The sequence below is a fragment of the Citrobacter amalonaticus genome, from assembly GCF_001559075.2.
In the GTDB taxonomy this organism is placed as follows: Bacteria; Pseudomonadota; Gammaproteobacteria; order Enterobacterales; family Enterobacteriaceae; genus Citrobacter_A; species Citrobacter_A amalonaticus_F.
Genome location: NZ_CP014015.2, coordinates 3508922 through 3624264, shown reverse-complemented (window position 1 = coordinate 3624264; position 115343 = coordinate 3508922). Strand labels below are relative to the sequence as shown.

100 protein-coding genes and 1 riboswitch (1 of these 101 cut by a window edge) are annotated in these 115343 nt (G+C 55.5%); of the genes, 52 read left to right on the top strand and 48 right to left on the bottom strand.

Annotation, left to right across the window (positions count from 1 at the left end):
- Positions 1–218 precede the first annotated feature (218 nt).
- Positions 219–5105 (top strand): autotransporter outer membrane beta-barrel domain-containing protein, encoded by a 4887-nt coding sequence (locus AL479_RS17450; protein WP_061076979.1) that lies wholly within the window; start codon positions 219–221, stop codon positions 5103–5105.
- 44 nt (positions 5106–5149) lie between these two features.
- Here the strand turns inward: AL479_RS17450 and AL479_RS17445 are convergent, their stop codons facing one another.
- Positions 5150–5704 carry a TetR/AcrR family transcriptional regulator gene (locus tag AL479_RS17445; RefSeq protein ID WP_061076978.1) on the bottom strand — a complete coding sequence of 185 codons (555 nt, stop codon included), beginning with the start codon at positions 5702–5704 and terminating at the stop codon, positions 5150–5152.
- An 81-nt stretch (positions 5705–5785) separates the two neighbouring features.
- Here AL479_RS17445 and AL479_RS17440 point away from each other — a divergent pair, with 81 nt between their 5' ends.
- Together AL479_RS17440 and AL479_RS17435 are read left to right on the top strand one after the other, a co-directional pair.
- The gene (locus AL479_RS17440; protein ID WP_061076977.1) at positions 5786–6994 is read left to right on the top strand and encodes an MFS transporter; all 1209 of its coding nucleotides are present in this window, start codon (positions 5786–5788) and stop codon (positions 6992–6994) included.
- On the top strand, positions 6995–7807 hold the full coding sequence (locus tag AL479_RS17435) for a Cof-type HAD-IIB family hydrolase (RefSeq protein WP_061076976.1): 813 nt from the start codon (positions 6995–6997) through the stop codon (positions 7805–7807).
- A 100-nt stretch (positions 7808–7907) separates the two neighbouring features.
- Here the strand turns inward: AL479_RS17435 and AL479_RS17430 are convergent, their stop codons facing one another.
- Complete coding sequence (locus AL479_RS17430) at positions 7908–9140, bottom strand: MFS transporter (protein ID WP_061076975.1); 1233 nt, start codon at positions 9138–9140, stop codon at positions 7908–7910.
- Positions 9141–9435: 295 nt separating this feature from the next.
- Here AL479_RS17430 and ybjG point away from each other — a divergent pair, with 295 nt between their 5' ends.
- Both ybjG and deoR read left to right on the top strand, forming a co-directional pair.
- The gene (gene ybjG / locus AL479_RS17425) at positions 9436–10044 is read left to right on the top strand and encodes an undecaprenyl-diphosphate phosphatase (protein ID WP_061076974.1); all 609 of its coding nucleotides are present in this window, start codon (positions 9436–9438) and stop codon (positions 10042–10044) included.
- A gap of 71 nt (positions 10045–10115) precedes the next feature.
- Positions 10116–10874 carry a DNA-binding transcriptional repressor DeoR gene (gene deoR / locus AL479_RS17420; protein ID WP_061076973.1) on the top strand — a complete coding sequence of 253 codons (759 nt, stop codon included), beginning with the start codon at positions 10116–10118 and terminating at the stop codon, positions 10872–10874.
- A 48-nt stretch (positions 10875–10922) separates the two neighbouring features.
- Here the strand turns inward: deoR and dacC are convergent, their stop codons facing one another.
- Complete coding sequence (gene dacC, locus AL479_RS17415; protein WP_061078001.1) at positions 10923–12125, bottom strand: serine-type D-Ala-D-Ala carboxypeptidase; 1203 nt, start codon at positions 12123–12125, stop codon at positions 10923–10925.
- 247 nt (positions 12126–12372) lie between these two features.
- Between dacC and AL479_RS17410 the strand changes: the two genes are divergently transcribed.
- Positions 12373–12999 (top strand): glutathione S-transferase family protein, encoded by a 627-nt coding sequence (locus tag AL479_RS17410; protein WP_061076972.1) that lies wholly within the window; start codon positions 12373–12375, stop codon positions 12997–12999.
- A gap of 227 nt (positions 13000–13226) precedes the next feature.
- Positions 13227–14306: a cellulase family glycosylhydrolase gene (locus AL479_RS17405; protein ID WP_061076971.1), complete on the top strand. Its 1080-nt coding sequence runs from the start codon at positions 13227–13229 to the stop codon at positions 14304–14306.
- On the opposite strand, the gene AL479_RS17400 is transcribed toward AL479_RS17405, so the two are convergent.
- The gene (locus AL479_RS17400; protein ID WP_061076970.1) at positions 14278–15405 is read right to left on the bottom strand and encodes a PQQ-dependent sugar dehydrogenase; all 1128 of its coding nucleotides are present in this window, start codon (positions 15403–15405) and stop codon (positions 14278–14280) included. The genes AL479_RS17405 and AL479_RS17400 overlap by 29 nt on opposite strands.
- 106 nt (positions 15406–15511) lie before the next feature.
- Positions 15512–15895 (bottom strand): biofilm formation regulator BssR, encoded by a 384-nt coding sequence (gene bssR, locus AL479_RS17395; protein ID WP_043001249.1) that lies wholly within the window; start codon positions 15893–15895, stop codon positions 15512–15514.
- A 230-nt stretch (positions 15896–16125) separates the two neighbouring features.
- Here bssR and rimO point away from each other — a divergent pair, with 230 nt between their 5' ends.
- Positions 16126–17451, top strand: coding sequence for a 30S ribosomal protein S12 methylthiotransferase RimO (rimO, locus tag AL479_RS17390; RefSeq protein WP_061076969.1), 1326 nt, complete (start codon positions 16126–16128; stop codon positions 17449–17451).
- An 86-nt stretch (positions 17452–17537) separates the two neighbouring features.
- On the opposite strand, the gene gsiD is transcribed toward rimO, so the two are convergent.
- The 5 genes from gsiD to iaaA are packed head-to-tail and all read right to left on the bottom strand — an operon-like array spanning position 17538 to position 23780.
- Entirely contained in the window at positions 17538–18449 is a 912-nt protein-coding gene (gsiD, locus tag AL479_RS17385) for a glutathione ABC transporter permease GsiD (protein ID WP_061076968.1), read from the bottom strand.
- 2 nt (positions 18450–18451) lie between these two features.
- Positions 18452–19372 (bottom strand): glutathione ABC transporter permease GsiC, encoded by a 921-nt coding sequence (gsiC, locus tag AL479_RS17380; RefSeq protein ID WP_044256395.1) that lies wholly within the window; start codon positions 19370–19372, stop codon positions 18452–18454.
- A 17-nt stretch (positions 19373–19389) separates the two neighbouring features.
- Positions 19390–20928 (bottom strand): glutathione ABC transporter substrate-binding protein GsiB, encoded by a 1539-nt coding sequence (gene gsiB, locus AL479_RS17375; protein ID WP_061076967.1) that lies wholly within the window; start codon positions 20926–20928, stop codon positions 19390–19392.
- Between the two features lie 28 nt (positions 20929–20956).
- Positions 20957–22828 (bottom strand): glutathione ABC transporter ATP-binding protein GsiA, encoded by a 1872-nt coding sequence (gsiA, locus tag AL479_RS17370; protein WP_061076966.1) that lies wholly within the window; start codon positions 22826–22828, stop codon positions 20957–20959.
- Positions 22815–23780 carry a beta-aspartyl-peptidase gene (gene iaaA, locus AL479_RS17365; RefSeq protein WP_061076965.1) on the bottom strand — a complete coding sequence of 322 codons (966 nt, stop codon included), beginning with the start codon at positions 23778–23780 and terminating at the stop codon, positions 22815–22817. Before iaaA ends, gsiA begins: the two co-directional genes overlap by 14 nt.
- A gap of 184 nt (positions 23781–23964) precedes the next feature.
- On the opposite strand from iaaA, the gene moeA reads away from it, so the two are divergent.
- Together moeA and moeB are read left to right on the top strand one after the other, a co-directional pair.
- Positions 23965–25200: a molybdopterin molybdotransferase MoeA gene (gene moeA / locus AL479_RS17360; protein WP_061076964.1), complete on the top strand. Its 1236-nt coding sequence runs from the start codon at positions 23965–23967 to the stop codon at positions 25198–25200.
- Complete coding sequence (gene moeB, locus AL479_RS17355; RefSeq protein ID WP_061076963.1) at positions 25200–25958, top strand: molybdopterin-synthase adenylyltransferase MoeB; 759 nt, start codon at positions 25200–25202, stop codon at positions 25956–25958. The genes moeA and moeB overlap by 1 nt, the downstream gene beginning before the upstream one ends.
- Before the next feature lie 50 nt (positions 25959–26008).
- On the opposite strand, the gene fsa is transcribed toward moeB, so the two are convergent.
- A complete protein-coding gene (fsa, locus tag AL479_RS17350; RefSeq protein WP_061076962.1) occupies positions 26009–26671 on the bottom strand; it encodes a fructose-6-phosphate aldolase in 663 nt (220 codons plus the stop codon).
- Between the two features lie 131 nt (positions 26672–26802).
- Here fsa and AL479_RS17345 point away from each other — a divergent pair, with 131 nt between their 5' ends.
- From AL479_RS17345 to AL479_RS17330, 4 genes are all read left to right on the top strand, one after another.
- Entirely contained in the window at positions 26803–27702 is a 900-nt protein-coding gene (locus AL479_RS17345) for a glycyl-radical enzyme activating protein (RefSeq protein ID WP_061076961.1), read from the top strand.
- A gap of 4 nt (positions 27703–27706) precedes the next feature.
- On the top strand, positions 27707–30139 hold the full coding sequence (locus AL479_RS17340; RefSeq protein WP_061076960.1) for a glycyl radical protein: 2433 nt from the start codon (positions 27707–27709) through the stop codon (positions 30137–30139).
- Between the two features lie 170 nt (positions 30140–30309).
- Positions 30310–31125 carry a Cof-type HAD-IIB family hydrolase gene (locus tag AL479_RS17335; RefSeq protein WP_061076959.1) on the top strand — a complete coding sequence of 272 codons (816 nt, stop codon included), beginning with the start codon at positions 30310–30312 and terminating at the stop codon, positions 31123–31125.
- A gap of 149 nt (positions 31126–31274) precedes the next feature.
- The gene (locus AL479_RS17330) at positions 31275–32537 is read left to right on the top strand and encodes a DUF1479 domain-containing protein (protein ID WP_061076958.1); all 1263 of its coding nucleotides are present in this window, start codon (positions 31275–31277) and stop codon (positions 32535–32537) included.
- Here the strand turns inward: AL479_RS17330 and AL479_RS17325 are convergent.
- Positions 32534–33607 (bottom strand): LacI family DNA-binding transcriptional regulator, encoded by a 1074-nt coding sequence (locus tag AL479_RS17325; RefSeq protein ID WP_061076957.1) that lies wholly within the window; start codon positions 33605–33607, stop codon positions 32534–32536. The two genes, AL479_RS17330 and AL479_RS17325, sit on opposite strands and share 4 nt — an antisense overlap.
- 283 nt (positions 33608–33890) lie before the next feature.
- Here AL479_RS17325 and AL479_RS17320 point away from each other — a divergent pair, with 283 nt between their 5' ends.
- Both AL479_RS17320 and AL479_RS17315 read left to right on the top strand, forming a co-directional pair.
- Entirely contained in the window at positions 33891–35192 is a 1302-nt protein-coding gene (locus AL479_RS17320) for an MFS transporter (RefSeq protein WP_061076956.1), read from the top strand.
- A 17-nt stretch (positions 35193–35209) separates the two neighbouring features.
- Positions 35210–37573 (top strand): TIM-barrel domain-containing protein, encoded by a 2364-nt coding sequence (locus AL479_RS17315; RefSeq protein ID WP_061076955.1) that lies wholly within the window; start codon positions 35210–35212, stop codon positions 37571–37573.
- 88 nt (positions 37574–37661) lie between these two features.
- On the opposite strand, the gene AL479_RS17305 is transcribed toward AL479_RS17315, so the two are convergent.
- The gene (locus tag AL479_RS17305; protein WP_061076954.1) at positions 37662–39257 is read right to left on the bottom strand and encodes an ABC-F family ATPase; all 1596 of its coding nucleotides are present in this window, start codon (positions 39255–39257) and stop codon (positions 37662–37664) included.
- Positions 39258–39474: 217 nt separating this feature from the next.
- On the opposite strand from AL479_RS17305, the gene ldtB reads away from it, so the two are divergent.
- On the top strand, positions 39475–40395 hold the full coding sequence (gene ldtB / locus AL479_RS17300) for a L,D-transpeptidase (protein WP_061076953.1): 921 nt from the start codon (positions 39475–39477) through the stop codon (positions 40393–40395).
- A gap of 47 nt (positions 40396–40442) precedes the next feature.
- Here ldtB and AL479_RS17295 read toward each other — a convergent pair whose 3' ends face one another.
- The 4 genes from AL479_RS17295 to mntR form a co-directional block, all read right to left on the bottom strand.
- Complete coding sequence (locus AL479_RS17295; protein WP_061076952.1) at positions 40443–41057, bottom strand: TetR/AcrR family transcriptional regulator; 615 nt, start codon at positions 41055–41057, stop codon at positions 40443–40445.
- Between the two features lie 33 nt (positions 41058–41090).
- Complete coding sequence (locus AL479_RS17290) at positions 41091–44186, bottom strand: multidrug efflux RND transporter permease subunit (protein ID WP_061076951.1); 3096 nt, start codon at positions 44184–44186, stop codon at positions 41091–41093.
- A 179-nt stretch (positions 44187–44365) separates the two neighbouring features.
- Positions 44366–45475 (bottom strand): anion transporter, encoded by a 1110-nt coding sequence (locus tag AL479_RS17285; RefSeq protein ID WP_061076950.1) that lies wholly within the window; start codon positions 45473–45475, stop codon positions 44366–44368.
- The gene (gene mntR, locus AL479_RS17280; RefSeq protein WP_061076949.1) at positions 45472–45945 is read right to left on the bottom strand and encodes a manganese-binding transcriptional regulator MntR; all 474 of its coding nucleotides are present in this window, start codon (positions 45943–45945) and stop codon (positions 45472–45474) included. The genes AL479_RS17285 and mntR overlap by 4 nt, the downstream gene beginning before the upstream one ends.
- Before the next feature lie 185 nt (positions 45946–46130).
- Here mntR and mntS point away from each other — a divergent pair, with 185 nt between their 5' ends.
- Positions 46131–46259 carry a manganase accumulation protein MntS gene (mntS, locus tag AL479_RS17275; RefSeq protein WP_061076948.1) on the top strand — a complete coding sequence of 43 codons (129 nt, stop codon included), beginning with the start codon at positions 46131–46133 and terminating at the stop codon, positions 46257–46259.
- Positions 46260–46536: 277 nt separating this feature from the next.
- On the top strand, positions 46537–48123 hold the full coding sequence (locus AL479_RS17270; protein ID WP_061076947.1) for a phosphoethanolamine transferase: 1587 nt from the start codon (positions 46537–46539) through the stop codon (positions 48121–48123).
- A gap of 64 nt (positions 48124–48187) precedes the next feature.
- Here AL479_RS17270 and ompX read toward each other — a convergent pair whose 3' ends face one another.
- Both ompX and AL479_RS23870 read right to left on the bottom strand, forming a co-directional pair.
- Positions 48188–48703 (bottom strand): outer membrane protein OmpX, encoded by a 516-nt coding sequence (gene ompX, locus AL479_RS17265; RefSeq protein WP_043001271.1) that lies wholly within the window; start codon positions 48701–48703, stop codon positions 48188–48190.
- A 73-nt stretch (positions 48704–48776) separates the two neighbouring features.
- Positions 48777–48821, bottom strand: a complete 45-nt coding sequence (locus AL479_RS23870; RefSeq protein ID WP_146109692.1) for a hypothetical protein — start codon at positions 48819–48821, stop codon at positions 48777–48779.
- A 270-nt stretch (positions 48822–49091) separates the two neighbouring features.
- Here AL479_RS23870 and rhtA point away from each other — a divergent pair, with 270 nt between their 5' ends.
- The 6 genes from rhtA to ybiO all read left to right on the top strand — a co-directional run bounded on the left by rhtA (position 49092) and on the right by ybiO (position 55726).
- A complete protein-coding gene (gene rhtA, locus AL479_RS17255; protein ID WP_061076946.1) occupies positions 49092–49979 on the top strand; it encodes a threonine/homoserine exporter RhtA in 888 nt (295 codons plus the stop codon).
- A gap of 309 nt (positions 49980–50288) precedes the next feature.
- Complete coding sequence (gene dps / locus AL479_RS17250) at positions 50289–50792, top strand: DNA starvation/stationary phase protection protein Dps (RefSeq protein WP_042320427.1); 504 nt, start codon at positions 50289–50291, stop codon at positions 50790–50792.
- Between the two features lie 364 nt (positions 50793–51156).
- Positions 51157–51903, top strand: coding sequence for a glutamine ABC transporter substrate-binding protein GlnH (gene glnH, locus AL479_RS17245; RefSeq protein WP_046477724.1), 747 nt, complete (start codon positions 51157–51159; stop codon positions 51901–51903).
- 86 nt (positions 51904–51989) lie between these two features.
- Entirely contained in the window at positions 51990–52649 is a 660-nt protein-coding gene (gene glnP / locus AL479_RS17240; protein ID WP_043001274.1) for a glutamine ABC transporter permease GlnP, read from the top strand.
- Positions 52646–53368, top strand: coding sequence for a glutamine ABC transporter ATP-binding protein GlnQ (glnQ, locus tag AL479_RS17235; RefSeq protein ID WP_061076945.1), 723 nt, complete (start codon positions 52646–52648; stop codon positions 53366–53368). Before glnP ends, glnQ begins: the two co-directional genes overlap by 4 nt.
- Before the next feature lie 117 nt (positions 53369–53485).
- Positions 53486–55726: a mechanosensitive channel protein gene (gene ybiO / locus AL479_RS17230; protein ID WP_061076944.1), complete on the top strand. Its 2241-nt coding sequence runs from the start codon at positions 53486–53488 to the stop codon at positions 55724–55726.
- Here the strand turns inward: ybiO and rlmF are convergent.
- Positions 55723–56649 (bottom strand): 23S rRNA (adenine(1618)-N(6))-methyltransferase RlmF, encoded by a 927-nt coding sequence (gene rlmF / locus AL479_RS17225; RefSeq protein ID WP_061076943.1) that lies wholly within the window; start codon positions 56647–56649, stop codon positions 55723–55725. The two genes, ybiO and rlmF, sit on opposite strands and share 4 nt — an antisense overlap.
- 286 nt (positions 56650–56935) lie before the next feature.
- Here rlmF and mcbA point away from each other — a divergent pair, with 286 nt between their 5' ends.
- The 3 genes from mcbA to ybiJ all read left to right on the top strand — a co-directional run bounded on the left by mcbA (position 56936) and on the right by ybiJ (position 58129).
- On the top strand, positions 56936–57196 hold the full coding sequence (gene mcbA, locus AL479_RS17220; RefSeq protein WP_061076942.1) for a DUF1471 family periplasmic protein McbA: 261 nt from the start codon (positions 56936–56938) through the stop codon (positions 57194–57196).
- Between the two features lie 120 nt (positions 57197–57316).
- The gene (locus AL479_RS17215) at positions 57317–57583 is read left to right on the top strand and encodes a DksA/TraR family C4-type zinc finger protein (protein ID WP_043001279.1); all 267 of its coding nucleotides are present in this window, start codon (positions 57317–57319) and stop codon (positions 57581–57583) included.
- A 285-nt stretch (positions 57584–57868) separates the two neighbouring features.
- The gene (gene ybiJ, locus AL479_RS17205; protein WP_043001280.1) at positions 57869–58129 is read left to right on the top strand and encodes a DUF1471 family protein YbiJ; all 261 of its coding nucleotides are present in this window, start codon (positions 57869–57871) and stop codon (positions 58127–58129) included.
- A 109-nt stretch (positions 58130–58238) separates the two neighbouring features.
- Here ybiJ and ybiB read toward each other — a convergent pair whose 3' ends face one another.
- The 4 genes from ybiB to pcaB form a co-directional block, all read right to left on the bottom strand.
- A complete protein-coding gene (gene ybiB, locus AL479_RS17200) occupies positions 58239–59207 on the bottom strand; it encodes a DNA-binding protein YbiB (RefSeq protein WP_061076941.1) in 969 nt (322 codons plus the stop codon).
- 26 nt (positions 59208–59233) lie between these two features.
- Positions 59234–61384: an ATP-dependent DNA helicase DinG gene (dinG, locus tag AL479_RS17195; RefSeq protein ID WP_061076940.1), complete on the bottom strand. Its 2151-nt coding sequence runs from the start codon at positions 61382–61384 to the stop codon at positions 59234–59236.
- A 273-nt stretch (positions 61385–61657) separates the two neighbouring features.
- Entirely contained in the window at positions 61658–63079 is a 1422-nt protein-coding gene (locus AL479_RS17190; RefSeq protein ID WP_061076939.1) for a DASS family sodium-coupled anion symporter, read from the bottom strand.
- A gap of 33 nt (positions 63080–63112) precedes the next feature.
- Entirely contained in the window at positions 63113–64465 is a 1353-nt protein-coding gene (gene pcaB, locus AL479_RS17185) for a 3-carboxy-cis,cis-muconate cycloisomerase (RefSeq protein WP_061076938.1), read from the bottom strand.
- 202 nt (positions 64466–64667) lie between these two features.
- On the opposite strand from pcaB, the gene AL479_RS17180 reads away from it, so the two are divergent.
- A complete protein-coding gene (locus AL479_RS17180; RefSeq protein WP_043001287.1) occupies positions 64668–65402 on the top strand; it encodes a GntR family transcriptional regulator in 735 nt (244 codons plus the stop codon).
- 667 nt (positions 65403–66069) lie between these two features.
- On the opposite strand, the gene rhlE is transcribed toward AL479_RS17180, so the two are convergent.
- Positions 66070–67446 carry an ATP-dependent RNA helicase RhlE gene (gene rhlE / locus AL479_RS17170; RefSeq protein WP_061076937.1) on the bottom strand — a complete coding sequence of 459 codons (1377 nt, stop codon included), beginning with the start codon at positions 67444–67446 and terminating at the stop codon, positions 66070–66072.
- A 231-nt stretch (positions 67447–67677) separates the two neighbouring features.
- Here rhlE and cecR point away from each other — a divergent pair, with 231 nt between their 5' ends.
- From cecR to AL479_RS17145, 5 genes are all read left to right on the top strand, one after another.
- On the top strand, positions 67678–68352 hold the full coding sequence (gene cecR, locus AL479_RS17165; protein WP_061076936.1) for a transcriptional regulator CecR: 675 nt from the start codon (positions 67678–67680) through the stop codon (positions 68350–68352).
- Entirely contained in the window at positions 68352–69347 is a 996-nt protein-coding gene (gene hlyD, locus AL479_RS17160; RefSeq protein ID WP_061076935.1) for a secretion protein HlyD, read from the top strand. The genes cecR and hlyD overlap by 1 nt, the downstream gene beginning before the upstream one ends.
- The gene (locus tag AL479_RS17155; protein ID WP_061076934.1) at positions 69340–71076 is read left to right on the top strand and encodes an ATP-binding cassette domain-containing protein; all 1737 of its coding nucleotides are present in this window, start codon (positions 69340–69342) and stop codon (positions 71074–71076) included. Before hlyD ends, AL479_RS17155 begins: the two co-directional genes overlap by 8 nt.
- Positions 71069–72202, top strand: coding sequence for an ABC transporter permease (locus tag AL479_RS17150; RefSeq protein ID WP_061076933.1), 1134 nt, complete (start codon positions 71069–71071; stop codon positions 72200–72202). The genes AL479_RS17155 and AL479_RS17150 overlap by 8 nt, the downstream gene beginning before the upstream one ends.
- Before the next feature lie 79 nt (positions 72203–72281).
- A complete protein-coding gene (locus AL479_RS17145) occupies positions 72282–73388 on the top strand; it encodes an ABC transporter permease (RefSeq protein ID WP_061076932.1) in 1107 nt (368 codons plus the stop codon).
- Here AL479_RS17145 and AL479_RS17140 read toward each other — a convergent pair.
- A complete protein-coding gene (locus tag AL479_RS17140) occupies positions 73350–73760 on the bottom strand; it encodes a YbhQ family protein (RefSeq protein ID WP_061076931.1) in 411 nt (136 codons plus the stop codon). The genes AL479_RS17145 and AL479_RS17140 overlap by 39 nt on opposite strands.
- A gap of 132 nt (positions 73761–73892) precedes the next feature.
- On the opposite strand from AL479_RS17140, the gene AL479_RS17135 reads away from it, so the two are divergent.
- Genes AL479_RS17135 through AL479_RS17125 form a run of 3 tightly spaced genes read left to right on the top strand, consistent with a single transcriptional unit; the run spans position 73893 to position 76854 of the window.
- Complete coding sequence (locus AL479_RS17135; RefSeq protein ID WP_061076930.1) at positions 73893–74654, top strand: endonuclease/exonuclease/phosphatase family protein; 762 nt, start codon at positions 73893–73895, stop codon at positions 74652–74654.
- A complete protein-coding gene (gene clsB / locus AL479_RS17130; RefSeq protein WP_061076929.1) occupies positions 74651–75892 on the top strand; it encodes a cardiolipin synthase ClsB in 1242 nt (413 codons plus the stop codon). The genes AL479_RS17135 and clsB overlap by 4 nt, the downstream gene beginning before the upstream one ends.
- Complete coding sequence (locus AL479_RS17125) at positions 75892–76854, top strand: lysylphosphatidylglycerol synthase domain-containing protein (RefSeq protein ID WP_061076928.1); 963 nt, start codon at positions 75892–75894, stop codon at positions 76852–76854. Before clsB ends, AL479_RS17125 begins: the two co-directional genes overlap by 1 nt.
- A 71-nt stretch (positions 76855–76925) precedes the next feature.
- Here AL479_RS17125 and AL479_RS17120 read toward each other — a convergent pair whose 3' ends face one another.
- The 6 genes from AL479_RS17120 to moaA form a co-directional block, all read right to left on the bottom strand.
- On the bottom strand, positions 76926–77630 hold the full coding sequence (locus AL479_RS17120; protein WP_061076927.1) for a Bax inhibitor-1 family protein: 705 nt from the start codon (positions 77628–77630) through the stop codon (positions 76926–76928).
- A 54-nt stretch (positions 77631–77684) separates the two neighbouring features.
- Entirely contained in the window at positions 77685–78137 is a 453-nt protein-coding gene (gene moaE / locus AL479_RS17115; protein ID WP_061076926.1) for a molybdopterin synthase catalytic subunit MoaE, read from the bottom strand.
- Position 78138: 1 nt separating this feature from the next.
- On the bottom strand, positions 78139–78384 hold the full coding sequence (gene moaD / locus AL479_RS17110) for a molybdopterin synthase sulfur carrier subunit (RefSeq protein WP_061076925.1): 246 nt from the start codon (positions 78382–78384) through the stop codon (positions 78139–78141).
- Positions 78377–78862, bottom strand: a complete 486-nt coding sequence (gene moaC / locus AL479_RS17105) for a cyclic pyranopterin monophosphate synthase MoaC (protein WP_044256450.1) — start codon at positions 78860–78862, stop codon at positions 78377–78379. The genes moaD and moaC overlap by 8 nt, the downstream gene beginning before the upstream one ends.
- A gap of 5 nt (positions 78863–78867) precedes the next feature.
- Positions 78868–79380: a molybdenum cofactor biosynthesis protein B gene (moaB, locus tag AL479_RS17100; RefSeq protein WP_061076924.1), complete on the bottom strand. Its 513-nt coding sequence runs from the start codon at positions 79378–79380 to the stop codon at positions 78868–78870.
- Between the two features lie 25 nt (positions 79381–79405).
- Positions 79406–80395, bottom strand: coding sequence for a GTP 3',8-cyclase MoaA (gene moaA / locus AL479_RS17095; RefSeq protein ID WP_061076923.1), 990 nt, complete (start codon positions 80393–80395; stop codon positions 79406–79408).
- Positions 80383–80525, bottom strand: a riboswitch (molybdenum cofactor riboswitch). (Overlaps the previous gene by 13 nt.)
- Positions 80526–80792: 267 nt before the next feature.
- Here moaA and yvcK point away from each other — a divergent pair.
- On the top strand, positions 80793–81701 hold the full coding sequence (gene yvcK / locus AL479_RS17090) for a uridine diphosphate-N-acetylglucosamine-binding protein YvcK (protein ID WP_061076922.1): 909 nt from the start codon (positions 80793–80795) through the stop codon (positions 81699–81701).
- 115 nt (positions 81702–81816) lie between these two features.
- Here the strand turns inward: yvcK and uvrB are convergent, their stop codons facing one another.
- The 5 genes from uvrB to bioB all read right to left on the bottom strand — a co-directional run bounded on the left by uvrB (position 81817) and on the right by bioB (position 88015).
- A complete protein-coding gene (gene uvrB / locus AL479_RS17085) occupies positions 81817–83838 on the bottom strand; it encodes an excinuclease ABC subunit UvrB (protein ID WP_061076921.1) in 2022 nt (673 codons plus the stop codon).
- A 564-nt stretch (positions 83839–84402) separates the two neighbouring features.
- Entirely contained in the window at positions 84403–85089 is a 687-nt protein-coding gene (bioD, locus tag AL479_RS17080; protein WP_061076920.1) for a dethiobiotin synthase, read from the bottom strand.
- Positions 85082–85837, bottom strand: a complete 756-nt coding sequence (gene bioC, locus AL479_RS17075) for a malonyl-ACP O-methyltransferase BioC (RefSeq protein ID WP_061076919.1) — start codon at positions 85835–85837, stop codon at positions 85082–85084. Before bioC ends, bioD begins: the two co-directional genes overlap by 8 nt.
- A complete protein-coding gene (gene bioF / locus AL479_RS17070) occupies positions 85821–86978 on the bottom strand; it encodes an 8-amino-7-oxononanoate synthase (RefSeq protein ID WP_061076918.1) in 1158 nt (385 codons plus the stop codon). Before bioF ends, bioC begins: the two co-directional genes overlap by 17 nt.
- Positions 86975–88015, bottom strand: coding sequence for a biotin synthase BioB (gene bioB / locus AL479_RS17065; RefSeq protein ID WP_061076917.1), 1041 nt, complete (start codon positions 88013–88015; stop codon positions 86975–86977). Before bioB ends, bioF begins: the two co-directional genes overlap by 4 nt.
- Before the next feature lie 76 nt (positions 88016–88091).
- On the opposite strand from bioB, the gene bioA reads away from it, so the two are divergent.
- Positions 88092–89381: an adenosylmethionine--8-amino-7-oxononanoate transaminase gene (bioA, locus tag AL479_RS17060; RefSeq protein WP_061078000.1), complete on the top strand. Its 1290-nt coding sequence runs from the start codon at positions 88092–88094 to the stop codon at positions 89379–89381.
- A gap of 58 nt (positions 89382–89439) precedes the next feature.
- Positions 89440–89916, top strand: a complete 477-nt coding sequence (locus AL479_RS17055) for a kinase inhibitor (RefSeq protein WP_061076916.1) — start codon at positions 89440–89442, stop codon at positions 89914–89916.
- Positions 89917–89981: 65 nt separating this feature from the next.
- On the opposite strand, the gene hutH is transcribed toward AL479_RS17055, so the two are convergent.
- The 5 genes from hutH to hutI form a co-directional block, all read right to left on the bottom strand.
- Complete coding sequence (hutH, locus tag AL479_RS17050; RefSeq protein ID WP_105291774.1) at positions 89982–91502, bottom strand: histidine ammonia-lyase; 1521 nt, start codon at positions 91500–91502, stop codon at positions 89982–89984.
- A 1-nt stretch (position 91503) separates the two neighbouring features.
- The gene (gene hutU / locus AL479_RS17045) at positions 91504–93189 is read right to left on the bottom strand and encodes a urocanate hydratase (RefSeq protein ID WP_061076915.1); all 1686 of its coding nucleotides are present in this window, start codon (positions 93187–93189) and stop codon (positions 91504–91506) included.
- A 170-nt stretch (positions 93190–93359) separates the two neighbouring features.
- Positions 93360–94085 carry a histidine utilization repressor gene (locus AL479_RS17040; RefSeq protein ID WP_061076914.1) on the bottom strand — a complete coding sequence of 242 codons (726 nt, stop codon included), beginning with the start codon at positions 94083–94085 and terminating at the stop codon, positions 93360–93362.
- Positions 94086–94110: 25 nt separating this feature from the next.
- Positions 94111–95052, bottom strand: a complete 942-nt coding sequence (hutG, locus tag AL479_RS17035; protein WP_061076913.1) for a formimidoylglutamase — start codon at positions 95050–95052, stop codon at positions 94111–94113.
- A complete protein-coding gene (gene hutI / locus AL479_RS17030) occupies positions 95049–96272 on the bottom strand; it encodes an imidazolonepropionase (protein WP_061076912.1) in 1224 nt (407 codons plus the stop codon). The genes hutG and hutI overlap by 4 nt, the downstream gene beginning before the upstream one ends.
- 223 nt (positions 96273–96495) lie before the next feature.
- On the opposite strand from hutI, the gene AL479_RS17025 reads away from it, so the two are divergent.
- The gene (locus tag AL479_RS17025; RefSeq protein ID WP_061076911.1) at positions 96496–97779 is read left to right on the top strand and encodes a putative acyl-CoA thioester hydrolase; all 1284 of its coding nucleotides are present in this window, start codon (positions 96496–96498) and stop codon (positions 97777–97779) included.
- Positions 97780–97846: 67 nt separating this feature from the next.
- On the opposite strand, the gene pgl is transcribed toward AL479_RS17025, so the two are convergent.
- Positions 97847–98842, bottom strand: coding sequence for a 6-phosphogluconolactonase (gene pgl / locus AL479_RS17020; protein WP_061076910.1), 996 nt, complete (start codon positions 98840–98842; stop codon positions 97847–97849).
- A 174-nt stretch (positions 98843–99016) separates the two neighbouring features.
- Here pgl and AL479_RS17015 point away from each other — a divergent pair, with 174 nt between their 5' ends.
- Positions 99017–99835, top strand: a complete 819-nt coding sequence (locus AL479_RS17015) for a pyridoxal phosphatase (RefSeq protein WP_061076909.1) — start codon at positions 99017–99019, stop codon at positions 99833–99835.
- Here AL479_RS17015 and modC read toward each other — a convergent pair whose 3' ends face one another.
- The 4 genes from modC to AL479_RS16995 form a co-directional block, all read right to left on the bottom strand.
- Positions 99836–100894, bottom strand: a complete 1059-nt coding sequence (modC, locus tag AL479_RS17010; RefSeq protein WP_061076908.1) for a molybdenum ABC transporter ATP-binding protein ModC — start codon at positions 100892–100894, stop codon at positions 99836–99838. It abuts the gene before it with no gap.
- A 2-nt stretch (positions 100895–100896) separates the two neighbouring features.
- Positions 100897–101586 carry a molybdate ABC transporter permease subunit gene (gene modB, locus AL479_RS17005; RefSeq protein ID WP_043001320.1) on the bottom strand — a complete coding sequence of 230 codons (690 nt, stop codon included), beginning with the start codon at positions 101584–101586 and terminating at the stop codon, positions 100897–100899.
- Complete coding sequence (gene modA, locus AL479_RS17000; protein WP_061076907.1) at positions 101586–102359, bottom strand: molybdate ABC transporter substrate-binding protein; 774 nt, start codon at positions 102357–102359, stop codon at positions 101586–101588. The genes modB and modA overlap by 1 nt, the downstream gene beginning before the upstream one ends.
- 233 nt (positions 102360–102592) lie before the next feature.
- The gene (locus tag AL479_RS16995; protein ID WP_003023026.1) at positions 102593–102742 is read right to left on the bottom strand and encodes an AcrZ family multidrug efflux pump-associated protein; all 150 of its coding nucleotides are present in this window, start codon (positions 102740–102742) and stop codon (positions 102593–102595) included.
- A 128-nt stretch (positions 102743–102870) separates the two neighbouring features.
- On the opposite strand from AL479_RS16995, the gene modE reads away from it, so the two are divergent.
- The 5 genes from modE to AL479_RS16970 all read left to right on the top strand — a co-directional run bounded on the left by modE (position 102871) and on the right by AL479_RS16970 (position 109278).
- Complete coding sequence (gene modE / locus AL479_RS16990; RefSeq protein ID WP_061076906.1) at positions 102871–103659, top strand: molybdenum-dependent transcriptional regulator; 789 nt, start codon at positions 102871–102873, stop codon at positions 103657–103659.
- Positions 103660–103851: 192 nt separating this feature from the next.
- Positions 103852–105996, top strand: coding sequence for a methylmalonyl-CoA mutase (scpA, locus tag AL479_RS16985; protein WP_105291773.1), 2145 nt, complete (start codon positions 103852–103854; stop codon positions 105994–105996).
- On the top strand, positions 105989–106984 hold the full coding sequence (gene meaB / locus AL479_RS16980) for a methylmalonyl Co-A mutase-associated GTPase MeaB (protein WP_061076905.1): 996 nt from the start codon (positions 105989–105991) through the stop codon (positions 106982–106984). The genes scpA and meaB overlap by 8 nt, the downstream gene beginning before the upstream one ends.
- Positions 106985–106994: 10 nt before the next feature.
- Entirely contained in the window at positions 106995–107780 is a 786-nt protein-coding gene (gene scpB, locus AL479_RS16975; protein ID WP_061076904.1) for a methylmalonyl-CoA decarboxylase, read from the top strand.
- 19 nt (positions 107781–107799) lie between these two features.
- Positions 107800–109278 (top strand): acetyl-CoA hydrolase/transferase family protein, encoded by a 1479-nt coding sequence (locus tag AL479_RS16970; RefSeq protein WP_061076903.1) that lies wholly within the window; start codon positions 107800–107802, stop codon positions 109276–109278.
- Here the strand turns inward: AL479_RS16970 and srsR are convergent.
- Positions 109275–110171 (bottom strand): LysR family transcriptional regulator SrsR, encoded by an 897-nt coding sequence (srsR, locus tag AL479_RS16965; protein WP_061076902.1) that lies wholly within the window; start codon positions 110169–110171, stop codon positions 109275–109277. The two genes, AL479_RS16970 and srsR, sit on opposite strands and share 4 nt — an antisense overlap.
- 247 nt (positions 110172–110418) lie before the next feature.
- On the opposite strand from srsR, the gene modF reads away from it, so the two are divergent.
- From modF to galM, 5 genes are all read left to right on the top strand, one after another.
- Positions 110419–111891 (top strand): molybdate ABC transporter ATP-binding protein ModF, encoded by a 1473-nt coding sequence (gene modF / locus AL479_RS16960; RefSeq protein WP_061076901.1) that lies wholly within the window; start codon positions 110419–110421, stop codon positions 111889–111891.
- A gap of 206 nt (positions 111892–112097) precedes the next feature.
- Complete coding sequence (galE, locus tag AL479_RS16955) at positions 112098–113114, top strand: UDP-glucose 4-epimerase GalE (RefSeq protein ID WP_054176163.1); 1017 nt, start codon at positions 112098–112100, stop codon at positions 113112–113114.
- Positions 113115–113122: 8 nt separating this feature from the next.
- On the top strand, positions 113123–114169 hold the full coding sequence (gene galT, locus AL479_RS16950; RefSeq protein ID WP_061076900.1) for a galactose-1-phosphate uridylyltransferase: 1047 nt from the start codon (positions 113123–113125) through the stop codon (positions 114167–114169).
- Positions 114170–114171: 2 nt separating this feature from the next.
- Positions 114172–115320, top strand: a complete 1149-nt coding sequence (gene galK / locus AL479_RS16945; protein ID WP_061076899.1) for a galactokinase — start codon at positions 114172–114174, stop codon at positions 115318–115320.
- Positions 115314–115343, top strand: partial view of a galactose-1-epimerase gene (gene galM, locus AL479_RS16940; protein WP_061076898.1) — the beginning only. Its footprint extends 1011 nt past the window's final position; the window shows 30 of its 1041 coding nt (coding positions 1–30); it begins with the start codon at positions 115314–115316; the stop codon falls past the right edge of the window. Before galK ends, galM begins: the two co-directional genes overlap by 7 nt.

The following is a 115343-nucleotide window of genomic DNA, read 5'->3' as shown; positions in this document are numbered from 1 at the left end:
TAAAATCAATGATCTCGGGTGTTTTTCTGCGCATTTTTGCAATAGATTACTTTAATAAAATTAATGGTTAAACAACATCTAATAATCTTCTTATTCTATTACACCTCATCGTCAATAAATTGAACGAATCTTTGCGTGAGGGACTGGATAAATCATTCGTTTTCATCACTCAAGGATAATACATCATTATCCTGAATTAGATTTACAGGACGTAAAAAATGAATCGTAGCTATAACATTATCTGGAGCCACGCGAAAAATATGTTCGTTGTCGCGTCTGAACTCTCCCACGGCAACAGCAGAATCAAAAGTCAGGTTCGTGCATCAGGATTAGGCATGGCATTGATGCTCGCCGCCACGGCCTCTATGGCTGCGGAATTAGGGCCGCAAAGCGGCGCCAGTATTGCTTTACAGGATGGCGATGTGGTCACATCAACCGAGGGAGGCATTGGCATAGACAGTACCGAAACCGGTGGCAGCGGTGTGCAAATCGACGGTCATGCCACGGTGAACGTGAGCGGTGATTCCGGTTCCATAGGTATGAAGTTGGACAATAACGAAACGAACAATCTGGGTTCCGGCACGGTCATCAATGTCGTCGACACAGGGACGATAACCAATAGCGGTACCTTTGGTATCGATATTGATAAAAATAATCCGTTAACGGCTATTGACGCTGATAATCTTCAGATTAATGTCAGTGCACAGAAAAGCGCCTATGGTATTTATGCGTACAATACTCAAGGCTTGATTAATTTAGGGAAAAATAGTGTCATAACCGTAAAATCCGCGACAAGTAATGCCTATGGTATTTACTTAAATAACAATGATGGTAATTTTAGTGCTGATAATGCGACGGTTAATGTCACTGTTGATAAAGGCCAGGCTTACGGTATTTACCTCGATGAGTCTGAGGCGAATCTTGGGGATAATACACATATTGCGCTTAACAGTAATTCATCGGCTACCGGATTAACCCTCAAACCAGGCAGCGCTCTGAATGCCAATAACCTCAAAATCGATATTACCGGTTCAGGTTATAGTTTCAGTGGCATTCAGGTCGTCGGTGACAGCACTGCGGATATTGGCGCAGGCAGCAGCATAAATCTTTCAGGAAATATCAGTTATAGCTATGGCATAAGTGCGTCGACAGGCTCGTCATTTACGGCAACCGACCTTGCCATCACGTCCACAACCACCTACTCAGGGAATTCTTATTTTCACGGCGTCGATATCTCTGGCGGCTACGTTGACCTCGGCACGGGTTCAACTATTAGTGAAACGGGATACACCAGCGGCTTCGGCATCATTCAGTCTTCTTACCCGGACGCCATCTTCAAAGCCGACGACCTGACAATAGATGTCACCGGTGCCAATGTTTATGGGATCCAACAGGAAAGTGGCACGATGGATCTGGGTTCAGGCAGCAGCGTCAGTGCCGACGGCTCATCCACGACCATCTGGATCCTTGGTGGAAGTTTCACCGCCGATGAACTCACGGTAAAAACCGCGCAGTCTACCGGTATCACAGCACAGAGCGGCGACGACTCGCTTGTCGTTTCCATCGGGGCTGGCAGCATTGTGGACGGCCGGGAGGTCGGTGCCAGCGGCAAGACCAACGGTATCTGTATCGGTTATGACGGTTTGGGGGGGAGTGAAACAGGCGTCTTTAATTTCAACGGTACCGCAGATAACCGCAATACCATTTATGCCGTCAATGGCTATGGCGCCTCGGCCCAATTTTCCGGACAAACATTGAATATCTCTAATACCGACATCATCATGAGCGGCGACAAGAGAACCTATGGCCTGTGGGCCATAGGTGACTATAGCTTCACCGATGCCGGGATCATCAATGGTGAGAACCTGACCATCGACATGACTGCGCTAGAAGAAAACGGCTATGGCGTGGTTGTCCAGCAAGGCGGTATCGTAAATTTGAGCGGCGACACAACGATCCTCACTGATAACGGTGTCGCCATCTGGAACCCGAAAGTCACCAACAGCAGCACGCCTAATCTGGTTTACCAGGGGGGCACCATCACCGGCACGGGGAAAATGGATATCGTCGGCGATATTGTAAACAGCGGCTGGGGATATATTGATCTCACGATGGATGCTGGCTCTTATTTTGAAGGCGCGACATCGATAAACCAGGACCTGGGTCCAGATAATTCCTCGTTGGTTATCTCGATGGCGGCACAATCAGAGTGGCAAATGACAGGCCCTTCCTCATTGAGTACGCTTGATAACGGGGGAAAAATCATCTTCTCTGAGGACAGCGACAATGGCGTTCTGAGCACGCTGGACGCTGATAAAATGACGCTGGAAAAAAGTAGCGAGCTGGATATCAACCTGAGCACCATCCCTGACTCAGCACTCATCACCGGTAATGACATCACCCTGGCGGGAAATTTGCAGATTTCTGCCCCCGACACCAGCGACATCACCTCAGATACACAACTTCAGTCATTCACCCTGATTGATGCCAGTAGCGCCATCAAAGGAAACTTCGATACGCTTTCAATGGGTCAAAATAGTGTGGATTACCTGGCGTTAGGTGGCTGGATCGATCCCGATGACAACACAAAATATGACGTTGGCGTTGGCTTAAGCTGGTATGCGGGTAATACGCTGTCGTCTACACCCGCACATGGCACTTTCACATTGGACGCAGGCCAAAGCTTCGAGGTTACCCAAACGCTCGCAGACGTAGATGCACAAAGCGCAACCGGCTGGGATGGCAGAACGCTGAGTAAAAAAGGGGATGGTACGCTTATCCTTTCTGGTAACAACACCTACAGCGGTGGTACGCACATCGACAGCGGGACGCTGGTCGCGACAGACACTGACGCCCTGGGGAGTGGGGATATTGATAACAGCGGCTGGCTTCTGCTGGATGCGGAAGGTCAGTTTGCGCTGACTCAGAATCTGATCACCCACGCCGGTGGCGTCACACAAATTGCCGAAGGAAGCTCGCTGCAGGTCGATAGGTTGATCCAGGATGAAGAAAGTACGCTGGATATCAGTCTGGATCTCTCAGCCAGCGCGCCGGTAATTATCGCGCAAGAAGCCAGTCTCGATGGAACGCTCAATATTTCCGGCATCACAGGAGAACCTGATTATAGCGGTGAAGTCACCATTATTGATGCCGAACAGGCCATCAGCGGTAGTTTTGATCAACTCACCGTCGCCGGAATGCCAGCCGATCAGGTGGATTTCATCACCGTTGAAGGGCGCATCAGCCGGACCGACAATACGCAGTATGAACTGACCTATGGGTTGAACTGGTACGCTGACAGCTATAACGCCCTCACCCCGGCACACGGTAACTTTACGATTAACGATGCAAACGAGAGTTTTACGCTTGCAACACCACTGACAGACGTTGCGCCAGACAGCGCCACTGGCTGGGATGGAAAATCACTCGATAAAATGGGGGACGGCGCATTAATCCTCAGTGCCAGTGAAACCTACAGTGGCGACACGCTCGTTGAGGAAGGTACGCTCTGGCTGGCAGAGGACGCTTCTGTCGGCGTAACCGACAGCGATCAGAATGTTGATATCGCACAAGGTGCGACCTTTGGCGGCAGCGATCGGTCGGTGGTCAATGGCAATATTAGTAACCAGGGAACGCTGCGCTTTGACGATACGGTGACCGTCAACGGCGATGTGACCAACGACGGTGAACTTCTCAGTGGTACCGGTGATGCGCCGGTCACCAGCCATGGCTACACCAGCAATAACTCACCCGACAGCACACTGATCATTAACGGCAATTACACCAGCAATGGTGGCTCCTTAACGCTCAATACCCAACTGGGGGACGATAGCTCAGCCAGCGACAAACTGATCGTCAACGGCAACACCGCTGGCGACACCACGCTGTATATCAACAATGCGGGCGGCGACGGTGCGCAGACAGACAAAGGTATTGAAGTCGTGGAAGTCAGCGGAACCTCGGACGGTACCTTTACCCAGGGCAACCAGGTACAGGCCGGATTATATGAATATCGGCTGTATGAGGATAGCGGCGACTGGTATCTGCGCTCAGCAGCGGAAGACAATGGCGGCGGCGATGACGACAATGGCGGTGGCGACGACGATGGTGGAGATGACAACGGCGGCGGTGATGATAACGGCGGCGACACACCCGTCACCCCACAGTACCGCCCGGACATTGGCGCTTATCTTGGCAACCAGTGGATGGCACGCCATCTGCAGATGCAGACCCTCTACGATCGCGAAAGCAGTCAGTATCACTCCACAGACGGTAGCGTCTGGGCGCGTTTCAAAGCGGGTAAGGCCGAGTCAACAGCGGCTGATGGTAATATCGATAACGACCATCATTACTCTCAGTTCCAGTTGGGAGGAGATATCGCCACATGGAGCAATGGCCTACAGAATCTGAACGTCGGTGTAATGGGTAGCTATATCAACGCCGATACCGACAGCACCGGCAACCGTGGCGCAGACGGTAGTCAGTTCACCGCATCCGGTAATGTTCAGGGCTACAACCTTGGTCTGTACGCCAGTTGGTTTGCCGACGCGAAAACCCACAGCGGTGTCTATATCGACAGTTGGTACCAGTACGGTATTTTCAACAACAGTGTCGATGATGGCAGTATCGGCCGGGAAGATTATGACTCCACGGCCAGTGCCGTCTCGCTGGAAACAGGCTATCGCTATGATATTGCACTCGACAGCGGCAATACCGTCAGCCTGATACCGCAGGCTCAGGTGGTCTGGCAAAACTATGATGCCGACAGCGTGACCGATCAGAGTGGAACGTACATCGATGGTCAGCACAGCGACAGCTGGAACAGCAGAACCGGTCTGCGTGTCGAGGGGAAATTGCATTCAGGCGCCAACCTCATCCAGCCTTTTGCCGAGATTAACTGGCTGCATTCTACTGACGATAACGTAGTTTCGTTTGACGATGCACAAGTGAAACAGGATCTACCGGCCAATCGCGGCGAGCTGAAGCTGGGTGTTCAGGCAAATATCGCCAGTCAGTGGAGCGTGCGCCTTCAGGCCGCTGGACAGACGGGGGATAACGGATACAGCGATCTGAACGGGAGTCTGAATATACGCTATAACTGGTAATCGTCCTGAACAATGCTCTTCGCTGCCTGGCGGAGAGCATTCTGTTACCGCACGGCGTTTCGTCTGGCGATCCGCCCTACCATCTCACGAATTTCTGTTTTATCCAGCGGCGTCCGGTCAGTCACAAAATGCAGCGTCATCCCTTCAATAAAAGCGTCCAGCGCCCGGGCGGTAATAGGATCAAACCACTGCTCAAGGGTTGTCTGACTGGTTTGCATCCAGTCCTGCATCACACTTCGTAGCGCCGGTTTACGATTCATCATCGCGTACAGCTGATACATCAGCTCCATATTACGCGGCGTCGTCACTTCTGAACTGTAAATGAGGGTGGTGATCGATTCGCAGGCCATTTCCGGCCCGGTCACCCCGGCAAAAAAGTCACGATATTGCTGCGCCATATCGCGCGTAAAACGCGTGAACGCCTCTTCAATCAACGAGTCCATACCCTCGAAGTAATACGTCATCGATCCCAGTGGAACCCCTGCACAGCTGGCGATTTTACGATGCGTTACAGCACTGATCCCATGCTCAGCAATTGTCTCCAGGGTTGCCTGAAGTATCCGTTCCCGGCGCTGCGGATCGTTTGGTCGTCTGCTCATAAATTCCCCTTCCGATTTATGTACAAATGTACACAAACTTGCTAGTGTTGTCGCTATTGTTGTACTTCTGGTGCTTCCCTGATGACATTGACTTCCTCCCGCAAAGCCCTGCAACGCCGAACCTGGGCGCTTTTTATGTTCTTCTTTTTGCCCGGCCTACTGATGGCCTCCTGGGCCACGCGTACGCCTGCCATTCGTGACACGCTTTCGGTTTCGACGGCGGAAATGGGGGCCGTGCTGTTTGGTCTCTCGATTGGTTCGATGAGCGGCATCCTTTGTTCGGCCTGGCTGGTGAAACGATTTGGCACACGAAAGGTGATTCGCACCACCATGTCCTGCGCGATTGTAGGGATGCTGGTACTGAGTCTGGCGCTTTGGCTCACCTCCCCGGTGCTGTTTGCGCTGGGTTTAGGCGTATTCGGCGCCAGTTTTGGTTCCGCAGAAGTGGCGATCAATATTGAAGGGGCGGCCGTCGAACGTGAGATGAACAAAACCGTGCTGCCGATGATGCATGGTTTTTACAGCTTCGGCACGCTGGCGGGCGCAGGCGTCGGGATGGCGCTGACGGCCTTTGGCGTCGCGGCAACCACGCATATTGTGCTGGCTTCGCTGGTGGCGATTGCGCCGATTTTTATTGCCATCAAAGCGATTCCCGACGGGACGGGCAAAAACGCCAGCGATGGTTCTCATCACCAGGAAAAAGGCGTCCCCTTTTGGCGCGATATTCAGTTGCTGCTGATTGGCGTTGTGGTGCTGGCGATGGCCTTTGCTGAAGGGTCCGCCAACGACTGGCTACCGCTGTTGATGGTCGATGGTCACGGGTTTAGCCCGACTTCCGGATCGCTGATTTACGCAGGGTTCACGCTCGGGATGACCGTCGGGCGCTTTACCGGCGGCTGGTTTATTGATCGCTACAGTCGTGTGGCGGTAGTTCGCGCCAGCGCCCTGATGGGCGCGCTCGGTATTGGTCTGATTATTTTCGTCGACAGCGCCTGGGTGGCTGGCGTCTCCGTGATACTGTGGGGCCTGGGCGCATCGCTCGGTTTCCCGTTAACCATTTCTGCGGCCAGCGACACGGGACCGGATGCGCCGACGCGCGTCAGCGTCGTGGCAACCACCGGCTATCTGGCGTTTCTTGTTGGCCCTCCGCTGCTGGGCTACCTCGGCGAACACTATGGTTTACGTAGCGCCATGCTGGTGGTGCTGGCGCTGGTGCTGCTGGCCGCCGTTGTCGCCAGAGCCGTCGCCAAACCAAATTCAACTACGCAAACTGCGATGGAGAAGGGATAAATGGGTATTAAGTTAATTGCAGTCGATATGGATGGCACCTTTCTGAGCGATCAAAAGACCTATAATCGCGAACGTTTTCTGGCGCAGTATCAGCAGATGAAAACCCAGGGCATTCGTTTTGCGGTCGCCAGCGGCAACCAGTATTACCAGCTCATCTCTTTCTTTCCTGAGATTGCCCATGAGATCTCCTTTGTCGCCGAAAACGGCGGTTGGGTGGTGAGCGAAGGCCAGGATATCTTCAATGGCGATCTGGCGAAATCCGATTTTACCGCCATCGTCGATCACCTGTTGACCCGCGCCGATGTGGAAATCATCGCCTGTGGTAAGAACAGCGCGTATACCCTGAAAGAGTACAACGACGAAATGAAAGCCACCGCTGGCATGTACTATCACCGCCTCGAATTCGTGGATGATTTCGACAATATCAATGACGTGTTTTTCAAATTTGGCCTGAACATCTCTGACGACCGGATCCCGGAAGTTCAGCAAGCGCTGCACGACGCCATTGGTGATATCATGGTGCCTGTTCACACCGGCTATGGCAGCATCGATCTCATTATCCCCGGTGTACATAAAGCGAACGGTCTGCGTCTGCTCCAGCAGCGCTGGGGAATTGATGATAACGACGTGGTGGTGTTTGGCGACGGCGGCAATGATATTGAAATGCTGCGCCAGGCGGGCTTTAGTTTTGCAATGGAAAATGCGGCGGATGCGATTGCGAAGGCCGCGAAATATCGTGCAGGCTCAAACAACAAAGAAGGCGTCCTCGACATCATTGATTGCGTCCTGAAGAACGAAGCGCCGTTTAATTGACGACGACTGGCGTCATTCAGTAGGCCGGATAAGGTGTTTACACCGCCATCCGGCTTTATTACCTGACGGCGGTGCGCTTAGCGGGCCAACAATGTCGCGATTACCCTTCCCGCGTATTCCCGACCTGTTTATCTTTCAGGAAGATAAACATCAGCAGCAGCCACAGAATGCCGTTTGCCAGGTTAAACAGGCTGAACAGGCCGTTCCCTCCGCCTAAATAGGCGTACTTGCTCAGTTCAATCCCGACGGTAAAGATCAGCATTTGCAGCATTCCCATCGCCGCAGAGACCGTGCCTTTACTCATGTCGCTGGCGAACAGCGTGAGGCGCACCAGCCCAGCGTTGGCCACGCCGATGCCGAACGCGTATACGCTCAGCCCCGCCGTCATCCACAGATACGCATGGGATGCGACTACCGTTGCCACTGCGGCGATCATCAGCCCCAGCACTATCGGCCAGCCGCCCATGATGATCAGCGAACGCACCGTACGTCGTGCCGTCAGGCGCGCCAGTACCAGGTTCCCGGCAATCAGCGCGCCAAAAATCGGCACCTGCAGCAGGCCATACTCGTAGCTACTGAGCTGCTCGCCGCTAATAATGATTATCGGTGACTGGGCAATCCAGGCCAGCAGCGGCAGGCTGACGAATCCCAGCGCCAGCGCGCCAGCGACAAAACGCCCATTTTTCAGCACCAATCTGTAATCACTACCCAGCGCCTTCAGGGATAGCGGCTCGCCGATCCGCGTGGCGGTCTCCGGCATCGCCCGCTGCAGACCAAAGAACGCGATCGCCGCCAGTGCAGCGAACAGCACAAACATGCCTTCCCACGGCAGGACATGCACCCAGGCCGCGCCCACCAGCGGTCCCAGCAGTGGCGCTATCAACGCGACGTTCGCCATCAGGGCGGTGATTTTAATACACACCGCCTCTTCAAAGGACTCCTGGATCGCCGCATAACCCACCGCGCCAATAAAGCACAGGCTGATGCCCTGTAAAAAACGCAGCAGTGTAAATTGTTCAATGCTTTGCGCCAGCAGCGTCGCCAGGCAGGTGACAATAAACCACACCACGCCCGCTAGCATCACCGGACGACGGCCAATGCGATCCGACAGCGGCCCTAACAGCCATTGCAAAAACATACCGCCGGCCAGATAGGCGGTCATGGAAGTCGGTACCCAGTCGATCCCCGCCTGATATTGTTCCACCACCGCCAGCATGCCGGGTTGGATCATATCGTTACCAATGTAGGTAGAGAATTCGTAGAGCACCAGACAGAGAGGGAAAAGCAGCGCCTGACGTCCAAGACGGGCACCTTGTTGTAAACGGTTTTGCATGCAATCTCTTCGACAATAAAAAATCGCGCAAAGTGTAATGAAAGCGCCTCGCCTGAGATAGTGAATTATGCGTGGCAAAAGCAAAATGCGCACATTTTTACCGGCTCATGAAAATCCGCCTCTGGGTTTAAGGTTAATCTAAGTTGACGCGGTTATGCTGAATGAAAAATCACGAGCGATGTCTGAAACACCTTCATTTTACAGGTAAATAAGACAATCCCTCTTTACCCCGTGGACGGACACTTTTATTCTCGGCCTGCCTGGATTTTCATTAAACGAACTGAGTCTGACTGCTATGCTGGAAAATATTAACTATTCGCTGTTCTACTTCATCAATGCCACGCCGGACTCGGCATCGTGGATGATTTCCCTCGCCATTTTTATCGCCAGAGATCTGATCAATATTGTCCCGCTGTTAGCCGTTGTTCTCTGGCTGTGGGGACCGCGTGAACAGGTTTGCGCGCAGCGGCAGTTGATCGTCAAAATGGCGATAGCGCTGGTCGTTAGCCTGCTGATGTCCTGGCTCATGGGACACCTGTTCCCACACGATCGTCCGTTTGCCGATCACATTGGCTACAATTATCTCCAGCATGCGGCAGATGACTCGTTCCCCAGCGATCACGGCACGGTGATATTTACCTTCGCACTGGCGTTTTTGTTCTGGCATCGTCTCTGGTCCGGCGTTCTGTTGATGGTGTTGGCCGTAACCATCGCCTGGTCCCGCGTCTATCTTGGCGTGCACTGGCCGCTCGACATGCTCGGCGGACTGCTGGCAGGGATGATCGGCTGCCTGAGCGCGCAGATGATCTGGCAAAAATTCGGTCCGGCCCTCTATCGTGGCCTGCAACATTGTTATCGCATCTGCTTCGCCCTGCCGATTCGTAAAGGCTGGGTACGTGACTAGACGAAGGAAAAAAGAGTAATATTAAGCGCTCTGAAAGAGACAGAGCGCTTAATTATTCATCCAGGGGAATTATGGAAACACGTCGCGAAGAGCGTATTGGTCAATTGCTGCAGGCACTGAAACGCAGCGATAAACTCCATCTTAAGGAAGCCGCGACCCTGCTGGGCGTCTCTGAAATGACCATTCGCCGCGACCTGAATAACAACAGCGCGCCGGTGGTGCTGTTAGGCGGCTATATTGTGCTGGAACCCCGCAGCGCCAGCCACTATCTGCTCAGCGATCAAAAATCCCGCCTGGTGGAAGAAAAACGTCGCGCGGCGCAACTGGCGGCAAGCCTGGTACAGCCGCATCAGACGCTGTTTTTTGACTGTGGCACGACGACGCCGTGGATCATCGAAGCGATCGATAATGATATTCCGTTTACCGCCGTCTGCTATTCCCTGAATACGTTTCTGGCGTTGCAGGAAAAACCGCTGTGTCGGGCGATCCTCTCCGGCGGCGAATTTCACGCCAGCAATGCGATTTTCAAACCGCTTGATGCTCAGGAAACCCTGAACAATATCTGTCCGGATATCGCCTTTTACTCCGCTGCCGGCGTTCATATCAGCAAAGGGGCGACCTGCTTTAATCTGGAAGAATTGCCGGTAAAACACTGGGCAATGTCGATGGCGCAACATCACGTGCTGGTGGTCGATCACAGCAAATTTGGCAAGGTCCGTCCGGCGCGGATGGGGGATTTAAAACACTTTGACGTCGTGGTCAGCGACTGCTGCCCTGACGATGAGTTTGTCAGCTTCGCCAAAGCGCAGCGAATTAAGCTAATGTACTAATGGCAATTTGCCGGACAGGCATCAGCGCTGTCCGGCAATTATCAGGGCTTAAGAGAACCAGCTACCGAACCACTGATGGAATTTCATCAGCACGAAATCCCACATCCGGCCAAAGAATCCGCCCTCTTCTACCGCTTCCATCACGATCAGCGGACGCTGTTCAATCGACTTGCCGTTCAACTGGAAGTCAATCGTCCCGACCACCTGGCCTTTTTTCAGCGGCGCGGTGAGCTGCGGTTCAGTCAGCGTAAAGCTGGCTTTCAGGTTTTTCAGTTGACCACGTGGAATGGTCACGGAACCGGCTTCGCCTGCCCCCAGATTCACCTCACTCTTATCACCAAACCAGACGCGCTGGGTCACGAAGGTGGCATCCGGTTTGATTGGCGTTACGGTCTCAAAGAAGCGGAAACCCCAGGTCAACAGTTTTTCTGATTCATTAAAGCGGATACGGTCAGTTTTGGTGCCTAATACCACCGAAATCAGACGCATATCGCCCTGGGTGGCCGACGCGACCAGATTGTATCCGGCTCCCGCCGTGGTGCCTGTTTTCATGCCGTCAACGTTCAGGCTGGAGCTCCAGAGCAGACGGTTACGGTTGGGCTGGCGAATCTTGTTAAAAGTGAACTCTTTCTCTTTATGGATCGCATACTCTTCCGGCACATCGTGGATCAGTGCTTTACCCAGCAGCGCCATGTCGCGCGCGGTGCTGAACTGGCCCGGCGCATCCAGACCGTGAACCGTCTGGAAAGTGGTGTTCGTCAAACCAAGCTTTTTCGCATAGCCATTCATCAGACCGATAAATGACTCCTGACTCCCAGCGACGTAGTCTGCAAGCGCGATACAGGCGTCGTTGCCGGACTGAATAATCACCCCTTTATTGAGATCGGAAACCGCCACCTGATCGCCGGGCTTCAGGAACATGACCGAGGAGCCGCGCAGCGCCGGGTTACCGGTTGCCCAGGCGTCTTTGCCTATCGTCACCATGTCGGTCAGTTTAATTTTTCCCGCCTTGAGTGCCTGCCCCACCACATAGCTGGTCATGATTTTCGTCAGACTGGCAGGATCCAGTTTCTCATCGGCATTGCCTTCTGCCAGCACCTTACCGCTGGCGTAATCCATTAAAATCCACGCGCGCGCATCGACGCTCGGCGCGTCAATGGTCTGTTCCGCCGCCATCACCGTCGGCGCAAAGAGAAAGAGAAGTGCTGAACCCGCTGCAAAATTACGAAGGGAAGAAACGTATTGCGTCATAAATGCCACCCGAGTATCCATTCAAAAAATATACGTCATACCACCGTATAATAAGTGCGGTGAGTAATAACGCACTAAGAAGCGTAAGGGAACCGTAAGTTGGTAAAGTTTTTAAAGTTTATGCAATAACCCCCCGCTATGCCGCCACGGAGAGGAATTTTTTGTTGGCTGTTGCGTAAATGTTGGGTTTATCTCACCATGTGGAGTGAACGCAGCCCTGAGGCTGTCCATTTTTTGAGGGGTAATTATGATTACGCTGTGGGGCCGGAATAACTCAACCAACGTCAAAAAAGTGTTGTGGACGCTCGAAGAACTGGAATTACCGTTTAATCATATCCTGGCGGGAGGACAGTTTGGCCTGAACCATGATGCCGATTATCTGGCGATGAACCCGAACGGTCTGGTGCCTTTGCTGCGTGATGATGAAAGCGACCTGCTGCTGTGGGAATCCAACGCCATCGTGCGTTACCTGGCCGCGCAGTACGGACAAAAACGTCTGTGGGTTGAGGCCCCGGCGCGTCGGGCAGAAGGCGAAAAATGGATGGACTGGGCGAATCAGACCTTGAGCCCGGCACACCGTGTGGTGCTTTTTGGCTTAGTGAGAACACCGCCGGAACAGCGCGATAACGCCGCCATTGATGCGGGGGCGAAACGCTGCGACGAGCTGTTTGCGATCCTCGATGCGGCGCTGGCCGACCAACCCTGGTTCTCGGGCAACGAATTTGGCACCGGTGATATCGCCATCGCGCCGTTTGTCTACAACCTGTTCAACGTGGGACTGACGTGGACACCGCGTCCGCATCTTGAGCGCTGGTACCAGCAACTCAGCGAGCGTCCGGCGTTTCGTAAAACAGTCATGATCCCGGTCAGCTAAGCCGTTCAGACGCGCGGCCTGTCGCCGTGCGTCTGTTATTCACTAATAACCCATCACTCACATCCATACAATTTGTCTTTTTATTTCAAAGCATTATATCTCCCGCATGCTCTCTCAAAATACGAAACTGAATTCGTGATGCGCTTTGCAGAAAGTCGCGATGGCCGTTGCCGCGAGGCCGAAGCTAATAAACATTAGCAAGCAAACGATCTGCATGGAGACCAACGATGCCGCAACAATGGAGCACCACCCGGGCGCAGTCCTGGTATGAACATCATGGATGGGCGTGTGGGTTCAATTATCTGCCACGAACCGCTGTCAACTGGAACGAGATGTGGCAAGCCGACACCTTCGACTTACCGGTCATCGAACAGGAGCTCGCCTGGGCGGAAAGCTACGGCTATAACGCTCTGCGGACCAACCTGCCGTTTATCGTCTGGCAACACGACCGGGAGGGATTACTGGCGCGGATTGACGCGTTTTTGGAGATCGCCGCACGTCACCGGATTCAGGTGATGCTGACGCTGATGGATGATTGCGGCTTTTCCGGTGATGAACCGTGGTTCGGTCCGCAGAAAGCCCCCACGCCCGGGGTACATAACAGCCAGGCCGCTGCCAGTCCAGGCAGAGCCATTGTGATGGATCCCGACCAGTGGCCGCAGGTCGAAGCATACGTTCGCGATATCCTCACTCACTTCGCCAGGGACACGCGCATTGCAATCTGGGATTTGTACAATGAACCGGGCAACCGGGGAGTTTTCCTCTCCCCGCAAGAGTACGCCGAAGCGGATGTGGCGCTGGAAGAGTATGCTCTGCGGCTGGTACATGCCGTTTTTCGCTGGGCGCGCAGCGTTGATCCACTGCAGCCGTTAACCATCGGCGCCTGGCATGTGGATAACGAGCGCCGGGGCACGTTTAAGCATCCCATTGACGTCGCAGCGCTGGAACTCTCGGATATCATCAGCTATCACGCCTATGTTCCTGCGGCCAGGCAGTCAGACATCCTGCATGCCCTTTCTCTTTATGGCCGCCCGGTCTTGTGTAGCGAATGGCTTTCTCGCCATACCCACTGCGTGTTCAGCGAGCAGCTTCCGCTTTTTAGCACTTTTAACACCGGTTGCTATCACTGGGGGCTGGTGCAGGGGAAAACGCAGACCTGGATCCCGTGGCCCGGCGTTAATAAATCTCACCCGACCCCACAGTCGCTGTGGTTTCATGACGTACTGAAGCCTGACGGATCCCCCTGGTGCGAGGAGGAAATGCAACTGGTGAAACGACTTACGGATTCCCGGCAGAACGGGGGCTGACTTTAAGCAGCTCGCCGTCGGACTCGTCGGTTAAGACATACAGATAACCGTCGGGCCCGACGCGTACGTCGCGGATCCGCTGTTTTCGCTCACCCAGAATGCGCCCCTCTTCAGTTACCGTATTGCCATTCACGTTCATCACAATCACATTCTGGTCTTTCAGTGCGCCAATAAACAGTTTCTGCCGCCACTGAGGGAAAGTATCGTGGTCATAAAATGCCATCCCGCTGACGGCAGGCGATTTCTGCCAGTAGAAAATGGGCTGTTCGGTGCCCACCACCTTTTCACCCTGCGCTTCCGGGATCTTAAATCCGCTGTAGTTGATGCCCCAGGTCGCCAGCGGCCAGCCATAATTTTTCCCTTTTTCGGGGATATTGATCTCATCTCCACCGCGTGGCCCGTGCTCATTGAGCCACAGCGTATCGCTCCATGGATTCATCGCCATCCCCTGCGGATTGCGGATCCCATAAGACCAGATTTCCGGGCGCGCGCCAGGCTGATTAACAAACGGATTGTCCGGAGGGATTTTTCCCTGATCGGTCAGACGCACCACTTTACCCTGCAGTTTGTCGAGATCCTGTGCAGTTGGCCGTTGGTTGTTTTCCCCCAGCCCAATGAACAAATACCCATTGCCGTCAAACACCAGTCGTCCGCCAAAATGATTGCCGGTTGAGAGTTTTGGCATCTGCCGGAAGACCGTCTGGAAGTTTTCCAGCCGCGAAAGATCGTCGCTGAGTCGACCATAACCCACCGCGGTTCCCGCGTTGCCCTGCGCATCGGCCTGCGCAAAACTGAGCCAGACGCGCCGCGACTGGCTAAAGTCCGGTGCCAGCGCCACGTCCAGCAGACCGCCCTGCCCGCTCGCCCACACCGTTGGTACGCCAGGGATCGGATCAGAAAGCCCTTTATCGGCCTGCCAGTGACGCAGCTGACCGCCCCTCAGGGTGATCAGCATGCCGTTGTCGCCCGGCAGAAACGCCAGCGCCCACGGATGATCGAGTTTGGTTTGCAGTACCTCAACATTGACCGCAGGCGTTTCTGCCTGACTAAACCAGGGGAAAATGAGCAATGTCATTAATGGGATAAGCGAACGACGCATAACGCCTCCTTGTTGACTCTGGTTAAAGCGTAGTCAGCGAGAAACGTCAGGGAGGCATTTTTACAAAAACTTAACGATGAAAGGGGGAGTCGCCTCCCCCCTTAAATCAGGCATCTTCAAGCGTTGAATGAGCCTGCAGACTCTGAATGCTCAGGGTTAAGGTTGTCAGGCAGGTATTGAGTTTTTCTGCATTGACGGCAATAAAGTTCGGACAGTCGTGGTGTCCGCTCATCAGGCACACCGCCGCAGCGGCGAGTGCACCTTCGGCATGGTGCAAGGCATCCCATTCTTCCTGATCGAGATGCAGATTCAAGCGCAACGATTTATCGTGCAGCTCGCGGTTCAGTTCGAAAAAGTTCTCACGTAGATGATCATTCTCGCTGACTGACATGTATCCTTTCGCCATCCTTAGCTGCAGATACGCAGCGAGGTCGATCCTGGCGTTGATGAGCTTATTCAGCAGATCGGTTCTCAGTCTGTCAACGAACATACTTCGTTCCTCCTCTTCCAGCCATGGTGCAACATAATAGTATGGCTATTTTTTGTACAATGTGATGCCTGAGATCAATAATTCACCCAGCATTAACATAATTTACAAAGTCGCTATAAGCCGATGCGGACTTTCCCGCGCTTATCGGGTGAGATAGCAATACAATTTTTGTGCGGAACTCTGTAGAATCCCTGCCCTGAACATTCCAATAACTGAACAATTTTTAAGCTATGAGCAAAGTAACCCACCAGCCGAAAATCGGCTTCGTTTCCCTCGGCTGTCCGAAAAACCTCGTCGATTCGGAACGAATCCTGACTGAACTGCGTACCGAAGGCTACGATGTCGTCCCGAGTTACGACGACGCCGATATGGTGATCGTCAATACCTGCGGTTTTATCGACAGCGCAGTACAGGAATCACTGGAAGCCATTGGCGAAGCGCTGAACGAAAACGGCAAGGTGATCGTCACCGGCTGTCTGGGCGCGAAAGAAGATCAGATCCGTGAAGTCCATCCGAAAGTGCTGGAAATCACCGGGCCACATAGCTATGAACAGGTTCTGGAACATGTTCACCACTACGTGCCGAAACCGAAGCACAATCCGTTCCTGAGCCTGGTGCCGGAACAGGGCGTGAAGCTGACCCCGCGTCATTACGCCTACCTGAAAATTTCTGAAGGCTGCAACCATCGCTGCACCTTCTGCATCATCCCGTCCATGCGCGGCGATCTGGTTAGCCGTCCAGTTGGCGATGTGCTGAGCGAAGCAAAGCGTCTGGTCGATGCCGGAGTGAAAGAGATCCTCGTGATTTCTCAGGACACCTCCGCCTACGGCGTGGATGTGAAGCATCGTACCGGGTTCTATAACGGTGAACCGGTGAAAACCAGCATGGTCAGCCTGTGTGAACAGTTGTCTAAGCTGGGGATCTGGACGCGTCTGCACTACGTTTACCCGTATCCGCATGTTGACGACGTCATCCCGCTGATGGCGGAAGGTAAAATCCTGCCGTACCTGGATATCCCGCTTCAGCACGCCAGCCCACGCATTCTGAAGCTGATGAAGCGCCCTGGCTCGGTTGACCGCCAGTTGGCGCGCATCAAGCAATGGCGCGAAATCTGTCCGGAGCTGACCCTGCGCTCAACGTTTATTGTTGGTTTCCCGGGTGAAACGGAAGACGATTTCCAGATGCTGCTCGACTTCCTGACAGAAGCGCGACTCGACCGCGTAGGCTGCTTCAAATACAGCCCGGTAGACGGCGCTGGCGCCAATGAGCTGCCGGATCAGGTACCGGAAGACGTGAAAGAAGAGCGCTGGAACCGCTTTATGCAACTGCAACAACAGATCTCCGCAGAACGTCTGCAGGAGAAAGTCGGTCGCGAAATTCTGGTGATCGTCGATGAAGTCGACGAAGAAGGCGCGATTGGTCGTAGCATGGCCGACGCCCCGGAAATCGATGGCGCAGTCTATCTGAACGGCGAAACTAACGTGAAGCCGGGCGACGTGATCCGCGTGAAGGTGGAAAACGCCGACGAGTACGATCTGTGGGGCACGCGGGTTTAACGCTCAATGACGTAGGCCGGATAAGGCATTTGCCCTATCCGGCAATGCCTGATGGCGACGCTAACGCGTCTTATCAGGCTTACGGCTCACCCTTTTATCTTCGGGTCCAGCGCGTCGCGCAGGCCATCGCCTAACAGATTAAACGCCAGTACCGTCAGGAAAATTGCCACCGCCGGGAACAGCGCCACATGCGGCGCAATCACCATATCCGCCCGCGCTTCATTCAGCATCGCGCCCCACTCCGGCGTCGGCGGCTGTGCGCCCAGTCCCAGAAAAGACAGACTTGCCGCAGAGATAATCGACGTGCCAATACGCATGGTAAAAAAGACCACAATCGACGAGACGGTCCCTGGCAAGATATGGCTGAAAATAATGGTCGCATCGCTGGCGCCAATGCTGCGCGCCGACTCGATAAACGTCTGCTGTTTCAGCACCAGCGTATTACCACGCACCAGGCGGGCGAACGCCGGGATGGAGAAGATCGCCACGGCGATAATGACGTTCGCAATGCCGCTGCCCAACACCGCCACCACGGCAATCGCCAGCAGGATCCCCGGAAACGCAAACAGCACGTCGCAGATGCGCATGATTAACCGATCCCACCAGCCTTCATAGTAGCCCGCCAGCAGCCCCAGTACGGTGCCAATCGCCGCGCCAATCAATACCGCAAATACCCCTGCCGCCAGCGAGATTTGCGCGCCAACCAGCACACGGCTGAAGATGTCTCTGCCCAGCGAATCCACGCCGAACCAGTGCATCATCGACGGCCCATCATTCAACCTGTCATAATCGAAATAGTTTTCCGCATCGAATGGCGTCAGCCAGCGAGCGAAGATCGCCACCAGGATCAGCAGCAGTACAAACAGGCCAGCAATCAACGCCACATGCTGACGACGAAAACGTCGCCAGAACTCGTGCCACGGCGTGCGCACCCGTTCGGGTTTCACTCTCGGCATGGCATTTAAAATCGCCTGACGGCGCCAGTTAAGTAATCGCATCCTTACTTGTACCTGATAGCCGGGTTAATGGCGGCATACAGCACATCCACCACTAAGTTGATAAGAATAAATTCCAGTGAGAACAGCAGGACTTCCGCCTGGATCACCGGATAATCACGCATCTCCACGGAGTCCACCAGCAGACGACCAAGACCGGGCCAGTTGAAGACCTTTTCGACCACGATAGACCCACCGAGCAAAAAGCCGAACTGTAACCCCATCATGGTGACGACAGGGATCATCGCATTGCGCAGTCCGTGCTTGAGCACCACCCACGTTTCACTGACCCCTTTCGCCCTGGCGGTGCGCATATAATCTTCACTGAGCACATCGACAAACGAGGCGCGGGTAAAGCGCGCCATCACCGAGGCCACCGCCGCGCCAAGGGTGACAGACGGCAGAATGTAGTGCTGCCAGCTATCGGCCCCGACGGTCGGCAACCAGCCTAACTCCACAGAGAACACCTGCATTAACAGCATCCCCAGCGCGAACGCCGGAAAGGAGATCCCGGTAACAGCCAGCGTCATGCTGAGGCGATCCGGCCAGCGATTACGCCATACCGCCGCGACAATCCCCGCCGCCATACCGAACAGAACGGCCCAGATCATACTGGTCAACGTCAGCCACAGCGTCGGCATAAACCGGCTGGCGATCTCTTCCGAGACCGGCCGACGGGAAACCATCGAGAGGCCAAAATCACCCTGCAACACGTTAGTCATGTAATGCCAGAACTGGACGTGCAGCGGCCTGTCGAGACCGAGCTGTTGACGAACCAGTTCAATCACCTGCGAGTCGGCTTCCGGCCCGGCAATCAGCCGCGCCGGGTCACCGGGCAACAGGTGAACAAATAAAAACACCAACACCGCAACAATGAACAGGGTCGGAATCAACCCCAGCAGGCGTTTGAGGATATAGTTAAGCATCCGATTTCCGCTGTGGCTTATTTCAAATCTGCATCATCAAAGCTGAACCCCGTATCTGGCATGATCCAGAAACCAGTCAGTTTGTTACTGTGCGCCGAGACCAGTTTTTCCACCACCAGCGGGATCCATGGCGACTCTTTCCAGACGACATCCTGCGCCTCTTTGTACAGCCGCGCTTTCTCTTGCGGATCGGTCGTTTTCAGCGCGTCGGCCAGGTCGGTATCCACCTGCGGATTGCTGTAGAACGCCGTGTTAAACAGCGTTGGCGGCCAGTTTTGCGAGGCAAACAGCGGCGACAGTGCCCAGTCGGCTTCACCGGTCGACGCCGACCAGCCGGTGTAGAACATCCTGACACCGCTCTCTTTCTGCCCTTTGCCCTCCACTTCCGACGCGCGCTGACCGGCATCCATCGCCGTCACCTGCACTTTCACCCCCACCTGCGCCAGCTGCTGTTGGGTAAACTGCAACACTTTCTGGGCGGTACTGTGATTGTGCGATGACCACAGCGTGGTGCTAAAACCGTTCGGATAACCCGCTTCTTTCAGCAGTTCACGTGCTTTTGCCGGATCGTAAGGCCATGCCGTGTAGCTTTGCGCATAAGCAATCGACGGCGGCACCACGCCGGTAGCCGGAGTCGCGTAGCCGGCAAACGCCACTTTCACCAGCGCCTGACGGTTGATGGCGTAGTTTAACGCCTCGCGGACTTTCGGGTTGTCGAACGGCTTTTGCGTCACGTTCATGCTGATGTAACGCTGCATGATCGACGGACTGGCGACCAGTTGCAGATTTTTGTTTTTCTCTAACAGCGCCGCCTGCTCGTAGGGGATCGGGAAGGCAAACTGTGCTTCCCCGGTTTGCAGCATCGCCGCACGGGTATTGTTATCGGTGACCGGACGCCAGGTGATGCTGTCCAGCTTCGGTAATCCCGGCTGCCAGTAGCCGGCAAATTTCTTCACCTTCACAAAATCGGTTTGATTCCAGGTGTCCAGCGCGTATGGACCGGTACCGACCGGATGGAAGCCAATCTCTTTGCCGTATTTCGCCAGCGCGGCCGGTGAGATCATCGCCGTTGCCGGGTGCGCCAGGATATTAATAAACGCGGAGAACGGCTGCTTCAGGGTGATTTTTACCGTCGCGGGATCGACGGCCTCTGTTTTGGCGATGTTTTTATACAGGTTATAACGCTTGAGGCTATTGGCGGGATCGCTGGCACGATCGAGGTTTATTTTCACCGCTTCGGCGTTAAAGTCGGTACCGTCCTGGAATTTCACACCCTGACGCAGTTTAAGGGTATATACCAGGCCGTCGTCAGAGACGGTGTAGCTCTCTGCCAGCACGTTCTTCAGCTTCATCTCTTTATCAAGGCCAAACAGCCCCTGATAAAACGACTTTGCCACCTGCTGCGATAAGGTGTCATTCGCATCATACGGATCGAGCGTGGTGAAGTTGGACCCCACCGCAACCACTACATCTTTCGCGGCAAACGCCGGGGACGCCGCCAGCGCGGTCGTCGCGCCTAATGCCAGCAGCCAATGTCGGGCGAGCAATTTTGTCATCTTTTTTCTCCTGAACCCTGCCTGATTGTTATAAACGCAATAGCGCATTTTCTTGTTGTGGACGCGCGACATAATGCCCGGGCCCGACTAACTGCAATGAAACAGGTGCTGGCGCTTCGCCGCGCCGGTAAATGTTGCTGGGCAGATCGTCCGACAGCAGCACCCGCTGCGGCCGGTGATGTCCGGGATCGGCAACCGGAACCGCCGCCATGAGCTTACGGGTATACGGATGCTGAGGATCTTCAAACAGCGCGGCGCGTGGGCCGATCTCAACAATCTGCCCCATGTGCATCACCGCAACGCGGTGGCTGATCCGTTCAACGACGGCCATATCATGCGAGATGAACAGCCAGGCAATCCCCAGCTCCCGCTGCAAGTCGAGCAGCAGGTTGATAATTTGCCCGCGAATCGACACATCCAGCGCGGAGACCGACTCATCGGCAATAATCACTTTTGGATTGAGCGCCAGCGCGCGGGCAATACAGATCCGCTGGCGCTGTCCGCCAGAAAACTCATGCGGGTAACGCCACGCATGTTCAGGTTTCAACCCGACACGCTCCAGCAGCCACGCCACGCGATCGGCCGCCGCCTTACCCTGCAACAACCCGTGGACGCGCAGCGGCTCCATGATGGAATACCCCACGGTTTGTCGTGGGTCGAGCGAGGCGTACGGATCCTGAAAAATAAACTGAATATCGCGGCGCAATGGCTGCAATTGACTGTCGGACAACGTATCGATTCGCTGACCGTTGAAAATAATCTCGCCGGACTGCGATTCCACCAGGCGCAGTAGCGCGCGTCCGGTGGTGGATTTGCCGCAGCCCGACTCACCGACCAGCGACAGCGTCTCGCCAGGCCAGAGATCAAAGCTGACATTTTCCACCGCATGCACTTCGCGAGTCACCCGATTAAGGATACCGCTACGTAACGGGAAACGAGTGACCAGATTGCGTACCTGCAAAATGGGCTCTCCCTCGACCACCGTATTTTGATCGACAGGCCGCTCACGCTTTTCTGGCTCGCTCAGAGAGATCAACGGGAAGCGGCGCGGATAAGGGAGGCCTTTCATTGCCCCAAGTTGCGGCACCGCCGCTAATAATGACTGCGTGTAAGGATGCTGCGGCGAGCGGAAGATCTGTTCCACAGTGCCGGTCTCTACCCCTTCACCCTGATACATCACCAGCACACGATCGGCGACATCCGCGACCACGCCCATATCGTGAGTGATGAAAATCACCCCCATCGACATCTCTTGTTGCAGAACTTTAATCAGCTGCAGGATTTGCGCCTGAATCGTGACGTCCAGCGCGGTTGTCGGTTCATCGGCAATCAGCACCGCCGGGCGACACGAGAGCGCCATCGCAATCATCACACGCTGGCGCATGCCGCCGGAAAGCTGATGGGGATAGCGAGATAGGATCGCTTTCGCCTCCGGAATGCGAACCTGATCGAGCATCCGCTTAGCCTCCGCCATCGCCTCTTCACGCCCCGCCCCCTGATGCAGGCGAATGGACTCGGCTATCTGCTCGCCCACGGTAAACACCGGATTGAGCGACGTCATCGGCTCCTGAAAGATCATGGCGATATCGGCGCCCCGGACCCGCTGAAGTTGCGACGTACTCTGTTCGCCCAGCTCAATCACCTCGCGGTTCCGACGACGCAGCAGCATCTGCTCACACTGCACCTCGCCGCCAGACTGTTCAATCAGTCGCATCAGCGACAGCGCGGTGACCGATTTGCCTGAACCGGATTCACCGACAATCGCCAGCGTCTCGCCACGCTTGAGACGAAATGACAGGTCCCGCACCGCCTCAGTGCGCTGCTGGTCCTGTTGAAAAGCGATATTCAGATTGCTGACGGCCAGCACGTCGCTGGCGTCAAGCGCATCACTGTGTGGCAACGGTGTCCCCTTTTTCCCGGTAAATCCCGGTCGTTGGTGTATCCCCGGCATAGCCCCAGGCGCGATACATTCCTTCGCAATTAAACGGCAAGGCCACATTCCCCTCATGATCGATGGCGATCAGCCCGCCGCTCCCGCCCAGCGCCGGTAACTTCTCCATCACGACTCGTTCGCAGGCCTCCGATAAGCTCAGGCCGCCGTAATCCATCAACGCGGCAATATCGTATGCCGCCAGCGCGCGGATAAACACTTCGCCGGTGCCGGTGCAGGAGACCGCCACACTGGCATTATTGGCATAACAACCCGCGCCAACAAGCGGGCTGTCGCCGACGCGGCCCGGTAATTTGTTGGTCATGCCACCGGTTGACGTCGCCGCCGCCAGATTGCCATGTACATCCAGTGCGACCGCGCCCACGGTGCCCATTTTTTTGCCTTCATCGAGCGGTGCGCCGCTGTGATCCAGCACGGTTTCCCCGCTTGAGCGCGCAGCCAGCAGTTGTTCATAACGTTCAGGCGTTGAAAAGAGATCCGCGGACACCAGCGCCATCCCCTCCCCGGCCGCAAATTTTTCAGCGCCCGCGCCGATCATCATGACATGCGGGCTGCGCTCCATCACCAGTCTGGCGGCGAGGATCGGGTTACGCAGATGGCTGACACCCGCCACCGCTCCGGCTTTCAGGGTATTGCCATCCATGACGCAGGCATCCAGTTCATGAGTCTCGTCACGGGTATACACCGCGCCAATCCCGGCATTAAACAGCGGACACTCTTCAAGCAGTCGCACGGCTTCAGTGACCACATCCAGCGCGCTTTCTCCCGCTTCCAGCATCTTTTGCCCGACGTCGACAATGTCGGAAAGCGCCTGGATATAGCGTAATTCCTGCTCCTGGCTCATCTGCGCGCGGGTAATCGCCCCTGCGCCGCCGTGAATTGCAATGACTGCTTTGCCCATGTTTGTCGCCCGTCTTCTACAAATATCAGAATTCTGTAGAGTTATTGATTCGATTTTTGACTATAGAAAGATGCGATTAGCATGTAAAGCATTCACATCCTTCCTAAGTCCGAGGTGGCATACAGTCCCCTCGCATTTTCTGACATAATAGACGGATTCGATTTTGCCCCGCAGGAGTGTTTTCATGGAATTTACCGCCGGACTGATGCCGCTGGAAACGGCGCTTACCGAAATGTTGTCGCGTGTTACCCCGCTCACCGCCGTCGAGACGCTGCCGCTGGTGCAGTGCTTTGGCCGTATTCTGGCGACCGACGTGGTTTCGCCGTTGGACGTACCGGGTTTCGATAACTCGGCGATGGACGGTTACGCGGTACGACTGGCCGATCTCGCCAGCGGACACCCGCTGCCGGTCGCCGGTAAAGCATTCGCCGGTCAGCCGTTCCAGGGAGAATGGCCTGCGGGGAGCTGCATTCGCATTATGACCGGTGCGCCGGTACCGCCGGGATGTGACGCGGTGGTGATGCAAGAACAGACGGAACAGACTGACAATGGCGTACGTTTTACCGCCGACGTCCGCGCCGGGCAAAATATCCGCCATCGCGGCGAAGATATCACCCACAATGCGGTGGTTTTCCCTGCCGGCACGCGTCTGACCACGGGCGAACTGCCGGTACTGGCATCGCTCGGCATTGCCGACGTCCAGGTTGTGCGTAAAGTGCGCGTCGCGCTGTTCTCGACGGGCGATGAACTGCAACTGCCCGGTCAACCGCTCGGCGAAGGTCAGATTTATGATACCAACCGCCTGACCGTACACCTGATGCTGCAACAGTTGGGTTGCGACGTGATCAATTTAGGCATCATCCGCGACGATCCGCATGCCCTGCGCACGGCGTTCATCGAAGCTGACAGTCAGGCGGATGTGGTGATTAGCTCTGGCGGCGTGTCCGTCGGTGAAGCGGATTACACCAAAACCATTCTTGAAGAGCTGGGCGAAATCGCCTTCTGGAAACTGGCAATCAAGCCGGGCAAACCGTTCGCCTTCGGCAAACTGAGCAACAGCTGGTTCTGCGGGCTGCCGGGTAATCCGGTGTCAGCGGCGCTCACCTTCTACCAGTTGGTTCAACCTCTGCTGGCGAAACTGAGCGGCAATACGGCCAGCGGGTTGCCAGCGCGCCAGCGCGTACGCACCGCCTCACGACTGAAGAAAACGCCGGGACGCCTTGATTTCCAGCGTGGTGTACTACAGCGCACCGCCGACGGCGAACTGGAAGTCAGCAGCACGGGGCATCAGGGTTCACATGTTTTCAGTTCCTTCAGTCAGGGCAACTGCTTCATTGTGCTGGAGCGCGATCGCGGTAACGTCGAGGCCGGTGAATGGGTGGAAGTCGAGCCCTTCAATGCGCTGTTCGGAGGCCTGTGATGGCAGAACTCAGCGATCAGGAGATGCTGCGCTACAACCGGCAAATCATTCTGCGCGGCTTTGACTTTGACGGACAGGAAGCGCTGAAGGAAGCCAGGGTACTGGTTGTGGGCCTCGGAGGGTTGGGCTGTGCGTCCTCGCAGTATCTGGCGAGCGCCGGCGTTGGCCACCTGACGCTGCTCGATTTCGACACCGTATCGCTGTCGAATCTCCAGCGCCAGACGCTGCACAGCGATGCAACCCTCGACCAGCCGAAAGTGGAGTCGGCGCATGCCGCGCTAAACCGTATTAATCCGCACGTGGCTATCACCCCGATTAATGCTCTGCTGGACGAGACCGCCCTTCGGGCACGCATCGCCGAACACGATCTGGTGCTGGACTGCACCGATAACGTCGCGATTCGTAACCAGCTCAATGCGGGTTGTTATGCGGCAAAAGTCCCGTTGATTTCTGGTGCGGCGATCCGCATGGAAGGCCAGGTAACCGTCTTTACCTACCAAGAAGGCGAGCCCTGCTATCGCTGTCTGAGCCGTCTGTTTGGTGACAATGCGTTGACCTGCGTGGAGGCCGGAGTGATGGCACCGCTGATTGGGGTGATTGGATCGCTCCAGGCAATGGAGGCGATAAAGCTGCTGGCGCAGTATGGTCAGCCTGCATCAGGGAAAATCGTCATGTACGATGCCATGACCTGCCAGTTTCGTGAAATGAAGCTGATGCGTAATCCGGGCTGCGAGGTGTGCGGAACAGCATCAGCTTAACCAGGTTTCCAGACCGGATGGCGGCATTGCCTTATCCGGCCTGGAACCGATCAGATAGAGGTTCGCCCAAAGGCACTCTGCCAGTCGTGTTCAAACTTCGCCACCGCCGCCTCCACAGCCGGAGAGCTAATCAACTGCCCGGCAACGTCCAGCGGTAAGGTGATGGATTCACACCCCGCCAGCAGACAATCCAGCGCCTGACGCGGAGTCTTGAAGCTGGCGGCCAGCACTTTGGCATGCGGCGCATGCATCTTCAGTAACTTCTGCAAATCAGTGACGGTCTGAATGCCGTCGCCGCCCTGCGCGTCTACGCGGTTCACGTAAGGCGCAACATACTCCGCCCCCGCCAGCGCCGACAGCAGCCCCTGCGCCGCACCGTACACCGCCGTTCCCAGCGTCGGGATGCCTTCCTCTTTCAGCAGTTTGATCGCCGCCAGCCCTTCCGCCGTGACCGGCACTTTCACCACGATGTCAGGAATGATCCCACGCAGTTTGCGCGCATCAATCACCATTCCTTCCGCCGTTGTCGCCATCACCTGGGCAAACAGCCGCCCCTGTCCCCCCATTGCTTCATGTAACTGTGGCAGTAAAACGTCCAGCGTTTTTTTACCCGCAGCCACAATGCTGGGGTTAGTGGTCACGCCCGCCAGCGGGAAAATTCGCGCCAACGCTTTCACCGCGTCAACGTCGGACGTATCCAGATAGAGTTCCATAATCATTCCTCAACGACTCGTTAGCATAAATGAAAGATACCACGGCAAAACCTTTCTGTTAGTTGACGTACGTCAACATAACTTTCATTCGAAAGTTATTTAATCTTTATACGAAACATGTGAGGCCGTTTATGATTTTTAATATTCAGCGCTATTCCACACACGATGGCCCCGGTATCCGCACCGTGGTGTTCCTTAAAGGATGCTCTCTGGGCTGTCGCTGGTGTCAGAATCCGGAAAGCCGGGCGCGCACGCAGGATCTGCTGTTTGATGCACGTCTGTGCCTCGAAGGCTGCGAGCTTTGCGTCCAGGCGGCCCCAGGCGTCATCGAACGCGCGCTGAATGGCCTCCTTATCCATCGCGAAAAACTCACTGACGCGCATCTTACCCGCCTGACCGATTGTTGCCCCACTCAGGCGCTGACCGTTTGCGGCGACGTCAAAAGCGTAGATGAGATAATGGCCACCGTTCTGCGCGATAAACCTTTTTATAACCGCAGCGGCGGCGGCATTACGCTGTCCGGCGGCGAACCGTTTATGCAGCCGGAGCTGGCCGCGTCGCTGTTTAAAGCCAGCCACGAGGCGGGCATTCATACCGCGGTTGAAACCTGTCTGCATGTGCCGTGGAAATACATAGAACCTTCACTGCCCTGGATCGATCTGTTCCTGGCGGATTTGAAACACGTCGCCGACGCGCCGTTTAAGCAATGGACGGATGGCAGCGCGTCACGCGTACTGGAGAACCTGAAAAAACTCGCCGCCGCCGGGAAAAAAATGATCATCCGCGTTCCGCTGATTCAGGGGTTTAACGCTGATGAAGAGGCCATTAAAGCGATTACCGATTTTGCCGCCGACGAACTGCACGTCAGCGAGATCCACTTTTTGCCCTACCACACGCTGGGCATCAACAAATATCACTTACTCAGCCAACCCTACCACGCGCCGGATAAGCCGCTGGATGCACCCGATCTGCTCGCCTTTGCGCAGCAGTACGCCTGCACGAAAGGTTTGACCGCGACTTTACGAGGATAATCCCATGACCCAACTGAAACTGGATACGCTCAGTGACCGCATCAAAGCGCACAAAACCGCGCTGGTGCACATCGTCAAACCACCGGTCTGTACCGAACGCGCGCAGCATTACACTGAAATGTACCAGCAGCACCTGGACAAGCCGATTCCGGTACGCCGCGCGCTGGCGCTGGCACATCATCTGGCACAACGAACCATCTGGATCAAACACGACGAGCTGATCATCGGTAACCAGGCAAGTGAAGTCCGCGCCGCGCCGATCTTCCCGGAATACACCGTCTCGTGGATTGAAAAAGAGATCGACGATCTGGCGGACAGACCAGGGGCAGGCTTTGCGGTCAGTGAAGAGAACAAGCGCGTACTGCATGCCGTGTGCCCGTGGTGGCGCGGTCAGACCGTTCAGGACCGCTGCTACGGCATGTTTACCGATGAGCAAAAAGGGTTGCTGGAAACCGGCATTATCAAAGCTGAAGGCAACATGACCTCCGGTGACGCACACCTGGCGGTGAACTTCCCGCTGCTGCTGGAAAAAGGCATTGACGGCCTGCGGGAAAAAGTCGCGGAGCGCCGTTCTCGTATTAACCTGACCGTTCTCGAGGATCTGCATGGCGAGCAGTTCCTGAAAGCCATTGATATCGTGCTGGTTGCCGTCAGTGACCACATCGCCCGCTTTGCCGAACTGGCACGTAAAATGGCAAGTGAAGAGACGCGTATCAGCCGTCGTAACGAGCTGCTGGCGATAGCGGAAAACTGCGATCTGATTGCCCACCAGCCACCGCAGACGTTCTGGCAGGCGCTGCAACTGTGCTACTTCATCCAGTTGATTCTGCAAATTGAGTCCAATGGTCACTCGGTGTCGTTCGGGCGCATGGATCAGTATCTTTATCCGTACTACCGCCGTGACGTGGAGCTGAATCAGTCGCTGGACCGCGAACACGCCATTGAGCTGCTGCACAGCTGCTGGCTGAAACTGCTGGAAGTGAACAAAATCCGCTCCGGCTCGCACTCTAAAGCTTCCGCAGGCAGCCCGTTGTATCAGAACGTCACCATTGGCGGACAAAACCTGGTCAACGGTCAGCCGATGGATGCGGTCAATCCGCTTTCTTACGCGATCCTTGAATCCTGCGGTCGTCTGCGCTCCACTCAGCCTAACCTCAGCGTGCGTTATCACGCCGGGATGAGCAACGACTTCCTTGATGCCTGCGTACAGGTGATCCGCTGTGGCTTTGGCATGCCAGCATTTAACAACGACGAAATTGTGATCCCGGAATTCATCAAACTCGGTATTGAGCCGCAGGACGCCTACGATTACGCGGCGATTGGCTGTATCGAAACCGCCGTCGGCGGCAAGTGGGGCTACCGTTGCACCGGCATGAGCTTTATCAACTTTGCCCGCGTAATGCTGGCCGCGCTGGAAGGCGGTCGTGACGCCACCAGTGGAAAAGTCTTCCTGCCGCAGGAAAAAGCGCTTTCCGCCGGTAACTTCGACAATTTCGACGAGGTAATGGCGGCATGGGATACCCAGATCCGCTACTACACGCGCAAATCGATTGAGATTGAATATGTGGTCGACACCATGCTGGAAGAGAACGTGCACGATATTCTCTGCTCGGCACTGGTCGACGACTGCATCGAGCGGGCGAAGAGCATTAAGCAAGGTGGGGCGAAGTATGACTGGGTATCCGGTTTGCAGGTCGGTATCGCCAACCTCGGCAACAGCCTGGCCGCAGTGAAAAAACTGGTCTTTGAACAGGGGGCCATCGGTCAGCAACAGCTGGCGGCGGCATTGGCCGATGATTTTGAGGGTCTGACCCACGAGCAGTTGCGTCAGCGTTTAATCAACGGTGCGCCGAAGTATGGCAACGATGATGACACGGTCGACACCCTGCTGGCTCGCGCGTACCAGACCTATATTGATGAACTGAAACAGTACCATAACCCGCGTTACGGACGCGGCCCGGTCGGCGGTAATTACTACGCGGGCACCTCGTCTATCTCGGCAAACGTGCCGTTTGGCGCAGCAACCATGGCGACACCAGATGGCCGTAAAGCGCATACCCCGCTGGCTGAAGGGGCAAGCCCGGCGTCCGGCACCGACCATCTGGGTCCAACGGCGGTGATTGGCTCAGTCGGCAAACTGCCTACCGGTTCGATTCTGGGCGGCGTGTTGTTGAACCAGAAGTTGAACCCGGCGACGCTGGAAAATGAATCCGACAAGCAGAAACTGATGATCCTGCTGCGCACCTTCTTTGAAGAGCACAAAGGCTGGCACATTCAGTACAACATCGTGTCGCGCGAAACCCTGCTGGAGGCGAAAAAACACCCGGATCAGTACCGTGATCTGGTGGTCCGTGTGGCCGGTTATTCCGCCTTCTTCACCGCGCTTTCACCGGACGCGCAGGACGATATCATCGCCCGTACCGAACATATGCTGTAAAAAAACGCCCGGTGGCGCTACGCTTACCGGGCCTACATTGTCTCCCCCGTAGGCCGGGTAAGGCGAAGCCGCCACCCGGCTTTCTGACTTTCATTCGAAATTAAATTTGTGCTTTAGGTCACATTGTTATTAAAATGTTTCTGGTCGCAGTTTTGAGCCAGGAGCTTTGTATGACCGTTAAAGTTATCGTCACCGATATGGACGGAACTTTTCTCAATGACGCCAAAAAGTACGATCACGCACGATTTATGGCGCAGTACCACGAGCTAAAAAAACGCAACATTGAATTCGTCGTCGCCAGCGGCAATCAGTATTTTCAGCTCATCTCTTTCTTCCCCGAACTCAAAGACGAGATCTCCTTCGTTGCCGAAAACGGCGCGCTGGTGTTTGAGCATGGCAAACAGCTTTTTCATGGCGAACTCACGCGCCACGAATCTCAGGTTGTGATGAGCGAATTGCTTAAAGATAAACAACTCAACTTTGTGGCCTGCGGTCTGCAAAGCGCTTACGTCAGTGAAAACGCGCCGGAACCCTTTGTCGCGCTGATGTCGAAGCACTACCACCGCCTGAAGCCGGTGAAGGACTACCATGACATCAGCGACGTGCTGTTTAAGTTCTCGCTGAATCTGCCAGACCAGCAGATCCCGTTGGTTATCGACCACCTGCACACGGCGCTGGACGGCATTATGAAACCCGTAACCAGCGGTTTCGGCTTTATCGACCTGATCATTCCCGGACTCCATAAAGCCAATGGCATCAGCCGGTTACTAAAACGCTGGAACCTCTCACCGAAGGAAGTGGTCGCCATTGGCGACAGCGGCAATGATGCAGAAATGCTGAAAATGGCGCACTACTCTTTCGCCATGGCGAATGCCACCGACAGCATCAAGGCACTCTCCCGCTATCAGACGGATGACAACAATCATCAGGGCGCACTGAACGTGATTCAGTCCGTGCTGGATAACACCGCCCCCTTCAACATGTGACTGCAATAACCGGGGCACCCTGTTCCGGTTTCATTTTCTTTCCCTCCTGTTCATCAACTCAAAACTTTAAACTTGCATTAACTTTTTTATAACTTATATTATCACCTGTAAGTTATATTAGTTTCGAATGAAAGTTATGCGAGGTGATTATGGCTTTTACCTTCACGAGTGACACATTACCGGTCGATCATAAAGCGGCGATCCGTCAGATGAAGCAGGAACTGCGGGCGCAGCTCGGCGACGTCCAACAGATCTTCAGCCAGATTAGCGATACCATTGCCACCCGCGTGGCGGAAATCAATGCGCTTAAAGCCCAGGGCGCCCCGGTTTGGCCTGAGCTGTCGTATGCCGATATCAACGCCGGCACCGTCACGGCGCAGCAGCGCGAACAGATCAAACGTCGCGGCTGTGCGGTCATCAAAGGTCACTTCCCGCGTGAGCAGGCGCTGGCCTGGGATCAGTCGATGCTGGACTATCTGGACAACAACCACTTTGACGAGGTGTACAAAGGCCCAGGCGATAACTTCTTTGGCACCCTCACCGCTTCGCGCCCGGAAATCTATCCGATCTACTGGTCGCAGGCGCAAATGCAGGCCCGACAGAGTGAAGAAATGGCGAACGTACAGTCGTTCCTCAACCGTCTGTGGACCTTTGAAAGCGAGGGCAAGCAGTGGTTTAACCCGGACGTCAGCGTGATCTACCCAGACAGGATCCGCCGCCGTCCACCGGGAACCACGTCAAAAGGGCTGGGCGCGCACACCGATTCCGGCGCGCTGGAACGCTGGCTGCTGCCGGCCTATCAGCGCGTCTTTGCGAATGTGTTTAATGGCAAGCTTACGGAATACGATCCGTGGCATGCCGCCCATCGCACTGAAGTGGAAGAGTATACGGTGGACAACACCACCAAATGCTCAGTGTTCCGCACCTTCCAGGGCTGGACCGCGCTGTCGGATATGTTGCCCGGTCAGGGGTTACTGCATGTCGTCCCCATTCCGGAAGCCATGGCCTATGTGCTGTTACGTCCTCTGCTGGATGATGTTCCGGAAGATGAACTGTGTGGCGTGGCACCAGGGCGGGTACTGCCAATATCCGAACAATGGCATCCCGTGTTGATTGAGGCGCTTACCAGCATTCCGCCACTGGAAGCCGGCGACTCCGTCTGGTGGCATTGCGATGTGATTCACTCCGTAGCGCCGGTCGACAATCAGCAGGGCTGGGGAAATGTGATGTACATACCCGCCGCGCCTCTGTGTGAGAAGAATCTGGCCTATGCGCACAGCGTGAAGGCCGCGCTGGAGAAAGGCGCATCGCCGGGCGATTTCCCGCGTGAGGATTACGAAACAAACTGGGAAGGCCGCTTCACGCTGGCGGATTTAAATATCCACGGCAAGCGCGCGCTGGGAATGCGTTAACGGTCATACAGACCTTCCTGTTCAACGGCGGTGCGTCGTTTCCCCTGACGTATCCGCCGGACCGACTCCCGTACCGCAAGCGTGCCATTAAGTAATAACGAACTGACTGGTGCCTCCGGGCGTACCAGACGCTGTTGGAGCATATACACCGCCTCTGTCCCCAACTCATCCCGGGGAACATGAACCGCCGTTAAGGGGACATCCTGAATCGACGCCAGATTGAAACCATCAATACTCATCACCGAGATGTCCTGCGGTACGCGTAGCGCCTGTTTTTGCAGTGCGCTGATGACTCCCGCCGCCATGAAATCCCCCCCGACTAAAAACGCAGTGGGTAAATCCTCCCCCTTTCTCTGACTGATCCATTCACTGACCAGATGCTCTGTCTCTCTGGCACTGAAGCTGGATGCCACCAGCAGGTCGCGTTTGTCACTGAACTTCAGGTTATGCGACCGCCACGCATCGCGGATCCCTGCTAACCGCAGCTCCATTGTGTATCGGCGCAGGCAGAGAACATTCATCACCTCGCGATGCCCCATTTCAAACAGATAACCCGCTGCTCGCTCACCAATCGACCGATGATCGGGCGCCACCACAGGAAGACGCATTAACCGGTCGCGACAGTTAATCAACAGGCACGGTTTTCCTACATCAACGGCTAAATCATGGATATGCGGATCGTCTATCCCCAGCAAAATAGCGGCTTGCGTATCCGGTTCGTTCATTCGCGCCAGAAACACTTGCGCATCACTGTCATGTTCCTCAAGGGCGCAGTAGCGCAATCGGACTTCGTGCGAGGCCAGCCCTTTGTTCACACTCTGGATCACACGGTAATAAAAGATGTCGGACCGCTCATCAAATGCCCGCTGTGGCGCAAAGATCATCAGGCTATTGAGTAGCAGACGACCTGCCGCCATTCCCTCCATCACCCCCAGTTCACGCGCGCATTCCAGCACGATACGCCGCGCGTTGTCGCTGGTGTTGGACTTTCCCGCCAGCACGCGCGAAACGGTGCTGATCGAGAGCTGCGTCCGGGCGGCAATTTCCCTGATTTTCAATCTTTTATCCATTTTGTGATCTGGCTCCACTTGCCTGATGAAAAAATTTTCACGGCCAAAAATCGAAGCAATGACAGGCTTCGAATGAATGTTGTCAGAAAACGGACTTTCTGTATGAGAAAGCTTGCACAAATTCTGCTACTGACGGCTCCGTTTCTCCCTTAAGGTAAATTTGTCATACAACTTCCATACTAGTTGTATAGCAACTTAATCGCTTAACGCAATAAAAACTAAAGCGATAAAACCCTGTGGCATACGAAACATTCCCCTACCGTCCGTCTTGTGGAGACTGAAAATGAGTCAGGACATCAACAACACTGCTGCGGCAAGCAAACCCCGTCGCGTTATAAAAAATCTGCGCTGGTATGTGCTGGTACTTTTTTTACTCGGCGTCACCGTTAACTACATCACCCGAAATTCATTAGGCATTCTGGCACCGGAACTGAAAGAAAGCCTGGGCATCACTACCGAGCAATATTCGTGGATTGTCGGCGCATTTCAGCTCGCCTACACCATTTTCCAGCCGTTATGCGGATGGCTGATCGACGTGATTGGTTTGAAAATTGGCTTCATGGTTTGCGCCGGCATCTGGGCGCTGATGTGTATTTTTCATGCCGGTGCCGGAAGCTGGTTGCACCTTGCGATCCTGCGCTTTTTTATGGGTGCCTCAGAAGCCGCCGCAACCCCGGCCAACGCCAAAACTATCGGCGAATGGTTCCCTAAATCAGAACGTCCAGTCGCTGCCGGCTGGGCTGGCGTCGGCTTTTCGATTGGCGCAATGCTCGCGCCCCCCATCATCTACTTCGCGCACGCCTCATTTGGCTGGCAGGGCGCATTTATGTTTACCGGCGTGCTGGCGCTGCTGTGGGTGACTCTGTGGTGGGCGTTCTATCACAACCCGGAACAACACCCGAATCTGAGTCAAGATGAACTGGCCTTTATTAAGCAGGATAACGAACCGCCAGCAGTTAAGCTGCCTTTCCTGACAGCATTAAAAACCGTCTCAAAAAACAAACGATTTTATGGTATCGCCATCCCGGCCTTTATGGCGGAGCCAGCCTGGGCCGTACTGAGCTTCTGGGTGCCGCTGTATCTCGCCAAAGAACACGGTATGGATCTGAAGCAGATCGCGATGTTTGCCTGGCTTCCGTTCCTGGCGGCTGACATCGGCAGCGTGGCGAGCGGCTATCTGACGCGTTTATATACCCGCCTGTTCGGTTGCTCCCGCGTCAACTCGGTGGTGGCAAGCTCTGTGACCGGCGCATTTCTGATGATCTCATTGGGGATCGTCGCCATTACCCGCGATCCCTATATCACCATTGTGCTGATCTCCATCGGCGGCTTCGGGCATCAGATCATCTCCTGCATGCTGAGTGCGCTCGTTGTCGAGTCGTTTGATAAAGGCCAGATGGCCACCGTCAACGGCATGCGTGGTTCAGCGGCGTGGATCGCCAGCTTCCTTTTCTCCCTTTTGATTGGTGTTACGGCTGACAAAATCGGCTTTAACCCACTCTTCATTGCCATGGGTTTCTTTGACCTGATTGGCGCTGTTTTCCTGGTGGCATTTATTGCTGAACGTCGCGCCAAGCGCGCCTGATAGTGGATGTATTACATATGAAAACCCTGAAAAACTGGACTCTTGATAAACAATCGGCCACTCACCTTGAACTGGTGGTGGATAAACAACACCGCCTGTGTCTATACGTGCTGGAAGAGAATCTTTTTCGCGTGCTGATCAAACGGAAAGGTGAGCTGGCGCTGGACCGAACCTGGAGCATCGCGCCTGAAAAAGACGTACCGTGGGAAGGTCGGCACCGCGACGACATCAGCGGTTTTAGCTGTCCGGCCTGGACGCTTTCGCAGCAGGACGATGGTGTGACGGTGTCGACTCACCAACTGCGCGTCACCGTCCATCAACCACTGTGGCTGGAGTGGGAGTATCGTAATGACGCCGGCGTTTGGCAATCGCTGGTGAACGATCGCGCCACCAGTGCCTATCTGATCAACGCCCACGGCGATGGTGTCGCGCATTACCTGAGCCGCCGTAAGGATGAACGTTTCTACGGCCTGGGCGAGAAAGCGGGCGATCTGCAGCGTAACGGTAAGCGCTATGAGATGCGTAACCTCGACGCCATGGGCTATAACGCCGTCAGCACCGATCCGCTGTACAAGCATATTCCCTTCACCCTCACCCGCCGCGATGACGTCAGCTACGGTCTTTTTTATGACAACCTCAGCAGTTGCTGGCTGGATCTGGGCAACGAGATCGACAACTATCACACCACCTATCGCCGCTGGCAGGCGGAAGCAGGCGATATTGATTACTACATGTTTACCGGCAAACGGGCGCTGGACGTCACCAAAGCCTTCGTACGCCTGACCGGGAAAACCCTGTTCGGTCCAAAATGGAGCCTCGGCTACAGCGGTTCCACAATGCACTACACCGACGCGCCGGATGCGCAAAACCAGCTCATGAATTTTATTCGTCTGTGTGCAGAACACGCGATCCCGTGCGATTCTTTCCAGCTCTCGTCGGGATACACCTCGATTAACGGTAAGCGCTATGTCTTCAACTGGAATTACGACAAAGTGCCACAACCCAAAGTGATGAGTCAGGCATTCCACGATGCCGGACTGAAGCTTGCTGCCAACATCAAGCCCTGTCTGTTGCAGGATCACCCTCGCTATAACGAGGTGGCGGAAAAAGGATTATTCATTCGCGATTCCGAAAACGATGTACCGGAACGCTCCAGCTTCTGGGATGATGAAGGATCGAACCTCGACTTTACCAACCCGCAGACCATTCAGTGGTGGCAGAACGGTGTGACGACGCAACTGCTGGAGATGGGGATAGATTCCACCTGGAACGATAACAACGAGTTCGAAGTGTGGGATGGGGAAGCGCGCTGTAACGGCTTTGGCAAGGAAATTGCCATCAAACACATTCGCCCGGTGATGCCGTTGCTGATGATGCGCGCCTCGCTGGAAGCGCAACAGCGTTTTGCACCGGAAAAGCGTCCGTATCTGATTTCCCGCTCCGGCTGCGCAGGGATGCAACGCTATGTTCAGACCTGGAGCGGAGATAACCGAACCAGTTGGGATACTCTGCGTTATAACACCCGTATGGGGCTGGGAATGAGCCTGTCCGGGCTGTTCAACGTCGGCCATGATGTCGGCGGATTCTCAGGCGATAAACCCGACGCCGAACTGTTCGTACGATGGGTACAGAATGGCGTCATGCATCCACGCTTTACCATTCACTCGTGGAATGACGACCATACGGTGAATGAACCCTGGATGTATCCGGGCGTGACGCCAGCCATTCGCAGCGCGATCGCGTTACGCTATCGGCTGCTGCCCTATCTCTACACCCTGCTCTGGCAAGCCCATGCCGACGACGAACCGATGTTACGTCCGACGTTCCTCGACCATGAGCATGACGCGCAAACCTTTGAAGAATGCGATGACTTCCTGTTGGGTCGCGACATACTGGTCGCAAGCGTGGTGGAGGCCGCTCAGCGCGAGCGTCGTGTCTGGTTGCCAGATAACGAAACCGGCTGGTACGATTTTTACACTCACCAGTGGTTCTCTGGCGGCCAGTGGATCACCCGCGATGTGCCGCTGGAAAAACTGCCGCTGCTGGTACGTGCCGGGGCGGGTCTGCCGCTCAGCGAACGCATTACCCATGTGAATGCCGAAAAAGACGATACCCGTGAACTGATGCTATACCCGGTCAAAGGTGTCGGAACGACCTCTGGTTTGCTGTTTGAAGATGACGGCGAGTCATGGGGATATCAACACGGCAATGCGCTGTGGGTAGAGTGGGAAATGCAATGCGACAGCTCAACCATTAACCTGAAGGTGAACGCGCGAGGGGATTATCGTCCAGCGTGGAAAGCGCTGAAGGTGTCGTTACCGGCAGGAGAAAGACGCACGCTGTTGGTGAATGGTGTCGAAGGGAGTGAGTGGGTGTTGTAGTGCGTTATTGCCGGGTGGCGGCGTCGCCTTACCCGGCCTACGGTCTGAGTCGTAGGCCCGGTAAGCGTTGCGCCACCGGGCAATTGTTTTAATTCTCAATACCTTTGCTACGCAGATAATCTTCGTAGTTACCGCTGAAGTCCACCACGCGCTCTGGGGTGATTTCCAGCACGCGAGTCGCCAGCGAGCTCACAAACTCACGGTCGTGAGAAACGAAGATCAGGGTTCCCTGATACATCTCCAGCGCCATGTTCAGCGATTCGATGGATTCCATATCGAGGTGGTTAGTCGGTTCGTCCATGACCAGAATGTTTGGCTTCTGCATCATCAATTTACCGAACAGCATCCGACCCTTTTCACCACCCGACAGAACCTTCGCGGGCTTTTTGATGTCGTCCTGGCTGAACAGCAGACGACCGAGGATGCTGCGCACCGCCTGTTCGTCATCGCCTTCCTGCTTCCACTGACTCATCCAGTCGAAGACCGTCAGATCGTTTTCGAATTCATATTCGTGATCCTGCGCGTAATAGCCAATGCGCGCGTTCTCAGACCATTTCACGGTACCGCTGTCGGCATCCAGATCGCCCACCAGCGTTTTCAGCAGCGTCGATTTACCCACGCCGTTGGTCCCCAGTACCGCCAGCTTTTCACCGACTTCCAGCAGCAGGTTCACGCCTTTAAACAGCGGACCGTTGTCAAAACCTTTGCTGAGCGCTTCCACTTCCAGCGCGTTACGGAACAGTTTCTTGTCCTGCTCGAAGCGGATGAACGGGTTCTGACGGCTGGATGCCTTCACTTCATCGAGTTTGATTTTATCAATCTGACGAGCCCGAGACGTCGCCTGACGAGATTTAGAGGCGTTGGCGCTAAAACGGCTGACGAAGGATTGCAGGTCGGCAATCTGCGCTTTTTTCTTGGCGTTATCCGCCAGCAGACGTTCGCGCGCCTGCGTCGCGGCGGTCATGTATTCGTCGTAATTCCCCGGGTAAATACGCAGTTCACCGTAGTCGAGGTCCGCCATATGCGTGCACACCATGTTCAGGAAGTGACGGTCGTGCGAAATGATGATCATGGTGCTGTCACGTTCATTCAGCACCTGCTCCAGCCAGCGGATGGTATCGATGTCCAGGTTGTTGGTCGGTTCGTCGAGCAGCAGAATATCCGGATTGGAAAACAGCGCCTGCGCCAGCAGTACACGCAGCTTCCAGCCAGGCGCGACTTCGCTCATCGGGCCGTAGTGTTGCTCCACCGGAATACCGACGCCAAGTAGCAGTTCACCAGCGCGCGCTTCTGCAGAGTAACCGTCCATCTCGCCGTATTTCACTTCCAGATCGGCCACCTTGTAGCCATCTTCTTCGCTCATCTCCGGCAAGGCGTAGATGCGATCGCGCTCCTGCTTCACTTCCCACAGCTCACCGTGGCCCATGATGACCGTATCAAGCACCGTGAACTCTTCAAAAGCGAACTGATCCTGGCGCAGCTTACCGATACGCTCGTTGGGATCGAGAGAAACGTTACCCAGCGTCGGCTCAAGGTCGCCGCCGAGAATTTTCATAAAGGTGGATTTACCGCTACCGTTGGCGCCAATCAGGCCGTAACGGTTGCCGCCGCCAAATTTGACGGAAATGTTTTCGAACAGCGGCTTACTGCCGAACTGCATGGTGACGTTGCTGGAAACTAACACGGACGTATCCTAAAGAATATGTGACAAACCGCGCATTATGCCACAAGTCTTAAATAAGATCGCGCCCCGTCGCAAACGACTACACTGGGGTGACAGGAAAAAAATGTGATTTCGTACACATCTGAATTCCCTGTTAACAGGAATGCACATATAATGTGCTCCCAACACTACAGAATTCTCAACCCAACAGCCTGCCAGGCAATGAATCTCGCATAACATGAATATGAAATTAACAACGTTTTTCGCGGCAGCACTCGCGGTAGTCGGCTTTTGCAGTACCGCATCCGCTGTCACCTATCCTCTGCCAACGGATGGTAGTCGCGTCATTGGTCAGAATCAGGTTATCACCATCCCGGAAGGTAACACGCAGCCGCTGGAATATTTTGCTGCTGAATACCAGATGGGACTTTCCAACATGCTGGAAGCTAACCCGGGCGTGGATACCTTCCTGCCGAAAGGCGGCACCGTGCTGAACATTCCGCAGCAGTTGATTCTGCCGGACACGGTGCATGAAGGCATCGTGATTAACAGTGCGGAAATGCGTCTGTACTACTACCCGAAAGGCACTAATACGGTGATCGTCCTGCCAATCGGTATCGGTCAGTTAGGTAAAGACACGCCGATTAACTGGACCACCAAAGTAGAACGTAAGAAAGCCGGTCCGACCTGGACGCCAACCGCGAAAATGCACGCTGAATATCGTGCCGCAGGTGAACCGCTGCCTGCCGTTGTTCCAGCGGGTCCGGATAACCCGATGGGTCTGTACGCCCTGTACATTGGGCGTCTGTATGCCATTCATGGCACCAACGCGAACTTCGGTATCGGCCTGCGCGTGAGCCACGGCTGCGTGCGTCTGCGTAACGAAGACATCAAATTCCTGTTCCATAATGTACCTGTCGGCACGCGCGTACAGTTTATCGATGAGCCGGTAAAAGCCACCACCGAGCCAGACGGCAGCCGTTACATTGAAGTTCACAACCCACTGTCAACCACTGAAGCGCAGTTTGAAGGCGGTGAAATCGTACCGATTACCTTGTCGAAGAGCATTCAGAACATCACCAATCAGGCCGATGTGGACCAGAACGTCGTAGAGCAAGCGGTTCAGAACCGTTCAGGGATGCCTGTTCGTCTGAATTGATGAGTCTGCATTCGTTACGAGAGAGGGCTCATTCACTGAGCCCTTTTTTATTGATAGCGCCAGGCAATCAGAAAAGACGTCACCGCTGAGTGTGCAAGCGACTCCAGCACATCGCGATCCAACGGTTGCTGATCAATTAATGCCCCCGGGAAGGGATATCCCATGATCGCACCGAGAAAAGCGGTCGCCTGAAGTTGCGGATTATCAAGCTGTACTCTCTCCTGCGCCTGATATTGCGTCAGTATCTCTGCCAGCGCCTGTAAAACTCGCCCTGTTGGTCGCTGCTTAAGCGTGGCGTAAAGCTCTGGTTTCTGCACCAGAACCTGAATCAACAAACGCTGGAAATGGATATGTGCAGGGGCATAAAAGTGTTCTTGCACCACTTTCGCGAAGCCGAGCAGTAATGCCGGTAAATCGTCCGCGTTATCCGCCATCATCTGACGAAGCGAAGGTTGCATCCTCGCATTGAGAAACGAAAACGCTTCAACAAGCAGCGAATCTTTCCCGCCGGGGAAATGGCTATACAGTGTGGGCCGGGACGTTCCGGCAGTCGCGGCGATGGTGTCTAACGACACATCAAGCCCCTGATCCAGAAAAAGATCACAAGCGGCCTGTAAAATTCGGGGGCGTGCTTTCATCGGACGCCCACGTTGATTTGCCATTAAAACGGTCCTTAATGATTTGTCGATGCAACCTTACGTTTTCAGATACCGTAGTCCTTGTCGAATAAGGATGAAAAACAGCGGCACAAAAAGCAGCGTTAAAACGGTACCGGTAAGCATCCCTCCAATGACGGCGGTACCGATCTCTATTCGACTGACCGCCCCCGCTCCGGTAGAGAGTACCAGAGGGATAACACCTGCCACAAATGCCAGTGAAGTCATGATAATGGGTCGCAAACGTAACCTTGCTGCCTCATACGCCGCTTGCGTAATCTCCAGACCTTCGGCGATACGCGACTGCGCAAACTCGACAATCAAAATCGCGTTTTTTGCCGACAATCCCATCGTGGTCAATACGCCAACCTGGAAATAAATATCATTGTTGAATCCGACGAGCATTGAAGCCGTCACCGCGCCCAAAATGCCCAGTGGAATGATCAACATGACCGCCAGTGGAATTGACCAGTTTTCATACAATGCAGCAAGGCAGAGAAAAATAAAGATGAGAGACGCCATGTAAATCCACAGCGTCTGAACGGATGATGCTTTTTCTTGAAACGACAAGCCGCTCCACTGCAAACCTAAACCAGGCATTTCCGCTATCATCTCTTCCATCAGATCCAGCGCATGGCCAGAACTGGTGCCTGCTGCGGCATTGCCCTGAAATTGAACGGCAGGCAAACCATTAAAACGCTGCAACATCTGTGGACCCGTCGTCCATTTGAATGACGTGAAGCTCGCGATTGAGGCCATATTGCCACTCGATCCTTTCACAAACCAGGAGGCAAGATTCTCAGGCGTCGCACGCCACTCGGCATCCCCCTGCATGTACACCTTTTTGACGCGTCCGCGATCGATGAAATCATTGATGTAAACGCCCCCCAGCGCTGCAGAAAGCGTTTCATTAATATCGGCGTGAACAACGCCCTGAGAACCGGCTTTCAGTGGATCAATATTGACTTGTAACTGCGCCTTTTCTTCAAGACTGTTGATTCTGACTGCAGTGAGATATTCACTACCGCCCGCCTGGCGTAAAAGCGCCTGCTGCGCCTGCAGGAGTGCCTCATATCCGATAGCAGATTGATCCTGAAGCCACAATTCAAATCCGCTGGACTGCCCAAGCCCCCGGACAGTCGGTGGGGACATCGCATTGATCGCTGCCAGAGGCACCGTTTTGAAATAGTGATTCGCGCGGGAAATGATCGCACTGGCACTATTCTGTTCCCCGCGTCGACGGTCCCAGTGCGTTAATTCCGCAAAAGCCATTCCGACATTTTGACCGCTCCCCGCATTATTGCGCCCTGTTACCATAAAGATAACGTTGAGGTTATCTTTCTCTTGCGTCAGAAAGTAATCGGTAATGGCGTCACCCACACGCTGCGTCATGGAGAGTGGCGATCCGGTAGGGAGAGTAAACTGAATCATCACCGCGCCCTGATCCTCATCAGGAAGAAAACCGGTCGGTAAGCGTTGATATTCCCACACCATAAACAGCACCAGTAACGTCGCAATAATGCATGAACGCAGGGGCCGTGAAACTATCCGTCGCAGCGTGGCTAAATAGCCCTGCTGGCTCTTTTCCATCCCCTGGTTAAAACAGATAAAAAAGGCCCCTTTCTTCGGGTGCTCTTTTTTCAGCAAATGGGCGCAGAGGGTTGGTGTCAGTGTCAACGCCACCAGCGCGGAGAGTGTCATGGCAGCTGCGATGGTCACGGTGAACTGTCGATAAATAATACCCACAGAACCGCCAAAAAACGCCATCGGAATGAAAACGGCCGCCAGCACCAGCGCGATACCAATCAGCGCACTGGTGATTTCCCTCATTGAATGCAATGTCGCTTCCGTGGGCGTCATATTTTCTTCGGCCATCACTCGCTCAACATTTTCGACCACCACAATAGCGTCATCCACTAACAGGCCGATCGCCAGTATCATGGCAAACAGCGTCAGGGTATTCAGGTTGTAACCGAGGACACTTAAAATACCGAACGTACCGAGCAGGACGACCGGTACCGTGATCGCAGGAATCAACGTGGCGCGCCAGTTTTGCAAAAACAGATACATCACTACGATGACCAGGAAGATCGCTTCAATTAATGTCCACACGACGCCTTCGATGGAAACCGTCACGAACGGCGTGCTGTCACGCGGATAAGCACTGATCACCCCTTGCGGAAACAGCGTACTGAGACGTTCAACTTCCGCACGAACATTTTCAGCCGTTGCCAGCGCATTCGCCCCTGATGCCAGCTGAATGGAAATTCCGGCGGCCGGATAGCCATTCAGGGTCGTCTGATTCTGATAATTTTCGGCTCCCAACTCTATGCGGGCAACATCACGTAAATAGATGACAGACCCATCAGGATTAATACGCACAACGATATTTTCAAATTGTTTGACGGTTTCAAGCCGCGACTGCGCCATCACGGTCGCATTGAGATATTGCCCCTCGACTGCAGGCAGTGACCCCACCTCCCCCCCGGTGACCTGTGCGTTCTGAGCTTCAATAGCAGCCCGGATATCAGACGGCATCAGACTAAAACTAGTGAGTTTGTAAGGATCCAGCCAGATGCGCATCGCATACTGTGCGCCAAAAATAGTGGTTTCTCCTACGCCATCAACCCGACTGAGCGGGTCCTGCAATGTGCTAATAAGGAAATCACTGATATCCAGACTGCTGAGTTGTCGGGTCTCATCATAAAGCGCGACCACCATCAGGCTATCCCCTTGCGATTTCGTCACCGTTATACCTTGTTGCTGCACTTCCGGCGGTAAACGGGTTATCGCCTGATTAACCGCGTTTTGTACCTGAACCTGCGCCATGTCGGGGTTCACCCCCTGATTAAAGCTGAGGCTGATTCGGGACTGGCCGGCGGAACTGCTGGTTGACGAGAAATAGAGCAGCCCATCAATCCCTTTAATCTGTTGCTCCAGCACCTGAGTGATGCTGTCTTCAACGGTCCTGGCTGATGCGCCTGGGTAATTCGCCGTAATATTCACTCCCGGCGGCGCGATATCGGGATACTGCTCAATGGGTAGCAGAAACAGCGCAAGCGTCCCTGCCGCCATAATTGAAATGGCCAGCACGGCGGAAAAAACCGGTCGGATAACAAAAAAACGCGCCAACATAGACAACCCCCCAGTCAGTAACCGCTGAACCGATATCGCACGGGCCGGAAACCTTACCGCAACGCTTAATCCGCTCACTAAATAAACAGTTTATTTACTTTACTGTAAAGTAAATAAACTGGTCAAACAAAAAACCCTCTTCGGGAGGATGAAAAGGGTTTTGTCAGCACGTTGAAAGATCAGCGAATGTTGAATAAAACAAATCCTGCGACGGCCGCCCACACCAACATCGGCAGCGAATAGAGATGAAAACGCCACCAGATGCGTCGGTCGTTTGCCATCCGTAGCGCAATCAAATTCGCCAGCGATCCGGGCAACAGACCAAATCCACCGACGTTAACCGCCCATGCCAGCAGCACGGTCGGAGGCACGTAATTCAGCAGCAAGATGGTGCTGGGGACATTGCTGATAAACTGCGACAGGCCAATTGCCGTCAGCCACAGGCCGGGTTCAGACAGCGAGTCGACGTGATTTAACGTCCCCTGCAACGCCGGCAGCTGCGTCAGTAGATGGACATCAATAAACATCGCCATAAATACCAGCAGCAGCGTCCAGTCAACGCTCAACACCACACGCCGCGCCAGTAGCAAAAACCCCAGCGCCACCATCGCCAGCCCTACCAGCTCTTGTTTGAACTCCAGCGCCGTCAGAAAGACGATGTACAGCCCCAGACACCCCCATACCAGTCGCGGCTGCCATTGCGGCGCATGTGTGCCGGTGTGGTACGACAGCGGCTTATTAGGGAAGCAGAACCAGCACACGACCAGCAGCGTCAACATCATCACGGCGGCAAGCGGCGCCATCTGGCTGATAAAGGCGAAAAATGAGAGACCAGAACGCCCCCACAGCAGAATGTTTTGTGGGTTGCCGATCGGCGTCAACAATGAACCGGCATTGACCGCCAGCGCTTCAAAAATAATGAGCCGGTTGACCGGAATCGCACACAGCTTCTTCAGCGTAATGGTCAGTGGCACGACGATAAAGAGCGCGACGTCGTTGGTCAGAAAAGTGGAAAGCAGCGCTGCTGCCAGCACCATGAACATCGCCAGACGGCGTTCAGTCGCAAAGCGGCGGGTCATTTTACGTCCCAGCACATCGAAATAGCCGCTAAGTTCAACGCCTTTAGTCAGCAGCATCAGGCCGCTCAGGGTGATAATGGTGTGCCAGTCAATGGCACCAGGCCAGGTCCGTGGCGTGAACGGCACCCACAGACTCAACCCCACGCCAACGACAATCAATAGCTGAAAAAAACGGTCGCGTTTCAACGCCCGCAATAAAGGCAGGTTCATTCAACGGAAGTTCCGTGTCGCTCGGTAAAGAGCCGGAATGCGTCCAGCGTCTCCTGACTAACATGGTGCTCCATCCCCTCAGCATCGCGACGGGCTATCTCAGCACTCACGCCCAACACCAGCAGGAAGTTCTCCACGATCTGATGGCGTTCGCGACTTTCCTGCGCCAGCTTCTCCCCTTCCGGGGTTAAGAAAACGCCGCGCCAGGGGATCATTTCGATCAGTCCCACCGACGCCAGACGCTTGAGCATCTTGGCTACCGTCGGCTGAGACACCCCAAGCCGGGCCGCCATATCCACCTGACGCGCCTCCCCGACTTCAATAATCAAGTCTGAAATCAACTCAACGTAGTCGTCGATCAGTTCGCGGCGATGCGCCTCTCTCACCTGACGAAACCCCTCAACGTGTTCCTCAACGTTCACTAACTGCGTCACTTTTTTTGTTGTTGGCATACCTGCGCGACGACTCATTCTGCTTCCTCATTCCTGTGACGCGTTAACAGCATCTAATTGGAGAGCGTCCATTGTAAACCAGAGTTGCCCGGGCACAAAAAATTAACGTTTTAGCAATAGCTATATAATATAGCCTGTGCTATATCTGTATGTAATGCAGTCATCCCTCACGGATCGAGGGACCAGAAAGTCAGGAGGTCAATATGAACGAGTTCAAGAGGTGTATGCGCGTGTTTAGTCACTCTCCCTTTAAAGTCCGGTTAATGCTGCTCTCAATGCTGTGCGATATGATCAACAGCAAACCTGAGCAGGACAAACCTTCAGAAAAATAACGCGGCGTCGCGGTACGCCGCTTCATCTGGCTGTCATATATGGCCGCTACACTCCTGTTTATGTCAAAATAGCCCTTCTTTTTGTCGGATTTGCTAACCTCTTCGCAAAACAATTTCTGTCAGCCCGTTGACCTTCACATTCACACGCTCTATCTTCTTGCAGCCCTGCCTAACTTGCGGCTCGCAGATGCGGACCTCTTCCCCTCTTCACGCACTCTCAGCAGGTAATGACCCTTGGCGCCAGGGTAAGCACATGGCGTTATTACGATAGTGGCATATGAATTTAACCGTCAAAGACTCGCTTCTTGCTCGCAGCCGGGCCCTTAGCCCGTGGGCTGGCTTTTATGTTTTGCAGTCCCTGCTGATCAACCTGGCGCTGGGCTATCCGTTTAGTCTGCTGTATACCCTTGCCTTTACCTGCATATTGCAGTTGCTCTGGCGGAGTGCGCCGAGAGCGCAGAAGGTGCTGATCGGCGTGTGTTCGCTTGTCGCCGCCTGTTACTTTCCTTTCGGCCAGGCTTACGGATCGCCAAACTTCAATACGCTGCTGGCCCTGCACTCGACCAACATGGAAGAGTCCACGGAGATCCTGACGATTTTCCCCTGGTACAACTACCTGATGGGGGTGTTTATCTTTGCCCTTGGCGTGATCGCCGTGCGTCGCAAACCTGACGAAGAGAAGAAACGCTGGAATAAATATGACAGCCTGTGCCTGCTGTTCAGCGTCGTCGCTTTTTTTGTCACTCCCGTACAGAACCTGGCCTGGGGCGGCGTGTTTAAATTAAAGGATACCGGCTATCCGGTATTCCGTTTCGCCAAAGACGTCATCGTCAATAACAATGAAGTCATTGACGAGCAGGAGCGCATGGCGAAATTCGCCAGCATGAAAGACACCTGGACCGTCACCGCCGTGAAGCCGAAATATCACACCTACGTGGTGGTGATCGGTGAAAGCGCTCGCCGTGATGCGCTGGGGGCATTTGGTGGCCACTGGGATAACACCCCGTTTGCCAGCAGCGTTAACGGCTACCTGTTTGCCGATTACGTCGCGGCCAGCGGGTCAACGCAAAAATCGCTCGGGTTAACCCTCAACCGGGTCGTTGATGATAAGCCGCAGTATCAGGATAACTTTGTCACACTGGCAAACCGCGCCGGTTTCCAGACCTGGTGGTTCTCTAATCAGGGACAAATCGGCGAATACGATACCGCCATCGCCAGTATCGCAAAGCGGGCTGATGAAGTGCATTTTCTGAAGAGCGGTGACTTCGAAGCGGACAAAAACACCCAGGACGAGGCGTTGTTAAAAATGACCGCGCAGGTGCTGGAAACGGAACGCACCCAGCCGCAGCTGATTGTCCTGCATCTGATGGGTTCTCATCCCCAGGCCTGCGATCGGACAAAAGGCAAGTACGACACGTTCGTCCAGTCGAAAGAGACCTCTTGCTATCTCTATACCATGACCCAGACCGACGACCTGCTGCGAAAACTGTACGACCAGCTCCGCAACAGCGGCGGCAGTTTCTCGCTGGCGTATTTCTCCGATCATGGCCTCGCCTTTAAAGAACGCGGGAAGGAAGTGCAGTATCTGGCGCATGACGACCAGTTCCAGCAAAACTTCCAGGTCCCGTTTATGGTGCTCTCCAGCGATGACAAAGCGCATAAAGTCATCAAAGCGCGGCGTTCCGCCAACGACTTCCTTGGCTTTTTCTCACAGTGGACAGGGATCAGCGCGAAAGAGATTAAGATGAAGTACCGGTTTATCTCTGAACAGAAGGCCGGGCCGGTGTATATCACCAACTTCAAATTGCAGAAGGTGGATTACAACCACCTGGGAACCGACGTTTTTAGCACCAAATCGCGCTAACGTCGCGAGACACAGCCAAAAAAAATCCGCCCCTTGAGGCGGATTTTTTATATCACCGACGTGATTAGAAGCGGTAACCGACGCCTGCGATCCAGGTGCCAACGTCAACGCTACGAATACGGCTCTGCTCGTAAGAGAAGTCCAGCGCAACGTTTTCGATCGGGTTGAACTGCACACCTGCGCCATAAGAGAAACCATAATCGCTGGTATCATCTTTATGCGTCGGGTAGTTGGTGTCCTGGAATTTACCGTAGCCTACACCCACAACACCGTAGATGCTTGCCCAGTCGTTCAGACGGTAAGCCGGACCAGCAGTGATGCCGTAGTACTGAGTTTTGTTGTAATCGCCTGCACCGTTAGTACGATCTTTTTCGGTGTAAGTGAAGGAACCGATTACGCCCAGCGGGTTGTTGTCCTGCTCATAGCGATACTTCAGGTTGAAACCGTTCATTTTGTTCGCCGCGCCCTGAGCATCGCTCTGAGCATAACCACCGGTAACGGTAGACGTTGCAGCGACGGCGGAACCTGCGGAGATAGCCAGAACAGCGGCCAGTGCTGAAAGACATGCAATTTTTTTCATAACCACCTCAAATGTGCTTCAAATAAATCCTAAGTGTTAAATATATCAAAAATTGATGAGAAACTCTTTGCGATTAGTGATGTCTAACGGGCCATTTCATGTAACAGAACATTTCTATGAGCCGCTATCTCTTTCAATTAACATCACTTTTCCAGATATTCGCCCCATTATTACGCGCATAATAAAGGACATTCATCCAGATTATTCCTAATCTGCCAGCGCATTAATCCATCAACTTGCCGCCATTTTACGGCTTTCCAGGAATTTTTTTTCAACGAAGACTCAACCGCAGAAGGTTATTTCCATTACACTGCCTCTTTTACTTTTCTATACACAAATCAGGCAAGTTGCTGGATGGCGTGTATCTACAGTTATGTCGGGAGAACGGATGCCAGGGTCGTCACGTAAAACGCCAGTTTGGTTGCCTATTTTAGTACTGCTTATCGCCATGGCCTCGATCCAGAGCGGCGCATCGCTGGCAAAATCATTGTTTCCGCTGGTTGGCGCGCCCGGCGTGACCGCCCTCCGTCTGGCATTAGGCACGCTGATTCTTATTGTCTTCTTCAAGCCATGGCGTCTGCGGTTTGCCAAAGAGCAGCGTCTGCCGCTGCTTTTTTACGGCCTGTCGCTGGGGGGAATGAACTACCTCTTCTATCTGTCGATTCAGACGGTCCCGTTGGGGATTGCAGTCGCGCTGGAGTTTACCGGGCCGCTGGCGGTCGCCCTGTTCTCTTCGCGACGCCCCGTTGATTTCATCTGGGTGGTGCTGGCGGTTCTGGGGCTCTGGTTCCTGCTGCCGCTGGGTCAGGACGTTTCGCATGTCGACCTGTTCGGTGCCACCATGGCGCTGGGCGCAGGTGCCTGCTGGGCTATCTATATTCTCAGCGGACAACGCGCCGGTGCTGAGCACGGCCCGGCCACCGTCGCAGTAGGCTCGCTGATTGCCGCTCTGGTTTTCGTCCCGCTTGGAGTAGCGCAGGCCGGGGAAGCGCTCTGGCACTGGTCGGTGATTCCGCTGGGTCTGGCGGTTGCGGTGTTGTCGACAGCGCTCCCCTACTCGCTGGAGATGATTGCCTTAACCCGCCTGCCTACACGCACCTTTGGTACGCTGATGAGTATGGAACCCGCACTGGCCGCCGTGGCGGGTATCCTGTTTCTCGGCGAAACGCTCACGCCTGTCCAGTTGCTGGCGCTTGGCGCGATCATTGCCGCCTCGATGGGCTCGACGCTGACCATTCGACGGGAGAGCAAAATAAAAGAGGTTGATGTAAATTAATTTTACATTTCTGCATGGTTGCATAACCATGCAGAATATCTTCCCGCTGTTTTCCCTGTATTTTCCTGATATTTTCCCACCGTCCACCTGCCCCGCACCGACTATTTATTCGCCTTCTCATATCGGCATCAGAATATTGTCATCGTCGTTCTTACCCCTGCGCAACTACATGAATAATAATGCAATTAAATACCGATGTTGTTAAATGCTATTAAAGCGATAGGCAGAGCCAGAAAAGCAGGAACGATAACCGGTGCTATACTGAATCTCGTAAATTACTGGGACATAACATCAAGAGGATATGAAATTATGAGTACCGCTAAATTGGTAAAAACAAAAGCGTCCAATCTGCTTTATACCCGCAACGATGTCTCCGACAGCGATAAGAAAGCAACGGTTGAGTTGCTGAATCGTCAGGTGATCCAGTTTATCGACCTGTCACTGATCACGAAGCAGGCCCACTGGAACATGCGCGGCGCTAACTTTATTGCTGTCCATGAGATGCTGGATGGCTTCCGTACAGCATTGACCGACCATCTCGACACGATGGCAGAGCGTGCCGTACAGTTGGGCGGTGTGGCGCTGGGGACCACGCAGGTCATTAATAGCAAAACGCCGTTGAAAAGCTATCCGCTGGACATCCATACCGTTCAGGATCACCTGAAAGAACTGGCAGACCGTTATGCTGTCGTCGCCAACGATGTGCGTAAAGCCATCAGCGAAGCGAAAGACGAAGATACCGCCGATATCTTTACCGCCGCTTCCCGCGATCTCGACAAATTCCTGTGGTTCATCGAATCCAACATCGAATAATCACATCATAAGCATTCCCTCTAATACCCTCGCCACGGCGGGGGTTTTGCACTTTTATGGTGCACCACATCGCCACCTCCCCGCTGTAAAGTAAAATATTTGTAATAATCACCTCACACAATCGTTAACGAAAGATTGTTTTATCAACGATCTTTGCGCTAAATAGGCAGACCGTTCGCGCATCCTTCGGATTGCACTAAATCAGTGCCCCAACATGGTGCAAAAAGCGAGTTTTGCTCCACTACCTGTGCAAAAGCGCGCAGTCTCCTCTTGTTAAAACAATGGGTTGCAAAACTGGCACGATTCTTTCATTACACTTATCGTTCTCGCAGGGGATCGCCCCGTGGATAAAAAAGGAAATGCTATGAAGTCTGTATTAAAAGTTTCACTGGCAGCACTTGCCCTGGCTTTTGCGGTGTCCTCTCATGCCGCGGATAAGAAACTGGTTGTCGCAACTGACACCGCGTTCGTCCCGTTTGAATTCAAACAGGGCGACAAATACGTTGGCTTTGATGTGGACCTGTGGGCCGCCGTAGCAAAAGAACTGAAGCTGGATTATGAACTGAAACCAATGGATTTCAGCGGCATCATCCCGGCACTGCAAACCAAAAACGTTGACCTGGCGCTGGCGGGCATCACTATTACTGACGAGCGCAAAAAAGCGATCGATTTCTCTGACGGTTACTACAAAAGCGGCCTGTTAGTGATGGTGAAAACCAACAACAACGACGTAAAAAGCGTAAAAGATCTGGACGGTAAAGTGGTTGCGGTGAAGAGCGGTACTGGCTCCGTTGATTACGCCAAAGCCAACATTAAAACGAAAGATCTGCGCCAGTTCCCGAACATCGATAACGCCTACATGGAACTGGGTACCAACCGCGCAGATGCGGTTCTGCACGATACGCCGAACATCCTGTACTTCATCAAAACCGCAGGTAACGGCCAGTTCAAAGCGGTGGGTGAATCACTGGAAGCACAGCAGTACGGTATCGCATTCCCGAAAGGCAGCGACGAACTGCGCGAGAAAGTGAACGGCGCGCTGAAAACGCTGCGTGACAACGGTACCTATAACGAAATCTACAAAAAATGGTTCGGCTCAGAACCTAAATAATAAGACGTTTTGCCTTCAGATGTTGCCCGGGGGCGCTAAGCGTACCGGGCATTTGATTTTTTTCACCACGGTAACAGGAACTACATATGCAGTTTGACTGGAGTGCCATCTGGCCCGCCATTCCGATCCTGCTTCAGGGTGCCAAAATGACCCTGTGGATCTCCATCCTCGGTCTGGCTGGCGGGATCATCATTGGCTTGCTGGCGGGTTTAGCCCGTACCTATGGCGGCTGGATCGCCAATCACGTCTCTCTCGTCTTTATCGAAGTCATCCGTGGCACGCCGATCGTTGTCCAGGTGATGTACATCTATTTTGCCCTGCCGATGGCCTTCCCGGACTTGCGCATCGATACGTTTAGCGCCGCCGTTATCACGATCATGATTAACTCCGGCGCCTATATCGCGGAAATCACTCGTGGTTCGGTTCTGTCGATCCACAAAGGATTTAGCGAAGCCGGTCTGGCGCTGGGTCTATCCCGTCGCGAAACCATCCGTCATGTGATCATGCCGCTCGCGCTGCGCCGTATGCTGCCTTCGCTCGGTAACCAGTTAATCATCAGTATCAAAGATACGTCGCTGTTTATCGTCATCGGCGCAGCGGAACTGACCCGCAGCGGTCAGGAGATTATTGCCGGCAACTTCCGCGCCCTGGAAATCTGGACCGCGGTGGGGGTTATCTACCTCATCATTACGCAAGTCCTGAACATCGTGCTTCGTAGTCTGGAAAGAAGGATGAAAATCCTGTGATTGAATTTAAAAACGTCTCAAAGCATTTTGGCCCGACCCAGGTGCTGCATAACATTGATCTGAACATTAAGCAGGGCGAAGTGGTGGTGATTATCGGACCATCCGGTTCCGGTAAATCCACGCTGTTGCGCTGCATTAATAAACTCGAAGAGATTACCTCCGGTGATTTGATCGTCGATGGGCTGAAGGTCAATGACCCGAAGGTTGACGAGCGTCTGATCCGCCAGGAAGCGGGGATGGTGTTCCAGCAGTTCTATCTTTTCCCTCACCTGACCGCGCTGGAAAACGTCATGTTTGGCCCGTTGCGCGTTCGTGGGACGAAGAAAGACGCTGCCGAAAAGCAGGCAAAAGAACTGTTGGCGAAAGTGGGTCTGGCCGAGCGCGCTCACCACTACCCGTCTGAGCTTTCCGGCGGTCAGCAGCAGCGTGTGGCGATTGCTCGCGCCCTGGCGGTGAAGCCGAAGATGATGCTGTTTGATGAACCGACCTCTGCGCTCGATCCGGAACTGCGCCACGAAGTACTGAAAGTGATGCAGGATCTGGCGGAAGAAGGGATGACAATGGTCATCGTCACGCACGAAATCGGCTTTGCTGAGAAAGTCGCCTCACGCCTGATCTTCATCGACAAGGGTCGTATTGCCGAGGACGGTAATCCGCAAACCCTGATTGAAAACCCGCCAAGTCAGCGTCTGCAGGAGTTCTTGCAGCACGTTTCCTGACGGCCAGCCTCCCTTCCGCCAGGAGGGGAGGTTTCTCTACGACTCTTCCCATTTCGAATCGCCGCGCCTCCAGCCACTATACTTATCTCTTTGTTCTGTTTTCTCACTGGAGGAGTCATGCGGTGGATCCTGTTCATCCTCTTTTGCCTGCTGGGCGCACCAGCCCAGGCGGTGACCATTCCCGGCGTCACAACCGGCGCTGATGCTAACGCACAAACAACACCTGCGCCCGAGCCTGATATTGAGCAGAAGAAAGCGGCCTACGGGGCGCTGGCCGACGTACTGGAAAATGATACCTCGCGCAAAGAGTTGATTGACCAGTTGCGAACCGTCGCCGCCACGCCGCCGCCGGATCCGGTACCGAAAATCACCCCGCCGGTGGTCGTTGAAGAAAAAACGGTGCTGGAAAACGTCACCGATCTCAGCCGCCATTACGGCGAAGCGCTGTCTGGTCGCTTTGCCCAGCTCTACCGCAACATCACTGATGCGCCGCACAAACCCTTTAACAGCCAGACCTTCAAAAATGCCCTCAGCCACTTCCTGATGCTGGCCGCTGCGGTATTCGGCTTCTACTGGTTGATTCGTCTGTGTATGTTGCCGTTGTATCGTAAAATGGGTAACTGGGCGCGGAAAAAGAACCGCGAGCGTAGCAACTGGCTTCAGCTACCCGCAATGATCGTTGGCGCATTGATTATCGACCTGCTTTTGCTGGCGCTGACCCTGTTTGTCGGTCAGTTGTTAAGTGACAGACTGAACGCAGGCAGCCGCACCATCGCCTTTCAGCAAGGGCTGTTTCTGAACGCTTTTGCACTGATCGAATTTTTCAAAGCCATTCTGCGGCTGATCTTTTGTCCAAACGTGGCGGAACTGCGGCCCTTTACCATTCAGGATACCAGCGCCCGTTACTGGAACCGGCGACTGAGTTCGCTGAGCAGTCTGATTGGTTATGGTTTGATCGTCGCGGTTCCGATTATTTCCAATCAGGTGAACGTACAGGTCGGCGCGATGGCCAACGTGGTCATCATGCTGTGTATCACGCTGTGGGCGCTGTATCTGATCTTCCGTAACAAGAAAGAAATTACCCAACATCTGCTGAATCTGGCGGAACGCTCGCTGGCCTTCTTCAGTCTGTTTATCCGCGCCTTTGCGCTGGTCTGGCACTGGCTGGCAAGCGCCTATTTTATCGTCCTGTTTTTCTTCTCCCTGTTTGACCCAGGCAACAGCCTGAAGTTTATGATGGGGGCGACGGTGCGCAGCCTGGCGATCATCGGTATTGCGGCTTTCGTTTCCGGGATGTTTACCCGCTGGATCGCCAAAACCATCACCCTCTCCCCGCATACGCAGCGCAATTATCCCGAACTGCAAAAGCGGCTCAACGGCTGGCTCTCTACCGCGTTGAACGTGGCGCGGATCCTGACGGTGTGTGTCGCCATCATGCTGTTGCTGAACGCATGGGGACTGTTTGATTTCTGGAACTGGCTGCACAACGGCGCCGGTGAGAAGACGGTCGATATTCTGATCCGCATCGTGCTGATTTTGTTCTTCTCCGCAGTAGGCTGGACGCTGCTTGCCAGCCTGATCGAAAACCGGCTGGCGTCCGATATTCATGGCCGCCCTCTCCCCAGTGCGCGTACCCGCACGCTGTTAACCCTGTTTCGTAACGCACTGGCGGTGATCATCAGCACGATCACCATCATGATCGTACTTTCGGAAATTGGCGTTAACATCGCCCCACTGCTGGCCGGTGCCGGGGCGCTGGGGCTGGCAATTTCCTTTGGTGCGCAAACGCTGGTGAAAGATATTATTACCGGGGTCTTTATTCAGTTTGAAAATGGTATGAATACAGGCGATCTGGTTACCATCGGGCCGTTAACCGGTACAGTAGAACGCATGTCGATTCGCTCTGTTGGCGTACGTCAGGACACCGGGGCGTACCATATTATTCCGTGGTCATCGATCACCACCTTCGCCAACTTTGTCCGCGGCATTGGCTCGGTGGTCGCCAATTACGATGTGGATCGTCATGAAGATGCCGATAAGGCCAATCAGGCGCTGAAAGAGGCGGTCGCGGCGGTAATGGAAAGCGAGGACGTTCGTGGGCTGATAATTGGTGAGCCGTCGTTTGCCGGGATTGTCGGATTGTCCAACACGGCATTTACGCTGCGGGTATCGTTTACCACGCTGCCGCTGAAGCAGTGGACGGTTCGCTTCGCGCTGGACAGCCAGGTGAAAAAACATTTCGACCTGGCGGGCGTTCGTCCACCGGTGCAGACCTGGCAGATTCTGCCCGCCGCGCCAACGACACCGACAGCGCCAACCGCACCGGCGTCGCTGCCACCCGGCGAGCCGACGCTCTAGCGTTTACGCGTACTAAAACGGCGGCGCTGGTCGTCGTCCATAAAGGTCCAGGCGATAAAGCGGCTCTGCTTTTGCCCCTGGGCCATCTCTTTTTTCACCACCTTGACCGCCCCCACGTCAGTCAGCGCGCGATAGAGCGGCGGCAGGTTTTCGCCGCGTGACACCAGCGTGGTAAACCACATGACCTGACGGCCAAAGGTCTGGCTTTCGGCAATCATCGTTTTGATGAACGCGACTTCCCCCCCTTCACACCACAGCTCCTGCTGCTGACCGCCGAAGTTCAGCGCATCATCTTTGCTCTGTCCGAGGTTGCGGCGTTTGCGCTCGCTTCCAGCACGAGCAGAGGCGGCGGACTCGTGGAACGGCGGATTGCACAGCGTCGCGTCATATTGCTCATTTTTATGAATAATACCGTTAAAGATAGCCGCTGGAGTTTTCTGTCGACGCAGGCGAATGGCGCGCGTCAGCCCTGGATTGGCGCTGATAATGGCCTGCGCGCTGGCTAACGCCTGCTCATGCGTCTCACTGCCCGTGAAACGCCAGCCATACTCATGCACGCCGATCAGCGGATAAATACAGTTCGCGCCCACGCCAACATCAAGGATTGTGGCCTGAGTCGGCACACTTCCCGTTGTCTCGGCAAGCAGATCGGCCAGATGGTGGAGGTAATCTGCACGCCCTGGCACCGGCGGACACAGGAATCCTTCTGGAATATCCCAGTTTGCCACCCCATAGAAGTGCGCCAGCAGCGCCTTATTCAACGCCTTTACCGCCAGCGGATTGGCAAAATCAACGCTTTGCTCGCCCGCGGGGGTCAGGACGAGATACTGCGCCAGCTCAGGCGTGCCTTTGCAGAGCGTGGCAAGATCGTAGCGACTGTGATGACGGTTGCGCGGGTGTAAGCCTGGTTTCTGGGGGGACATAGCATTCTCCTTTTAACAGCGGCGTAAGATACCCGCATAACGCAACGCGGTAAACCGGGTTGATGAGAAACAGCCGCTTCACTGCAGCGTATCTGCGCGCGAAACGGGACGAAGCGGCGCAAATCGCCCAAATATCAATGATATGTATGTCATTGATTTGTCAACATACGTCAATATTTTTCGTTCAAATTTTAAGCAGATCATCATCAATTTTTTACGCCATTCCTGCCGCACTGACGACCTAAACTTATCTGGCACTACACGTTGTTTCACTGAGGAGAGCATCATGAAAAAATGCCTCGCATTACTCGTCGCTACCACGCTTGCAGGTGTGGCATTCGCGGCGTCTGCAGCACAACCTCTCAGCAGTCCCGATACCGGCCAGCTACGTGCGTCAGGTACCGTCTCTGCCACTGGCGCCACCAACCTGAGTGACCTGGAGGATAAACTGGCGGAAAAAGCGCAAGAGCAAGGCGCGAAAGGCTTTGTGGTTAATTCCGCAGGCGGTAAGAACCAGATGTATGGTACAGCCACCATTTACAAGTAACCTTCCCTACCACCTGCCCGATAGCGACGCCGCTTATCGGGCATTGCCCCTTGACTGAGCAATTTTTGACTCCATCTTGACTATAATAACCTCGTTATAAAGCGTGAGGAGAACCGTGCTATGGCCTCTGGTTGGGCAAATGATGACGCTGTGAACGAACAGATCAACAGTACAATTGAAGATGCTGTCGCGCGTGCAAGAGGTGAAATTCCGCGCGGTGATAGCCTGTATGAATGCGAAGAATGTGGCGATCCGATCCCGGAAGCCCGCCGACAGGCAGTGCCGGGTGTAAGATTGTGCCTTAACTGCCAACAGGAGAAAGATTCGCAGAACTCCTCCTATACGGGATATAATCGCAGAGGATCAAAAGACAGCCAGCTACGTTGACCTATCCTTACACAGATATAAAGAACATGCCGTTTCGCTTACGCTCACGTTAAATTGCTCTCTGCGTAGCAAAATGTGCCGTTCTCCTCTCAACTGTAAAGTGAACTGCGAAGAACCGTAAATTCATCTCGTGAATTAATTAATAATCAATAAGTTATTTGTCATTCAATTTTTTTGATGAATGTTGTCAATTCTCTTCGATTTTATCTCTCGAAAAAAAGCGTGATACTCATCACATCGACGGAACATCGTCTTCCTTAATAAATAACCTGCGAGAGATTAACAATGAAAACTATCAAATATGCTGTTGCCGCTGTTGCCCTGTCTACTCTGTCTTTTGGCGTTTTCGCTGCCGAACCTGTTACGGCTGCTCAGGCGCAAAGCATGAATAAAATCGGTGTGGTTTCTGCAGAAGGCGCAACCACGCTGGACGGCCTGGAAGCAAAACTGGCTGAGAAAGCCGCTGCTGCCGGCGCAAGTGGTTACAGCATCACCTCTGCCAACAACAACAACAAAATGAGCGGTACTGCTGTTATCTACAAATAAGGTTTACCCCGTCTGCTGCCAACAGACACCCTGCTCCAACCCTCATTGAACCTGAATTACCCTTGTTTGCCCGTCCGCCACTGGACGGGCTTTTTTTTTATCTGTGGCGCTAAAAACTGTCGTTTACTCGCGCCAGTCCTTCCTCGAGTGTCGCCACCTCACCCGTTGCCACCAGACAACAGGCTATCTGGATTTTCAACGATGCCGGTACCGGCTCGCTTCCCGCCAGGCAGCGTTCAATCCAGCGCGCGGTCGTCTCAGGATCCTTTGCCGCAGGCAGCGGTACAGGTTCGTCGGGCATTTCACTTTGTCGGCTCTGTAACACCCGGGTGCCGGTGCTATCAATCAGGCTAATCTGCGGGCAGCGTTGCGGATTGGCGTACACCTCACCTTCGGTTCCGTGCATCAACAGCCCACGGCCACCAATATCACTGAAGAATTTCGCTACGCGCGGCACATATTCCGGATGCGACACGCTGGCAAGACGCAGTGCGGCGTCTTCAGCAAACGGCGTCGCCAGCTTCGCCAGCGTATGCGCGCTGTTGCGCACGCCCAGTCGCCAGCGCATTGCCAGCTGTTTTTCCAGCGGTGGGCAGAGCGTGCTCACCGGAATAAAGACCGGCTGATGTCCATCCAGTTTCGCCTGTGCCTGCCCGGCATGACGCGTCGGGGCAATCCCCATCAGCTCGAAAATGGTCTCCGTCAGCACGCGGGTCGGATCTTCGCTCACCCCATGTACGACCACTGGAAAACCCAGTTTATGCAATAAAATCGCCAGCAGCGGCGTCAGGTTCGCCTGTTTGCGCGCGCCGTTATAGCTGGGGATAACAATCGGCATCGGCTTCGCAACCGGCGGGGTAAGCTTAATGGAATGGTTTTGCATCGCCTCATAAAAGCCCAGCATTTCGGCTTCCCCTTCCCCTTTGATGCGCAACGCAATCAGTACGCCGCCCATTTCCAGTTCCGGCACGTCGCCGTTGAGCATGTGGGTATAAAGCCCTCGCGCGGTATCCTGGTCCAGATCGCGGGCGTGGTTTTTCCCCCGGCCGATCTCTTTAATTATTTTGCGGTAATCCATCGAAAACTCCTTGCCTCACACTCACGTTATTTACGCCGACGGCGCGTGGGTTTCGCTTTTTCTTTTGCCTTAACGATAACGTCTGGCACAGCGGGTCGCTCTATGGGAAAAACAGGTAATGCCTCCAGTAAACGCTTGCCATAATTTTTGGTCAACAGACGCTTATCATAAATCACCACTTCTCCCCAGCACCCGTGGCTACGGATCAAGCGCCCCACCTGCTGGATAAGATTAAACGAGGCGGCGGGTAAACTCTGCACTTCGAACGGATAGCGATTGAGACTTTTAAGCCACTCGCCTTCGGTGATCACCACCGGGCTGTCGATGGGGGGAAAAGCAATTTTGTGGATATGCACCTGACTGAGTAAATCGCCTTTCAGATCCAGACCTTCGGCGAAAGATTGCAGCCCAACCAGTACGCTGCGCTCGCCGTTTTCTACCCGCTTACGGTGCAGTTCCACCAGCCGGTAGCGCGGCTGATCACCCTGGACCAACAGCAACAGGCGCAGATCGGTGACGTATTCCAGAAAGCGCTGCATCGCTCGCCCACTGGCAAACAGCACCAGCATGCCGGAATGCTTTTTACTTTCCAGCTGTTCGCGGAAATAGGCAGCCATCTCCGCAATATGCTGCTCTTCGTTGTCTATCAGCGGCTCATAGCGCATCTGCGGAATAATAATTTTGCCCTGCTCGACATGGTTAAACGGCGAATCGAGCGCGACGAAGCGGTCTCCGGCTTTTTCCTTCAGGCCGCTCATCTCCTGCAGACGCGAAAAGCTGTTAAGTGAACGCAGCGTGGCGGAGGTGACGATAATATGCGGCACACTGCGCCAGAGTAACCGCTCCAGTTGATCGCTCACGCGGATCCCTACGCAGTGAAACCAGACGTGGGGTTGTCCGTCACGCACCTCGCGTGTCGTCCATTTCGACACCGGTGCGCCGGATGACTGGGCCAGCGAGGCCAGCCGCCACAGTTTGCTCTGCGCTTCAAACATCCCCAGCGCACGGTTCATCTGCAAAATAGCCCGGTGCAAACGCACAACATCATGGCTGCCGGTTTTCTCGCTAAGATCGTTCAAAAACAGCTCCGCCAGACCACGCAGCGTTTCGGTGAGCTTCGCCAGACGCTGGCAAATCTCCATCACTTCATCCGGCAGTTCCCCCATCGCAAAACGATGTTCCGCTTCCTGCCCGACTGGCATGTACAGACTGAGAATGTTATTAAGTGACGCGATAAGTTCATACAGCTCTTCGCAATGGGCGTTCAGACGCTCCGGATTCGCCAGCGGCGGCGTGGTTTTGGGGCGAAACTGCTCCATGCAGGTCGCCACCAGTTTGCAAAACAGATCCAGTTGCAGACGATACCAGGGGGCGGTAATTTCCGCACTCATTTCCAGCGCATCGCGGGCGACATCCGGCAGGTGATGGCCTTCATCGAGCACCAGCAGCAGATTTTTCGGGTCCGGTAACACCGCTTCGCTTTCCATCGCCGCCATCACCAGCGCATGGTTTGCCACCACCACTTCCGCTTCCTGAATCTCGCGACGGGCCACAAAAAACGGGCACTCGCGGTAGTAGTGGCAGTTGCGGTTAAGGCAACTGGCTTTATCGGTACTCAGTCGTCGCCAGAGATCGTCGTCAATGGCAATATCCGTATGATCGCGCAGGCCGTCCCACTTGTAGCTGTCGAGGTCGCCTTTCAGCTTTGCGCAGCGCTTCTGCTCTTCCTGATTGTTCGGCGTGAGTTCATCGTCAAGAAAGGCGAGCAGATCCTGCTGCGTCGGTTCGGTACTGGCCAGCGCCGTCAGATTTCGCGGACACACATAGCGCCCGCGACCAAATGCGGCGGTAAAGCGAAGATCGGGAATGATTTTGCGCAGTAGCGGCAGATCTTTACTGTAGATCTGATCCTGCAACGCCACGTTGGCGGTACTGACCACCAGCGTTTTTTGCTCTTCCCGCGCAATGGCAATGCCGGGAATGAGATAGGACAGGGTTTTCCCCACTCCGGTAGGAGCTTCAATCGCCAGATGACGCCCTTCTTCTCCGGTCAGCGTTTTTGCGACATCGGCAATCATCTGCCGCTGCGGCGCACGGGGGATAAAGTCGGGGATCTGTTCCTGAAGCGCCTTATACCAGGCGGCGATTTGCGCTTTAAGCGCAGCGGTTAATGCCATGAGAAAACCTGAAACACTGTATAAACAGCCACTATTGTGGCACATTTCAGGCCTGGAACGTATCTTTTTTGCCGCTTCTGGAAGGCGCTTCGCAACCTGGAGACGAAGTGCCGGATGGCGGCTTACGCCTTATCCGACCTACGGCTATATACCAATCTGTGCGCGTAGTGAAGTGCCGGATGGCGGCTTACGCCTTATCCGGCCTACGGCTATATACCAATCTGTGCGCGTAGGCCTGATAAGCGCAGCGCCATCAGGCAACTGCGCTGCGACTTAATAGTAACCCAGCAGCTTCCACCACAGCATGCCCACGGCGAAAATGATAATGACGTTGAAGGTCACCACGCACAGGTTGATTCGGTAAAACCGTGGTCGCTCGAAATAGCCTTGCGCAAAGTAGATAGGACCGGGTCCGCCGCCGTACTCGGTGTTCCCCCACATCAGGTTACTGAAGATACCGAAGCAGATAGCCACCATCATCGGCGGTGCGCCGGCAGCAATCGCCGTGGCGGCAAATGGCGCGTACAGCGCGGCAACGTGCCCCGTGGCGGTAGCAAACAGGTAGTGGACGTAGATATACAAGACACCGAGCACGATGAAGGCTTCCATTGCACCGAACCCCTGAATCCCGCTACCCAGCTTCACCGTCATCCATTTGATGAATCCCAGATCCGCCAGACCCGTCGCCAGGCTGATGATCACGCTGAACCAGATCACCGTATCCCACGCCGCATGGTCATTGAGGAGACTTTTCCAACTGACCGCTCCGGTCGCAAACAAATAGGCGGCCAGCCCCAACCCAACCGACGTCGCAGAGAGGCCAGTTATCAGACTGGTTCCCCAGCCCACCAGCGCCAGCACAAAGCCTATGGCTACTTTTTTCTCATTACTGCTCATACCGCCCAGTTCGCTCAGCGACTGTTTGCCCATCGCTTTGGCTTCCGGAGTCTGTTTCAGTTCCGGATCCAGCAGCTTGTAGACCAGCAGCGGCATCAGGCAAAAACAGACCATCGCCGGAACGACGGCGGAAATAAACCAGCCGCCCCAGGTGATCTCCAGACCCAGCGTGGATTTTGCCAGGCTTGCCACCAACGGGTTCGCCGCCATCCCCGTTAAAAATATCGCCCCGGTGATCGGCGTGAACTGAAAGCAGACCATCGTTAAGAAATCGCCAATCCGCTTACCGGTCACGCCGGGCGCCGAACCGAGCACGTCATTGATTGAGCGGGCGATCGGGAAAATAATCCCGCCGGAACGCGCCGTTACAGAAGGCATCGCCGGGGCCATAATCAGGTCGGAAACGCCAAGCGAATAGGCGATCCCCAGGCTACTGCCACCAAACAGCGACAGCATTTTATAGGCAATGCGTTTCCCCAGCCCGGAGGTGACAAACCCCAGCGAAAGCACGTAGGCGCAGAAAATCAGCCATACCGTGCCAGAGGCAAAGCCCGACAGCGCCTTTGCCTCGGTCAACGTTTTGCTAAAGATGACCACGCAAAGCGCAATCAGCATGACCGCCCCCGAAGGGAGCGGCTGGGTCAGGATTGCCGCAATAGTGGCGGCAAAAATCGCAAACATATGCCAGGCCGCCGGCGTTAACCCTTCAGGGACGGGAATAAACCAAATGACGGCACCGATCACCAGCGGGATCAGAAATGAGAGAAGTTTCTTTCCCGCGACAGAATTTGTAGACATAGCCATATCCTTATTCCGTTAGCACGAGAATGTTCATTTCCGTGACTGATATTTGGCCAGCACCTGATCGACCATCTCAGGCGCCATTCCCAGATAATTTGCCGGGTCGGTCAGTTGGTTAATCAGTTGCGGATCCAGTCGTTGTGCGACGGTCGGCATGGCATTCAGTACATCGGCCAGATGACCGCCCTTCTCATTGACGATGCGACAGGCGTCATACACCACATCGTGAGCATCCTGACGACCGATGTACGGAGCCAGCCCCATCATCACGGCTTCGGCCACAATCAGTCCATTGGTCATTCCCAGATTGCGCGTCATCGCGGCTTCATCGACCTCCAGTCCTGCCAGCATGAAGTTGGCCTGATGCAGCGCCCCTGCGCTCAGGACGAAACTTTCCGGGATCGCAATCCATTCCGCGTGCCACGGTCCGGTGGCGCGCTCCAGATCCTGAACCATCGCATCCAGCATCAATCCGGCCTGTTGGCGAACGCCTTTCGCACAGGCCAGCATCAACTCACTGGAGATAGGGTTACGTTTTTGCGGCATCGTGCTGCTGGCGCCACGTCCTTTTACGAACGGTTCATACAGTTCACCAAACTCGTTCGACGCCATCAGCATCACGTCATAAGCAATTTTTCCTAGCGAACCGGTGATGACCGCCAGTAAATTTACCGCTTCGGCGAAGCCGTCGCGCGCTACGTGCCAGGTGGAGGTCGGGACGTTGAGACCTAACTCTTCCATCAGCGCTTTTTGTACCGGCAATCCTTTGTCGCCCAGCGATGCCAGCGTTCCGGCAGCCCCGGCAAATTCACCGACCAGTACACGCGGACGCGCCTGTTGCAGTCGTTCGGCGTGGCGTTCAAACATGTCCAGCCAGATGGCGGCTTTATAACCGAAGGTCACCGGCAGCGCCTGCTGTAAATGGGTGCGACCGGCCATCGGTGTATCCCGATAGCGCAGCGCCAGATCTGCCAGCGTTGCGCGCAACCGGTTCATATCCGCTTCGATCAGTTCAAAGGCGTCACGGATTTGCAGTACCACCGCCGTATCCATAATGTCCTGCGTCGTCGCCCCCCAGTGCACATAGCCGCCAGACCCTCCGGCCTGCTTTGAAATCTGGTGCACAAGCGGCAGGATCGGATAACCGACGATTTCCGTCTCATGGCGCAGCAAATCGAAATCCAGCGTATCGGCATTGCACTTCTCGGCGATCTCTTTAGCTGCGGCTTCCGGAATCACTCCGCAACGCGCCTGCGCTTTGGCGAGCGCCACCTCCACTTCGACATACTTGCGAATGAGTTCGTAGTCATCAAACACCGCGCGCATTGCCGGTGTACCAAAAGAATCTCTAAATAAAACAGAATCCATTACATTCGAAGCCATAAATCCCCCGGTTCAATCTGATAATGATAAGATGAGCGTCTGACCCGGTTTACAACGCAACCGGGACAACAACAATGTCCGCACATACATGAATGTCCGTACATTTAGAATGTACGGACATTTATAATAATCATGACGAATGTATGGAATAGCCCGTACCCATTTTTGTGACTGTGATCATTAATTATTTGACGAAATTGCGATGAAAGAATCTCTGTACAAACGGATAGCCCGTGAACTGGCCCATCAAATCTCGACAGGAACTTACCCGCCCGGTTCACTGTTTCCGACAGAAATGGAACTGTGCGAAACCTGGCAAGTAAGCCGTCACACCATGCGCGAAGCGCTGCGGGAATTAACGGAACAGGGGTTGATTTCGCGACGTAAAGGCGCAGGTACGCGCGTATGCGAACCGCAGGCGAGCGGGGTTAACCATCCGCTGTCGCATCTGGAAGATCTGCTGCTGTTGGCGAAAAACAACCTGCGGGTGATTAAAAAGATCGATGAGATTGTGGCGGATATTGAGCTTTCCCAGCTGATAGATTGCCCGCCTGGTTCACGCTGGCTGCATATCGCCAGTATTCGCGAGGATGCGCAAAACCCGGATGCGCCTATTTGCTGGACGGACAGTTACGCCAGCACCGATTATTCCAGGCTGCGCGCGTTTATCCGCGACGATCCGCACTCGCTGATTAGCGATCTGATCGAAACGCACTACGGAATTAAGAGTCACGAAGTGCATCAGACGATCACCGCCGTTGGCGTACCGAAGAAAATCGCGAAGATACTGAATGTCGAGCCCGACTCTCCGGGGATGCGCATCGTACGACGCTATCGGGATCGTGACGGAAAAGTGTTCGAGACCACGATTTCGATTCACCCGGCGGGAAGATATACCTGTTCTATTGTGTTGAAATCGCAGAATTCGGGGGAGTGAGGGGGGGTTGTATTCGCTTTGCGAAGCATATGCCACCTCTGGGACGGGTACCGTTCACCTCATGTCCGCAGCTAGTCTGGTGCACCAGCACCAGTGAACGGGTTAAGGAGGCTCGTCGCCGCCTCCTTAACAATCCAGGCTCCCGACAGGAAAATTGTCGCTTCGCGATGCCCTCCGCTTATTCCTCCAGGCTACCGGGACGGGCGCGACTCAGCGTCCCTGCTTCGCACGCCCTGAACCCGCATCCTTGCGGGTTCCCCGGCCTTACGGAAACGCGTCGGCAATTTTCAGTCGGCCCCATCCACACCTGACCACCTGAGCGGTTTACTTTTTACAGCGAAATGAATTTACCTGAAAGGCTGAGAATCGAAGCGATGCCGTTGGTCCGGCGTGAAAATCGATGAGCCGTTGACGGCTGACCGGGTCCGCCCGCAGGGAAGCGGGCGGAGGGGACGGCCTGCAGGGATGCAGGCTCGGCCCCGACCCGACAGGCAGACGACATAAGGCGAATGGACCACGAAGTGGCGATTTTCCCGGCCGGGAGCCAGGGTTGCAAGGGAGGCGGCGGTGAGCCTCCCTTGCACGTTCACGTGTACTGCGGTTTCAGAGAACCACTGAATATAGAGTGAACGTAACATTTCTCAGAGTATCAGGTTCCCCTGCCCCCTTACTGTACTGGCGTAATTCTGCGTGGACGACGCGGCGGACGGGGCTTTTCGCCTGCCGGTTTCGCATCGCCTGTGCGGCGTGAAGGTTTAGCGCCGACTTTTGGCGCGCCACCGTCCTGACGACGCGGCTGCTGAGCACGACCCGCGCCCTGCCCTTGTCCCTGACCGCGGCCTCGACCGCCGCCACCGCCGCTACGCTGCTGACGACCATTCTGGATCGGCTCAGCTTTAATCGATGGATCCGGCTCGTAGCCCGGCGTAGTAATACGCGGGATCTCTTTTTTCAGCAGTTTTTCAATGTCACGCAGCAGTTTGTGTTCATCAACACAAACCAGCGACAGCGCTTCACCCGTCGCCGCAGCACGACCGGTACGGCCGATACGGTGCACATAATCTTCCGGAACGTTCGGCAGCTCGTAGTTCACCACGTGCGGCAGTTCTTCGATATCCAGACCGCGCGCTGCAATGTCAGTCGCCACCAGCACGCGGATATCGCCTGATTTAAAATCCGCCAGCGCACGGGTACGCGCTCCCTGGCTCTTGTTACCGTGGATTGCTGCGCTGCGGATACCATCTTTGTTGAGCTGTTCCGCCAGGTGATTAGCGCCGTGTTTGGTGCGGGTAAAGACCAGCACCTGCTGCCAGTTGCCCTGACCGATCATCTGCGACAACAGTTCGCGCTTGCGTTTCTTATCGACAAAATGGACGTGCTGCGTCACCTGCTCAGACGCCGTGTTGCGACGCGCCACTTCAATTTCCAGCGGGTTATGCAACAGCTTTTCAGCCAGCGCCTTGATCTCATCAGAGAACGTCGCGGAAAACAGCAGGTTCTGACGCTTCGCCGGCAGTTTCGCTAACACCCGGCGAATATCGTGAATAAAGCCCATATCCAGCATACGGTCCGCTTCATCCAGTACCAGAATCTCAATCTGGTCCAGCTTCACCGCGTTCTGGTGTTCCAGGTCCAGCAAGCGGCCCGGCGTTGCCACCAGCACATCGACGCCACCACGCAGTTTCATCATCTGCGGGTTAATACTCACGCCGCCAAAAACCACCAGCGAACGAATGTTCAGATACTTGCTGTAATCACGGACGTTTTCACCAATCTGCGCCGCCAGTTCACGCGTCGGCGTCAGGATCAGCGCCCGCACCGGGCGACGTGCCTTGCCGTGCGGCTGTTTGGTAATAAGGTGCTGTAACAGCGGCAGCGTAAAGCCCGCCGTTTTACCGGTACCGGTCTGCGCACTCGCCATCAGGTCGCGACCTTCCAGCACGGCGGGGATCGCCTGTTGCTGAATAGGGGTAGGTTCACGGTAACCCTGCTCGGCAATGGCGCGCAGAATATCAGGATTTAAACCCAGGGAATCAAAAGACATAACTACTCCGAACCGCCCCGACCGTTCCCGGTGTCGTTTTCAGGGAGATGCATACAATTTGGGAATGACAAAAACCACAATGTCATGAAGGGGCGGAGTGTAGCAGTTTTTGTGACACACCGCATAAATTATCCCTGTCACTGGAAAAGACAAAATAAACGACCAGACTGGACAAGGAGAATATTCAGTCATAATCTTAATCAATCGATTGATTAAGAATTAGGTCGCGTGATGAATACGCCCACCATGACCACGAAAGGTGAACAGGCCAAAAGCCAGCTGATTGCCGCCGCACTGGCACAGTTTGGCGAATATGGCCTGCACGCCACCACCCGCGACATTGCCGCGCAGGCCGGGCAAAATATTGCCGCCATTACCTACTATTTTGGCTCAAAAGAGGATTTATACCTCGCCTGCGCCCAGTGGATTGCCGATTTTATTGGCGGGCAGTTTCGGCCGCACGCGGAAGAAGCCGAACGCTTATTCGCCGAGCCCCACCCCGACCGTGCGGCCATGCGCGAGCTGATTCTGCGCGCCTGCAAAAACATGATCATGCTGTTGACCCAGGATGACACCGTCAATCTGAGCAAATTTATCTCGCGTGAACAGCTCTCCCCTACCGCGGCCTATCAACGGGTGCACGAGCAGGTTATTGAGCCGCTGCACAGTCATCTGACCCGTCTTATCGCCGCGTATACCGGCTGCGACGCCAGCGATACGCGCATGATTCTGCATACCCACGCGCTGCTCGGCGAAGTGCTGGCATTCCGTCTCGGTAAAGAAACCATTTTGTTACGTACCGGCTGGTCGCAGTTTGATGAAGAAAAAACCGCACTGATTACGCAGACCGTGACCTGTCATATCGATCTTATTCTGCAAGGGTTATCGCAAAGGAGTCTGGACTGATGAAAAAACCTGTCGTTATCGGGCTGGTGATTGCGGCACTGCTCGCCGTGATTGCCGGTGGCACATGGTGGTATCAAAGTCGACAGGATAACGGGCTGACGCTCTACGGCAACGTGGACATCCGTACCGTTAACCTCAGCTTTCGTGTCGGTGGTCGACTCGCATCGCTGGCGGTGGATGAAGGAGATGCCATTAAAACGGGACAGGTGCTGGGCGAACTGGATCATGCTCCCTATGAGAACGCCCTGATGCAGGCAAAAGCGGGCGTTTCCGTCGCCCAGGCCCAGTACGATTTGATGCTGGCGGGCTATCGTCAGGAAGAGATCGCCCAGGCTGCGGCAGCGGTGAAACAGGCCCAGGCAGCCTATGATTACGCGCAGAATTTCTACAACCGCCAGCAGGGGTTGTGGAAAAGCCGCACCATTTCCGCTAACGATCTGGAAAACGCCCGTTCTTCCCGCGACCAGGCGCTGGCCACGTTGAAATCCGCGCAGGACAAACTGAGTCAGTACCGTTCCGGTAATCGCGAACAGGATATCGCCCAGGCGAAAGCCAGCCTTGAACAGGCGCAGGCACAGCTGGCACAGGCGGAACTCGACCTCCATGACACCACGCTTGTCGCTCCGTCGAACGGCACGCTGTTAACCCGTGCGGTCGAACCTGGCAGCATGCTCAGCGCAGGAGGCACCGTGCTGACGCTCTCCCTCACCCGACCGGTCTGGGTGCGCGCCTACGTCGACGAACGTCATCTCTCTCAGGCACAGCCGGGACGCGAAATCCTGCTGTACACCGATGGACGTCCCGACAAGCCTTACCACGGTAAAATCGGTTTTGTCTCTCCGACGGCAGAATTCACTCCGAAAACGGTAGAGACGCCAGACCTGCGTACCGATCTGGTTTACCGTCTGCGCATTGTGGTCACCGATGCCGACGACGCCCTGCGCCAGGGCATGCCGGTGACGGTGAAGTTCGGCAACGAGGCTGGACATGAATGACGCCGTCATCACGCTAAGCGGGCTGACTAAGCGTTTTGCCGGACTGGAAAAACCGGCGGTCGCCCCACTCGACTGTACGATTCACGCCGGGTATGTAACCGGTCTGGTGGGGCCGGATGGTGCCGGGAAAACCACGCTGATGCGAATGCTGGCGGGCTTGCTGAAGCCGGATGGTGGCAGCGCGACGGTGATTGGCTTTGATCCGATCAAAAACGACAGCGCACTGCACGCCGTGCTCGGTTACATGCCGCAGAAATTCGGTCTGTATGAGGATCTCACCGTGATGGAGAACCTCAACCTGTACGCGGATTTACGCAGCGTGACGGGCGAGGTACGAGAAAAAACCTTTGCCCGCCTGCTGGAGTTTACCTCGCTCGGCCCGTTTACCGGGCGTCTGGCGGGAAAACTGTCCGGCGGGATGAAACAGAAGCTGGGGCTGGCCTGTACGCTGGTCGGCGAACCTAAAGTGCTGCTGCTGGATGAACCTGGCGTCGGCGTTGATCCGATTTCACGTCGCGAACTGTGGCAGATGGTGCACGAACTGGCGGGCGACGGGATGCTGATCCTGTGGAGCACCTCCTATCTGGATGAAGCCGAACAGTGTCGGGACGTGCTGCTGATGAACGAAGGCGAACTGCTGTATCAGGGGGAGCCAACCCAACTGACGCAAACCATGGCGGGACGTAGTTTTTTGATGCACAGCCCGCAGGAAAACAACCGTAAACTGCTCCAGCGGGCGTTAAAACTGCCGCAGGTCAGCAACGGTATGATCCAGGGGAAATCGGTGCGTCTGATCCTGAAAAAAGAGGCCACGGCGGACGACATTCGCCATGCCAACGGCATGCCGGAGATCGACATCAGCGAGACGGCGCCACGCTTCGAAGACGCGTTTATCGATCTGCTGGGCGGTGCCGCGACCTCTGAATCACCGCTGGGTGCCATTCTGCATACCGTAGAGGGAACGCCGGGTGAAACGGTGATTGAAGCGAAAGCGCTGACCAAGAAATTTGGCGACTTCGCCGCCACCGACCACGTCGATTTTGCCGTCCAGCGTGGTGAAATTTTTGGCCTGCTGGGCCCCAACGGCGCGGGCAAATCGACGACCTTTAAAATGATGTGCGGCCTGTTAGTACCCACATCCGGAAAAGCGCTGGTGCTGGACATGGATCTGAAGGTCAGCTCCGGCAAAGCACGCCAGCATCTGGGCTATATGGCGCAAAAATTCTCGCTCTACGGCAACCTGACGGTGGAGCAAAACCTGCGCTTTTTCTCCGGCGTTTATGGCCTGCGGGGACGCGCGCAGAACGAAAAAATTGCCCGTATGAGCGAGGCGTTTGGCCTGAAGAGTATCGCCTCGCATGCTACCGACGAACTGCCACTGGGCTTTAAGCAGCGTCTGGCGCTGGCCTGTTCGCTGATGCATGAACCGGACATCCTGTTTCTCGATGAACCCACTTCAGGCGTCGATCCCCTCACCCGCCGCGAGTTCTGGCTGCATATCAACAGCATGGTGGAAAAAGGCGTGACGGTGATGGTGACCACGCACTTTATGGACGAAGCGGAATATTGCGACCGTATCGGCCTGGTCTATCGCGGGAAATTGATTGCCAGCGGCACGCCGGACGATCTGAAAGCGCAGGCCGCCGATGATGACACGCCGGACCCGACCATGGAGCAGGCTTTTATCCGGCTGATTAACGACTGGGATAAGGAGCATGCCAATGCGTAACCGCCTTCTCTCCTGGCGTCGCGTACGGGCGCTGTGCGTCAAAGAGACGCGGCAGATCGTCCGCGATCCCAGTAGCTGGCTGATCGCCGTGGTGATCCCACTGCTGCTGCTGTTTATTTTTGGCTACGGCATTAACCTTGACTCCAGCAAGCTGCGGGTGGGGATCCTGCTTGAGCAGCAAAGCGAAGAGGCGCTGGACTTTACCCATGCGATGACCGGCTCGCCGTACATCGACGCCACCATTAGCGATAATCGCCAGGCGCTGATTGAAAAGATGCAGGCCGGGCGTATTCGCGGCCTGGTGGTGATTCCGGTCGATTTCGCCCAGCAGATGGCGCGCGCCAACGACACCGCGCCCATTCAGGTCATCACTGACGGCAGTGAACCCAATACCGCCAACTTCGTGCAGGGCTATGTGGAAGGGATCTGGCAAATCTGGCAGATGCAACGGGCGGAAGATCGCGGGGAAACGTTTGAACCGCTGATTGAGGTGCAGACCCGCTACTGGTTTAATCCGGCGGCAATCAGCCAGCATTTTATTATCCCTGGCGCGGTGACCATCATCATGACGGTAATCGGCGCAATCCTCACCTCACTGGTGGTGGCGCGTGAATGGGAACGCGGGACCATGGAAGCGTTGCTCTCTACGGAAGTGACGCGCGCCGAGCTGTTGCTGTGCAAGCTCATCCCCTACTACTTCCTCGGCATGCTGGCGATGCTGCTGTGTATGCTGGTATCGGTGTTTGTTCTCGGCGTCCCGTATCGCGGATCGCTGCTGCTGCTGTTTTTCATCACCAGCCTTTTTTTGCTCAGTACGCTGGGGATGGGACTGTTGATCTCTACCATCACCCGCAACCAGTTTAATGCCGCCCAGGTGGCGCTTAACGCCGCCTTTTTGCCGTCAATTATGCTGTCAGGTTTTATCTTCCAGATAGACAGTATGCCTGCGGTGATCCGTGCGGTGACCTACATTATTCCGGCACGCTACTTCGTCAGTACCCTGCAAAGCCTGTTTCTCGCCGGTAATATTCCGGTGGTGCTGATTGTCAACGTGCTGTTTTTGGTAGCCTCGGCGGTGATGTTTATTGGTCTGACATGGATAAAAACCAAACGTCGGCTGGATTGATGTAATAAAAGGCAGTGTGCCTGATGGCGCTGCGCTTATCAGGCCTACGAGGTGCTTCATCGGGTATAAGGGCAACACTATGTTTCATCGTTTATGGACGTTAATTCGCAAAGAACTGCAGTCGCTGTTACGCGAGCCGCAAACCCGCGCGATCCTGATTCTGCCGGTGCTGATTCAGGTGCTTCTGTTTCCCTTTGCCGCGACGCTGGAAGTCACTAACGCCACCATCGCCATCTATAACGAAGACAACGGGAAGCACTCGGTTGAGCTGACCCAGCGCTTTGCCCGCGCCAAAGCCTTTACCCACATCCTGTTACTGAAAAGCCCGCAGGAAATTCAGCCCACGATCGATACGCAAAAGGCGCTGCTGCTGGTGCGTTTTCCGGCGGATTTCTCGCGCAATCTGGATACCTTTCAGTCTGCGCCCATGCAGTTAATCCTTGATGGTCGTAACTCGAACAGCGCGCAGATCGCCGCCAACTATCTTCAGCAAATCGTGAAGAACTACCAGCAGGAGCTGATGGAAGGCAAGCCGAAGCCGAATAACAGCGAGCTGGTGGTTCGCAACTGGTACAACCCTAATCTCGACTACAAATGGTTTGTGGTGCCCTCACTGATCGCGATGATCACGACCATTGGCGTGATGATCGTCACCTCGCTGTCCGTAGCGCGCGAGCGCGAACAGGGCACGCTGGATCAGCTGTTGGTCTCCCCGCTCACCACCTGGCAAATATTTATCGGTAAAGCGGTTCCTGCACTGATTGTGGCCACCGGCCAGGCCTCTATTGTGCTGGCAGTTGGTATCTGGGCGTATCAGATCCCGTTTGCCGGGTCGCTGGCGCTGTTTTACTTCACGATGGTGATTTACGGGCTGTCGCTGGTGGGATTTGGCCTGCTGATCTCCTCACTCTGCTCCACGCAGCAGCAGGCGTTTATCGGTGTATTCGTCTTTATGATGCCGGCGATTTTACTGTCGGGCTACGTCTCTCCGGTCGAGAACATGCCGGTCTGGTTGCAGAATCTGACGTGGATAAACCCGATCCGTCACTTCACGGATATCACCAAGCAGATCTATTTGAAAGATGCGAGTTTGCAGATTGTCTGGGGAAGCTTGTGGCCGCTACTGGTAATAGCGGCCACGACGGGATCAGCGGCGTATGCGATGTTTAGACGCAAAATCATGTAGTTTTTTGTCTTTCGCCAGCAGCGAAACCACAGCGGGTCCGGCCAGGATTGCCAGTCCCGCTAACGCCAGCAGGACGTTGTTTTGTAAAACCCGGGACAACAGCCACAGCACAATCAGCGCCGCGCCGAAATACCAGGTGGTGGTGAGTTCTTCCAGCACGTCGGCGACTTCGCGCCAGCGCTGCTCATGATGACGCTGTAACGCCAGCATCAGTAATACGGTCACACCATACACTACGCATAATCCCAGGCCGACGTGCACCAGCGTGCCACTCATCCAGCCCACGACCAACAACGCCACGACCAGTAAATGCAACATAATCTGCCAGCAACTTAACCCCGTTGCGACACGAACTCGTTGTTGCCACCTCATGGCTTTTCTCCTGAAAGATTTTTCTCTAATTACTCAGAGTACCGCACTTTACGGAAAATTCCGTAACACCGCACCTTTTTGTGACGACGACTACACTATTTCAATCAGAAGCGTGACACCAACAGGAGAAAAATGACTCAGTCGACACGAAATTTTTCATTCACCGTGCTCACCATCAATACGCATAAAGGCTTTACCGCCTTTAACAAGCGCTTCATTTTACCGGAACTGCGTGATGCCGTTCGTACGGTTGGCGCCGACATTGTCTGCCTGCAGGAGGTGATGGGCGCGCACGAAGTGCATCCGCTGCACGTCGAAAACTGGCCGGATACCACGCACTACGAATTTCTCGCCGACACCATGTGGAGTGACTACGCTTACGGGCGTAACGCCGTCTACCCGCAAGGGCATCATGGCAACGCGGTGCTGTCACGCTATCCTATTGAACATTATGAGAATCGGGATGTTTCGGTCGGCAGCAGTGAAAAGCGTGGCGTGCTCTACTGTCGTATTGTTCCGCCGCAACTCGGGAAACCGATTCATGTGATGTGTGTTCACCTCGGCCTGCGAGAAGCTCACCGGCAGGCGCAGCTCACCCTGCTGGCAAACTGGGTTAACGCCCTGCCCGATGGCGAACCGGTGGTGGTGGCCGGTGATTTCAACGACTGGCGGCAGAAAGCGAATTATCCGCTAAAAGTCGCTGCCGGGCTTGAGGAGATTTTTACCCGCGCCCGCGGTCGCCCCGCGCGCACCTTTCCCGTCAGCCTGCCGCTGCTACGCCTCGATCGTATTTACGTGAAAAATGCCAATGCCAGTTCGCCGACAGCGCTGCCGCTGTGCAACTGGCGGCATCTCTCTGACCATGCCCCCCTTAGCGCGGAGATCCATCTATGAAATGTGGCTGGCGTGAAGGTAATCAGATCCAGTTACTGGAAAACGGCGATCAGTATTATCCCGCCGTGTTTGCGGCAATAGCCGATGCGCAGCAAAAAATTATTCTCGAAACCTTCATCTGGTTTGAAGATGAGGTAGGGAAACAGCTCCATGCGGCTCTGCTGGCCGCAGCAAAACGTGGCGTGAAGGCGGAAGTGCTGCTGGACGGCTACGGCTCGCCGGATCTAAGTGATACGTTCGTCGGCGAACTGACCTCAGCAGGTGTGGTGTTTCGTTATTACGATCCGCGTCCCCGAATTTTTGGTATGCGCACCAACGTCTTTCGCCGTATGCATCGCAAGATTGTGGTGATTGACGACCGGGTGGCGTTTGTCGGCGGGATTAACTATTCCGACGAACATATGTCCGACTACGGCCCGGAAGCCAAGCAGGATTATGCAGTGCGTGTGGAAGGACCTGTCGTCGCCGATATTCTGCAGTTTGAGGTGGAAAATCTCCCCGGACAGAGCGCGGTGCGCCGCTGGTGGCGTCGTCATCACCGTGCGGAAGAGAACCGCCAGCCCGGCGAGGCGCAGGCGCTGTTCGTCTGGCGCGATAACGACGAGCACCGCGACGATATCGAACGTCACTACCTGAAAATGCTCACCCAGGCACGGCGGGAGGTGATTATCGCCAACGCCTACTTCTTTCCTGGCTACCGGTTACTGCACGCCATGCGCAAAGCCGCCCGCCGCGGCGTGCGCGTCAAACTGGTCGTGCAGGGGGAGCCGGATATGCCGATTGTGAAAGTCGGAGCCCGCCTGTTGTACAACTATCTGGTGAAAGGCGATGTCCAGGTTTACGAATACCGCCGTAAGCCACTGCATGGCAAAGTGGCGCTGATGGATGACCACTGGGCGACGGTCGGCTCCAGCAATCTCGACCCGCTCAGCCTGTCGCTTAATCTGGAAGCCAACCTGATCGTTCACGATCGCCAGTTCAACCAGACGCTGCGCGACAACCTCAACGCGATCATTACCGAAGACTGTAAGCAGGTTGATGAGTCGATGCTGCCGAGACGCACCTGGTGGAACCTGACCAAAAGCGTGCTGGCGTTCCACTTCTTACGTCACTTCCCGGCGCTGGTCGGCTGGCTTCCGGCACATACTCCCCATCTGGCGCAGGTGGATCCGCCAGCCCAGCCCGAAATGGAAACGCAGGATCGGGTGGAGGTACAGAACACAGGAGCCAAACCCTGATGGCAAAATCACATCCGCGCTGGCGGCTGGCAAAAAAGATCCTCACCTGGCTGTTTTTTATCGCCGTGATTGTGCTGCTGGTCGTCTACGCCAGCAAGGTCAACTGGGAGGAGGTGTGGAACGTCATTCGCGATTACAACCGGGTTGCGTTGCTGAGCGCCGTCGGGCTGGTGATCCTCAGCTATCTGCTCTATGGCTGCTATGACCTGCTGGGCCGCGCCTATTGTGGTCACAAGCTGGCAAAGCGGCAGGTGATGCTGGTGTCGTTTATCTGCTATGCCTTTAACCTGACGCTCAGTACCTGGGTCGGCGGCATTGGTATGCGCTACCGACTCTATTCCCGCCTCGGCCTGCCGGGTGGCACCATCACCCGTATCTTCTCTCTAAGCATCACCACCAACTGGCTGGGCTACATTCTGCTTGGCGGGATCATCTTCACCTTTGGCGTGGTGCAACTGCCGGCCCACTGGTATATCGACGAGGGCACGCTGCGCATTCTGGGCGGGGTGCTGCTGTTAATCATCGCTATTTATCTGTGGTTCTGCGCCTTCGCAAAGCATCGTCATATGACGATCAAAGGGCAAAAACTGGTGCTACCGTCGTGGAAATTTGCGCTGGCCCAGATGGCTATCTCCAGCACAAACTGGATGGTGATGGGGGCGATCATCTGGCTGCTGCTGGGCCAGCAGGTAAACTATTTCTTCGTGCTGGGCGTGCTGCTGGTCAGCAGTATCGCGGGGGTGATTGTCCACATTCCTGCGGGAATTGGCGTCCTGGAAGCGGTCTTTATCGCGCTGCTGGCGGGGGAACACGCGTCGCAAGGCACGATTATTGCCGCCCTGATCGCCTATCGCATGCTGTATTACTTTGTCCCGCTTTTGCTGGCGCTATTGAGCTATCTGCTGCTGGAGAGTCGAGCGAAGAAGCTGCGGGCAAAGAACGAGAAGGCGATGGCGAAGTAATACCTCGTCACCGCCCTCGGCATCATTTTCGTTGGCCGGATAAGGCGTAGCCGCCATCCGGCACAACGAACTCAGCGGCGATTGCCTAAAATACGCAGCAGCATCAGGAACAGGTTAATGAAGTCCAGATACAGCGTAAGCGCGCCGAGAATCGAGTATTTACGCAGGTTAGAACTGTCACGCACATCGATCTGCTCGCCGATGTTCTTCAGTTTCTGGGTGTCATAGGCGGTCAGCCCGACAAACACCACCACGCCGATATAGGTCACCGCCCACATTAGCGCTTCACTCTTCAGCCAGAAGTTCACCAGTGAGGCCAGGATGATACCGATCAGCGCCATAAACAGCATGTTTCCCCAGCCGCTCAGATCGCGCTTCGTGGTGTAACCCCACAGGCTCATCACGCCAAACATCCCGCCGGTGACCACAAAGGTGCTGGCGATCGAGGAGTAGGTGTAGACGACAAAAATACTGGAGAGCGTGAGCCCGGTTAGCGCCGAATAGAGCATAAACAGCGTCGTCGCCATGCCGGCACTGAGTTTATGCACCAAGCCAGACAGCACAAAGACCAGCGCCAGTTGAGCGATGATTAAACCGAAGAACGTAATTTTGCTGGAAAAGACGAACATCATGACGGCTGGCGTATTCGCCGCATACCACGCAATAAACGCGGTAAGCAGCAACCCGACCGTCATCCAGCCGTATACCTGCGCCATATAGGTTTGCAGGCCGGAACGCGCCTGCACGATTGATTCGGATCGTGGAAATCGGTCCATGATAATCTCCTGATTGAAAGTGACCACTCTGGATAAGCGTATCACAATTTCCTGCTACCAGCGTTTTGCCGCCTGCCGATCGCTGTCGCGGGCTTCCACCCAGCGCTCGCCTTCCGGCGTGGCTTCACGCTTCCAGAACGGCGCACGCGTCTTCAGATAGTCCATGATGAACTGCCCGGCCTCAAACGCACTGCTGCGGTGCGAACTGGTGACGCCGACAAAGACGATTTCATCGCCCGGCCACAGTTCGCCAATCCGGTGAATCACCGTGACGCGTCCCAGCGGCCAGCGCGCCCGCGCCTCGTCGACAATCTCCGCCAGCGCTTTTTCCGTCATTCCCGGATAGTGCTCCAGCGTGAGCGCCTTCACGCTGTCGCCGAGATTATGGTTGCGCACTTTACCCGTGAAAGTCACCACCGCACCGTCTTCGTCGCGTGCCGCCAGCCAGGGATATTCATCCCCCACGCTGAACGGCGCAGGCCCGACCACAATTTTTGTTTCCGCCATCTCAGCCTCCCGTGACCGGAGGAAAGAAAGCCACTTCATCACCCGCCGTCAGCGGATGATCAAAGCTCACCAGCGTCTGGTTTACCGCCGCCAGCAGCTTGCCGTCTTCCAGCGCCAGCGCCCAACGGTTGCTGTTAGCAGCCAGATGCTGACGCAGCGCTTCCACCGTCGGGAAATCTGCCGCCACATCCAGCGTATCGGTACCCACCAGTTCGCGAACCTGAGCGAAGAACAAAACCTTAATCATTCGAATCCGCCTTAAAATCGCCAGACTTACCGCCGCTTTTCGCCAGCAGACGCACCGGACCAATCACCATATCTTTCTGCACCGCTTTGCACATGTCGTAAATGGTCAACGCGGCCACGGACGCCGCCGTCAGCGCTTCCATCTCCACCCCGGTTTTGCCGGTAAGACGACACAGCGATTCAACACGGACACGATTGTGTTCAGGTTGCGCCTGCAGTTGTACTTCCACTTTGCTCAACAGCAACGGATGGCACAGCGGGATCAGCTCCCAGGTGCGCTTTGCCGCCTGAATACCGGCAATACGCGCGGTGGCGAACACATCGCCCTTGTGGTGGCTGCCGTCGATAATCATGGCCAGCGTTTCGCTGCGCATGGTGACAAAGGCTTCAGCGCGCGCTTCGCGGACGGTCTCCGCTTTTGTGGAGACATCCACCATGTGCGCTTCACCGGCGGCGTTTATGTGAGTCAGTTGCGACATACTTATTACTTCTTCAGATGTGGGTGAAAATTACAGGGACGCGTACGGGCATCAAGCTGCGGTGCAATGATATTGTCCCACGCGGTACGGCAGGCTTTGGTGGAGCCTGGCATCGCGAAAATCAGCGTTTTGTTGGCCACGCCCGCCACCGCGCGCGACTGCAGCGTAGCCGTGCCGATCTCTTCAAACGACAGCATACGAAACACTTCGCCGAAGCCTTCCACTTCGCGATCAAATAACGGCAGCAGCGCTTCCGGAGCCTGGTCGCCTTCGGTCAGGCCCGTGCCGCCGGTGACCAACACCACCTGCACCGCATCACTGGCAATCCATGCTGAAACCTGCGCGCGAATGGCGTAACGGTTCTCTTTGACAATCGCTTTATCGATAATCTGATGCCCCGCTTCCTGCGCGGAATCACGCAGAAAATGGCCGGAGGTATCGTCCTCTTCGCCACGACGATTAGATACCGTCAAAATAGCAATGCGGGTCGGAATGAATTCAGCGCTTACCTGACTCATGGAAAACTCCTTGTTCAAAGCGGCGTTAACCGCCTATGTATGAGAGGTTCTGGGTGATACCGGTATTGTTCTGATGCAGGAAATGGGTCTGTTTTTTCTCACGCAACGCAAGTGCGATACGCGCTTCCAGCGCATCTTGTTGCTCATCGTCTTCCAGCAAATCACGCAGGCTGACGCCTCCCTCACCAAACAGGCAGAGATGGAGTTTACCCACGGAGGAGACGCGCAGACGGTTGCAGGTCGCGCAGAAGTCTTTTTCATACGGCATGATGAGGCCGATCTCACCCTCATAATCGGGGTGACAAAAGACCTGCGCCGGACCGTCGCTACGCTGGCGTAGCTGGTGGATCCAGCCGCGACGCAACAGTTCGTCACGCAGCACCTGACCGGAGATGTGATGTTTACGGAACAGTTCGCTGCCCTCACCCGTCTCCATCAGTTCGATGAAACGCAGTTGAATGGGACGCGTCTGGATCCAGTCGAGAAAGGTATCGAGTTGATGATGGTTCACATCGCGCATCAGCACGGTGTTGACTTTAACTTTTGCAAAACCGGCATCAAACGCGGCATCGATGCCCGCCATCACCTGCTGGAATTTATCCTGCCCGGTAATCGCGTGGAACTGACGCGCATCAAGGCTATCGACGCTGACGTTAATGCCGGTCAAGCCAGCCTCGCGCCAGTGGGCGGCATCACGCGCCAGACGGTAGCCATTGGTGGTTACCGCCAGTTGACGAATCGCCTCGTTTTCACGCACGGCGGCAATGATGTCGGTGAAATCACGACGCAGAGAGGGTTCGCCACCGGTCAGACGCACTTTTTCAGTGCCCAGGTTGGCAAAGGCGCGGGTCACCCGGCGAATTTCATCGACGGAGAGAAAACCTTTATTGGTGACGCCGCCGGGCTTGTAGCCATCCGGCAGGCAGTATGTGCAACGAAAGTTGCACACGTCGGTAATCGACAGACGCAAGTAGTAAAACTTGCGCGCGAAAGCATCGGTCAGTTGTGTGGCCATGTACACCTTTCCAAATACGGGAGGCGAAGTCATTTCTTCCTGCGCCCTGGTGGCAATGCGTTTGCGTTGTCACGGCCAAAGCACCGTATCATTTGACCCAGGTGCAGAGGCTAGAGTGTTTACTGTGGTTATGGCGATACTAGCGTGTAAATGAACATAATGCCATTTACACTTAACGCTGTATAATCATGTATATAGCGTCATGATCGTGCCATTTCGCTACAGAATAAGCAAAAATAGCACTTTTGCATTGATGTATATCATTTCGCAGTCAGGCATTCGTCACTCTAAAGAGGTAGTACGGCAGAATTTATTTTCTCAACTTGCCGTTGGCGAATTGCTGAAAAGCCCCTGTTTGCGCTACTGTAGCGCGGTAAATCTGACTTCAGGAATTTTTATGCGCAATCGTACGCTGGCTGACCTGGATCGTGTCGTCGCTCTCGGCGGAGGGCATGGATTAGGACGCGTTCTCTCTTCCCTCTCCTCCCTCGGCTCACGCCTCACCGGTATCGTGACCACCACGGATAACGGCGGCTCGACGGGCCGTATTCGCCGCTCAGAAGGGGGAATCGCCTGGGGCGATATGCGCAACTGTCTCAATCAGTTGATTACCGAACCGAGCGTCGCTTCCGCGATGTTTGAGTACCGTTTTGGCGGTAATGGCGAACTTTCCGGTCATAACCTCGGAAATCTGATGTTAAAGGCGCTCGATCACCTGAGCGTGCGGCCTCTGGAAGCTATCAACTTAATTCGTAATCTGCTAAAAGTAGACGCACATTTAATCCCCATGTCGGAGCTGCCCGTTGACCTGATGGCGATCGACGATCAAGGGCATGAAGTGTACGGTGAAGTGAATATTGATCAGCTCACCTCGCCCTTGCAGGAACTGATGCTGTCACCAAAGGTCCCCACTACCCGGGAAGCGGTGCAGGCGATTAACGACGCCGACCTGATTATTATCGGTCCGGGCAGTTTTTACACCAGCCTGATGCCAATCCTGCTGCTGGATGAGCTCGCCCAGGCGCTGCGCCGCACGCAGGCGCCCATGGTCTACATCGGCAATCTGGGTCGGGAACTGAGCATCCCCGCCGCAAGCCTGACGCTGATCGATAAGCTAACCATTATGGAGCAGTATGTCGGTAAAAGAGTCGTTGATGCGGTTATCGTGGGACCGAAAGTGAATGTCTCTGCGGTCAGCGACCGGGTGGTGATTCAGGAAGTTCTGGAGGCCAGCGATATTCCTTATCGCCATGACCGCCAGTTATTACACAGCGCGCTGGAGAAAGCCGTACAGGCGCTGCGGTAACCGCCTGATTGCCTGATTACCTGATGGCGCTACGCTCATCAGGCCTACTTATCACATCTGCGGACAGCCAGCGAACAGGCCGGATACGGTATTTACACCGTCATCCGGCAATCTCTCACGACGCGGCGATAAACAGTTCACGCAGCTGATGCAGTTGATCGCGGATCTGCGCGGCCTCTTCGAATTCCAGATTCTGCGCATGCTGCATCATCTGCCCTTCGAGCTCGTGGATCTTCTGTTGCAGCGCTTTTGGCGTCATGTCCAGTTCCACCACATCCGATTTCGCCGCGGAACGCGATTTGCCTCTGCCCTTCGCCTTGGTTTTCGCAATGTTCTGCCCCAGCGCCAGAATATCGACCACTTTTTTATTCAGGCCCTGCGGAGTAATGCCGTGCTCTTCGTTGTACTGTTGCTGTTTCTCACGACGACGCTCGGTTTCGCTAATCGCCTTCGCCATTGAGGCCGTAATTTTGTCACCGTAAAGAATCGCCTTCCCGTTAATGTTACGCGCCGCACGACCGATGGTCTGTATCAGCGAACGTTCGGAACGCAGGAACCCTTCCTTGTCGGCGTCGAGAATCGCCACCAGCGACACCTCAGGCATGTCGAGACCTTCGCGCAACAGGTTGATCCCCACCAGCACATCAAACTCGCCCAGACGCAGGTCACGAATGATTTCCATACGTTCTACGGTATCGATGTCCGAGTGCAGGTAACGCACCCGCTCGCCGTGCTCTTCCAGATACTCGGTGAGATCTTCCGCCATGCGCTTAGTCAGCGTGGTTACCAGCACGCGCTCGTTAATCTCCGCGCGCTTGCGGATCTCAGAAAGCAGATCGTCCACCTGCGTTGCCACCGGACGTACTTCAATCACCGGATCCAGCAACCCTGTCGGACGCACCACCTGATCAACCACTTCGCCGCCCGATTTCTCCAGCTCGTAATTGCCCGGCGTCGCAGACACATAAATAGTCTGAGGTGCCAGCGCTTCAAACTCTTCGAACTTTAACGGGCGGTTATCCAGCGCCGATGGCAGACGGAAACCGTACTCCACCAGCGTCTCTTTACGCGCCCGATCGCCGCGATACATCCCGCCAATCTGCGGGATGGTGACGTGGGATTCATCCACCACCAGCAAACCGTCGGCGGGCAGATAGTCAAACAGCGTCGGCGGCGGCTCACCCGGCCCGCGTCCTGACAGAAAGCGCGAGTAGTTTTCGATCCCTGAGCAGTAACCCAGCTCGTTCATCATCTCCAGATCAAACTGGGTACGCTGACTCAGACGCTGTTCTTCCAGCAGTTTGTCGTTGGCCAGCAGGACTTTGCGACGTTCAGCCAGTTCGACTTTGATCTCTTCCATCGCCTGCACAATGCGCTCACGCGGGGTCACGTAGTGCGTTTTCGGGTAGATGGTGTAGCGCGAAATGGTGGACTCCACCTGCCCGGTCAGCGGGTCAAACAGCGACAGACGCTCCACCTCTTCGTCAAACAGCTCCACACGCAGCGCAATGTCGTCGGATTCCGCCGGGAAGATGTCGATCACCTCACCGCGCACGCGGAAAGTCCCGCGCTGGAACGCCTGATCGTTACGGGTATATTGCAGTTCAGCCAGTCGCCGCAGAATGGCGCGCTGATCGATGATCATGCCCACCGTCATGTGCAGCATCATCTTCAGATATAAATCGGGATCGCCCAGACCATAGATGGCGGAAACAGAGGCCACGACGATCACGTCACGGCGCTCCAGCAATGCTTTGGTGGCCGACAGGCGCATCTGCTCAATGTGTTCGTTCACCGAGGCATCTTTTTCGATGAAGGTGTCTGAGCTGGGAACATACGCTTCCGGCTGATAGTAGTCGTAGTAGGAGACGAAATACTCAACGGCGTTATCCGGGAAAAACTCTTTCATTTCACCATACAGCTGCGCCGCCAGCGTTTTGTTGGGCGCCAGCACCATCGTCGGACGCTGCAAATCTGCGATCACATTAGCAATGGTGAACGTTTTCCCCGAGCCCGTTACGCCAAGCAGCGTCTGATGCGCCAGGCCGTCCTCCAGTCCCTCTTCCAGACGGCGTATCGCCTCGGGCTGATCGCCGGAAGGTTTAAATGCGGAATTCAGTTTGAACGGTTTACTCATGAGCAGCTACCTGAAGGAATGAGCGGGCAGGTGTGTAATTTTACTCGCAGAGGATAATATTGCCAGTAAAATATACTGGATGAAAAAACAGTAACGCCTCATGAAATTTGTGTTACGCATGATAAAAGCGGATCGGAGATGGCTATAATTTCACCGCTGGCAAGATATTACACTACGAAGCGGGTTTATCCCCAGACCATTGACTTCGTTAACATTGTCAAGATGTGTGATGAAAGTTTTATTGCATTCAATGACCACAATATGACAGCCATTGATTTTATCTAACGCGCTGTAAATTATAGGATATTTCACAAAGACGCCTTTCGCACCAATTCGGCTGGAAGCCGCGTATTCTCTCGCTTGCCTTGTGTTTTCTAACTCTAATACACAAGGTTATCCACAGGAATGGTGGATAACTGCCTGCAGGCCATATGGTCTGCCGCCTGGCAAATTCCCGGTCCGACCCACCAGGGAGCACATAAAAAAAAATTATCGCTAAATTTTGATTTTTATCAGCTAAAGAAGTGCCCCTGGCAGGCGAGATCTTGCTCGCAATTTCGCCTTTTACTCACCCGTGAGTAAAGCGAGATCCAGATATTGTCCTGTGGCCGTATTTTCGGCTCCTGCCGCCAGCCACGGGATTTCGCCTAACAATGGCGCAGGGATGGCCCGCGTAAGCGTCGCCAGATACTCATGATGACGTTTTCCCGGCGGCGTGACGTCATTCGCCACCCACCCGACAAGCGGAAGTCCTGCCTGCTGTACCGCCTGCGCTGTCAGCATGGCATGGTTTATACACCCCAGCTTCACGCCGACGACCAGGATCACCGGTAAGCGCTCGCGCTGCACCCAGTCGGCGAAGGTAAAATCGTCCGCAAGCGGGGTAAACCAGCCGCCAGCGCCTTCCACCAGCAGCCACTCCGCCTGCGCGTCCAGCGCGCGCAGTCCGTCTGACATCACGTCAGCACGAATCGGCTTTCCTTCATCGGCGCTGATGATATGCGGTGAGGTGGGTTCCGCGAAGGTGTAGGGATTCACCGCCGCGTAGTCCAGCGTCAGACTGCTGTTGCGCTGAAGCGCCAGGGCGTCACTGTTGCGAAGTCCTTCTGGCGTCATGTCACTGCCTGATGCGACAGGTTTATAGCCAGCCGTCCGATAACCCAGACTGCGCGCCGCCTGTAGCAACGCGCAGCTGGCGACGGTTTTACCGACTTCCGTATCGGTACCGGTGACAAAATAACGTTTAGTCACGTGCAATCACTCCTGCAAAAAGATGGTAGGTCAGCGGATATTTCCCCTGCCGCTGCGGCCACGCCAGTTGAAGCTGCTGCAACTGCGAGCGGGTTAAGACGCGCGACTCGCGCCCCTCGTGCAAATGGGTCGCGCCGATGCCTTTCAGCGAGCGCATGGCGCTCAGGGCGTCATCAAACTCCAGCGTCAGAGAGATGGATTGATGATGTCCCTGCCAGTCGCGCATCGCCTCACACAGCGCCTCACAGGATAAAAAGCGGTTGCCATGCGCCCGCTCATCCACCGCGCGCCAGGCCTGATGAAGCTCCGGCAGCGAGTCCTGAGCCAGCGTGGTGAAGGCCACGCAGCCACCAGGGCGCACGACCCGATACAGTTCGCTCAGCGCCTGATGCAGACTGTCACACCATTGTACGGCCAGATTGCTCCAGGCCAGGTCAAACGTTGCGCTGGCTAACGGCAACGACTCAATGTCGCCGGCGAGATAGTGATGCGCCACGTCCTGACGACGCGCTTCGTCCAGCATGCGGGCAGAGAGATCCAGCGCGGTGACCTGACTCCCCAGCTCGCGCCAGTAGCGACTCAAACGCCCCGGCCCGCAGCCGGCATCCAGTACCTGTAAAAATGGGCGCTCCGGCAGTTGCGCCAGCAACGCGTCGGCGCTCAGGCGCTGCAATGTGGCGTGCTGCTCATAGTGCGCTGCCGCACGGCCAAACGCCGCCGCGACCGCCTGTTTATTCACCTGCCCCATGCAGCACCTCCAGCAATCGGTCGATATCCTCAGGCTCATGCGCCTGAGTTAACGTCAGTCGCAGACGGGCCGTCCCGGCGGGTACGGTCGGCGGACGGATCGCCGTGACCCAACACCCCTGACGGCGTAAGGTGTCCGCCAGCTGCAACGCGCGCACATTTTCGCCAACAATCAGCGGCTGGATGGCGCTGTGCGACTGCGCCAGCCTGAAATCGGCATGATTGATAGCCGATCTGAAGCGCTGGATCAGCGCAGTCAGTTTCTCCCTGCGTGCGTCACCTTCCTGGCTGCGAATCACCGAAAGCGACGCCTGTAACGCCATCGCCTGCGCGGGCGGCATGCTGGTGCTGTAAATCAGATGACGGGCGAACTGCAGCAGGTAATCGGCAACGCTTTCAGAGCACAGAATCGCCGCACCGCTGACGCCAAAACCTTTGCCGAACGTTACGACCAATAACGCCGGTTTTACCCCCTGCTGCCAGCAGCTCCCGCGTCCCTCTTCTCCACTGACGCCAATGCCGTGGGCATCATCCACCAGCAGCCAGGCATTACGCGCCTGCGCGGCCTGCTGAATGTCCACAAGCGGCGCGTTGTCGCCATCCATGCTGAATACGCCTTCGGTCACCACCAGTTGTCGCCCAGAACAGGGGGCGTCAAGCAGGCGCGCGAGATGCGAGGCGTCGTTATGGGTAAAGCGGCGAAGCTGCGCCGGGCTAAGACTGGCCGCTTCCAGCAGCGAAGCATGGCTGAGACGGTCAGCGACAATCCGGTCATCCTTTTCCATCAGCGCGGTAATCACCGCCTGGTTTGCGGCGAAACCCGAGATAAACAGCAACGCGCGCGGATAGCCCAGCCAGTCGGCCAGTTCCTCTTCCAGTTGCTGATGGGCAATGGAATAACCGCTGACGTGACCCGAGCCGCCGCTGCCGACGCCAAACCGCTCCGCTCCCTGCTGCCAGGCGCGAAGGATATGCGGATGGTGACTCAAGCCCAGATAATCATTGCTGGAGAAATTGAGATAGCGCTGGTCATTCGTCTCCAGCCAGCGACCGGCTCCCTGCGCGACCGCGTAACGTCGGCGCAAAGTATCCGCCGAACGACGCGCCGCCAGCGCATCGTCGATTTTGTGTTGCCAGGTCATACGGCAGCCGCGTTGTAGTAATCGTCGGTATCTGGCGTCAGCAGCGCCTGCTCCAGACGCGCACGCTGCTCGTTATCCCCGGCGAGCACCGCCGTTTGCTTCGGGTTCAGCCCCAGCTTATGGAAAAGCTGGAGGTCTTTGTCCTCTTCCGGGTTTGGCGTGGTGAGCAGTTTGCAGCCGTAGAAAATAGAGTTGGCGCCAGCCATAAAGCACATGGCCTGCGTTTGCTCATTCATCTGCTCGCGACCGGCGGACAGGCGCACATACGAGGTCGGCATCATGATGCGCGCCACGGCAATGGTGCGAATAAAATCAAATGCGTCGACGTCATCGTTATCTGCCAGCGGCGTGCCTTTTACCTTCACCAGCATATTGATCGGCACACTTTCCGGCGGGGTCGGCAGGTTTGCCAGTTGCAGGAGCAGCCCGGCGCGGTCGGTCACCGTTTCGCCCAGACCGACGATGCCACCGGAACAGACTTTGATCCCGGCCTCGCGCACTTTATCCAGCGTGTCGAGCCGCTCCTGGTAGGAACGGGTGGTGATGATGTTGCCGTAAAATTCCGGCGAGGTGTCGAGGTTGTGGTTGTAATAGTCCAGCCCCGCCTCCGCCAGCCGTTGCGCCTGCGATTCATCGAGCGTGCCAAGCGTCATGCAGGCTTCCAGCCCCAGCGCTTTCACCCCCTGAACCATCTGCTGCAAATACGGCATGTCGCGCTCGTGCGGGTTCTTCCACGCCGCGCCCATGCAGAAACGGATAGAGCCGGCGTTCTTCGCCTGGCGCGCCGACTCCAGCACCTGCTCAACTTCCATCAGCCGCTCAGATTCTAGACCGGTTTTATAGCGCGAACTTTGCGGACAATATTTGCAGTCTTCCGGGCAGGCGCCGGTTTTGATCGACAACAGCGTGCTGACCTGTACCTGGCGAGGATCGAAATGCTGACGGTGGATTTGCTGTGCCTCGAACAGCAGATCCAGCAGCGGTTTTTCAAATAATTCGGTGACTTGCGACAGCGTCCAGCGAGAATGAGTGGTCATAATTTTATACTTTTTGTGGTGATAAAGGTGTAGACTTGTAAACCTAAAACTTTTTAATTTGGTTTACAAGTCGATTATGACAACGGACGATATCACTTTTGATCAGCGCCACATCTGGCACCCCTACACCTCTATGACGTCTCCGCTGCCGGTCTATCCTGTTGAACGGGCCGAGGGCTGCGAACTGATTTTATCCAGCGGTGAGCGCCTGATTGATGGCATGTCGTCGTGGTGGGCCGCGATTCACGGCTACAACCATCCGCAGCTCAATGCCGCGATGAAAACGCAGATTGACGCCATGTCGCATGTGATGTTCGGCGGGATCACTCATGCCCCCGCCGTCAACCTGTGCCGTAAACTGGTCGCCATGACGCCCGCGTCGCTGGAGTGCGTGTTCCTCGCCGATTCCGGTTCCGTCGCGGTGGAAGTGGCGATGAAAATGGCGCTGCAATACTGGCAGGCTAAAGGGGAATCCCGTCAGCGCTTCCTGACGTTCCGTAACGGCTATCACGGCGATACCTTCGGCGCGATGTCGGTCTGCGATCCAGACAACTCCATGCACAGCCTGTGGAAGGGCTATCTGCCGGAAAACCTGTTTGCCCCTGCTCCGCAAAGCCGAATGGACGGCGAGTGGGATGAGCGCGATATGGTGGCCTTCGCGCGCCTGATGGCCGCGCATCGCCATGACATTGCGGCAGTGATTCTCGAGCCGATTGTTCAGGGGGCAGGCGGTATGCGGATGTACCATCCGGAGTGGCTGCGCCGCATCCGCAAAATGTGCGACCGCGAAGGCATTCTGCTGATTGCTGATGAAATCGCCACCGGATTTGGCCGCACGGGCAAACTGTTTGCCTGCGAACACGCCGGGATCGCGCCCGACATTCTGTGTCTGGGTAAAGCGCTGACCGGCGGGACGATGACCCTCTCCGCCACCCTGACCACCCGCCAGGTAGCGGAAACCATCAGCAACGGCGAGGCGGGTTGTTTCATGCATGGCCCAACGTTTATGGGCAATCCGCTGGCCTGCGCGGTAGCGACCGCCAGCCTGTCACTACTGGAATCCGGCGACTGGCAGGCGCAGGTCTCGGCCATTGAAACCCAGTTACGCCAGGAACTCGCCCCGGCGCTGGCGTCACCATGGGTGGCTGATGTCCGCGTGCTGGGGGCGATTGGCGTGGTGGAGACGATGCATCCGGTTAATATGGCGGCCCTGCAGAAATTCTTTGTGCGACAGGGAGTGTGGATCCGCCCGTTTGGCAAGCTTATCTACCTGATGCCGCCGTATCTCATCCAGCCAGAGCAACTGCGCCGTCTGACGCAGGCCGTGAACGAAGCTGTGCGCGACGAAACATTTTTTAACGCGTAATTAACGGTAAGCTGTGCGGTTTCTGGTTACACTTTTTGGCGAGAATTAAGGAGAGTGCATGAAATTAATCAGCAACGATCTGCGCGATGGGGATAAGCTTCCCCAGCGCCATGTCTTCAACGGTATGGGCTATGACGGCGACAACCTTTCTCCGCACCTGGCCTGGGATGAGGTGCCTGCCGGAACGAAGAGTTTCGTGGTGACCTGTTTCGACCCCGATGCGCCAACCGGCTCTGGCTGGTGGCACTGGGTCGTCGCCAATATTCCTGCCGACATCCGCGTACTGCCGCAGGGCTTTGGTTCCGGACTGGTTGCGCTGCCAGATGGCGTTATCCAGACGCGAACCGATTTCGGTAAAGCGGGCTATGGCGGCGCGGCGCCGCCAAAAGGCGAAACCCACCGCTATATCTTTACCGTTCATGCGCTGGATGTGGACAGGATTGACGTCGATGAAGGTGCCAGCGGCGCGATGGTCGGATTTAACGTCCATTTCCACTCGCTCGCCAGCGCCTCGATTACCGCAATGTTCAGTTAAGCGTCTTATCCGGCCTACGGGAGGGATTCGTAGGCCGGATAAGCGTTAGCGCCATCCGGCGCTGTTCAGAGAAATTCCGGCACGAGCTGCAGCAAGGCCCCCTGCGCCAGCAATTCTGTCGCACACTCAATATCCGGGGCGAAGAAACGGTCCTGGGTATAATGCGCGACCTGCTCACGCAATACCGTTCGCGCCTGCTCCAACAGCGGACTTGACGTTAATCCCTCGCGCAAATCGATCCCCTGACACGCAGCCAGCCATTCGACGGCCAGCACGCCGCGAGTATTCGCCGCCATTTCCCATAACCTGCGCCCTGCCGCGGGTGCCATCGAGACATGATCTTCCTGATTCGCCGACGTTGGCAGGCTGTCCACGCTGTGCGGATGCGCCAGCGCTTTGTTCTCGCTGGCGAGCGCCGCCGCCGTCACCTGGGCAATCATAAAGCCAGAGTTCACGCCACCGTTTTTGACCAGAAAAGGCGGCAACTGCGACATATGCTTATCCATCATCAGCGCAATTCGACGTTCGGACAACGCGCCAATTTCGGCAATCGCCAGCGCCAGATTATCTGCCGCCATCGCCACCGGTTCAGCGTGGAAATTACCGCCTGAGATGACGTCCCCCTGCTCAGCAAAAACCAGCGGATTATCAGAGACCGCATTGGCTTCCGCCAGCAGTACGTCCATCACCTGGCGCATCTGCGTCAGACACGCGCCCATCACCTGCGGCTGACAGCGCAGAGAATACGGGTCCTGCACCTTTTCACAATTGTGGTGCGACGCCGACAGCGCGCTGGTCTCCGTCAATACATGGCGATACAGCGCCGCCGCGTCGATCTGCCCACGCTGCCCGCGCGCGGCGTGAATACGCGCATCAAATGGACGGCGGGACCCTAACACCGCTTCGGTGGTTAACGATCCGCACATGACAGCCGACGCAAACAGCTCTTGTGCTTCAAACAGTCCGCGCAACGCAAACGCCGTCGACGCCTGTGTGCCGTTAAGCAGCGCCAGCCCTTCTTTCGCCGCCAGCGTAATTGGTTCCAGCCCGGCTTTTTTTAACGCTTCCGTCGCCGGTAACCATTCCCCCTGCCAACGCGCCTTTCCTTCACCCAGCAGCGTGAGCGACATGTGGGCCAGCGGCGCTAAATCACCTGAGGCGCCTACCGATCCTTTCGCCGGAATGTGCGGCCAGACTTCGGCGTTAACCAGCGCAATCAGCGCCTCTATCACGCTAAGACGAATACCGGAGAAGCCGCGCGCAAGGCTGTTTATCTTCAGCACCATGATCAGGCGCACCAGCGCATCATCTAAGGCATCACCCACGCCTGCCGCATGCGACAGCACCAGCGAACGTTGCAGGTTTTGCAGATCCTCATCGGCGATGCGCGTCTGCGCCAGCAGACCAAAGCCGGTGTTAATGCCGTAGGCCGTGCGCCCCTCAGCGACAATCGTGTTGACGCAGGCCACACTGGCGTTAATGCCATCAATCGCGCTGGCGTCGAGGCGCAGTTTAACCGGCTGCTGCCAGATCGCACGCAGCTGTGAAAAGCTCAGATGGCCCGGCGTTAAGGTCATGGTATTCATATCAGCGTTTCCCCTGCGTTGCCGCAACCATCGGTAGATTCAGCCCCTGTTCCACGGCGCACGCCACGGCAATGTCGTAGCCCGCATCCGCATGACGCATTACGCCGGTCGCCGGATCGTTATGCAGTACGCGGGTAATTCGCTCGGCGGCTTCATCGCTACCGTCACAGACAATGACCATCCCGGCGTGCTGTGAGAAGCCCATTCCCACACCGCCGCCGTGATGCAGCGATACCCAGGTCGCCCCGCTGGCCGTGTTGAGCAGCGCATTGAGCAGCGGCCAGTCGGATACCGCGTCAGAACCGTCGCGCATCGCTTCGGTTTCGCGGTTGGGGCTGGCGACAGAGCCGGAGTCCAGGTGGTCGCGACCGATCACAATTGGCGCCGACACTTCCCCCTTGCGCACCATTTCGTTGAACGCCAGGCCGAGTTTTTGCCGCCATTCGAGACCCACCCAGCAGATACGCGCTGGCAGCCCCTGAAAATTAATGCGCTCCCGCGCCATGTCCAGCCAGCGGTGGAGATGTTCGTCATCCGCCACGATCGCTTTCACTTTGGCGTCGGTTTTATAAATATCCTGCGGATCGCCGGAAAGGGCCACCCAGCGAAACGGCCCGATGCCGCGGCAGAACAGCGGGCGAATATAGGCCGGTACGAAACCAGGAAAGGCGAAGGCATTATCCACGCCCATCTCTTTCGCCATCTGACGAATATTGTTGCCATAATCGAACGTTGGTACGCCCATGTCGTTGAACGCCAGCATGGCCTCGACGTGCTTTGCCATCGAGTGCTTCGCGGCCTCTACCGTTCCCTGCGGATCGGAAAGCGCTTTTTGCTGGTAGGTTTCCCAGTCCCAGCCGGAAGGTAGATACCCGTGCAGGGGATCGTGGGCGCTGGTCTGGTCGGTGACCATGTCCGGACGCACACCGCGCTTCACCAGTTCGGGCACCACATCCGCCGCATTGGCGCACAGGGCAATCGATACGGCTTGACCTTCGCGGGTATATTTTTCGATACGCACCAGCGCGTCATCAAGAGACGTCGCCTGTTCATCGACATAACGGGTGCGCAGGCGGAAATCGATACGGCTCTGCTGACATTCAATATTCAGGGAACAGGCGCCTGCCAGCGTCGCCGCCAGTGGCTGCGCGCCTCCCATGCCGCCGAGCCCGGCGGTTAACACCCAACGCCCGCGCAGGTTGCCGTCGTAGTGCTGCCGTCCCGCTTCAACGAACGTTTCATAGGTGCCCTGCACAATTCCCTGACTGCCGATATAGATCCAGCTTCCGGCCGTCATCTGACCGTACATCGCCAGCCCTTTCGCATCCAGTTCGTTGAAATGCTCCCAGGTCGCCCAGTGAGGCACGAGGTTGGAGTTGGCGATCAGCACGCGCGGGGCGTTCTGGTGGGTTCTGAACACGCCAACCGGTTTACCGGACTGAACCAGCAGCGTTTCGTCCTCTTCCAGTTGAGTCAGGGCGTTGACAATCGCGTCATAGCATTCCCAGTTACGGGCCGCGCGGCCTATACCGCCGTACACCACCAGCTCATGTGGGTTCTCAGCGACATCGGGGTCCAGGTTGTTCATTAACATGCGCAGTGGCGCTTCGGTCAGCCAGGATTTGGCCGTCAGCGTTGTCCCTCGCGGGGCGCGGATATCTTGCTGACGATACTTGCTATGAGACATAACAACGACTCCTCACGGGCATGCCGGAAAAGGTTTATCCGGCAAATGGAATGATCGGGTGTGAGGTAAATATATACTTGTCTATACAAGACATAACAAGACGCCATTTAACAAATAAGATACATTTTTGTTATATTGCGTCAGCAATCACGCTTTTCAGTCCGCGCGATTCAGGAGGAGAAATGGCCCTGCAAGCGGTAACGAGACCCCGGGAAGAGCAACCGCGCGTGAGAAACGATCTGCGTGGCGGACCAGGTGGTACGACGAATGAGTAAACAAGGATCGGTCTCGCCGATGTCGAGTAAAGCGCACTCTTCTGTCGTGGCGCGCACCGCTTCAACAATGTGCTCCCCTTCCGTCAGCGGGGCAATCAACGACAGATATGCATGCGGCGTGGTCTGGCTGTAATCCTGCGCCAGATACTCCGGTACAATGTCGGCATTCACACAGCGATCTTCAATCTGTACCGGCTGGTCGTTTTCAAAATGTACCATCACAGAATGATAAATCGCCGTGCCTTCCGTCACCTTCAGCGCCGCTGCCTGCCGCGCATTGGCCGGTTTCTTTTCCAGAATCAGCACCTCGCAATGATGCCGATGCGCCCGTGCGGCGATTTCATCGGCAATACTGCGAATTTCAAACAGCGCGGACTGGCCTTTCGGCTCCGCGACAAAGGTTCCCACGCCCTGCAGGCGCACCAGCATCCCTTCGTCGGTCAGTTCACGCAGCGCCCGGTTGATGGTCATCCGGCTGAAGCCGTACTTTGCCACCAGCTCCGCCTCCGACGGAATACGATCGTGCGGCTGCCAGACGCCGCTGGCGATCTTTTCGCTAATCTCGCGTTTAACCGTCTCATAGAACGGCGCGGGAGCAGAACGAGGGCGAGAGAGTGTCATGGGAATGTTTTACCTTATCAATCAATTACTGCCACCAGTGGGCGATTTGCCAGCCAAGCCGCGCCGCCACGCGTGCCGACTTGCCATCATTATCAAAGCGCGGATTAAATTCAACCAAATCCACCGCCTGGAGCTTACCGCTGCGGCAAACAGGTTCAATCAATTTCAGCAGGGTCGCCAACGGCACGCCCAGCGCCGCAGACGCCGATACGGCAGGCATCTCTCCAGCCGGCAGGACGTCGAGATCGACGGTCAGATAGAGTTTATCCACCTCACGGATAAACGCCGCCAGTTGAGCATGGGCTTCATTACACTGTAAATCTTCCACCACCAGCACGTTGCGCTTGTGCGCCTCATCCCACAACGCCTGGGTATTTGCCGCCCGGCTGACGCCGATACACGCATAGCGGAACTCACGCTGCTGCTGGTCGCAAAGCTGCGCCAGTTGACGAAACGGCGTGCCAGAGGTTGCCCGCCCGGCGTTGCGCAGATCCAGATGCGCGTCGAGATTAATGATCCCTACCCGCTCGCCAGGGAATGCATCGAAAATACCCGCCCCATGACCAAACGCCGTTTCGTGCCCGCCGCCAAGGACGAAGGTGCGCATCCCCGCGTGCTGACATTGACAGACCGCATCACGTAACGCCTGCTGCGCCCCTTCCAGATCCGTCGTAGGAGCCAGCAGGTTCCCCATATCCACCAGTCGCTCATGTCCCGCGTGACTCGCCAGGTTAGCCAGCGCTGAACGCAACGCGTCCGGCGCGCCGGCGGCGCCAGGACGCCCATGATTACGCTTGACCCCCTCATCGCAGGCAAAGCCGATCAGCGCGATCCTGTCACGGTATCGCTCTGGCGAAAATGTCAGGCTGCGTGTGATCGTCTGAAACAGACGCAGCGCGTTTGCGGCTTCGCCGCTGTCATCTCGCCCCCGCCACAGGTCAGGGGCAGCCGCTTCCCATTGCGTCATGTGATTTGTCCTCGAAATATGCGTTGATATAGCGGGTTGCGCCCAGGTTCATAGAGGATCTCCACCGGGTTTTGCGCATCCCAGACGTTAAAATCGGCAACGTAACCCGCCTTCAACTGTCCGTGCGTCGCCTGGCGGCCCAGCGCCTGAGCGGCATGACGGGTGACGCCCGCCCATGCCTCCTCCGGCGTCAGTCCGAACTGCACGCAGGCCATGTTCATCGCCAAATGCAGGCTGATAAAGGGGCTGGTGCCGGGGTTGAAATCGGTCGCTACCGCCATTGGCACCTGATAACGGCGCAGCAACTCAACGGGCGGGCGCTGCGTCTCTTTGAGGAAATAGAACGCCCCCGGTAGCAGTACGCCAACGGTGCCGCTGTGACGCATCGCGACCACGCCCGCTTCATCAAGATACTCAATGTGATCCGCAGAAAGCCCATGATAGCGGCTGACCAATTGCGCTCCGCCAAGCAGAGACAACTGCTCGACATGCCCTTTGACCGGAATGCCCGCCGCCTGCGCCGCGCGCAATACCCGCTCGCTTTGTGCCAGGGTAAACCCCACGCTCTCACAGAACAGATCGACCGCTTCAAACAGCCCCTTTTCCCATAGCTGCGGCAGTATCGTTTCGCAGACGTGGGTGATATAGCCGTCAGGATTGTCCCGATACTCAACCGGCACGGCATGCGCCGCCAGCAGCGTGGGGCTGATTTCGATAAGATTTTCTTCGGCCAGGCGGGCCGCGACGCGCAGCATCTTTTCTTCGGCTGTCGCATTCAGGCCATAGCCGGATTTCACTTCCAGCAGGGTCACGCCCTCGCGCATCAGACGCGCGATCCGCGCCTGTGCAGAGGCAAAGAGCGCCTCCTCCGTCGCGGCACGCGTCGCCGTCACGGTGGCATTAATACCGCCGCCCTGCGCGCTAATCTGCTGATAAGAGACGCCATTCAACCGTTGCTCCCACTCGCTGGCACGGTTGCCGCCGAACACCAGGTGGGTGTGACAGTCAATCAACCCTGGCGTCACCAGACGTCCTTGAAGGTCATGCGTATTGGCGTGCGCAGTCGGGAGAGACGCCTCCGGTACAATCGCCAGCACGCGCCCCTCACGGATAATCAACGCATGATGGTCCAGCAGGCCATACGGCGCCGTCTGCGCCGGATCGAGCGTCGCCAGACGGAGGTTTCGCCAGAGCGTATCATCAGGTAACAGGTGTTGCATGCCCTCTCCAACTTGTCTTAGGTTGTATAGACATTTATTTGAGATCGCACGCGGGAAGTCAATCATCCCGGGCAAAAATGTTACTTAATTGTGACTTTGACGGTACCCGAATCCACGAGGAGTGGTTTAAAAAACAACTTTTTAGCTTTTCACCTTCCTGTTTTGCTCAACTTAGTATAAAAAAGCAGGCTTCAATGGATACTTTTATAGCCCGGAGCAACTCGTGAACACATCATCAGTTTCCCGTCTGGCGCTGGCACTGGCTTTTGGCGTGACGCTGACCGCCTGTAGCTCTACCCCGCCGGATCAAATTCCTTCCGATCAAACCGCGCCAGGAACCTCCTCGCGCCCGATTTTATCGGCGAATGAAGCGCAGAATTTTGTCGCTAAAAACTATTTTTCTTCCCTGACGCCGAACACCGCACCGTGGACGCCATCTTCAATTTCTCTGCCTGCGCAGCCTGACTTTGTGGTCGGACCGGCCGGTACGCAGGGCGTTACCCACACCACCATCCAGGCGGCGGTGGATGCGGCGATCACCACGCGCACCAACAAACGTCAGTACATTGCGATTATGCCGGGTGAGTATCAGGGAACCGTCTATATCCCTGCGGCGCCAGGTAGCCTGACGCTGTACGGAACGGGTGAGAAACCGCTGGACGTGAAGATTGGCGCGGCAATTGACGGTGAAATGAGCACCGCTGACTGGCGTCATACGGTGAATCCGGGCGGGAAATATATGCCTGGCAAACCGGCCTGGTACATGTTTGACAACTGCCAGAGCAAACGCGGCGCGAATATCGGCGTGATGTGTTCAGCGGTATTGTGGTCACAGAATAATGGCCTGCAGTTGCAGAATCTGACCGTTGAAAACAATCTCGGCGATAGCGTGGATGCGGGCAACCATCCGGCCGTTGCGCTGCGCACCGACGGTGACAAAGTTCAGATCAATAATGTGAACATTCTGGGCCGCCAGAACACCTTCTTTGTAACCAACAGCGGCGTGCAGAACCGTCTGGAAAATGATCGCCAGCCGCGTACGCTGGTGACCAACAGCTATATCGAAGGCGATGTGGATATCGTTTCCGGTCGCGGCGCAGTGGTGTTCGATAACACCGACTTCCGCGTAGTGAACTCGCGTACTCAGCAGGAAGCGTACGTCTTCGCCCCGGCAACGCTGTCGAACATTTATTACGGTTTCCTCGCCACCAACAGCCGCTTTACCGCCGCCGGTGACGGCGTGGCGCAGTTGGGCCGCGCGCTGGATGTCGATGGCAACACCAACGGTCAGGTCGTGATCCGCGATAGCGTGATTAACGAAGGCTTTAACATGGCACAGCCGTGGGCTGACGCAGTGATCTCTAAACGTCCTTTCGCGGGCAATACCGGCGCGAAGGATGATAAAGGCGAAACCCAGCGTAACCTGAACGACACCAACTTTAACCGCATGTGGGAATACAATAACCGCGGTGTGGGCAGCAAAGTGGTGACTGCGCCGAAGCAGTAAGCATAAAAAAACCGGCATCCTGCGATGCCGGTTGTTCTTTTACCGGTTGGTTAAAAAACTATTCCAGTTAATACGCGTTAACCACCACCCACATCGGGCCCTGGCCTACCGCATAACGTCCCTTCTCCGTTAACAGCCCCTGCTCACCGGCAATCTCGTACACCGCGATATGGTGTGACTTCTGCCCGGCAGCAATCAGGTATTTCCCGCTATGGTCAACATTGAAACCACGCGGCTGCGTTTCGGTTGGCTGGAAGCCCTCTTTGGTCAGCACGCTGCCATCTTCTGAAACGCTAAACACGGTAATCAGGCTGGCGGTACGGTCACAGGCATACAGGTGACGACCATCCGGCGTAATGTGAATGTCCGCTGCCCAGCGGGTGTCGGAGAAATCAGCCGGCATCATGTCCAGTGTTTGCACGCATTTGATATCACCGTGCGGATCTTTCAGTTCCCAGACGTCCACAGAGCTGTTGAGCTCGTTGACGCAGTACGCATATTGCTGATTCGGGTGGAACGCCATATGGCGCGGACCGGCCCCTTCAACGGTGGTCACTTCCGCTGGCTCTTGCGCCACCAGCTTACCGTCATCGCTGAGGGTAAACAGGCAGATACGATCCTGCTTCAGCGCAGGCACCCACAGAGTACGGTTATCCGGGGAGATATTGGCGGAGTGACAGCCATCCATCCCTTCCACCACATCCACAACCCCGACCGGCAGGCCGTCTTCCAGACGGGTGACGCTGACGTTACCCGCGTTATAGGAGCCAACGAAAACGAAACGGCCGTGATGATCGGTAGAAATGTGCGTCGGGCTGCCCGGTAGCGCGGATTCTGCGGCAAACGTCAGCGCCCCATCATCCGGCGCAATCCGGTAAGCCAGTACACGGAATTCAGGACGCACGCCCACGTAGAGATAACGTTTATCCGGGCTGACCACCATCGGCTGAACCTGCCCGGGCACATCAACCACCTGTACCAGCGTCAACGCGCCATCATGATTCAGGCTCCAGACATGGATCTGTTGGCTTTCAGGGCTGGCGGTATAAACGGTTTGCTTCATGAATGCTCCTCTGCTTTAGGCAACTGGCTGCAATAATGGAATACAGCTTAACGTAGTCGCTTTTAACGGTGAATGCTGAATCTATACTAGGGTATACGCACAAAATTTTGCCTGCTCCCCGTCCCGGTGTACCATTCAGGCAGACAAAATTTCAATGTTAATCGGGATGACGATATGACCGCTCGCGTGATTGCCCTGGATTTAGATGGAACCCTGCTGACCCCGCAAAAAACCCTGCTCCCCTCATCTGTCGAAGCGCTGTCGCGCGCCAGAGAGGCAGGCTACCAACTTATCATCGTCACCGGGCGTCATCACGTCGCAATTCATCCTTTTTATCAGGCACTGGCGCTGGATACACCTGCAATTTGCTGTAATGGTACCTATTTGTATGATTATCACGCAAAAAACGTTCTCGCAGCCGATCCCTTGCCGGTTAACCAGGCGCTACAGCTTATTACGCTGCTGGAAGCGCATCAGATTCACGGCCTGATGTACGTGGATGACGCCATGCTGTATGAGCATCCGACCGGCCATGTCCTTCGCACATCAAACTGGGCGCAGACGCTGCCGCCGGAACAGCGCCCGGTCTTCACCCAGGTGCCTTCACTGGCGCAGGCGGCGCACAATGTCAACGCGGTGTGGAAATTCGCCCTGACAGACGAAGACATCCCTAAACTGCAGCAATTTGGCAAACATGTCGAAGAGCAGTTGGGCCTTGAGTGCGAGTGGTCCTGGCACGATCAGGTCGATATCGCCCGTCAGGGTAACAGCAAAGGCAAACGCCTGACCGAGTGGGTTGAATCTCAGGGCGGGTCGATGGAAAACGTGATTGCCTTTGGGGATAACTACAACGACATCAGTATGCTGGAAGCGGCTGGCACTGGCGTGGCGATGGGCAATGCTGACGACGCAATCAAAGCGCGCGCCAACGTCGTTATCGGCGATAACACCACCGACAGCATTGCGAAGTTCATCTATAGCCAGCTGTTGTAATCAGGCGGTTATCGACACGCTCTTAATCTGCGCGTACAGCCAGAGGCCAGGTTTGATCCCCAGTTCATCCCTGGCCCAGGGGCTAATGCGCGCCCACAGCGTTTTACCCCCCACCTCAAGCTGAACTTCCACCTGCCCGTTATCGTCGTAGCAGTGGATCACCTTCGCTCGCAGGATATTGCGGATACTGGTCTGCTGCGGCGGCTGCAGCACCAGCGAGACATCCGACGCCTGAATGCGAATGCGCAGCGAGGCCTGCAGCGGCTCATTGAGCTTATTGACCCATAGATGCTGGTCACCCAGCGCCAGCGCCGTCATCGCGTAATGCGGATGATGCTCCAGCACGCTCACTTTCAGGATGCTGCTCTGCTGTTCTTTCGGCAGCCATGGATGCATCACGCTGCTGCTCCAGACCTCTTCCAGCGCGCCAAATGCCTTCACCTGACCGTCTTCCAGCACCATCACGTTATCGGCCAGATGGAGAATTTCGTCGAGCGAGTGACTGACGTAGAGCATGGGAATGTTGATCTCCCGCGCCAGACGTTGCAGATAGGGCAACAGTTCGCGCTTACGCGGAATGTCCAGCGAGGCGAGCGGTTCATCCAGCAGCAGCAGTTCCGGCGCGGTCAGCAGCGCCCGGCCAATCGCCACACGTTGTTTTTCACCGCCGGAGAGACCGCCCGGCAGTCTGTCGAGCAGAGGCTCAATACCCAATAGCGCCACCAGCTTATCGAACTGGCCGGCCATGCTTTTCGCCATGCCGTAACGCAGATTACCGCGCACTTTATAATGGGGAAACAGGCGCGCATCCTGAAAAACGTAGCCTATCCGGCGCTTTTCCGGGGTCAGACAGATACGCTTTTCCGTGTCGTTCAGCACCCGTCCGTTGAGTACAATGCGCCCTTTCTGCGGTCGCGTCAGGCCACTGATCGCATTGATGAGCGAGGTTTTTCCGGAACCGGAGACGCCAAAAATCGCGGTGATACCGCTGGCGGGCAGCGTTTCGTTAAGCGAGACGCAGTGGGTCCCCAGCGTCTGGGAGAAATTGAGTTCCAGCATAATTATCGCCCCGTCCGCTCACGGCTTAGCCGCGCCAGCCATTCAGAAATTAACAGTGAAATCAGCGCCAGTACGATAGAGATAAGGCACAATCTCGCCGCTGCGCTTTCACCGCCCGGCGTCTGAATCAGGGTATACATCGCCGAAGGAATGGTGCGCGTTTCGCCGGGAATATTGGAAACAAAGGTAATCGTCGCGCCAAACTCGCCGAGCGAGCGGGCAAACGCCAGTACCGTCCCGACAATAATGCCAGGCAGCGTCAGCGGAAGAGTAATCGTGAAGAAGACGCGCCAGCGCCCCGCGCCCAGCGTCCGGGCGGCTTGCTCCAGCTTAAGGTCCACCCCTTCCAGCGCAAGCCGGATAGCACGCACCATCAGTGGAAAAGACATCACTGCCGCCGCCAGTACCGCGCCGCGCCAGCTGAAGGCAAAGGTTATGCCAAACCAGTCGTACAGCCACTGGCCGATAAACCCGCGCCGTCCCATCGAGACCAGCAGCAGATAACCGACCACCACCGGCGGTAATACCAATGGCAGATGCAGTACGCTATCCAGCAAGGCTTTGCCCGGGAAAGTGCAGCGCACCAACAGCCAGGCAAAGAAGATCCCAAACGGCAAACTAAACAACACGGCCAGGGAAGACACTTTCAGGCTCAGAAGAACGGCCTGCCATTCGGGATCGGTCAATATCATTACTTGGTCGTAAATCCGTAACGTTTAAAGATTTCAGCAGCCTGCGGTCCTTTCAGGTAATCATAGAACGCGCTGACCGTGGCGTTTTTATGTCCATCAACAATCGCGATGGGGTACTCCACTTTTTTGTGCGAATCTTCCGGGAAGGTGGCCACGACTTTAACGCCTTTACTGGCAACCGCGTCAGAGCCGTAAACGATGCCCAACGGCGCTTCGTTACGCTCGACCAGCGCCAGCGCGCCGCGCACATCTTCCGCCGGCGCCAGTTTCGGTGACAGCGTCTCCCAGGCCCCCAGTTTCTGCAGCGCTTCTTTCGCGTAGATCCCCGCCGGAACGTGTTCCGGGTCGCCTACCGCCAGACGTCCACCGTTCAGCAGCGTCGTCCAGTTGGTTTTGCTGTCAATCGTAAAATCTTTCTGCTCACTGGCTTTTGGCGCAACCACCACGAGGCTGTTGCCCAGCAGCGTCTGACGCGTTGCGGTATCAATCGATTTCTTATCTACCGCGTAGTCCATCCATTTCTGATCGGCAGAAATGAACAGATCCGCTGGCGCACCGGCTTCGATCTGACGAGCCAGCGTTGAAGACGACGCAAAAGAGGAGACCACGTCGACATTCTTCTCTTTTTTGTACTCTGCCGCGATATCCTGCATTGCATTGGTCAATGACGCCGCGGCAAATACCGTGATTTTCCCTTCATCCGCCAGCGTTTGTCCGGCAACCGTCAGTGATAATGTTGCCCCAGCAAACAAGCGTAACCATGTACGAGCCATCTGTAACTCCTTACGAGTATCGTTATGTAGACGCAAATATAACGACAAAGCAACGATTTTCCCAGAAGTTATTGATACCACTAAGAGGTTACGCAAAGAAAATATCGGCAGGGATGAGGAGAACTTGAGAAACAATCCTAATGGGGTGCGGGCTGCATTGAGGCGCAACCAACAAAGATACGGTCTGAAAGATGAGAAAACAAAAACGCCCGACTGAGCGGGCGTTTGGGAAATCAATGATTCTGTCTGGACTGGTCTTTCTGACCGATACCGGAGAAAATGTTGAACACTTCACCGAGACCGTAAATCAGACCCAGGATGATGGCCATCACCACAGGTACCATGATTACGGCGAATACCAGACTTTTCAATAACTCTAACATGGTCAACTCCTGATATAGTCCTTGTAGTATTCTAACCGCATCACTGAGAAAAGCACTCCCCTTTTGTGCGGTCGGCTTTGCGTCTCTGCGGTTTTCCGTCACAATAACCTTTTTGCCAGGATCTTGTTATGCAAGCCGAAATCCTTCTTACCCTGAAACTTCAGCAAAAACTGTTCGCCGACCCCCGACGCATCTCTTTGCTCAAGCACATTGCGCTTTCCGGTTCCATTAGTCAGGGCGCGAAAGACGCAGGCATCAGCTATAAGAGCGCCTGGGACGCCATCAATGAAATGAATCTTCTCAGCGAACAAACGCTGGTCGAGCGTGCGACAGGCGGTAAAGGCGGCGGCGGCGCGGTGTTAACCCGCTACGGTCAGCGTCTGATCCAACTCTACGATCTGCTGGCGCAGATTCAGCAAAAAGCCTTCGATGTTTTAAGCGACGATGACGCGCTGCCGCTCAATAGCCTGCTGGCGGCCATCTCGCGTTTTTCCCTGCAGACCAGTGCGCGCAACCAGTGGTTTGGCACCATTACCGCCCGCGATCGCGATCAGGTGCAGCAGCATGTCGATGTCCTGTTGGCCGATGGTGAAACGCGACTGAAAGTGGCCATCACTGCCCAGAGCGGCGAGCGTTTAGGGCTTGATGAAGGCAAAGAGGTACTTGTGCTGCTGAAAGCGCCGTGGGTGGGAATTACCCAGGATGACGCCATCGCCCAGGCCGCGGATAACCAGCTCCAGGGCATTATCAATCATATTGAACGCGGCACAGAGCAGTGTGAAGTATTGATGACGCTACCGGACGGTCAGATACTGTGCGCCACCGTGCCGGTAGACGACGCCGCGTCGCTGAACGAAGGTGCGAATGTGACAGCGTATTTCAATGCCGACAGAGTGATTCTCGCAACGTTGTGCTAGGTATCCCTACCTCGGTTATAACGGCGGGATGTTACCCGCCGTTATTTTTTCTTTGAAATTCATTACAAGATGAATAATTCCACCCGGCAAAAAACGACGCATCGTTGGCTATTTTTTGCTGGCGACAGGGGACATTAAAAAGCTCATCGTACCCGCAATACCCTCTTTTTATTGCGGAATACGGAGCAAAAAATGTCAGATTTACCGGAGTGGCAGGCACTTGCCAACAAGGAGCTCAGCCGGCGGAATAAAACCGTCGAGTCGCTGGTCACACAGACAGCGGAAGGCATTGCCATCAAACCGCTGTACACCGAAGCCGACCTCGACAAACTGGAAGTCACCGGCACCCTTCCCGGCCTGCCGCCTTACGTTCGCGGCCCACGCGCCACCATGTACACCGCGCAACCGTGGACCATTCGTCAGTACGCTGGCTTCTCTACCGCCAAAGAATCTAACGCGTTCTATCGGCGTAACCTCGCCGCTGGGCAGAAAGGCCTTTCTGTCGCCTTCGATCTCGCCACCCACCGTGGCTATGATTCCGATAATCCACGCGTCGCAGGCGATGTCGGGAAGGCTGGCGTGGCGATCGATACCGTTGAAGACATGAAGGTACTGTTCGACCAGATCCCACTGGATAAGATGTCGGTATCGATGACCATGAACGGCGCGGTGCTGCCAGTGATGGCGTTTTATATCGTGGCGGCTCAGGAGCAAGGCGTGTCGCCGGAACAGCTAACCGGCACCATTCAGAACGATATTCTGAAAGAGTACCTGTGTCGTAACACTTACATTTACCCGCCGAAACCCTCCATGCGCATTATTGCCGACATCATCGCCTGGTGTTCGGGCAACATGCCGCGCTTTAATACCGTCAGCATCAGCGGCTACCATATGGGCGAAGCGGGCGCCAACTGCGTACAGCAGGTCGCTTTTACCCTGGCGGATGGTATTGAATACATCAAAGCCGCCCTTTCTGCCGGGCTGAACATTGATGACTTTGCGCCCCGCCTTTCATTCTTCTTTGGCATCGGCATGGATCTGTTCATGAACGTCGCCATGCTGCGCGCGGCGCGTTATCTGTGGAGCGAAGCGGTGAGCGATTTCGGCGCAACCGACCCGAAATCGTTAGCTCTTCGTACCCACTGCCAGACTTCCGGCTGGAGCCTGACCGAACAGGATCCCTATAACAACGTAATCCGTACTACTATCGAAGCACTCGGCGCCACGCTTGGCGGCACCCAGTCACTCCATACCAACGCCTTTGACGAAGCTCTCGGTCTGCCCACCGACTTTTCTGCCCGCATCGCGCGTAACACGCAGATCATCCTGCAGGAAGAATCAGAAATCTGCCGCACCGTGGATCCGCTGGCTGGCTCCTACTATGTGGAATCGTTAACTGACCACATTGTTAAACAGGCGCGGGCCATCATCCAGCAGATCGACGACGCGGGCGGGATGGCAAAGGCTATCGAAGCCGGGCTACCGAAACGGATGATTGAAGAGGCGTCTGCTCGCGAACAATCACTGATCGACCAGGGCAAGCGCGTCATTGTCGGCGTCAACAAATACAAGCTGGAAAAAGAAGACGACACGACCGTCCTGGAGATCGACAACGTCAAGGTGCGCAACGAGCAGATCGCCTCCCTGACGCGGATCCGCGCGAGCCGCGATGATGCCGCCGTTCACGCGGCGCTGGCGGCGTTGACCCACGCCGCATTGCATAATGAGAACCTGTTGGCCGCCGCTGTGAACGCCGCACGCGTCCGCGCCACGCTGGGTGAGATCTCCGACGCGCTGGAGTCGGCGTTTGACCGTTATCTGGTGCCAAGCCAGTGCGTCACCGGCGTGATTGCGCAGAGCTACCATCAGTCCAACCAATCGGCCAGCGAATTTGATGCCATCGTGGCGCAAACAGAACAGTTCCAGGAAGACAGCGGTCGTCGTCCGCGCATTTTGATCGCCAAAATGGGTCAGGATGGTCACGATCGCGGCGCAAAAGTGATCGCCAGCGCCTATTCCGATCTCGGTTTCGATGTCGATCTCAGCCCGATGTTTTCCACTCCGGAAGAGATCGCCCGCCTGGCGGTGGAAAATGATGTACACGTCGTCGGCGCCTCCTCGCTGGCGGCCGGTCACAAAACGCTCATCCCTGAACTGATCGACGCGTTGAAAAAATGGGGACGCGACGATATCTGCGTGGTCGCAGGCGGCGTGATTCCCCCTCAGGACTATGCCTTCCTGGAGGAGCGTGGCGTGGCGGCCATTTATGGCCCCGGCACACCGATGCTGGAAAGCGTACGCGACGTACTGAAGCGGATAAGTCAGCATCATGATTAGCGAATCCACGCTGACTGACACCGTGCGGCGATTGCGCCAGGCAGAGCGGGCCACGCTCGCCCAGGCCATGACGCTGATTGAAAGTCAGCACCCTCGTCACCAGGCGCTGAGCGCACAACTGCTGGATGCCATTATGCCTTTCACCGGCAACGCGCTGCGTCTGGGGATCACTGGCACGCCGGGGGCAGGAAAAAGCACTTTTCTGGAGGCTTTCGGCACGCGACTGATCCGCGACGGACTGCGCGTGGCGGTGATTGCCGTCGACCCCAGCAGCCCGATCAGCGGCGGCAGCATTCTTGGCGACAAAACGCGAATGACCGAACTGGCGCGATCGGATGCCGCCTTCATCCGCCCGGCCCCCTCCCGCGGCCATCTGGGCGGTGCCTGTCTGCATGCGCGAGAGCTGGGGCTGTTGTGCGAAGCGGCGGGCTTCGACGTTGTGATTATTGAAACCGTCGGCGTTGGACAATCGGAAACAGAAATCGCCCAGATCGTGGACTGCTTTGTGTCGTTACAGATAGCTGGCGGCGGCGACGACCTGCAGGGCATCAAAAAAGGGATCATGGAAATGGCAGACTTGATTGTCATCAACAAGGATGACGGGGAAAACCATAACCGTGTCGCTATCGCCCGCCATATGTACGAAAGCGCACTGCATATAGTGCGGCATAAATATGCCGAGTGGCAGCCGCAGGTATTGACCTGTAGCGCGCTGGAAAAACGCGGGATTGACGAGGTCTGGCAGACCATCTGCGATTTCAGAACACAGATGACCTCCAGCGGGCGACTGCAACAGGTACGCCAGTTGCAGGAAATTGACTGGTTGCAAAAGCAGACAGAAGCCGAGGCGTTGCGGCTGCTGTTCTCCCGTGACGACTTCGACCGCTACTACCACCTGACGCAGCAGGCCGTCAAAAACAACCGTCTCTCGCCGCGCGCTGGCCTTCAGCGAATCCGCGAATACCTTCAGAATCATTACTTTTCATAAAGAGAAAAATATGCCTTATCAATACGTTAACGTTGTTATCATCCGTAAAGTGGCGGTCATTGAGTTCAACTATGCCCGCAAACTGAACGCCCTGAGCAAAGTCTTTATTGACGATCTCATGCTGGCGCTCAGCGATCTCAATCGCCCGGATATTCGCTGTATTATCCTGCGAGCCCCCAGCGGCGCGAAGGTCTTCTCCGCCGGTCATGACATTCATGAACTGCCCGCCGGACGGCGCGATCCGCTCTCTTATGACGATCCGCTGCGCCAGATCACCCGTATGATTCAGAAGTACCCCAAACCGGTGATCTCCATGGTCGAAGGCAGCGTCTGGGGAGGCGCGTTTGAGATGATCATGAGCTCCGATCTGATCATCGCCGCCAGTACCTCCACGTTCTCCATGACCCCGGTTAACCTTGGCGTTCCGTACAATCTGGTCGGGATCCACAACCTGACCCGCGATGCGGGTTTCCATATCGTCAAAGAGCTGATCTTCACCGCGTCCCCTATCACCGCGCAGCGCGCGATGGCGGTCGGCATTCTCAACCATGTCGTCGCCGCCGAAGAGCTGGAGGATTTCACGTTGCAGATGGCGCACCATATCTCGGAAAAAGCGCCGCTGGCTATTGCCGTGATCAAGGAAGAGCTACGCGTACTTGGCGAAGCGCACACCATGAATTCCGATGAGTTCGAACGTATTCAGGGGATGCGCCGCGCCGTTTACGATAGCGAAGATTATCAGGAAGGGATGAACGCGTTTATGAATAAACGTAAACCCAATTTTGTGGGCCATTGATACCGGGAAGGGACAAGATATGAAAGACCCCTGGTCACGGATGAGCGCCGACGACGCGGCGCAGGTAATCGAGCACAATGCGATGGTTGCTTTCAGCGGCTTTACCCCCGCCGGTTCTCCCAAAGCACTCCCTGCGGCTATCGCCCGCCGCGCCAGTGAGCTACATCAGGCGCAGCAACCGTTTCAGATTCGCTTATTGACGGGAGCGTCTATTGGCGCTGCCGCCGATGACGCGCTGTCCGAAGCTGACGCCATCTCATGGCGCGCCCCCTATCAGACGTCAGGCAGTCTTCGGCAAAAAATCAATCAGGGTCAGGTACGATTTGTAGACCTGCATCTGAGTGAAGTGGCGCAGATGGTGAACTATGGTTTCTTTGGCGATATTGACGTCGCGGTGATTGAAGCCTCGGCGATCACGCCTGACGGACGGGTCTGGCTCACCAGCGGGATCGGCAATGCGCCCACCTGGCTGCTACGGGCGAAGAAAGTCATCATTGAGCTGAATCACTACCACAACCCACGCGTCGCTGAACTGGCTGATATCGTTATTCCCGGCGCACCGCCGCGTCGCAACAGCGTCCCCATTTATCATGCGATGGATCGCGTGGGCGCCCGGTACGTGCAGATTGATCCCAACAAGATTGTTGCGGTAGTCGATACAGAACTCCCCGACGGCGGAAACGTGCTCGATAACGCCAATCCTGTCTGCCCGCAAATCGCCGATAACGTCGTAATGTTTCTGCTGGAAGAGATGGCGCGCGGGCGGATCCCTGCGGAGTTTCTGCCACTGCAAAGCGGTGTGGGTAATATCAATAATGCCGTGATGGCGCGGCTGGGTGAGAACCCGGATATTCCATCTTTTATGATGTATTCGGAGGTGTTGCAGGAGTCCGTCGTGCATTTACTGGAAACGGGAAAAATCACCGGAGCCAGCGCGTCCAGTCTGACAGTATCCGCCGATTCCTTGTGGAAGATTTATGACAATATGGACTTCTTCGCCAGCCGTATTGTGCTTCGCCCACAGGAAATCTCCAATAATCCGGAAATTATCCGCCGTCTTGGCGTCATAGCTCTCAATGTCGGGCTGGAGTTTGATATCTACGGCCACGCCAACTCAACGCACGTGGCTGGTGTGAATCTGATGAACGGCATTGGCGGCAGCGGTGATTTTGAGCGCAACGCCTACCTGTCTATTTTTATGGCGCCGTCCATCGCCAAAGGCGGCAAGATTTCCACTATCGTCCCCATGTGCAGCCACGTTGATCACAGCGAGCACAGCGTGAAGGTGATCATCACCGAACAGGGGATCGCCGATCTGCGGGGACTCTCACCGCTACAACGGGCGCACACGATCATCGATAACTGTGCACATCCTCTCTATCAGGACTATCTACACCGCTATCTCGCCAGTGCGCCTGGCGGGCACATTCATCACGATCTCAACCATGTGTTCGATCTGCACCGCAATCTGATCGAACACGGTTCGATGCTCGGCTAAGCCATCTCTGCGCCACGATCTTCCGCAATATGCTGAAGCATCGTGGCGGTATAGCGATGGTTTTTCAGAGAGTAAAGGTACTCCTGCATATACATCGTACCGCCGGGCGCATCGAAATACTTCAACGTCGCCGGATTCACCAGACGCCAGGCAAACCAGGGGATCACGGTCAGAAACTGCCCGCGCTCTACCGCGCTTATCTTCGCCATAAAGCTGTAGGGACGATAGATGATCGTTGGGTTAATGCCGCATGGCCGCATATGCGCTTCCAGTATCGCTTCAAAATTGGCCCGATTCTGAAAGCGCATTTGCAGCCAGGGCAGTTCGCGCAAAAGCTCCTGCGGCTGTTTATCCTCGTAGCGACGGGAAACAAGAAACCCCAGACGCAGCGGTTTCAACTCACTGATGGTCAGATTATCCAGCTCCTGCACGCGAGCCGAAACATACTGTGGCGAAATGATAAAATCGAGCTGGCGGCTAAACAGGTTATCAATGACTTCATTCTCGCTGAACTCAACAGACTTTACGGTCACACCGTTATACTTGTCGCCCAGACTGATCAACTGGTCGAAAATAATCGTTGGGTAGGTGTTGTCGACGCCAATGACTATGTTGCGCGAACCACGCGCAGCGTGATGAATTTCATTATCGATCGCCGACAGGGACTGATAAATCGGAAACAGTTTCTGGTACAACTCCTGCCCGGCCTTGTTCAGGCTTATGCTGTTGTCTTTACGGGTAAATAGCGTATAGCCAATTTGATCTTCCAGCGCAGAGATGCTTTTACCAAATGGCGATGCCGTCATGTGTATTTTCTCAGCCGCTCTGGCGATATTATTGGTTTGCGCCAACAGGATGAAATTACGCATTTTTTTCGAGATAAAAACATCCATAAAACACTCCATCATTCATCGCCATGACATCTCTACTGGCTGCGAAAAAATACTGGATAACGCGTCGCCCTTTTTTGCAGTTGCTCACAAAATAGCGATAGTTCTGTCGCCGTAATCGCCGCATGGCACAGATACCTACATCGATTTTAAAGCGCCGTTTTTTTACCCGCCGTCACGCTAATCACATTGACATTCCTCCCCGGAACACGTATCCCTGTCATTCATTGCTGCAAAAAATGGGATACAAATGTCATCGTTGCATATTTCGCAAGGCACGTTTCGTCTTAGCGACACAAAAACGCTTCACCTGGATTCCGTGACGTTAAATGCGGGTGAGAGTTGGGCGTTTGTCGGTTCGAACGGAAGCGGGAAATCGGCGCTGGCACGCGCGCTGGCCGGCGAATTGTCGCTGCTCAAGGGCGAACGCCTGTGTACGTTCTCACGGATAACCCGTCTCTCCTTCGAGCAACTGCAGAAACTGGTCAGCGATGAATGGCAGCGTAATAACACCGATATGCTCAGTCCTGGCGAAGAGGATACCGGACGAACCACGGCGGAAATCATTCAGGACGAAGTGAAAAACCCGGCCCTCTGCGCAACGCTGGCGCAGCAGTTTGGTATCACTCATCTGCTCGATCGCCGCTTTAAATATCTTTCTACCGGCGAAACGCGCAAAACGTTGCTCTGCCAGGCGCTGATGGCTGAGCCGGACCTGTTGATTCTGGATGAGCCGTTTGACGGTCTCGACGTCGCTTCCCGCCAGCAACTGGCAGGACTGCTTGAAACGCTACATCAGTCAGGTATCACGCTGGTGCTGGTGTTGAACCGTTTCGATGAGATCCCGGCATTCGTTCAGTATGCCGGTGTACTGGTCGACTGCACCTTAACGGAAACCGGGGCGAGAGCCGACTTACTCCAGCAGGCGCTGATCGCGCAACTTGCGCATAGCGAGCGACTGGAAGGGGTGGCATTACCTGAAGCCGACGAACCCGCCGCCTACCCTGTTCTGGCTGCCGATACGCCGCGGATCATCCTCCGGGATGGCGTCGTGTCATATAACGATCGCCCTATTCTCGATCGTCTGAGCTGGCAGGTCGATCCCGGCGAACACTGGCAGATTGTCGGCCCCAACGGAGCAGGAAAATCGACGCTGCTCAGCCTGATCACCGGCGACCATCCGCAGGGTTACAGCAACGATCTGACGCTATTTGGCCGTCGTCGCGGCAGTGGTGAAACTATCTGGGATATCAAAAAGCACATTGGCTACGTCAGTAGCAGTCTGCATCTCGACTACCGGGTGAGCACCACGGTGCGCAATGTGATTCTGTCGGGCTATTTCGATTCCATCGGGATTTATCAGGCCGTGTCGGATCGTCAACAAAAACTCGCGCAGCAGTGGCTGGACATTCTGGGACTCGACAAACGCACTGCCGACGCGCCGTTTCATAGTCTCTCCTGGGGACAACAGCGACTGGCGCTGATCGCCCGTGCGCTGGTTAAGCACCCGACCCTGCTGATTCTCGACGAACCCTTACAGGGACTGGATCCACTAAACCGCCAGCTTATTCGTCGCTTTGTCGATGTGTTGATTAGCGAGGGCGACACGCAACTGCTGTTTGTCTCCCATCACGCTGAAGATGCGCCTGCCTGTATTACCCACCGTCTGGAGTTTGTGCCAGACGGCGAGACCTATACCTATCAGCAAACGCGGCTGCGTTAGTTTTCATCCGTGGGCGCGAAAGCGCCCTTTTTTTTCGGATAAAAGGCGCAATCATTCTTAAAGTTAATGATTTATAATCGATTAATTGATGACTCAGCGTGAGAAATCGCGAGTGTAAACGATTCCACTATTTTATTCCATGTCACACTTTTCGCATCTTTGTTATGCTATGGTAATTCCATACCATAAGCTTAACGGAGCGAATTATGAGAGTTCTGGTCACCGGTGGTAGCGGTTACATAGGAAGTCATACTTGTGTACAGTTGCTGAAAAACGGTCATGACGTCATCATCCTGGATAACCTCTGCAACAGTAAGCGCAGCGTACTGCCTGTTATTGAACGTCTGAGCGGCAAACATCCGACGTTTGTTGAAGGCGATATCCGCAACGAAGCGCTGATGACGGAGATCCTGCACGATCACGCCATTGACACCGTCATCCATTTTGCCGGACTGAAGGCCGTCGGCGAATCCGTTGCAAAGCCGCTGGAATACTATGACAACAACGTCAACGGAACGCTGCGACTGATTAGCGCCATGCGCGCCGCCGGCGTCAAAAACTTCATTTTCAGCTCATCGGCAACCGTCTACGGCGACCAGCCGAAAATCCCTTATGTCGAAAGCTTCCCGACCGGTACGCCGCAAAGTCCTTACGGCAAAAGCAAGCTGATGGTCGAGCAGATCCTCACCGATCTGCAAAAAGCCCAGCCGGAGTGGAGCATCGCGCTGCTGCGCTATTTCAACCCGGTCGGCGCACATCCATCAGGCGACATGGGCGAAGACCCGCAGGGCATCCCAAATAACCTGATGCCGTACATCGCCCAGGTTGCGGTAGGCCGTCGCGATTCGCTCGCCATTTTTGGCAATGACTACCCGACCGAAGACGGCACCGGCGTACGCGATTACATCCATGTGATGGATCTCGCTGACGGCCACGTTGCCGCGATGGAAAAACTGGCAGGCAAACAGGGTGTCCATATTTACAACCTCGGGGCAGGCGTCGGCAGCAGCGTGCTGGACGTGGTCAATGCCTTCAGTAAAGCCTGCGGCAAACCGGTGAATTATCATTTTGCTCCGCGTCGCGATGGCGACCTGCCAGCCTACTGGGCAGATGCCAGCAAAGCCGACCGCGAACTGGACTGGCGCGTAACGCGCACGCTTGATGAAATGGCGCAGGACACCTGGCACTGGCAGTCGCGTCATCCGCAGGGATACGAGGATTAAGAAACATCATGAGTCAATTCAACCCCGTCGATCATCCGCATCGTCGTTTTAATCCGCTCACCGGACAGTGGATTCTGGTGTCGCCGCATCGCGCCAAGCGCCCCTGGCAGGGGGCGCAAGAAACGCCTTCTAACGAGGTGCTGCCAGCACACGATCCAGACTGTTTCCTGTGCGCGGGCAATACCCGCGTCACCGGCGATAAGAATCCGGATTACAGCGGAACGTTTGTGTTCACCAACGACTTTGCCGCGCTGATGACGGATACGCCTGACGCGCCGGACAGTCACGACCCGCTGATGCGCTGCCAGAGCGCACGCGGCACCAGTCGCGTTATTTGCTTTTCACCGGATCACAGTAAAACCCTGCCGGAGCTTAGCGTTCCTGCCCTGACCGAAATAGTGAAAACCTGGCAAGAGCAAACCGCTGACCTCGGGAAACGTTATCCCTGGGTACAGGTCTTTGAAAACAAAGGCGCGGCGATGGGCTGCTCGAATCCCCACCCCCACGGCCAGATTTGGGCCAACAGTTTCCTGCCAAACGAAGCTGAACGCGAAGATCGTCTGCAAAAAGCCTACTTTGCTGAACAGGGCTCGCCGATGCTGGTTGACTATGTGCAGCGCGAGCTGGCTGACGGCAGCCGTACGGTAGTAGAAACCGATCACTGGCTGGCTGTCGTCCCTTACTGGGCGGCATGGCCGTTCGAAACGCTATTACTGCCGAAAGCGCATGTGCTGCGCATTACCGATTTGACCGACGAACAGCGCGCAGACCTTGCGCTGGCGTTGAAAAAACTGACCAGTCGTTACGACAACCTGTTCCAGTGCTCTTTCCCCTATTCGATGGGCTGGCACGGCGCGCCGTTTAACGGTGCAGAGAACGAACACTGGCAGCTACACGCGCACTTTTATCCGCCGCTGCTGCGTTCCGCAACCGTCCGCAAATTTATGGTCGGTTACGAAATGCTGGCCGAAACCCAGCGCGATCTTACAGCGGAACAAGCGGCAGAGCGTCTGCGCGCGGTCAGCGACATCCATTTTCGCGAATCCGGAGTATAAAAATGAGTCTGAAAGAGAAAACACAATCTCTGTTTGCTGAAAAATTCGGCTACCCTGCAACCCACACTATTCAGGCGCCAGGCCGCGTCAATCTCATCGGTGAACATACCGATTATAACGACGGCTTTGTGTTGCCCTGCGCCATTGATTATCAAACCGTCATCAGCTGCGCTGCCCGCAACGACCGTCAGATCCGCGTCATTGCGGCCGACTACGATAATCAGACTGACGAGTTCTCCCTTGATGCTCCTGTCGTGACCCATGACAGCCAGCAGTGGGCAAACTATGTACGCGGCGTGGTGAAGCACCTGCTCAAACGCGACAGCAGCTTTGGCGGCGCGGACCTGGTGATCAGCGGTAATGTCCCGCAGGGCGCGGGTCTGAGCTCTTCTGCCTCGCTGGAAGTAGCTGTCGGTACCGTGTTCCAGCAGCTTTACCATCTGCCACTGGACGGCGCACAGATTGCGCTCAACGGTCAGGAAGCGGAAAACCAGTTTGTCGGCTGTAACTGCGGGATTATGGATCAGCTCATTTCTGCGCTGGGCAAGAAAGATCATGCCCTGCTGATCGACTGCCGTACGCTGGGCACTAAAGCGGTCTCCATGCCAGAAGGCGTAGCGATCGTCATCATCAACAGCAACTTTAAGCGCACGCTGGTCGGTAGCGAGTACAACACTCGCCGTCAGCAATGCGAAACAGGCGCGCGATTCTTCCAGCAGCCAGCCCTGCGTGATGTCAGCCTGGATGCCTTTAACGCCGTGGCGAACGAACTGGACCCACTGGTTGCCAAACGCGTCCGTCACGTGTTAACTGAGAATGCGCGTACTGTTGAAGCCGCCAGCGCGCTGGAAAAAGGCGATCTGCAACGCATGGGGCAACTGATGGCCGAATCGCACGCCTCAATGCGTGATGATTTCGAAATCACCGTGCCGCAGATTGATACGCTGGTTGACATCGTCAAAGCCACAATTGGCGAGAAGGGCGGTGTCCGCATGACCGGCGGTGGATTTGGCGGTTGTGTTGTGGCGCTGATCCCGGAAGCGCTGGTCCCTGCCGTCCAGCAAGCCGTGGCTGAACAGTACGAAGCTAAAACCGGTATCAAAGAAACATTCTATGTGTGCAAACCATCACAAGGAGCAGGACAGTGCTGAATGAAACACCCGCACTGGCACCC

Excerpts from the sequence above, each read along its gene's own strand:
- moaE (WP_061076926.1), bottom strand. The coding sequence starts at position 78,137 with ATGGCGGAAACAAAAATTGTGGTCGGGCCTGCGCCGTTCAGCGTGGGG.
- dps (WP_042320427.1), top strand. The coding sequence starts at position 50,289 with ATGAGTACCGCTAAATTGGTAAAAACAAAAGCGTCCAATCTGCTTTAT.
- galT (WP_061076900.1), top strand. The coding sequence starts at position 113,123 with ATGAGTCAATTCAACCCCGTCGATCATCCGCATCGTCGTTTTAATCCG.
- hutI (WP_061076912.1), bottom strand. The coding sequence starts at position 96,272 with ATGCAACACCTGTTACCTGATGATACGCTCTGGCGAAACCTCCGTCTG.
- glnH (WP_046477724.1), top strand. The coding sequence starts at position 51,157 with ATGAAGTCTGTATTAAAAGTTTCACTGGCAGCACTTGCCCTGGCTTTT.
- AL479_RS17315 (WP_061076955.1), top strand. The coding sequence starts at position 35,210 with ATGAAAACCCTGAAAAACTGGACTCTTGATAAACAATCGGCCACTCAC.
- AL479_RS17285 (WP_061076950.1), bottom strand. The coding sequence starts at position 45,475 with ATGAACCTGCCTTTATTGCGGGCGTTGAAACGCGACCGTTTTTTTCAG.
- hutU (WP_061076915.1), bottom strand. The coding sequence starts at position 93,189 with ATGTCTCATAGCAAGTATCGTCAGCAAGATATCCGCGCCCCGCGAGGG.
- ompX (WP_043001271.1), bottom strand. The coding sequence starts at position 48,703 with ATGAAAAAAATTGCATGTCTTTCAGCACTGGCCGCTGTTCTGGCTATC.
- yvcK (WP_061076922.1), top strand. The coding sequence starts at position 80,793 with ATGCGCAATCGTACGCTGGCTGACCTGGATCGTGTCGTCGCTCTCGGC.
- AL479_RS17345 (WP_061076961.1), top strand. The coding sequence starts at position 26,803 with ATGATTTTTAATATTCAGCGCTATTCCACACACGATGGCCCCGGTATC.
- AL479_RS17040 (WP_061076914.1), bottom strand. The coding sequence starts at position 94,085 with ATGACACTCTCTCGCCCTCGTTCTGCTCCCGCGCCGTTCTATGAGACG.
- mntR (WP_061076949.1), bottom strand. The coding sequence starts at position 45,945 with ATGAGTCGTCGCGCAGGTATGCCAACAACAAAAAAAGTGACGCAGTTA.
- AL479_RS17145 (WP_061076932.1), top strand. The coding sequence starts at position 72,282 with ATGTTTCATCGTTTATGGACGTTAATTCGCAAAGAACTGCAGTCGCTG.
- AL479_RS17450 (WP_061076979.1), top strand. The coding sequence starts at position 219 with ATGAATCGTAGCTATAACATTATCTGGAGCCACGCGAAAAATATGTTC.
- AL479_RS17405 (WP_061076971.1), top strand. The coding sequence starts at position 13,227 with ATGCCGCAACAATGGAGCACCACCCGGGCGCAGTCCTGGTATGAACAT.
- cecR (WP_061076936.1), top strand. The coding sequence starts at position 67,678 with ATGAATACGCCCACCATGACCACGAAAGGTGAACAGGCCAAAAGCCAG.
- mcbA (WP_061076942.1), top strand. The coding sequence starts at position 56,936 with ATGAAAAAATGCCTCGCATTACTCGTCGCTACCACGCTTGCAGGTGTG.
- AL479_RS16995 (WP_003023026.1), bottom strand. The coding sequence starts at position 102,742 with ATGTTAGAGTTATTGAAAAGTCTGGTATTCGCCGTAATCATGGTACCT.
- dacC (WP_061078001.1), bottom strand. The coding sequence starts at position 12,125 with ATGACGCAATACGTTTCTTCCCTTCGTAATTTTGCAGCGGGTTCAGCA.
- meaB (WP_061076905.1), top strand. The coding sequence starts at position 105,989 with ATGATTAGCGAATCCACGCTGACTGACACCGTGCGGCGATTGCGCCAG.
- iaaA (WP_061076965.1), bottom strand. The coding sequence starts at position 23,780 with ATGGGCAAAGCAGTCATTGCAATTCACGGCGGCGCAGGGGCGATTACC.
- ybiB (WP_061076941.1), bottom strand. The coding sequence starts at position 59,207 with ATGGATTACCGCAAAATAATTAAAGAGATCGGCCGGGGGAAAAACCAC.
- deoR (WP_061076973.1), top strand. The coding sequence starts at position 10,116 with ATGGAAACACGTCGCGAAGAGCGTATTGGTCAATTGCTGCAGGCACTG.
- AL479_RS17430 (WP_061076975.1), bottom strand. The coding sequence starts at position 9,140 with ATGCAAAACCGTTTACAACAAGGTGCCCGTCTTGGACGTCAGGCGCTG.
- AL479_RS17180 (WP_043001287.1), top strand. The coding sequence starts at position 64,668 with ATGAAAGAATCTCTGTACAAACGGATAGCCCGTGAACTGGCCCATCAA.
- bioF (WP_061076918.1), bottom strand. The coding sequence starts at position 86,978 with ATGACCTGGCAACACAAAATCGACGATGCGCTGGCGGCGCGTCGTTCG.
- ybjG (WP_061076974.1), top strand. The coding sequence starts at position 9,436 with ATGCTGGAAAATATTAACTATTCGCTGTTCTACTTCATCAATGCCACG.
- rimO (WP_061076969.1), top strand. The coding sequence starts at position 16,126 with ATGAGCAAAGTAACCCACCAGCCGAAAATCGGCTTCGTTTCCCTCGGC.
- AL479_RS17400 (WP_061076970.1), bottom strand. The coding sequence starts at position 15,405 with ATGCGTCGTTCGCTTATCCCATTAATGACATTGCTCATTTTCCCCTGG.
- hutH (WP_105291774.1), bottom strand. The coding sequence starts at position 91,502 with ATGAATACCATGACCTTAACGCCGGGCCATCTGAGCTTTTCACAGCTG.
- AL479_RS17125 (WP_061076928.1), top strand. The coding sequence starts at position 75,892 with ATGGCAAAATCACATCCGCGCTGGCGGCTGGCAAAAAAGATCCTCACC.
- rlmF (WP_061076943.1), bottom strand. The coding sequence starts at position 56,649 with ATGTCCCCCCAGAAACCAGGCTTACACCCGCGCAACCGTCATCACAGT.
- gsiB (WP_061076967.1), bottom strand. The coding sequence starts at position 20,928 with ATGACAAAATTGCTCGCCCGACATTGGCTGCTGGCATTAGGCGCGACG.
- AL479_RS17340 (WP_061076960.1), top strand. The coding sequence starts at position 27,707 with ATGACCCAACTGAAACTGGATACGCTCAGTGACCGCATCAAAGCGCAC.
- AL479_RS17150 (WP_061076933.1), top strand. The coding sequence starts at position 71,069 with ATGCGTAACCGCCTTCTCTCCTGGCGTCGCGTACGGGCGCTGTGCGTC.
- AL479_RS17295 (WP_061076952.1), bottom strand. The coding sequence starts at position 41,057 with ATGGCAAATCAACGTGGGCGTCCGATGAAAGCACGCCCCCGAATTTTA.
- AL479_RS17140 (WP_061076931.1), bottom strand. The coding sequence starts at position 73,760 with ATGAGGTGGCAACAACGAGTTCGTGTCGCAACGGGGTTAAGTTGCTGG.
- bioC (WP_061076919.1), bottom strand. The coding sequence starts at position 85,837 with ATGGGGCAGGTGAATAAACAGGCGGTCGCGGCGGCGTTTGGCCGTGCG.
- AL479_RS17015 (WP_061076909.1), top strand. The coding sequence starts at position 99,017 with ATGACCGCTCGCGTGATTGCCCTGGATTTAGATGGAACCCTGCTGACC.
- AL479_RS17120 (WP_061076927.1), bottom strand. The coding sequence starts at position 77,630 with ATGGACCGATTTCCACGATCCGAATCAATCGTGCAGGCGCGTTCCGGC.
- gsiD (WP_061076968.1), bottom strand. The coding sequence starts at position 18,449 with ATGCGATTACTTAACTGGCGCCGTCAGGCGATTTTAAATGCCATGCCG.
- mntS (WP_061076948.1), top strand. The coding sequence starts at position 46,131 with ATGAACGAGTTCAAGAGGTGTATGCGCGTGTTTAGTCACTCTCCCTTT.
- moeB (WP_061076963.1), top strand. The coding sequence starts at position 25,200 with ATGGCAGAACTCAGCGATCAGGAGATGCTGCGCTACAACCGGCAAATC.
- AL479_RS17055 (WP_061076916.1), top strand. The coding sequence starts at position 89,440 with ATGAAATTAATCAGCAACGATCTGCGCGATGGGGATAAGCTTCCCCAG.
- srsR (WP_061076902.1), bottom strand. The coding sequence starts at position 110,171 with ATGGATGTTTTTATCTCGAAAAAAATGCGTAATTTCATCCTGTTGGCG.
- modE (WP_061076906.1), top strand. The coding sequence starts at position 102,871 with ATGCAAGCCGAAATCCTTCTTACCCTGAAACTTCAGCAAAAACTGTTC.
- galE (WP_054176163.1), top strand. The coding sequence starts at position 112,098 with ATGAGAGTTCTGGTCACCGGTGGTAGCGGTTACATAGGAAGTCATACT.
- scpB (WP_061076904.1), top strand. The coding sequence starts at position 106,995 with ATGCCTTATCAATACGTTAACGTTGTTATCATCCGTAAAGTGGCGGTC.
- ldtB (WP_061076953.1), top strand. The coding sequence starts at position 39,475 with ATGAATATGAAATTAACAACGTTTTTCGCGGCAGCACTCGCGGTAGTC.
- hlyD (WP_061076935.1), top strand. The coding sequence starts at position 68,352 with ATGAAAAAACCTGTCGTTATCGGGCTGGTGATTGCGGCACTGCTCGCC.
- AL479_RS17190 (WP_061076939.1), bottom strand. The coding sequence starts at position 63,079 with ATGTCTACAAATTCTGTCGCGGGAAAGAAACTTCTCTCATTTCTGATC.
- AL479_RS17135 (WP_061076930.1), top strand. The coding sequence starts at position 73,893 with ATGACTCAGTCGACACGAAATTTTTCATTCACCGTGCTCACCATCAAT.
- scpA (WP_105291773.1), top strand. The coding sequence starts at position 103,852 with ATGTCAGATTTACCGGAGTGGCAGGCACTTGCCAACAAGGAGCTCAGC.
- moaA (WP_061076923.1), bottom strand. The coding sequence starts at position 80,395 with ATGGCCACACAACTGACCGATGCTTTCGCGCGCAAGTTTTACTACTTG.
- AL479_RS17435 (WP_061076976.1), top strand. The coding sequence starts at position 6,995 with ATGGGTATTAAGTTAATTGCAGTCGATATGGATGGCACCTTTCTGAGC.
- clsB (WP_061076929.1), top strand. The coding sequence starts at position 74,651 with ATGAAATGTGGCTGGCGTGAAGGTAATCAGATCCAGTTACTGGAAAAC.
- gsiC (WP_044256395.1), bottom strand. The coding sequence starts at position 19,372 with ATGCTTAACTATATCCTCAAACGCCTGCTGGGGTTGATTCCGACCCTG.
- modA (WP_061076907.1), bottom strand. The coding sequence starts at position 102,359 with ATGGCTCGTACATGGTTACGCTTGTTTGCTGGGGCAACATTATCACTG.
- pgl (WP_061076910.1), bottom strand. The coding sequence starts at position 98,842 with ATGAAGCAAACCGTTTATACCGCCAGCCCTGAAAGCCAACAGATCCAT.
- AL479_RS17290 (WP_061076951.1), bottom strand. The coding sequence starts at position 44,186 with ATGTTGGCGCGTTTTTTTGTTATCCGACCGGTTTTTTCCGCCGTGCTG.
- modF (WP_061076901.1), top strand. The coding sequence starts at position 110,419 with ATGTCATCGTTGCATATTTCGCAAGGCACGTTTCGTCTTAGCGACACA.
- AL479_RS17335 (WP_061076959.1), top strand. The coding sequence starts at position 30,310 with ATGACCGTTAAAGTTATCGTCACCGATATGGACGGAACTTTTCTCAAT.
- uvrB (WP_061076921.1), bottom strand. The coding sequence starts at position 83,838 with ATGAGTAAACCGTTCAAACTGAATTCCGCATTTAAACCTTCCGGCGAT.
- glnP (WP_043001274.1), top strand. The coding sequence starts at position 51,990 with ATGCAGTTTGACTGGAGTGCCATCTGGCCCGCCATTCCGATCCTGCTT.
- dinG (WP_061076940.1), bottom strand. The coding sequence starts at position 61,384 with ATGGCATTAACCGCTGCGCTTAAAGCGCAAATCGCCGCCTGGTATAAG.
- moeA (WP_061076964.1), top strand. The coding sequence starts at position 23,965 with ATGGAATTTACCGCCGGACTGATGCCGCTGGAAACGGCGCTTACCGAA.
- rhlE (WP_061076937.1), bottom strand. The coding sequence starts at position 67,446 with ATGTCTTTTGATTCCCTGGGTTTAAATCCTGATATTCTGCGCGCCATT.
- AL479_RS17325 (WP_061076957.1), bottom strand. The coding sequence starts at position 33,607 with ATGGATAAAAGATTGAAAATCAGGGAAATTGCCGCCCGGACGCAGCTC.
- bioA (WP_061078000.1), top strand. The coding sequence starts at position 88,092 with ATGACAACGGACGATATCACTTTTGATCAGCGCCACATCTGGCACCCC.
- pcaB (WP_061076938.1), bottom strand. The coding sequence starts at position 64,465 with ATGGCTTCGAATGTAATGGATTCTGTTTTATTTAGAGATTCTTTTGGT.
- AL479_RS17445 (WP_061076978.1), bottom strand. The coding sequence starts at position 5,704 with ATGAGCAGACGACCAAACGATCCGCAGCGCCGGGAACGGATACTTCAG.
- ybiO (WP_061076944.1), top strand. The coding sequence starts at position 53,486 with ATGCGGTGGATCCTGTTCATCCTCTTTTGCCTGCTGGGCGCACCAGCC.
- AL479_RS17270 (WP_061076947.1), top strand. The coding sequence starts at position 46,537 with ATGAATTTAACCGTCAAAGACTCGCTTCTTGCTCGCAGCCGGGCCCTT.
- AL479_RS17410 (WP_061076972.1), top strand. The coding sequence starts at position 12,373 with ATGATTACGCTGTGGGGCCGGAATAACTCAACCAACGTCAAAAAAGTG.
- hutG (WP_061076913.1), bottom strand. The coding sequence starts at position 95,052 with ATGACGCAATGGGAAGCGGCTGCCCCTGACCTGTGGCGGGGGCGAGAT.
- modC (WP_061076908.1), bottom strand. The coding sequence starts at position 100,894 with ATGCTGGAACTCAATTTCTCCCAGACGCTGGGGACCCACTGCGTCTCG.
- AL479_RS17440 (WP_061076977.1), top strand. The coding sequence starts at position 5,786 with ATGACATTGACTTCCTCCCGCAAAGCCCTGCAACGCCGAACCTGGGCG.
- ybiJ (WP_043001280.1), top strand. The coding sequence starts at position 57,869 with ATGAAAACTATCAAATATGCTGTTGCCGCTGTTGCCCTGTCTACTCTG.
- AL479_RS17320 (WP_061076956.1), top strand. The coding sequence starts at position 33,891 with ATGAGTCAGGACATCAACAACACTGCTGCGGCAAGCAAACCCCGTCGC.
- AL479_RS16970 (WP_061076903.1), top strand. The coding sequence starts at position 107,800 with ATGAAAGACCCCTGGTCACGGATGAGCGCCGACGACGCGGCGCAGGTA.
- AL479_RS17155 (WP_061076934.1), top strand. The coding sequence starts at position 69,340 with ATGAATGACGCCGTCATCACGCTAAGCGGGCTGACTAAGCGTTTTGCC.
- AL479_RS17215 (WP_043001279.1), top strand. The coding sequence starts at position 57,317 with ATGGCCTCTGGTTGGGCAAATGATGACGCTGTGAACGAACAGATCAAC.
- fsa (WP_061076962.1), bottom strand. The coding sequence starts at position 26,671 with ATGGAACTCTATCTGGATACGTCCGACGTTGACGCGGTGAAAGCGTTG.
- moaB (WP_061076924.1), bottom strand. The coding sequence starts at position 79,380 with ATGAGTCAGGTAAGCGCTGAATTCATTCCGACCCGCATTGCTATTTTG.
- bioB (WP_061076917.1), bottom strand. The coding sequence starts at position 88,015 with ATGACCACTCATTCTCGCTGGACGCTGTCGCAAGTCACCGAATTATTT.
- modB (WP_043001320.1), bottom strand. The coding sequence starts at position 101,586 with ATGATATTGACCGATCCCGAATGGCAGGCCGTTCTTCTGAGCCTGAAA.
- bssR (WP_043001249.1), bottom strand. The coding sequence starts at position 15,895 with ATGTTCGTTGACAGACTGAGAACCGATCTGCTGAATAAGCTCATCAAC.
- moaD (WP_061076925.1), bottom strand. The coding sequence starts at position 78,384 with ATGATTAAGGTTTTGTTCTTCGCTCAGGTTCGCGAACTGGTGGGTACC.
- galK (WP_061076899.1), top strand. The coding sequence starts at position 114,172 with ATGAGTCTGAAAGAGAAAACACAATCTCTGTTTGCTGAAAAATTCGGC.
- moaC (WP_044256450.1), bottom strand. The coding sequence starts at position 78,862 with ATGTCGCAACTGACTCACATAAACGCCGCCGGTGAAGCGCACATGGTG.
- AL479_RS17330 (WP_061076958.1), top strand. The coding sequence starts at position 31,275 with ATGGCTTTTACCTTCACGAGTGACACATTACCGGTCGATCATAAAGCG.
- rhtA (WP_061076946.1), top strand. The coding sequence starts at position 49,092 with ATGCCAGGGTCGTCACGTAAAACGCCAGTTTGGTTGCCTATTTTAGTA.